We start from the raw sequence: 112,551 nt of genomic DNA, 5'->3' as shown, positions 1-112,551 counted from the left end.
CCGCCCACGACACCATCGATGTCGAGGAGTACGGCGGCGGGTTCGATCTGACCAGGCGGGCGACCGCCCCGAAGTTGCGCGTCGGCCGTGACCGGTGGTTCAACCTTCTGTGGTTGATCCCGATCGGCTTTGGACTGCTGATCGCGTCGGTGGCGATCGGCAAGGGCCTGCACAACATGCCGGCCATTCAGTCGTTCATCGCGCGCTACCCCGGGACCGATCCGCACAGCGGTGCTCCCGACGGGCTGCCCGCGTGGATCGGTTGGACGCACTTTTTCAACCTGTTCATGATGATGTTCATCATCAGGACGGGGATTCAGATTCTCTGTGACCATCCCCGGCTCTATTTCAGCCGCAACGCCACCCCGGGCAAGGACGAGTGGCTGCGGGTCGGCCCGCCGGTGCCGGACGACGAGCTGTGGACCGCCAACGCCGACACCGTCGCCCTGCCGCCGCAATTCGGCCTGCCCGGATTCCGGCACTCCATCGGGCTGGCGCGATGGTGGCATCTCGGCGTCGACGTGTTGTGGCTCCTCAACGGGGCGGTCTTCTACGTGTTGCTGTTCACCACCGGGCAGTGGCGCCACATCGTGCCGACCAGCTGGGACGTCTTTCCCAACGCCGCGTCGGTCGCGATTCAGTACATGTCGCTGGACTGGCCGACCGACAACGGCTGGGTCGCCTACAACGGCCTGCAGCTGCTGTCGTACTTCACCACCGTCTTCATCGCCGCGCCAGCCGCGTTGATCACCGGCCTGGGGATGTCGCCGGCGCTGTCGCAGCGCGTGCACTGGCTGAGCAAGCGCCTGAGCATTCAGCACGCGCGGTCGCTGCATTTCCTGGTGCTGGTGTACTTCCTGTTCTTCATCCTGGTGCACGTGACGATGGTGTTGACCACCGAGGCACTGCGGAACCTCAACCACATGTTCGCCTCCCGCGACGACAACAGCTGGATGGGTTTCTGGATCTTCGCCGCGGCCATGGTGCTGACGGCCGTCGCGTGGGTGTGGGCCACCCCGTTCACCATCAAGCACCCGCGGGTCGTTCAGCGGGTCGGGTACGCCCTGGTCGGGCCGTTCCAGCGAGCGCTCGAACGGCTGGACCCCAAGCCGGGCGCCTTCACCGAAAACGACATCTCGCCGCACCACTGGCGCAACGGCCGCCTCCCCGAGACCGTCGAATACAAAGAGCTCGAGCGCGACGACTTCAAGAACTGGCGGCTCAAGGTCTACGGCCTGGTCGAGCACCCGATGGAGTTCTCGCTCGAGGACTTGATGGCGCTGCCCTACCACGAGCAGATCAGCCAGCACTTCTGCATCCAGGCGTGGTCGGGCGTCGCCAAATGGGGTGGCGTGCAAATGAAGACGATCATGGACATCGTCAAGCCGCTGCCCGAGGCGAAGTGGGCGGTGTTCTATTCGATGGGTCTGGGCGCCACGGGGGGCATCTACTACAACGCCCATCACATCGGTCAGATGGACCACCACATGACGATGCTGGCCTACAACATGAACGACCAGCAGCTGCCGTACATGCACGGCAGGCCGCTGCGGCTGCGCAACGAGCTGCAGCACGGATTCAAATTGGTGAAGTGGATCAAGGGAATCGAATTCGTCGCCGACTACCGCGACATCGGAAGCGGCTATGGCGGCTACAGCGAGGACCACAAGTACTTCGGGCGGCACCAGACCCTGTAGCGGCCGTCGACTCCGCCAAGTCGTTTGTCCAGCCGGTGTTTTGGGTAGCTCCACTGCATCGGCCGGACGGAAGCGACAGCAGAGGAGACGCCCATGAGGCACAGCCCTGTCGATGATGATCGGACCGTTGCCCGCCGCGGCGACGACTCGATGCATGATGCGGCGCAGACGCCCGGATTGGTCGTGGTCTGTGCGGCTGCGCTGGCGTTCGTGGTGTGCGTGGCGAACTTTGCCCTGGGACAGGCTCACGCGGGCGTCGTCGCGGCGATCGTCGCGATGCTCGCGTTCGGGGCGGGCCTGGCGTGGCTTGCGATGGACCGCAGGCGGATTCGCCAGGCGCAGCGCGAATGGGTGATCGGCCACCCGGGCCGATAGGTCCCTACCGCAACGACGCGAGGTTGTTCACGGACTTTTGCACGTCCGATCGCAGCACCCTGGCGACCAGTCCCCCGATCGGCCCGCTGAGCAGGCCGCCTTTGAGGTCGGCGGTGAGGTGAAAGGTCGATCCCGGGTCGTTCGCCGACACGGTCATCTCCACATTGAGCCGGATTCCACCACGGCCACGGCCTTGCAGCTCAATCGATTTCGGCTCGTCGTACCGGGTGACGGTCCAATGGATGACGTTGCGGAAACCCTTGACCTTCACGCACGACGAGACACAGGTGCCTTCCTCGATCGTGTCGGGAACGGGGCTTCGCCACCCGGCGAAGATCGTCATCCACTCGTCGAACCGGTCCAGGTCCGACGCCAGCTTCCAGGCCGCTTCCGGCTCCACCTTCGAGGACACCGAAACATCTACTCGAGCCAAGGCGTTCCTCCGCTCCTCCCCGATCCCAAGCGCCGCCACCCACGTGGTCAAACGCACAACCGTGGCTGGGTACCCCAACACCGCCGGCGCTATTCGTGGGGCAACCTCAGGGCCACGCCTGTTCGAGTTGCTGAGCGACGTCGATGATCTGTGCCGCCTGCGACGCCGGCGCGTCGATCTCGGCCGCGACGTACTGCGCGATGAATCGCCGGATCTCGCCGTCCACCCCCGCCAGGATCCGGAGCACCTCGCCGCGGATGGAATTCGACGAGACATTGACGGTGATGTCGGAAGGCCTCGGCTTGGCGACGTCGACGATCAGCAGCAGCGGTTCGGCCGCGCGCGCGGTCGCTCGCAGGGCGATGTCACCCGAGACCACGAAGCGCTGCTTGTCGAGCCACAGGTCCACGAGCAGGTCGATCGACAGCGGTATGTGGATGACGAAGGTGATGCTGTCGCCCAGTCGGCGGGTGACGCGGGGCTCCTGGATGGAGACATTCGCACTGACTTTGGCGATCTTGCCCGGTCCCTGCGCGATCGGCTCCATGGCGAACTCGCTGCCGGCGATGTCGGCGAACGCGGCGGCGACACGCTCGGGGGTGACGGCGACCTCGAAGAACCTGCGACCGAATTCCTCGTAGGTGACAAAATCGTGATTCGACATAGGCTTATACCGTCTCACGTCACCTGCCCGAACGACCGCTGATCCGCTCGCGTCGCAGGAATTACGCGCGCGTTCCCGTCCCGTCGCACCGGGCCCGCCCGGCCGACGCCCGGCTGGTGATCTGCGTCCATCCCGCCGGCCTGTGAGGCCCGCCACACGTGGCAGCTTCGATTCGATGCGTCGGCCCCGGGCCTGGGAGGCTTGATCGCGGAGGTGTTTTCAGTCTCATGCCCCAGGAAGTAATCGACCGCCGCCCGGGCCTGGCCAGGGTCGCGGAAGCGCTCATCTGGCTCGGCGGCGGAGACGGCCGCGAGGCCGGCGAACGCCACGAGCGGTCCGCCCACGCGGTGGCCGGCGCCGTCGTGATGCTGGGAGCCGCGCTGGCCTGGCTGGTCGCGGCGCTGGCAGTGGGCGGGTCGGCCCGCGCGACGAGCGTTGCCGTCGTGCCGCTGACCGTCGTCTTCGGCCTGCTGGCCGGCGCGGTAACCCGCGCCACCGTGCCGGGCTCCCACCGGAGCCGCCCGGGCCTCGTGGGACGCGCCGCGATGGCGGCCGCGGTCGGCGTCATCGTCGGCGAACTAGCCACGTTGGTGATCCTGTCCGGTTCGATCGACCAGCGTGTCGACGAACGCGCTGCGCGCGCCGCGGAATCGGCGCCCGCGGTCGCGCAGGCATCGGCATCGCTACAGCGCACCGAGGAGGCGCGCGCCGCGCTCGAGCGCGCCGTCACGCAGGCCCGCGATCGGCAGGACAGGGCCCTGGTCGTCGCCCGCTGTGAATATCACCCCACCCCCGGTTGCCCGCAGACCCGGATCACCGGCGTTCCGGGACCCGGACCCGAAACCCGCACTGGCAACGAGCTTCTCAACGACGCCCAGCATGAACTCGACGCCGCACTGTCCGCGCGGGACAGCCGCGCGCCGGCGTTGGATGCCACGATCTCGCGACAGGAGCAAGACCTGCAGGATGCGCGGCGCGGCGTCATCGCCGACGCCGGCCGGGGCCTGGGCGCACGGTGGGTCGCGATGAATGACCTCGCGTGGAACACCGCGGGGGCCCAAGCCCTGCGTGTGCTGACCATCGGGGCGTGCGTGCTGCTGTACCTGGCGCCACTGATCCTGGGGTTGTGGCGCGGGCAGACAACTTACGATCGCCACGCCGCCGCGCGCGCGGAGCGCGACCGCGCCGAACTCGACGCGGACACCGCCATCGCAATCAAGCGGGCCGAGGTCCGCCGCGACGCCGAGATCATGTGGGCCGAGCACCAATTGACCCAGGCCCGGCTCGCCATCGAGGCGCAGACCGAGATCGACCGCGAGCATCAGCGTCGCCGTGTCCTGCAGGCCCTCGAGCACCCGGTGCACGCGCCGTCGCGGCGGGCCGTCGAACCGGTCGAGGACGGCGGGTATCTGCCGATCGCCGCCGAAGCGGAGGCGGCCAGCCGGGCGATCGCCCAGCGGCCCGCGCCGGAGGCGGGCGACGAGATCGCGCGGCCCGACGAGCGAAACGCGCCGTTGATCCCGTCGCTCCCGGAGGCGACCCGGGCCGCCGCCCGCTGGATCAGGCCGCTGGTACCGCCGTTCGTGGCGCGGGTGATCGACACCACGACCCAGCCGCTACGCACCGCGCGCCACGTGTTTGAAGGGGTACTCGAAGAGACCGAAGAGATCACGTTCGCGCTGAAGCGAACCCGCACGGTGACCGTCAACTCCGAGGCGTCGAGCGCCGAACTGCCCGCGGGCGAAGGTGGTGCCGAAACGCCGTCTGCCCGGACGGAATTCGTCACCTCATCGCGCTACACACCCGGCGAGGGTCGCCTGCCGGCCGCCGGACACGCACCGGAGTTGGCGACGCGCGGAGCGCCGCGGGATTTGGGTGCGTCGGAAGGCCCGCGCCAACTGCCGCCGCCGAAATAGCCTGGCGCTATTGCGGACCGAAGCTAGGCCTTGACCGCCTCGACGAAGTAGCCGCGCGGTATTCCGGGCACGTCGAGCGGGACCACTGGGTGGTCCCAGCGATTCCACTTCGTTCCAGGCTCGGCGACATCGGTGACGTGGGCCGTCCAGCCGTGCCGCTCGACGAGGGACGCCGGTGCGTCAGTACCGAACGTCCATGGCGCACCGAGGCGCCGCATGAATTCCAGGGTGGGCTGCAGGAATTCGGCTTCCAGCAACGTCGCCCCGACCAGGTCATAGAGCACCCGCGAACCCGGCGCGGACAACGCGTCGATTCTGGCGAACAAGGCGTCGACATCCGATGCATCGAGGTACTGCAGCAGACCCTCGACTAGCCACACCGCCGGTGCGGACGACGAAAACCCCTGGGAACGCAGCGCCTTCGGCCAATCGTCGGCCAGATCGATGCCCACCGCAACCCGCTGGCACCGGGGTTGCTCGCCGGCGAGCCGTTCGTCCTTGATGGCGGTCACCCGGGGCTGGTCGACTTCGTAAACGGTGGTGTCCGGCTGCCACGGCAGACGGTATGCGCGGGCGTCCATGCCTGCGGCGAGGATCACCACCTGCGAAATGCCGTCCGATTGAGCCCGCAGCAGGCGCTCATCCCAGAAGCGCGTCCGGATGGCGATCTGCGGTGACGTCGCGCCCGTCTTCGCCACGGCTTGGGCAAGCAATTCGCGCCCCTCGTCGCCGGCGAGCCGTTCGGCGAACGGATCGGTGAACAGTCGGTCCCGGCGCGCGGATTCCTCGGCGCGCATCGCGGCAACCAACAGGCCCGTGTGGGCGACGGCTAATCTGGTGTCTTCCATGTCGCAATCATGAGCACACACGAACGAATGGTCTTGGATATTTGTGCCGCCCGAGCGGGACGTGGCTGGGCAACAGGATGCGCTGCCGCCGGTAGCAGGTCGGCGTCGTCCCGCTGAAAGCCCGGAATTCCCGCACGAAATGGGACTGGTCGAAATACCCTAGGTCGGCGGCGATGCGGGCGCCGGGCGTGCCGTCACCAAGGCGCTTCAGCGCGGCTTGGAAGCGCCGGGCACGGGCAAATTCCTTTGGGGGCAAGCCAGCTTCGGCGCGGAACAGGGCGATGAGCCGCTTGGTGGACAGTCCGGTCATGCGGCGGACGTCAGCCAGTCGAATCGAGGGATCGGCCTCGACCGCAGCCATCGCGGCGGCGACGCCGGGATGGCGATGCACCGACGAGCGCGCCTGCGCGAGCATGAACTGCTCCAGCAGACGAAACCTGGCCGGGACGGACGGTGCCTCGATCAGGCGCTCGTGCAAGTCGCGTCCTTGCCGTCCCCAGATCTCACCGACGCCCACGGGTCCATCCGCCAGGTCGCCCAACGGTATGCCCAGAAACGGAAATGCGCCCCCGGGCCGGAAATGGATGGCCACGACGGGCTCGTCGGCAGCGATGTCCGAGACGTAGGGCGTGTTCTGTGATCCCGTGATGAAGGCAGGCGGAACGCTCATCTCGGTGGTGCCGTCGGCGGCATAGAGGTCCAGTTGCTGGCGGTGGCCGACGTCGAAGACGATCGTCACCGCGCCGCGCGGCAGCGCCCGGCTTCGGTAGGTGGCCCCGCGATGGAGCCAATGCCCGAAGAATTCGATATGGTCCGCCAGCTCAGAGCGCGGGCGGTACAGCCGGGGCCCCGAGCCCATCAGCGGACCCGGTTCACATCGCGTTGGACACCGGCCACAGATGACATTCTCGCACTTCGCTCGACGCCCACATCTTTTGGATTCGGTGTGCGCCCGTCAGCGGAACAGGCTTATGCCGTAGTCGGTTTCAAACATCGGTCGACGGGCCGCCCGATTTTTCCGCCAGCGCCTGCTGCCGCGCCCGCGAGCCGGCCAATAGAGCTCGAGCCCGAAGGCGCGACCCGCAGAACGGTCGGGTGCTTCATCGAAAGAGTTATCGAAAGAGTTGTCGAGAGAGTTGGAGACGGCCGGGTTACCCCTCGAAAGCTCGGCCGTCCCAACGTCTTGGTGCCCGCTCAACAGGGCACTGCGGCGGACTCGAACAACCGACCCCATTCGTGCCGCGCCGCGGACTGGGCGTCGGCGAAACTGGGTGTCTGTTGACCGTCGCCGGCCAGGTGCACCAGCGCCCATGCCATCGCGAACACCGGAACCTTGTGCCGCAATGCCGCACTGTGCAATTCGTCCAGGGCGGCCTCCGAGGGGCACCGGCGCAGGCCGATGAGGATGCCCCGCGCGGTGTCGAGGATGCGACCGGAGTGCGGGCCGCACGAAGTCTGGGCGGGAACCCAGTTCGATGTCATGCTGTGGATACCTCCTGCGGCGCCGTCAATGAATCCGCCACTCACGTACCGGACGAGGAATTCGTGTGTGCTACGCATCGTCGCGGCCGCATACCTCAAAAGCGCCCTGTGCCATGATTTGTCGATGGCCTGCGTTCTGCCAGACCGCGGGAGACATTGATATCCGCCCGTGACCCTTTCGGAATCGGCTGCTAACCACGGAATCCGCGACGCGTGGTATCGAAACGGGTTGCGAATCCCGCGATTAGGTCGCTCCCCCGCCCGCGGCCTTAGAGAATCGCCCCGAGCTCCTTGGCCTTGGCGATGTCGTCCCAATCGACGTCGAGCTCCAGCAGGATCTCCTCGGTGTGCTGGCCGTGTTCGGGTGCACGCGCGGGCGCCGGCGGGGTTTCGTCGAATTGCACCGGGGCGGCGACGATCCGGTACTTCTCGCCGTGGTCGTCCACGTTGGTCACCACGTATCCGTTGGGCTCGACCTGCGGGTCGTTGAGGGTCTCCCGCGGCGTCGCCAGGGCGCCCCACACGCCGGGTTCGTCCGCAAGCACACGTTGCCAGTGCGCGAGGTCGTGGCGGGCGAACGCATCCGCGAAGAGTTCGGTCGCCGCGGCCGCGTTGGCGATCAGGTTGCTCGACGGGACAAATCGCTCGTCGTCGGCCAGCTCGGCCAGGCCCATGCGCCGGCAGAAGCCCACCCAAAACTTGTCCGGCTGCAGGAAGACCAGTTGGATCCACCTGCCGTCCTTGGTCTTGTAGCGGTTGACGAGCGGGTTGATGGCCAGCCCCGGCGGGGCGCCCGGAATCCCGTCGATGTCGAAGAAGTCGGCGGCCGAAATGGACGGCGCTATCGACCACATCGCCTGGGCCAGCAGCGAGGAGTCGACGATCGTGGGCTCGCCGGTGCGTTCGCGGTGGAACAGGGCGGCGCAGACACCGCCGGCCAGTGTCGCCCCACCCTGCAGGTCACCGAAACCCGGCCCCTGAACCGCCGGGGTCTCGGTGCCGAACGGTGTGAGCGTGTACGCGACCCCGCCCCGCGCGAGGTACGTCGCGGCGTCGAATCCGCCCCTGTCCCGGTCCGGTCCCCGCACGCCCAGCCCGGTGCCGCGCGCGATGATGATCTTCGGGTTGAACGAGCGGATGTCGTCGACGGTCAGGCGGGCCCGCTCGAGCGCGCCCGGAAGCCAATTGGTCAAGAAGACGTCCGCGCTGGCCAGCAGCCGGCCGAACAGCTCACGGCCGGTCGCCGATTTGATGTCGATCCCGATGCTGCGCTTCCCGCGGTTGCCCAACTCGAGGATGAAGTCGGCGTCGGGGCGGGCGGCTTGCCGGGTGAAACCTCCGACGACCAGCGCGCGGCCCGGGTCGCCCGAGGTGACACCCTCCACCTTGATGACGTCGGCGCCCCAGTCCGACAGGGCCGCACCGGCCGACGGCACGTACGTCCACGACGCCAATTCCACCACCCGCACGCCGCGCAGTACCCCGTCGGACATCGCCAATCCCCTCGCTCGCCGCCATTCCTTGCTATTTTAGATATTCTAGCTAGTCTTGGGCGTAGTGATAGCCCATCCGCAGGTCAGCGCAGTTTTTCCGGGAAGAGATGCGATGGAGCCGGCCGAAGGTCTCGTTTCGCCAACCGCCGCGGTGATCGCGCGCCCCGCCACCGCCCAGACGGGTGACCGGCCCCCTCATCCTCGCCCGGGCTTACTGCCGCCACACCGAATACCGTTGGGCCCCAACGTGAATCGCGACGTAGCCGGACGGACGAAGGGCGGCCGATGGGCAGAGTAGCGGGCAAGGTGGCCGTCATCAGCGGCGCCGCACGCGGCCAGGGCCGCTCGCACGCGCGGATGCTGGCCGCCGAGGGCGCGGACATCATCGCGGTGGATTTGTGTGCCGACATCGAAACCAACGAATACCCCCTGGCCCGTCCGGAAGACCTCGACGAGACGGCGCGGCTGGTCGAAAAGGAAGGGCAACGCGCGTACACGGCGGTCGCGGACGTTCGCGACCGCGTGGCCTTGTCCGCCGCCATCGATGCCGGCGTCGCCGAGTTCGGGCATCTGGACGTCGTGGTCGCCAACGCGGGCATCTGCCCCCTGACCGCGGGTCTGCCGCCGCAAGCCTTCGCCGACGCGGTGGACGTGGATCTCATCGGCGTGCTGAATCTGGTGCACGCGAGCCTCAAACACCTGCGCTCCGGCGCGTCGATCATCGTCATAGGCTCCAACGCGGCGTTCATGTCATCGATGAATACCAGCGGGATCGACGGTGGCCCCGGCGGGGCCGGGTACGCCTTCGCGAAACTGGCTGCCGCACACTACGTCAACGACTTCGCGTTGGCGCTCGCCCGGTTTTCCATCCGGATGAACGCTGTGCATCCGACGAACGTCAACACCGACATGCTGCACAGCCCACCGATGTATCGCGCCTTCCGGCCCGATCTGGCGGAGCCGACTCGCGAGGATGCCGAGCCGGTGTTCCCGCTCGTGCAGGCGATGCCGGTCCCCTACGTCGAGCCCGAAGACATCAGCGAGGCGGTGCTGTTCCTCGCCTCGGACGCGGCGCGCTACATCACCGGACAGCAGTTGCGCGTCGACGCCGGGGGCTTCCTCAAGGTCAAACCCTGGTCGGGAGCGTGATGACCACCGAACACGATGCACCGCAATCGGTCTCGCAGGGCGTCGAGCGTCGCCTGTACGAATTGATGGTGCTGATGAAGGCGGCCGACGATCGATTGTCCAAGGGCATCGGCACCGGCGAGTTCATGTGCGTGTACTGGCCCTCGCGGGGCCAGGAGGCGATCGCCGCCGCGATGGGCGTGGCGCTGCGGCCCGACGACCAGCTGGTGACGACCTACCGCGGCCTGCACGACCTGATCGGCAAGGGCGTCCCGCTCGAGGAGATCTACGGCGAGATGATGGGCCGCACGGTGGGCGCCGGCCGGGGCAAGGGCGGCACCATGCACATCGCCAATCCCGCCAAGGGCGTGATGCTTTCGACGGGCATCGTCGGCGCCGGGCCACCCGTGGCCGTCGGGCTGGCGATGGCCGCCAAACGCAAGGGCATCGACCGCGTCACGGTGGTCAGCTTCGGCGACGGCGCCACGAACACCGGCTCGTTTCACGAGGCCGCCAACATGGCCGCGCTGTGGGACCTGCCGCTCGTCTTCGTCTGCCAGAACAACCTCTACGCCGAGATGACACCGACATCGGACACCATGAAGCTCGAACACGTCGCCGACCGGGCCGCCGGCTACGGCATGCCGGGCGTGCGCGTCGACGGCAACGACCCGCTCGCGGTGAAAGCGGCGCTCGACGACGCGCTGCGGCGGGCGCGCGACGGAGGCGGCCCCACCTTCATCGAGTGCGTCACGTTCCGCTTCCGCGGCCATTACTTCGGCGACCGGACGCCCTACATCCCCGCCGAACAACTCGAGGCGGCGCTGGCCGCCGACCCGGTGCCCCGGTTCCGCAGCCACCTGGAAGGGACCGGCGTCTGCGATCACGACGATCTCGTCCGCATCGACAGCGACGCGGCGGCCGCGGTGGAGGCGGCCCTGCGGACCGTGCTGGGCGCGGACTCCCCGTCGATCGACGAACTCGACCGCGACGTATACGCCGCCCCGATCGCGTTCCCGGTGTAAGCGCATGGACGACAAGGAGATGACCATGCGCGAGGCGCTCAACCTCGCGCTGGACCAGGCGCTCGCGGCCGACGAACGGGTGTTCCTGCTCGGGGAGGACATCGCCGATCCCGGCGCCTCCGGGCCGACGGCGGGCTTGTCGACGAAGTACGGCCACGACCGCGTCCTCGACACCCCGATCTCGGAGGCCGCGATCGTGGGCGCGGCCATCGGCGCGGCGATCGACGGGCTGCTGCCCGTCGCCGAGATCATGATCATGGATTTCATCGGGATCGCCGCCGATCAGCTGATCAACAACGCCGCCAAGCTGAGGTTCATGACCGCCGGGCGCACGTCGGCGCCCATCACCGTCCGCACCCAGGTATATGCCGGATTGGCCACGGGCGCAACGCATTCGCAGAGCCTCGAGGCGTGGTTCATGCACATCCCCGGGATGAAGGTGATCGTGCCCTCCACCCCACGCGACGGCAAGGGGCTGCTGACCGCGGCGATCTTCGACCCCGATCCGTGCCTGTTCGTCGAAACGATTCGGTTGCAGAGCAAGAAGGGCCCCGTCCCCACCGAGCCCGGGTTCTCCATCCCGCTCGGGCAGGCCGACATCAAGCGGCCGGGCACCGACGTCAGCGTGATCGCCTACGGCCGCTGCGTGCACGACGCGCTGAGCGCCGCGGACACGCTGGGCGAGCGGGGTGTCAGCGCCGAGGTGATCGACCTGCGCACCCTGGTGCCGCTCGACGTCGACACCATCGTGGGGTCCGTGCGCCGCACGCGCCGAGCCGTGATCGTCCATGACGCCGTGCAATTCGCGGGCCCCGGGGCGGAGATCGCCGCGATCCTGCACGCACAGCTCTTCGGCGAGCTCGCCGCGCCTGTCGAGCGGGTCGCCGCGCGATTCGTCCCCAACCCGGCCGCGGCGGCGCTCGAGGCCCAGGTGTATCCGTCGCCGGCGCGGATCGTCGAAGCGGCCCTGCGCACCTGCGAGAGGGCGAAGGCGCATGGCTGACTTCATCATTCGCATCCCCCGGGTCTCGGTGGCGGTCTCGGAGGCCGAACTGACCGGGCTGCTCGTCGGCGCCGGCGAACACGTCGAGGCGGGCACGCCGATCTACGTCATCGCCACCGAGAAGGTCGAGCAGGAGATCGAAGCGGGGGCGACGGGGACCGTGCGGTGGACGGGCCAGGTCGGGACCACCTACGACATCGGCGCCGAAATCGGCGTCATCTCGTCATAACGAAGAAAGGTATCCCATGGATCTCAACGAGACCCGCGAGAGAATCATCTACGAAAAGGACGGCCCCATCGCCCGCGTCACCCTGAACTGGCCGGAGAAGGCCAACGCGCAGGACCAGAAGCTGGCCGAGGAGGTCGACGCGGCGCTGGCCGACGCCGACCGCGACTACGACATCAAGGTGCTCATCCTCAAGGCCAACGGCAAGGGCTTCTGCTCGGGCCACGCGATCGGCAACAACGCCGTCGACTACCCGTCGTTCGTCGAGAACGCCATCGTCACCGGCCATCCGTGGAAAGCCCAGAGCGACTTGTTCGTCAAGCCGACATTGAACCTGTGGGAATTCTCCAAACCCACCATCGCCCAGGTGCACGGCTACTGCGTGGGCGGCGGCACGCACATGGGCCTGACCACCGACATCGTCATCGCCTCCGAGGACGCCTACTTCTCCTACCCGCCGCTGCAGGGGTTCGGCATGCCGTCGGGCGAATGTTCCATCGAGCCATGGGTTTTCATGAACTGGCGGCGCGCCGCCTACTACCTGTTCACCGCCGAGGTGATCGACGCCAGGAAGGCGCTGGAAGTCGGCCTCGTCAACGAGGTGGTCAAGCGTGAGGACCTCGACGACCGGGTCGACGCGATCGCCCGCCACATCGCCCAGGCGCCGCTGACGACGCTGATGCTCACCAAGGCCAACCTCAAACGGGCCTGGGAGCTGATGGGCATGCGGGTGCACTGGCAGAGCTCCAACGACCTCGTCGCGCTCGCCTCGATCAGCAAGGACGTGCAGCAGCTGATTCAGACCGTCTTCAAGGACAAGGTGTTGCCCTCCGAGCACGCCCGCCGCCAGGCCGCCGCGGCCGCCCAGACCGACGGCGCCGCAACCACTTAAGGGTCGCCGGTGAACATCGCCGACCACGCCCGCAGTGCCGCCCAGTCGCCGGCACTCATCGTCGCGGACGGTGACGCGATCTCGTACGCCCAGCTGCATGCCCGCAGCCGGCGGGTCGCCGCGCTGCTGCACGACGCCGGCCTGCGTCGCGGCGACGGCATCGCGCTGGTTCTGCCGAACAGAGCCGAATTCCTCGAAATCGCCTGGGGCGCTCAGCTTTCCGGCCTCTATTACACCCCCGTCAACACGCATTTCATCCCCGACGAGGTCGCCTACGTCATCGACGACTCCGACGCGAAAGCGGTCTTTGTCGACGCCTCGATGCCCGAACTGGCCGCACACCTCCGTTCCGCCAACGCCGCGCCGATCACCCACATCGCCGTCGGGGGCTCGATGGCCGGCTGGCAGTCGTATGAGGACGCGCTGGCCTCGGCCGGCGAAGCGCCGCCGGTGTCGGACGGCTCGGAGATGCTGTATTCGTCGGGCACCACGGGGCGCCCCAAGGCGGTGCGGCGGCCGCTGCCCGAGGACGGCAACGGGTCCTGGGCGCAGGCGGTGCTGGAGCTGGCGCTGATCCACAAATACGGGATGAGCCCCTCGAGTGTGTACCTGTCCCCCGCGCCGCTGTATCACGCGGCCGGAGTGAACTACACCATGGCGGCCAACCGCGTCGGCGCCGCATCGATCCTGCTGCGCAGGTTCGACGCCGAGACCGTGCTGCGGCTGATCGAGGAGCACCGGGTGACCCACGCCCAGTTCGTGCCGACGATGTTCGTGCGCATGCTCAAGCTGCCCGCGAAAGTCCGGGACAGGTATGACGTTTCGAGCCTGCGGTGCGTCGTCCACGCCGCCGCGCCCTGTCCCGTCGACGTCAAACGCCGCATGATGGAGTGGTTCGGACCGATCATCCACGAATACTACGGAGGGACCGAAGGATTCGCCGGAACGACGATCGGGCCACGGGAATGGCTCGCCCATCCCGGCTCGGTGGGCATCCCGATGGCCCCGGTGCACGTGCTCGACGAGGACGGGCGGGAGCTCCCCGTCGGCGAATCGGGCGAGCTGTATTTCGAAGGTGGACCGGACTTCGCGTACTTCAAGGACCCCGCCAAGACCGCGTCGGTGTGCAACGACCGTGGCTGGCGCTCGCTCGGCGACATGGGATACGTCGACCGAGACGGCTACCTGTACCTCACCGACCGGTCGACGTTCACGATCGTCTCCGGCGGGGTCAACATCTACCCGCAAGAGGCGGAGAACCTGCTCGTCATGCATCCGAAGCTGGTCGACGCGGCCGTGTTCGGGGTCCCCAACGAGGAATTCGGCGAAGAGGTCAAGGCCGTCGTGCAGCCCGCCGTGGTCGCGGGACCGGAGCTCGAAGCCGAACTCATCGACTACTGCCGGGCCCGCCTGGCCGGCTACAAGTGCCCGCGCAGCGTGGAATTCGACGCGGAGCTGCCGCGGGACCCGAACGGAAAGCTCTACAAGAGGCGCATCCGCGAACGGTACTGGCAGGGACGGGTATCGCGGATCGTGTGAACGAGGATGGCTATGAACGCTAGGAACGTACCGTGGGCGGTTCGGACCGCCGATCGGATCCCCAAACAGCGCTACTACGACCCCGAGTTCTACGCGCTGGAAGCCGAGATGTTGTGGCCCCGCATGTGGCAAATGGCGTGCCGGCTCGAGGAGATCCCCAAGCCCGGCGACTTCGTCGAATACGAAATCCTCGACCAGTCCGTCATCGTGGCGCGGGTGGACAACCACACCGTGCGCGCGTATCACAACGCCTGCCGGCATCGCGGCGTGAAGCTGGTGGAGGGCAACGGGAATCGGCGCACCTTCGTGTGCCCGTTCCACGGCTGGTGCTGGGGCCTCGACGGCCACAACACGTTCGTGCTGCGTCCCGAAGCGTTCGCCGAGGAAAACCTGAGCGCCGACGACCTTCGGCTCGTGGCGGTGCGATGCGAGCTCTGGGGCGGCTGCGCGTGGATCAACCTCGACGACGACGCGCCGGCGCTGCGGGACTGGATGGAGCCGTTCGCGTCGGTCTACGACGCCTGGCAGGTCGACTCGCTGCGCGTCGAGTGGTGGCAATCGTGCCGGCTGCCCGTGAACTGGAAGCTGGCCGCGGCGGCGTTCATGGAGGGCTATCACGTCCCGCAGACCCACCCTCAGTTGCTGCCGTCCGCGCAGCCGGGCGAAGTCGCCGCGACGGTGCACCCGGTCGTCGCGAGCAGCCTGTATTTCATGCGCACCCTCGGCGACGGAATGGGCGGGATGACGCACGAAAACGACATCCGGATCGCCGAGGGCCTGCAGAACATCGAGCTGCCGCCCGACCCGGCGGCGGCAATGGCCGCGTGGCGCAGCGCCCTCAACGACGCCGTCGTCGCCTGGCATCGCGCGCGCGGCAGCGGCATGCCCGACCTCAACGAGCTGGTCCGCCGCGGCATCACCGACGCGATCGGGTTCGCCTTCCCGCACTACTTCATCCTGCCGACCTACAGCAGCGCGTCGTCGTACCGGATCCGGCCGCTGGGACCCGAGGACACCTTGTTCGAGATCTGGTCCCTCACCCGGTTTCCCAACGACGCATCGGCGGGTAAACCGACGCCCCCGGTACCGATGGCGCCCGACGACCCGCGCTGGCCCCCGATTCCCGCCCAGGACTTCTCCAACCTGCCGAGGCAACAAAAGGGGCTGCATTCCAAGGGCTTTGACTTCATGCGGCTGTCCAACCAGATCGAAGGATTGATCTCCAACTTCGAGCGTGTCATCGACGGCTTCCTGGCCGGGCTGCCGTACGACGCGCTGGTGCCCGCGATCCAGAAGACCAACACGACCATCGACGTGCCGATCGCCGATCTCGGCTTCACGACGAGCCCCGTGGAGGCGCGATGAGCCCGCAGTGGGACCGCTCCGTGGACCTGCTCATCGCGGGCAGCGGCGGGGGCGGCATGGTCGCCGGCCTGGCCGCCCTGGACTGCGGGCTCGAACCCCTCATCATCGAAAAGCAGTCACTGGTCGGCGGTTCGACGGGGCTGTCCGGCGGCATCGTCTGGCTGCCGAACAACCCGTTGATGCGGGCCGACGGCATCGCCGACTCGCACGAGGACGGGCTGGCCTACCTGGCCGACGTGGTCGGCGACATCGGTGCGGCGTCCTCGCCCGAGCGGCGCGAGACGTTCCTGCGGGCCGGCCACGAGATGATCAACTTCCTCACCCGCAAGGGTGTGCGACTGATCCGATGTGCGGGCTGGAGCGACTACTACCCGAACCACAAGGGCGGCAACGCGTCCGGCCGCGCGGTCGAGGGCATCCCTTTCGACGCCGCGCAGTTGGGTGATTGGCGCGACAAGGTGCAGCCGCCGCTGGCCAAGAATTACGGATACGTGGTGCTGACCAACGAATTGCGGTCGGTTCAATACTTCAACCGCTCACCGCGCGCTTTCGCCGTGGCGGCCCGGGTGTTCCTGCGCACCGCGGCCGCGCGTGCCCGCCGGCGCCAGATCCTCACCAACGGCGCATCGCTGATCGGTCAAATGCTCAAGGCGCTGACGGATCTCAGCGACGGGCACCCCCCGTTGTGGACCAACGCCGCGATGGCCGACCTCGTCGTCGAGGACGGCCGTGTGGTGGGCGCGCGCATCGTGCGCGACGGCACGCCGTTGCACGTCGAGGCGCGCAAGGGAGTCCTGCTGGCCGCGGGCGGATTCGGCCACAACAAGGAGATGCGCCGCCGCTACAGCGGCGACCAGCCCAACGAGGGGCAGTGGTCGATCGCCAACGCCGGGGACACCGGTGAGGCGCTCGAGGCGGCGATGCGTTTGGGCGCCAAGACCGATCTGCTCGACGAGGCCTGGTGGCTGCCTTCGGTTTTCATCGCCAACGGCGGCGCGGTCGCCGCCTCGCTGGGCTCGGGCCGCCAGCGACCCGGCGCCATCTACGTCGACCCGAGCGGCCGCAGGTTCTGCAACGAGTCGAACTCCTACGTCGAGGTCGGCAAAGCGATGTACGCCAACAAGGCCGTGCCCTGCTGGATGATCTTCGACGAGGGATACGTCCGCAGATACGTCACCAGCGCCAACCCGCTCAAGCGCAACCAGCCGTTGCCGCCGGAACTGATCGAGTCCGGCGCCGTGAAGCGCGCGGCGACCATCGCGGAGCTGGCCGGCGAAATCGGCCTTCCCGCCGACGAATTGGCCCGCACGATCCAGCGGTTCAACCGGTACGCGACCAAGGGGCTGGACCCGGACTTCGGCCGCGGCCAATCGGCCTACAACGACTGCCTCGGCGATCCGGGGTATCGGCCGAACGCCGCGATCGGGCCGCTCGACACCGCGCCGTACTACGCGACCCGCGTACTCCCGTCCGACGTCGGGACGTGCGGGGGCGTGATCACCAACGAGCACGCGCAGGTCCTCGACCAACGGGATCGGGTGATCGAGGGCTTGTATGCCACCGGCAACACCACGGCCACGGTGATGGGGCGGACCTATCCGGGTGCCGGGGCGAGCATCGCCAGCTCGATGGTGTTCGGGTACGTCGCCGCCCGCCACGCCGCCGGCAAGTAACGGCGAAAGGACCCGTCAGGCGGGCAGTCCCGCCGAACGTGACACTGTCGCCACGCTCGACGCCGAACGTGACACTGCCGTCACGTTGGCGGGGACTCGTTTTCGCCGCGGTCGACGAATTCCCGCGGCTTCATGCCCGACCGCATGAGCTCGGCCCGCCGCGCCTGCACATCGGAGGCGGCGCCGACCATGTTCGTCAGGATGTGGCTGACCTGCAGGTGCACCCGCATGCCCATCAATTCCCAGGCGCGCTTGACGTTGTTCTTGACCGCCATCAGTGTGGTCAGCGGGATTTGGGCGATCCTGCGCGCCATCTCCTCGACGGTGTCCTCGAGCTGATCGCGTGGCACCACCCGATTGAGCAGACCCCAGTCCAGGGCCTGCTGCGCGGACAGGGTCGGCGCCAGCAGCAGCCAGTCCATGGTGCGGTGCCAGTTCATCAGCAGCCACGGCTCGATCATGGTGTGCCCGCCGGGCTCGCCGAGGCTTTGGGCAAGGGGCATCTGGAAATACGCGTCCTCGGACGCCACGCAGAAGTCGGTGAGCAACCCGAGATAGATGCCCCCGCCCATGCAATAGCCATGGATCTGCGAGATGGTCGGCTTGGGAAATTCCCATAGGTACAACGTCGGCCACAGGAACAGGTCGGCGGTGCCCTTGTAGAGATCCTCGAACGTCTCGCCGAAATCCGGATACGGGTTTTCGTCGGGGCCCCAACGGGCCACGTGCCCACCGCAGAATCCCTTGCCGTTGGCTTTGAGGATGACGACCTTGATGTCCTTGTCGCGGTCGGCCTCGTGCAGGCAGTCGTCCACCTCGGTGACCAGGATCGCGTCTTTGGTGTTGGCCTTGTCCGCCCGGTTCAGGATGATCCGCGCAATCGGCGGTTCGCGTTCATAGATGACCGCTTCGAGCTCGCGACGCTCCATGGTCGGACCATACCCTCCCGCGCCCCGCGCGCCGCCGATTTGACGGTTGCGCGATCGCGACGCGAGGAGTGAGCTGTACTGGGGCGCAGTGACGACGGATGGGGCTGGTATGGCGACTCCTCTCGACCGGGTGCAACAGCTGGATCTGGTGGCCCGGCTCAAATCCGCCTATCCCGAACTTCCGGACGCTCCCACACCGGATCTCATCGACCACAAGCGATTCGCCGCCTATGTCAAGACCCCGCACGACGTCGGCGGCGAGCCGGACGCCCCGATCGAGTACGAGAACAAGCAGTACGAGATCTGGGAGCACAACACGTATGTCCTGTGCGAGGTGCTCGGCTGGCGTGGGATCTGGCTGTCCGAGGAACGGCGCCGGATGGGCAACGTCGATCTCGGCCGCACCATCTATCTCGGCCTGCCCTATTACGGGCGCTGGCTGCTGGCGGTGGCACGCGTACTCACCGAAAAGCACCACATCGGGTTGAGCGAATTGGCCGAACGCATGGCCGAAGTCAAGGCACGCTACGCCGACGGCCTGCGCGGAAAGCCCTTGGCGGCGACGCCGAAGTTCGAGGGCGATCCCGCGCCCGTCCACCGCAACCGCCACCATGTCCATGCCGTGGGCAAGGGCGACCCGCAGGTGTATGCCGGGCAGGCCGGCGCACCGAAGTTCAGCGTCGGCGACAGGGTCGTGGTGCGCGATCTCCCCGTGCTGCTCTACACCCGCACCCAGGAGTATGTGCGCGGCGCGACGGGCGAGATCGCGGTCGTGTCCTACGAAAGCCCCGCCGCCGAGGACGAGACGTGGGACGGCCCGGACCAACGGCCCGAGTGGTTCTACATCGTCCGGTTCAACCTCTCCCAGTTGTGGCACGGCTACACCGGGCCCGGCAACGACACCCTGCAGACCGAGATCCCGGAACGGTGGCTCGAATCGGCCTAGCCACGGCTGCGGCTTCGGAAGAAAGGACCACGAATGAGCGCCGACGAACACGATCACGAGCGCACCGCAGCGCCCATGGTGGACGAGATCACCGACTTCGAAGTCCTCGAGATCGCGCTGCGCGAATTGTGCATCGAGAAGGGCCTTTTCACCGCGGAGGAGCATCGACGCTTCACCGAGTTCGCCGAACAGATCGGCCCCACCCCCGCGGCGCACCTGGTGGCGCGGGCCTGGCTCGACGCCGACTACAAGGAGCTGGTCCGTTCGGACCCGCTCGCCGCGAGCAAGGAGGTGGGGGTCGACTGGCTGGAACCGACCGGCTTCGGGACGCCCAGCGACTTCACGGCTTTGCACGTCCTCGAGGACACCCCGACGCTGCACCACGTGATCGTCTGCACGCTGTGTTCGTGCTATCCGCGGCCGATTCTGGGCAACTCCCCCGAGTGGTATCGGACGCCCAACTATCGCCGCCGCATCGTCCGCTGGCCACGCCAGGTGCTCGCGGAGTTCGGCCTGATCCTGCCGGAGGACGTCGAGATCCGGGTGGAGGACTCCAACCAGAAGCACCGTTTCATGGTGCTGCCCGTCCGCCCCGACGGAACGCAGGGGTGGACCGAGGAGCAACTCGCCGAGATCGTCACGCGCGACTGCCTGATCGGTGTCGCGCTGCCCAAGCCGGGCGTGACGACCAACGCCGTCACCCGGACCCGCGCCGCCGTCCATCCCGCAGCGCCCTGAGCTTCCGATGAGCACCGCGCACACCCCACGTCCCATCGAGGACTCCACCGTCGCACCGCTGACGAAAATCGTTGCGCGCAACCAGGTCTGGAGTCGCATGGCGGCGAAGTACGGGGTCGACAACCCGGTGCCGCCCTGGCAGACGAGTCTCGACGGCATTTGTGATGCGATCGACCAAAGTCATTGCGGCGCAGAGGCCCTCGGGTTCATCGAGCGGCGGGAGGATGAGGACGCGCTGTCGGCGACCGTCTACGCCGAACTGCCCTACCCGGAGAACCGGCTGGTTGCCCCGGCCCACTCGCTCGTCGCGCGCGGCGTCATCGACGAATCCGAACTCGAGGCGAGGCTGGCCGCCGTGCGCGCCAGGCTGGAATCCTGAGCGACGTCATCGCAAATAGTGAGTTGCAGCACAACAGCGCGTGTTTTTCGCTGCTGATGAGAGGCTTCGGTCGGCGATGCGCTACGCTGGCGGCAACGTTGGCTTCACAACACTGCATGCCAACACCGTCGTGGAACGCTTCCTCATCCCACTGGTGCCAGCGAAGAAGATCGCGCTTGACACCTCGATGACCGTGCATCGCGCACTAGCTGGTCTCGCGGCGATCGATTTTGCCACCCGGCAATCTCGCCACCTTCGTGCCGATGCCCGCGTGACCTTCTTGTCTCCGGCGCGGCACCACCGATGCCTGAAAGGCACCGAAAAGTGACTACCGACAAGACTTTCGCCGATCTCGGCGTGGGCAAACACATCGTCAGTGCGCTCGCAGCGCGCGGCATAACACACCCATTCCCGATTCAGGTGGAAACCCTGCCCGACACACTCGCCGGCCGAGATGTCCTCGGCCGCGGGAAAACCGGCAGCGGAAAGACCCTCGCATTCTCGATTCCCCTCGTCAGCCGCCTCTCCCGCGGAAACCGGCGCCCCGCGCGGCCCTCGGGGTTGGTGCTCGCACCCACCCGCGAGCTCGCGACGCAGATCACCGCGACGCTCGAGCCGTTGGCGGCTGCGTGTGGCCTGAGGGTCACCACGATTTTCGGCGGCGTCTCGCAGACCCGTCAGGTGTCCGCGCTCAAATCCGGCGTCGACATCGTCGTCGCCTGCCCCGGCCGCCTCGAGGACCTGATGAAGCAGCGTCTGATCAGCCTCGACGCGATCGAGATCACCGTGATCGACGAGGCGGATCACATGGCCGATCTCGGTTTTCTGCCCGGCGTCACGCGGATCCTGGCCGCGACGCCGAATGGTGGCCAGCGCCTGTTGTTTTCGGCGACGCTGGACAACGGCGTCGACAAGCTCGTCACCCGGTTCCTCCGCGACGCGGTCTCGCACTCCGTCGACGAGGCCAACTCCCCGGTATCCGAGATGACACATCACGTGTTCCACGTCGACAGTGCGCAGGCCAAAAAGGAACTGGTGCACCGGCTCGCCTCGGGCGCCGGACGCCGGATCCTGTTCATGCGCACCAAGCACCAAGCGCGAAAGCTCGCCAAGCAACTCACCGAATCTGGCATTCCCTCAGTCGACTTGCACGGCAACCTGTCTCAGCCGGCTCGGGAGCGCAACCTGGCGAGGTTCGCCGCGGGCAGCGCCCGGGTGCTGGTGGCGACCGATATCGCCGCGCGTGGCGTACACGTCGACGAGGTCGAGCTTGTCGTGCACATCGATCCGCCCAGCGAGCACAAGTCCTACCTGCACCGGTCCGGGCGCACCGCGCGGGCCGGGAGCGCCGGTGACGTCGTCACGGTGGTGCTGCCCGAGCAGCGCCAAGACACCCGGGAGTTGCTGCGCAAGGCCGGCATCAAAGTCGCTCCCCAGCAGGTGACCGCGATGTCGGAGGCGGTGCAGGCGCTCGTGGGTGAGGTTGCGCCCTATCAGGCCCCGGTGCCCGCCAATGTTCCCGCGCGCCAGCATCGGCAGAACACCGGCGGTAACCGGCGTCGACGGACCAACACCCGGTCACCCAAGACCAGTTCCCCCGCCGAAGCGGCGACATCGCACCACGGCGCCACCGCGACGCGTCGGCTGGATCGTCGCCGTTCGAGCCGCCCACAAGGAAGCACCAGATAGTCGCGGTCCGGAACGGGTCAGCGGCGCGCCAGCAGCCAGGCCTGGCCCGCTCCCTCGCCGGCGGCGATCGGGGTCAATTCGGCGAACGCGGCGGTGAGCTCGCCGGGCGCCGCGCGAAACGGCCCCGCGGACGCCCCCACCTCGCTGAGCGCGGCGATCGCCAGCAGCCCGCCGGGCGCCAGGCGTTCGATGATCGCACGGTCGAGACGGCGGTCGCGGAACTTGCAGCAGAGGATGACATCGGCGGGCGCGCCCGCCGGCAGACCGTCGTCGAGATCGACGACGTCGAAGCGACAGCGGTCGGCCACCGCGGCACGCCGGGCCAACTCCCGCGCGTGGGCGACCGCCACCGCGGAGATGTCCAGCCCCAGCACGTGCAGGCCACGCAACGCCAGCCAGACCGAGCCGGTTCCCTGCCCGCAGGCCAGGTCGAGCGCCGTGCCGGCGGTGGGAAACTCCCGCGCGTGGCCCGCGAAAACACCGGGCGGCCCAACCGAATCCAGCGACGGCGGCGCCTTCGCGGCGTACCGTTCGTCCCAGCGTTGCCGGTCCGATTCGCCCATACGCGACACTCTAGGACCCGCCGTCTTCTGGACAGTTGTCTGCTAGCGGCATCGCGCGGTGGAGACGACCACGATGAACGGAAGTTGTTGGTGGCGCGGCGCCTTCCTAGACTGGACGGGTGTCCAACGAGGCGTCGTTCCAGGCCGTTGCCGCTAAATCCGCCGCCGGGGCGGCCCGCAGGTCGGATCGCCGGCCGGGCCAGACGATTCGCAAAGTCCTCGATGCCGGGCTCGAGGAGCTGCGGGAAACGTCGTACGCGAACCTGACGATGCGGGCCGTGGCGACTCGTGCCGGGGTGTCCCCGGCCAGCGCCTACACCTACTTCCCGTCGAAAAGCGCGCTGGTCGCGGCGGTGTACCTGCGCTTCCTGCGCGACCTGCCCCTGCACACCGACGTCAACGAGACGACCAAGACCCGGGTCAGCGCCACCCTGCGGGACATGGCGGTGGTGGTCGCCGACGAGCCGGAGCTGACCGCCGCGTGCGGTGCGGCCCTGATGGCCGACGATCCGGCGGTCACGCCGCTGCGCGAACAGATCGGCGAGGAGGTGTCCAGGCGCATCGGCGCCGCGTTGGGGCCGGGTTGGCCGCGTGCGGTGAAGTCCACGCTGCAGATGACCTTCTCCGGTGCGCTGATGACGGCCCGGTTCATCAGTTTCGCCGAGATCGCCGGCCAACTCGACGAGGCCGTCAACCTCATCCTGGGCGCCTCGGTGGCGTGAAGCCCCCTGCGGCCCAGCCGTATTCGCTCGGCGCGCCGCCTACCTACCCGGTGGCGGCGAGGTTTCGGGAGGGGCTGCCCGCCCGCAGGAACCGACCGAATCGTTCCTTGCCCAGCGCCGGCGTGGCCTTGCCGGCGGCGAACGCGAGTTTCCCGGACACCAGCACGGCCGTGACCGTCTCGTCGTTGCGGTTGACCATCCGCGACAGCCCGCCGTAGGACTCGACCGGATGCTCGGCGTAGCGGTCGAGGGACTCGTCGAGCTTGTCGGGGTCGATGACGACGATGTCGGCGCGGTCGCCCTCGCGCAGCATCCCGGCGTCGATGCCGTACCACTCCCCGAGCTCGCCGGTCAGCCGGTGCACGGCGCGCTCCATCGAGATGAACGGCCTGCCGGACTTTTCGGCGTCGCGCGCGTGCCGCAGCAGCCGCAGTCCGGAGTTGTAGAACGCCATGTTGCGCAGATGCGCGCCCGCGTCGGAGAACCCCATCTGGATGGTCGGGCTCTGGGCCATCTTCTTGAGGACTTCGGGTCGGTGGTTGGAGATCGTGGTGCGCCAGCGCAGCTTTTCGCCGTGTTCGACGACCAAATCGAGAAAGGCGTCGACCGGGTGCACGCCGCCACGCTCCACGCCGACCTGCCCGAATGATTTGCCGATGACGGACTCGTCTGGGCAGGCCACGATTTCGGCATCGAAGAAGTCGCGGTGCCAGACCCGGGGCCCGTATTTGCTGTCGTAGTCCTTGCGGAACCTGCGCCGATACTCCTCGTCACGCATGAGCTGATTGCGTTCGATCTCGGTCTGCAGGTGCAGCGCCGCGGCGCCGGAGCCGAACTCCTCGAACACCACCAACGAAATCCCGTCGGCGTAGACCTCGAACGGCACCGGCAGATGCTGCCAGCGGAAGTCGCCGCCGAGGGCGTTGACGACGCGGGCGAGGCGGTCCATGACGTGAATGACGAACGGGATGGCCTTGATGTCGGCCGCCGACAACAGGCTGGTCTTCAGGCGGGGCCGGCGGATCCCGAGCGACGTCAGCAGCTGCGAGACCACCGACAGCGGGTTCTTGATGTCGGGGCCGGACTGCAAGATCTTGTCGCGCCGCCGCAGGATCGCGTTCAGGCGGCGCAGCTCGCGCGGGGACGCGTACGTCGACGGCAGCGTGCGCGATCTGCAGACCTCGCCGTCGAGCTTGTCGAACAGCAGCTGCTGCGAAGACATCCCGACGAACCCCTCATCGAGCGCGTCGTTCAGCATCGATTCCATGCGGGCGAGTTCCGCGGCGGACGGCCGCACGTCCTTGCGCGTCGCCCGATCCAGGCCCATCGTCGCGGCGCGCAGATCGGAGTGCCCGATGAAGGCCGCGAGGTTCGGACCGAGGTTGAGGCGTTCGAGTTCGGCCACGTATTCGGTGGGATTGGTCCACGAGCGCGCCGCGTCGAGGTGCTCGATGACATAGCGCCGGGGAATCGCTTCGACCCGGCCGAAGATGTCACCGGCATCGACGCTGTCCAGGTAAACGGTGGACAGCGAACACGATCCCAGCATCACGGTCGTCACGCCGTGCCGCAGCGATTCGGAAAGCTCTGGCGCACAAAGGATTTCGACGTCATAGTGAGTGTGGATGTCGATGATGCCAGGGATCACCCACTGGCCCGTCGCGTCGATGACGTCGGCGCCGGCCGTGTCGAGCCCCTTGGCGATGGCAACGACGCGGCCGTCACGCACACCGATGTCCCGCACCGCCGAGGGTCCTCCAGTCCCGTCGAACCAGCGCCCGTTGGTGATCACGGTGTCGTACTGCATCGGTCGGCCTTCCTCTGCCAGGCGCCCTGCCTGCTGGATCCGCAGTGATCATACATACCGGGCATAGTGTCTGGCCTCGTTATCGGCGCGCCACGCGCCGATTAGCCAGCAACGACAGTGCGGCGGCGGACGCTATGATCCAGCTGTGGGGATCACCGCCTACCGGTTTGCCGTTCGGTAAATCATGCGCAGCCACGGTTGGGCAGGAAATACGCCGGCTTCCGACGCGGAGGCGATCGAGCGCATCCTCGACGCGGCCGACAAGATCATCGACGAACGCGGTTCAGCGCTGCGGATCGCCGATGTCGCCCGGGCGCTGGGCGTCACCCGCCAGACCGTCTACCGATACTTCCCCGGAACCCAGGCGCTGTTGGTGGCGTCCGCGTTGCGTTCGGCCGACGGCTTCCTCGATCGCATGGCGGCCCACCTCGACGGCGTCACCGATCCCGTCGTGGCCATCACCGAGGGAATGGCTTTCGCCATCGAGGAGCTGGCCTCGGACAATCAGGTCGAATTCGTCCTCAACCAGCGCCATCGCGGTGGCCAGAAGGTCTCGATCATCTCCGATACCGCGTTGGCATTCGGTCGGTCGATGCTGCATCGCTACGACATCGATTGGGAGCATTACGGTTTCGACGAGGCGGGCCTGGACGAGCTGAACGAGTTCTCGCTGCGGGTCCTGCATTCCTTTCTCGCCGACCCGGGCAGGCCGCCCCGCAGCGGCGCCGATCTGCGGCGCTATCTCACCCGCTGGATCGGGCCGGCGATCGCCTACCCGCAGCTGGTCCGCACGATGGATGCTCTGGGCACCGCCGAGCCGCCGCGAACGCGCCGGCGCTCGTCGAAGGCGTCCTGACCGGGACGGTCGAAGTCGGCCGCGTACCGGACCCGCCGGGGCACCGGCGGACGGTGACCATACGTTTCCATCGATATGTCCGGCCGGCCGGCCGGTTGATCTGGTCGTGGAGTTCGGCGATCCTCGACGAGTCGACGTCGACGACAACCCGATCAAGGAGCCGCAATGGTGGGCTTGGGACAAATCGCACTCGATAGCGCGCCTGTGTTCGGCGGCGTGATGCTCGCGGTCGCGGCCGGGCAGTTCAAGGGTCCCGACTATCGGGGAATGATCAAACAGGACATGGACCTGCTGGACCGATTACCCCCGGACGCCACCGACCGGCGTGCCGATCTGCAGCGGACCATCGACGCCCGCATCGACGACATGGTCGAGGCCGCCGACCGCAGCCGCGCGTTGCGCCGGGCCGCACTGTCCTACCAGGGCAACTGGCGAGACGTGGTGCTGCTGCTCTGCGGTGTTGTTCACCATCGTCTGGTGGAACGTGAGCCATGCCAGAAGCAGCTGGCTGCCCATGTTCATTCTGTTGATCGTCCTGTCGTCGGTCGCCGCCGCCTACGCGTTCCGCGGGGTGCTGCGTGCGGCGAGTGCGTTCGCCCGTAAACGACGCGGCCGGCCGGATTAAGCGGCAGGCGGCGGCTTTTCGTCGCTGGGTGCCGCCGCTCATCACGCCTTCGTCGCGGCGCCGACCATCGTGTGCACCTCTGCCACCGACCACGGTTCGGACTCATGGTGATCGCGATAACCGAGCACGCGCGGCGTCTGGCGGTCGAAGCTGCCGACGAAACCGCCTGCGGCGACGAGGATCTGGCCCGTCACCTGACGCGCCAAGTCGCTGGCGAGATAGGCGTAGACCGGGGCGACGAACTCGGGCGGGGCGCTGTCGAGCGAGGCTTGCATGGTCATCTCGTCGAGCAGCCCGCGGCGGTGCAGATCTTCGATATGTCTTTCGTATTCGAGCCCCGTGGACAGCCGTGTGCGGGCGCCGGGACACACCACGTTGGCCCGCACGCCGTGGGGCTTCAGTTCGGCGGCGATGGCCATCGTCAGGGAGTTGACGGCGCCTTTACCCGCGGGGTAGCCGGTCCCGCCATAGTCGCCCAGAAAGGCCACCGAACTGGTGTTGATGATGGCGCCGTGCCCCTGCGCGGCCATGACCGCGGCGGCGGCCCGGCACGTGTGAAACGCCGTGCCCAGGTGCGCCCCGATCAGCCGCTCGAACTCGGCCCCCGAGATGTTCAGGATGGAGGAGCCCGGCGGCTCGGCGATTCCGGCGCAATTGATCAGCGTGTCCAGTCGCCCGAACGCGCTGACGCATTCGTCGATGAGCGTTTGGGCCACCCGCTCGTCGTTCGCGGCGCCCACCACCGCGGTGGCCCGCCCGCCCGCCGCGCTGATCGCGGCGACCGTCTCCTCCACCGCGTGCCGGTCACGCCCGTTGACCACCACACCGGCGCCCAGGCCGCCCAGCAGTTCGGCGACCGCACGCCCGATGCCGCGACTGCCACCGGACACCGCCACCCCGCGCCCTTCCAGCAGGGCGTGCGCGCCGGATCCACTCACCGACGGCTCCGGGAGAAAGACGTCCCGAGCTCGGCGTAAAGCATTGCGCGCGAAAGGCTCTCGTTATCGGTGCGAGGCGTGCCGCTCGATTGGATGATGAACATTAGGCGAACGATACCGAAGCGAGCATCGACCCCGATCATCTTGTGGGCGCCCCGGCCCGACGCTCTCCAAACACGGCTGAGCGGTGGCGCTTCAAGCACCCCCCGCAACCGACCCAAGGCGGAGCGCAATCGGCGGCGAAGGGCGTCGGATTGGCCGCCGATTCCGTTTGCCGACGAATGCCGCCCCCTGGATCGTCGGTCGGGGAAAGTTCGCGACACCGCAGCTCGGCGCCATGCGGGCACGTCAGGTCCCGTCGGGCCGCCCCGGATCCGGGGATTGCTGACCGTTGACGAGTGCACGAGGAAACAGTTAAGTGATGGCGCGAAGCCCCACCGGAACGGGTCGCCGTGCGATGCGCGGGGGCGTATAGTCTCCAATGAAGTCCGCTTCTGGACATGTCGCCGTTTAGCTCAAAGCGGCCAGTTAGCCCCAATGGCTACTGAGCTTGGTACTGACTCCGGCGATCACACACCCCGAGAGTCATTCCCCGTTGGTAGCGCGTGTGCGGTGGGTAATCGACAAGTCCCGCGGATCAGGATGCAGTGGAGGCGACCGTGCGGGATTCCCGCGATGTCTTTCTGCATAGACTCAGGAAAGTGAGTCAGCAATGCAAACTTGTTCTCGCGCAGGTGTTTACACGATTCATCGAGTGAACACAAGGTGCGCGGCACGATGACCCACACGATTGCCCCAACCCGTCCCGCTCCGGCGCCCGCCAGACAATCCGACGATTCATACGACGACGTAGTCGACATGTTCGTGGCGCTGCATCGCATGCCGGCCGAGTCGCACGAGTACGCCCGCCAGCGCGAATACATCGTCGCCCGCTGCCTGCCGCTGGCCGACCACGTGGCCAGCCACTTCGCCCGCCGGGGCGAGGGTCTCGAGGACTTGATTCAGGTCGCGCGCCTGGGCTTGATGAACGCCGTCAACCGGTTCGACCCTGCGAAGGGCCCCAGCTTCATCGGTTTCGCCGTCCCCACCATGATGGGCGAGGTCCGGCGTTATTTCCGCGACTACAGCTGGGGGATGCGTGTCCCGCGGCGGTTGCGCGAACTGCACGTGCAGATCAGCAGGGCGACCGCCGATCTCGCCCAGCAGCTCGGGCGCGCGCCCAACGCGGGCGAACTGTCGCAGATGCTCGAGGTTCCGCGGGAGGAGATCGTCGAATGCCTCGTCGCCGGCGATGCCTACCGGCTCGATTCCCTCGACGCACCGCTGGGCGCCGATAGTTCCGGAACGCCGCGCTCGGTGGCCGACTCGGTGGGCGACATCGATCCGCAGATCGAGCACATCACCAACCGCGAGGCGCTGCGGGCCCTCGTTGCCACCCTGCCGCCACGCGAACGCGACGTCTTGCGTATGCGGTTCTTCGAATCGATGACGCAAAGCCAGATCGCGGAGCGGATCGGGGTGTCGCAGATGCAGGTCTCGCGCATCCTGGCAAACACGCTGCGCTGCCTGCGCGACCAACTCGAGTAGCCCGTCCGGCACCCAGTAAATTGCTCCGCAGCGTCCCCCGCCGCGGAGCAATGTACTGTGCGATTCGAAGGACGGGCCCGACGTTGTCGCCGGGAAGACCTGGAAGGGAGCTCGATGCGATGAGGATTTCACGAGCGCTGATCGCGGGTGTCGCGGCGACGACGGCACTGGCGGTGTCGGTGGCCGGCTGCGGCAACAACAAGTCGCAACCATCGACGTCGAAGACCGGATCCCCCACCTCGGCAACCTCGGCCCCCAGCGGCGCCAGCTCGGCGCCGCCGTCGTCGGCAGGACCCGCACAGCCCAACGATTACGCCAGGCTGCTCATCCAGGCCAGCGACATCAGCGCGCCGGTTCCCTTCGCCGCCGCTCCCCCGACCAGCAATCCCAACGGGAAGCCGGGCGTCGAAACGACCTTCAAGGACGACGACGGCAGCCATGCCATCAAGGTCACCATCGCCGTCTACGACGATCCCGAGGCGGCGACCAACGCGTTGAACGCGGCCAAGGGCCAGCAGGGCGGCGTCGTCAAAGATCCGACCACGCAACCGTCGAACGTCGGGACCGGCGGAACGATGCTGATGGGAAACGCACCCGACCGCAGTAAGGGTGTGGTGATCCTGCTCTTCACCGAGGGGCGGGCGCTTGCCACGCTGCAGTTCGACGGCCCGACCGACACGCTGGCCCCGCCAGATTTCGTCAGCGATGTCGGCCAGAAGCAAGACGCGGCCATCAAGAAGGGCCTCGGCGGCTAGGCGCCGCGCAGACCCGAGCGGACCGCGGCCGAGGGGACGCCATGAACGTCATCAACGGGATGCCGGCTCACGCGCTGTTGCTGCATTTCGTGTTGGTGCTCGTTCCGCTGACCGCCGCGCTGGAGATCGTGTGCGGATTGTGGCCGGCCGCCCGGCGCGGGCAACTGATGTGGCTCACGCTGATCCTCGCGGCGGTCACGTTGGTGTTGACGCCCATCACCATCGACGCTGGAGCGTGGCTCTACGACCGCCAGGCCAACCCCAGCCCGATCCTGCGCGAACACGCCGCGCGGGGCGGCGTCATGACCTACTTCTCGGCCGCGCTGCTGGTGGTCGCCGTACTGCTCGTCGCGCTCCGAATCGTGGAACGCCGATCCGATCGGCGCCGCGTGGTACTCCACGTCGTCGTCGCGATCGTGGTGCTCGCGACCGGCATCGCGTCGACCCTGCAGATTTACCGCGTGGGCGACGCCGGCGCCCACGCCGTCTGGGGCGGCTAGACGAACTCGTTGTGGTCTGCGGGGCGGCGTCGATCGAGTTTGCCCAGCCCGGTGATTTCCAGGCTGACCGACTTGCGTTGCCCGGCAGCGCCCAGCATGAAAAGCATGTCGGCGATCGGCGCGCCCAGCCAAAATCGCCAAAACCTTTTGCGGAAAATCGTCCACGCGTAGCTGCCGCCGCCGATCGTCCAATGCAGGGCCATCGTGATGAGGTAGTAGACAGCGCGTTTCGGGCGCGCGGTCACCATCTCGAGGTTCATCTCCCACGCTTCGAGGCCCCAAGCGCGGTAGTGCCATTGCAACTCGTACTTGCTCTGGAATTCGTAAAATGCCAGCATTTCGCCGTTGGTGACTAGGTATTCGTCAAAGACAAGGATCGATCCCTCGACGAAGCGGTCCTTGCAGGTTTCCAGCGCGTGCAGGCAACTCTCATACGTATCCAGATCCATGTGAAAAAGCCGGATGGCAGCGCCCGGTCGCTCGGCCAGAAACGGGGCCAGCGTCTCGTAGGTGCTTCCCCTGATGAACTCCACCTTGCGGCCGAGCGCGTCGGGAACCCCGTCGTGCAAGCTGACTCCGGTGTCCCGGAGGAAACGTCTGGCCACCGGGTCCGCCAGGGAGAAGGCGCCGCGCTTGATGACGGTGTGGTCGTCGATCGGCCAGTCCTCGACGAGGCCCGAGAAGGTGTCGAATCCGTACACCGTGCGGCCTGACGCGTCTGAGATGAGCCGCGTCGACCAGCCGGCCCAGACGCCCAGGTCGAGTAGCAATTCGTCGGGGTGATCGGCGCTTGGTGGCGCCAGGCGCGAGGCCTCCCACAACAGCGTGTGGCCCCCGATCTTGCACTGACGCAGTTCGGCGAGCGTGCGACCGATAAACGAACGATAGGCATCGTCATAAACTTCGATGTCCCGCGCATACAAATTGGGGATATACCGATCCCGGCCCTTATAGACCACGCGCGCGCACACAAGCGACAGAAGAATCAGGGCGACCCCGATGAGCAGAACGGGCCTGAAGTAGCACGCCGCAAACACAATGCATGCGATGCCGATAAGAATCGCTTTCCATATGCGGTGAAGCCCCGTCCGATCCACGGTTCGCGTGTCGATTGCGACCACCGGTCAGCCTCCCGATTTCTCGTCCGGATTAGACATCCCGCGGCCAATTTCGTCAAGAGCCGACGTTGCGGTGCCCGCGCCGCGCGTTGCTAGCAGGGCGTTTAAGCAATAAGCGGCCGCGCGGGATCCGGCGCGAGGCGACCGCACACCGAGGTCCGCTTTCGGAATCGGCTAACGGTTTTGACGGAGCGAAATTCGCCGGCGGCGGCGCATCGAATTGGCATTCGACGGACCGTCCGATGCCCTCTCCCGCCGGCCCTCGTGACCGCTGCCGGCTAAAAATGTCGGCGATTAACTAGGGTCTCCGGCCAGCTCAGGTAAGCGGCGCCAGAAGAAACAGCCGGAATTGGCGCCGGCCGGCAAGACCTTGGGCCACCCGATAGTTCGGCCAATGGTCCAGCACCGCGCCCCACGCCTCGTCGCGCTCCGCGCCGGTGAGCAGCTGCACCCTCGCCACGAACCGTTGGCCACGCCGGCGCACGGTGACGCGTTGTGCCGCTTTGAGATTCGCCGACCACGACGGGTGACGGTCGCGCCCCCAGTTCGATCCGACCAGCAAGAGCCCCCCGCGAAAGGGGACATACTGCACCGTCGCGCCACGGGCCAGACCCGTCTTGCGGCCCGAGGTCGTGATTTGCACGTTGGGCAGCCCGACGAGGTCCAGGACGCCGATGCGCCCGCTCGTCATGAACCGAAGCAGCGACTCGAAGCGTTCGACGATCGGCGGTCCGCTGCGCAGGAGCAACCGGTAGACGGTCGGGTTGTGGGCCAACCGCCGCAGCGGATTCATGCGGTGACTGTAATCGCGGCGCGCCGCGGCCGGGCATCAGCTCGGTGAACTATCCCCGACCACCCCGGGTTTCGGGTCGCTGCGCCCGATTCCACGGTCCCGCAACTAAATAAATTGCTTGATTTAACAAGGCGGCCAGTGTTCACTGAGGCGATGACCGCCGAGCGGATCGCTCGTTCCGAAAGGTCGACGGGAACCCGAGAGGCGCTCTTGTCGGCCGCCGAGGTGTTGTTCGCCGAACGCGGAATGTATGCCGTGTCGAACCGGCAGATCAGCGAGGCGGCGGGGCAGGGCAACAACGCCGCGGCGTGCTACCACTTCGGGACCCGGGTCGACCTGCTGCGCGCGATCGAAGCCAAGCACCGCGAGCCGATCGAGGAGCTGCGCGCGCACATGCTGGCCGCGGTCGGCGACTCCGCCGAGCTGCGGGACTGGGTGGGCGCACTGGTGCGCCCACTGACCGATCACCTGTCCGCGCTGGGGACCCCGACCTGGTATGCGCGGTTCGCCGCCCAGGCGATGGCCGATCCCACGTACCGCCACGTGGTCACCAAGGACGCCCTGGCATCGCCGTTACTGGTGCAGACGCTCGACGGCATCGACCGCTGTCTCCCCGAGCTACCCAAGCGCGTGCGTGCCGAGCGAATGGTGATGGTGCGCAATCTGCTGATGCACACCTGCGCCGAGCACGAAGGCGCGCTGGCCGAGCACGGGCCGCGATCCCGTTCAGCCTGGCCGGTCGCCGCCGAAGGGCTGATCGACGCGATCGTCGGCCTGTGGCGCGCGCCCGTCCACGTGGCCGCGGCCGGCGGCCCGACATCACCGACAACCGCGTAGGCCGAACACCGAGGAGCACGATGACCGAAGGATCCACCGCCACCGATATCCCGGAGTTTCCGATGACGCGGGCGCCGGGGTGCCCGTTCGCGCCGCCTCCGAAGGTATTGGAGCTCAACGCCGGCAAGCAGCTGAGCAGGGTGCGGATCTGGGACGGCAGCACGCCGTGGCTCATCCACGGCTACGACGCGATCCGCGCGCTGTTCACCGACTCCCGCACCAGTGTCGATGACCGCCTGCCCGGTTATCCGCACTGGAACGAGGGCATGCTGGCCACGGTGCACAAGCGCCCCCGTTCGGTGTTCACCTCCGACGCCGAGGAGCACACCCGGTTTCGCCGGATGCTGTCGAAACCGTTCACCTTCAAGCGGGTTGAAGCGCTGCGGCCGGCGGTGCAGAAGATCACCGACGACCACATCGACGCCCTGTTGGCCGGGCCGAAGCCGGGCGACGTCGTCAGCACCCTCTCGCTGCCGGTGCCCTCGCTGGTCATCAGCGAACTGCTGGGCGTGCCGTACGAGGACGCGGAGTTCTTCCAGACCCAGGCCCAGCGCGGCATGGGCCGCTACGCGACCGAGGAGGACACCGCCCAGGGCGCCGCCTCGCTGGCCAAGTATCTGGCCAACCTGGTTCGGATGAAAATGCAAAGCCCCTCAGAGGATTTGGTGTCCGACCTCGCCGAGCGGGTCAACGCCGACGAGATCAGCGTGCGCGAGGCCGCGCAATTGGCCACCGGTGTGCTCATCGCGGGCCATGAGACCACCGCGAACATGATCAGCCTGAGCATCGCCGCGTTGCTCGAGCACCCCGATCAGCGGGCGCTGCTGCGCGACACCGATGACCCGAAGGTCATCGCCACCGCGGTCGAGGAGCTGATGCGCTACCTGAGCATCATCCAGACCGGACAGCGGCGAATCGCCGTCGAGGACATCGAGATCGGCGGCGAGACGATCCGCGCCGGCGATGGCATCATCCTCGACGTCGCCCCGGCGAATTGGGATGAGCGCCAGTTCCCCAACCCGGACCGCCTCGACCTGCTCCGCGAAGACGGGCCGCATGTCGGGTTCGGCTACGGTCGCCACCAGTGCGTGGGCCAGCAGCTGGCCCGCATGGAATTGCAGATCGTTCTGCCCACTCTGCTGCGCCGCGTCCCCACGCTGCGGCTCGCCGTCCCGCTGGATGAGCTTCCGTTCAAGCACGACGCGTTGGCCTACGGCCTCTACGAGCTGCCTGTGACATGGTGAAACCCGATCTCGCGCTGAGTGTTCCCGATCTGCGGGGCAGGTTCGCCGTCGTGACCGGGGCCAACAGCGGTTTGGGCTTCGGCCTGGCGAAGCGGCTGGCCGCCGCGGGTGCCGACGTGGTGATGGCCGTCCGCGACCGGGTCAAGGGCGAACGGGCGGTCGCCGACATCCGCCGGGACGCACCGCAGGCCAAGCTCACCACCGGGCAACTCGACCTGTCGTCGCTGGAAAGCGTGGCGGCGCTGGGTGAACAGCTCACCGCCGAGGGCCGCCCGATCGACGTCCTGATCAACAACGCCGGCGTCATGACGCCGCCGCAGCGGCAGCAGACCCGCGACGGTTTCGAATTGCAGTTCGGGACAAATCATCTGGGGCACTTTGCGTTGACCGGTCGGCTGCTCTCGTTGCTGAGGGCGGCGGAATCCGCGCGGGTGGTCACGGTCAGCAGCCTCGCCGCGACCCAGGGCAAGCTCGACTTCGGCGACGTCAATGCGCAACAGGGTTATAAACCCATGCATTCGTACGGGGTCGCCAAATTGGCGCAACTGATGTTCGCCGTCGAATTGGATCGGCGCAGCCGTCGGGGCGGGTGGGGGTTGATGTCCAACGCCGCCCACCCGGGTTTGACCAAGACCAACCTGCTCAGCGGCGCCTCGTACGGCCGCGCCAAGCCGACGTTGCAGGCGCGTTTGACGCAGCTGACCTGGCGCGTGATGCCGTTCATGTGGCTCGACGTCGACGAAGGCATCAAGCCGACCCTCTACGCCGCGGTGTCCCCGGATGCGCAGGGCGGTAAGTACTACGGGCCGCGCGGTTTCTACGAAACGGTCAGGGGTGGGGTCACTTTCGCTCGAGTTCCCCGGTTGGCGCGCAGCGAAGCCGACATGCGACAGCTGTGGCAGCTTTCCGAAGAGCTCAGTGGCGTCACGTACCCCGACCCAGGCGCACAATGATGAGTGATTCCCGAGGAAGGGACGATGATGTCCAGCCCAGCCCCAACCCTCTACCCCGAGGGCGTGATCGGTGCGCCCAAGGACCGTCGCGGCCACGCCGCGGAGTTCAGCACCGGCCTGCCGGCCGGCACCGAGGTCTTCTCCGCCGACAATCACATCTCGGTGGCCGACGACATCTTCTACGAGCGCTTCCCCGACGAGCTCAAGGATCAGGCGCCGCGGATCTGGTATGAGGACGGCGCGTATCTACTCGGCCCGCCCGGACAGTCGATGGTGGTCGGCGACTTCAGCGCGGTGCTCATGCAGTACGACGACCTCGCCGGGGCGGCCACCAACAACGTCGAGGCCCGGGTTCGTGAGCTCGCCGAAGACGGCGTCGACAAGGAGCTGGCGTTCCCGAATGCGGTGCTCGCGCTGTTCCACCATCCCGACCACGCCATCCGCGAGCGGATCTTCCGCGTTTACAACGAGCACATCGCCGAGGTCCAGGAACGCTCGAACGGGCACTGTTACGGCGTCGGATTGATCAACTGGTGGGATCCAGCCGGCGCCCGCCGCACGCTCAGCGAGCTGAAGTCGTTGGGGCTCACCACGTTTCTGATGCCGATCAGCCCGGGCAACGACCGCGCTGGCCGGCCCATCGATTACTCCAGCGCCGAGATGAGCGCGGTGTGGGACGAGATCGAAGAGGCCGGCCTGCCCGTCACGCACCACATCGGCGAAAGTCAGCCCAAGTTCCCCAGCGAGGTCAACAGCGTGGCGGTGGCCATGATGGTCAACATCGACTCGTTCCGAGAGATGTTCTCCAAGTACATCTTCGGCGGCATCCTCGACCGGCATCCGGGGCTGCGGGTCGGCTGGTTCGAGGGTGGGATCGCCTGGGTGCCGACGGCGCTGCAGGACGCCGAGCACGTGCTGGCCTCGTATCGGCACATGCTGGCCCACCAGCCCAAGCGTGACGTCCGCGATTACTGGGACACGCACATGTGCGCCTCGTTCATGGTCGATCCGCTCGGGCTGCGGCAGATCGACGAGATCGGCATCGACAAGGTGATGTGGTCGTCGGACTATCCCCACAACGAAAGCACTTTCGGCTATTCGGAGCGATCGCTGGCCGCCGTGGTCGACGCCGTCGGTCCCGAGGATGCCGTGCGCGTTGTCGGCGGGAACATCAAGAAATTCCTGGGGATCTCCTTATGACGAACTCGGCGAGCGCCGTCGGCTCGGTGCTCGACATCCCCGACGAGCCGGATTGGGCGCGCATGCGCGCGGAGACCGGCGCGCGGTTGCGCGCGGCGATGGCCGAGCACGGCGTCGACGCGCTGATCCTGCTGCTGAACGGCTACGTCGGCTACGCCACGGGGGCGAGCTGGCCGCTGCTGGATGCGGGGCTGTCACACGTGGAGCGCCCCATCGCCGTCGTGCTCGCCGACGACGTGCATCCGCACCTCTTCATGCCCTTCCGCAGCGGAGCGTCCACCGAAGCGCCGGTGCCCGACGACCACCTGCACGGCCCCGCCTACCTCGAATTCGACCACGGCGTCGAGGATTTCGCGCGGCGGCTGGCCGGGATCGTCCCACCGGGAGCCCGCGTCGCCGTCGACGAACTCACCGGGGCGATGCGGCGGGCGGCGCCCAGGCTTTTCCCGGCCGGCCCGCCGACGGACGCGGCCCTCGTGGTCGGCGCCGCGCAGTTGGTGAAGACCCGCGACGAATTGTCCTGCCTGCGCAGGGCGGCCCGCATCACCGAACAGGCCATCGTCGATGTGCAGCGCGCGTTGGTGCCGGGGGTGCGCCAGATCGACCTGTCGGCCACCTTCGTCCGTCGCGCATTCGAACTGGGCGCGACCACCAACATGCTGGAGGCGATCTGGCAGGTGATGCCGAGGTCCCGGGAGGCCGGCGTGTGGACGACACACGGGGATCTCGCGCTGCCGCTGCTACCCACCGCTCGTGAACTGGCGGCCGGCGATGTGTTGTGGACCGACATCAGCATCACCTACCACGGATACTGCTCCGACTTCGGCCGAACCTGGGTGGTCGGCGAACGGCCGACGCCGCGGCAGCAGGACCAGTTCCGGCAGTGGCGTACCGTCCTGGACGCCGTGTTGGCGGTGACCAAAGCCGGTGCGACGTCGGGTGACTTGGCGCGCGCGGCGATCGCGGCCAACGGTGGCCGCAAGCCGTGGCTGCCGCATTTCTATCTCGGCCACGGCATCGGCACCTACCCCGCCGAGGCGCCGATGATCGGAACGGATCTCGGCGAGGAATTCGACGACAACTTCGTCTTTCCGCCCGGCATGGTGCTGGTCTTGGAACCGGTCATGTGGGAGGACGGCACGGGAGGCTATCGCAGTGAGGAGATCGTGGTGATCACCGAGGACGGCTACGTGCCGATCACCGACTACCCCTACACCCCCTATGGCGACTGAAGTTCTGCCCGACCCCGGGGCGTTGAGATCCGGGCGGCGGGAACGGGCGCTGGCCCAGATGGACGAGCACGGTCTGGACATCCTGGTGCTCGGGCGGCAGGCCAACATTCGGTACGTCACCGGCGCGCCGCAGCTGTGGATCGCCGGGACACGGCCGTTCGGTCCGATGTGTGTGCTGGTGCGTGCCACTCAAGACATCTACCTCAACAGCACCGACGATGAGGGGGTCCCGGAGGAGATCGACCACGATCACCTCTACGGACTGGCCTGGAATCCTATGACGCTCATCGACGTGCTGAAGAAGGTCGACGGCGCGGAGTCGGCGAGGCGGGTCGGAACCGACGCGATCACACCGACTTTCGCGGCGCTGCTGCCCGAGGCGTTCCCCAACGCCGAACTGGTCGACGCCGAGCCGGCAATGCGCGCGGCGCGGCGCATCAAGACGCCCGACGAAATCGCCGCGATGGGGGCGGCCCTTCGTGTCGCCGAACGCGGGCTCGCCTCTGCCCTGGCCGAATTGGCGCCGGGCGCGTCGGAGCGGACCCTGGCGGGGGTGATGATGGAGGCGATGGCTGCCGGCGGGGTGAGCACGCCGGCCACCCAGGACGCCGCGTGGGTGACGTCGCGGGAACAGCCGTGGCGCCGCGCGTCTGCGCACGAGATCCGGTCGGGCGATCTCGTCGCGTTCGCCGCCGGTGCGCTCGCGGACGGCTACGTCGCGGAGGTGGGACGCACGTGGCCGGCCGGCAATGTTGTCAGCGGCGAGGCGCGCGAGCTCTTCGCCCGCTCGAACGCGTTGTACGACAAGATGCTTGCCGCCTGTCGCCCCGGCGCGCCCACCAGAGATCTGCTGGCCGCCTATGAGGCGGTCGGTGAGCCGATACCGCCGATGCCGGTCGCACACGGGCTGGGGTTGGGTTTCGACCCGCCCGTCGTGTCCGCTGCGCTGCTGGCCGCGGGAGAACACGACCAACTCGAGGCGGGCATGGTGTTGGCCATCACCGGCTACGTGTGGCGGCAGGGCGTCGGCGCGGTGTTCCGACGCGACACCGTCCACATCACCGAGGACGGCGTCGATGTGCTGACCGGCAGTCCTGCTTGGGCTTAGGCGAGCCTGCGATTGCGGGCGCCCTTCCCCGCCCCGCGGGCGAGGGCGCGATTACGGATATCGAAAACGTATATCGAAATTCCTTGTGTCACTGTGGTTTCAGTGGTCACAATCCCGGGTTTTCTGTCGGTGGCCGTTCCTACACTTTGGGGCATGGGTTCGAGCAGTCGGGATGAGATCGTCGAGGTCTTCGACGCGATCGATGCCGACCTGGACCGGTTGTGCGCGTCGTCCTTTGAGGTGTTCACCACCCCGGAACGGTTGCGCACGCTCGAGCGCATCGAACGCGTTGCGCGCCGGCTGCGCGCCCCCCAGCATGAGTTGATCAATCAGCTGCGCGCCCAGGCCACCACGACAGAACTCGGTGGCACCCTGCGTTGTGCGCTGGCCGATCGGTTACGCATCACTAAGTCCGAGGCCGGCCGCCGGGTGGACGAAGCCGCTGATCTCGGGGAACGTCAGGCGTTGACCGGGGAGGTGTTGGCCCCCACCTTGAGCGCCACAGCGGCCGCCCAACGCCAAGGATTGATCGGCGACGGACACGTGCGGGTCATCCGCGGTTTCTTTGCCAACCTGCCGTCCGGGGTCGACCCGTGCATCCACGAGCACGCCGACCAAGATTTGGCGCAGCAGGCCCGCGGCTTTCGCCCCGATGAGTTGCAGAAATACGCCCACCGGCTGATGGGCTGGATCAACCCCGACGGCAAACTTAAAGACGGCGAGCGTGCCCGCAAGCGCGGCATCACCATTGGCGCCCAGCAATACGACGGCATGTCACCCATCCGCGGCTATCTGACCCCCGAGGCGCGCGCCACCTTCGAACCCGTGCTGGCCAAGCTGGGCGCCCCCGGCGCCTGCAATCCTGACGACGAGGTTCCGTTCATCGATGAGGTTCCCGATGACGATGCAGTGCGCCGTGACTTGCGTACCCCAGCCCAGCGCAATCACGACGGTCTGCTCGTCGGGCTGCGCGCCCTGCTGGCCTCCGGGGAGTTGGGGTGCCACAACGGCCTACCCGTGTCGGTCGTGGTCTCCACCAGCCTGCAGGAGCTAGAAGCCGCGGCAGGTAAAGGTATCACCGGCGGGGGCTCGTTGGTGCCGATGTCGGATCTGATCCGCATGGCCAGCCACGCCCACCACTATTTGGCGATCTTCGATCGCGGCAGGGCTCTGTCGTTACACCACACCAAGCGGCTGGCCTCTCCCGCTCAGCGAATCATGTTGTACGCCAAGGACCGGGGCTGCACGAAACCGGGCTGTGACGCGCCGGCGTATCACAGCCAGGTCCACCACGTGAGCGGCTGGACCACCACGCATCGCACCGACATCGACGACCTCGCCCTGGCCTGCGGACCGGATAACCGGCTAGCCGAAAAGGGTTGGACCACCCGCAAAAACGCCCGCGGCGACACCGAATGGCTCCCACCGGCCCACCTCGACCACGGACAACCCCGCACCAACGCCTTCCATCACCCCGAACGATTCCTGAATTACGACGAAGATGACGACCCGGTTTGACGCTAAGGCAGCACGTCATCGAGTAGGTCCCCCACGCGATGACGTTGCCACGCGCTCAGCAGGTTCGAGAGCATCTGCAGCGGCGCGCGCACGCCTTCGTCGTCCCGGATGCGCGGATCCTTCCGGGTGCCGGGCACGGTGTCGAATCGCTTGCGGATCAAGGCCGGCACGTCCAGCAGCCAGGCGACCCCCATGGCGGCCGCGTAGAGCAGCATGTGCCGACGCAACCGGCCAGCCTCGAGCTGCGGACCGCCGCAGCGCTCGTATTCCGTGACGAACAGTTGCAGCAGATCGTCGAGATGGGTGTCCCACATGTCGGTCTCGGCGCCGGACATCGCTCCCCACAGCGCCATGCCGAGGTTCATCTGGCCGACGCATCCCCAGTCCATCAGGCCGCAGTGCAACGTGCCGCCGGTGTCGCGCCAGAACCACGCGTTGTCGATGTTGGCGTTCCAGTGGCACAGCGCGACATAGTCGGAGTCGTCAGCCAATTGGTGTGCGATCGCCTGCTCGTGAAGCGCCACGCGCGGCGCGTCGTCGCGCAGGCGGGCCAGGAATTCCGGTGAGCAGGCATTCGCCGGCAGCAGCCCAGGATACGTTTGCGCGAATTCGGCGAGCTGGCTCACCCGCCGGTCCAGCTTCTCCGCGGACAGCGGCGCGCGTTCGCCCACCGTCGCGGCCCGCACGTCCAACGGAAAGTGAGCGGTCAATTCCGCGGGCAGCCGACCGGAGCGATGCGTGCCGGCGAGGCGCGCAAGCGCGGTCAGCAGCGCTCGGTAGTGCCCTAGGGGCTCGGGCATCTCGTAGTCGAGGCACTTGTGGTATTGACGCTCGATTCCGTTGCCGCCGAATTTGATTCGCTCGGTGACCAGCAGGCCGGTGCCGGTGGGGCGGTGGTAGTCGGCGAACTGCGGGCACGGTACGGCGATCGGGAATTCCGGGGCGCGGGACAGCGAGGCGAAGCGCACCTCGGGCTCCATCTGTGTCTTTCCGCGGTCGCGCACCGGATTGTCGAGATCGCGGGAGAACTTCACGAACAGCTCGGTGTGCAGATCGGGTGCGGCACGGTCGTATTCGACCGACAGCACCACCTTGCGTCCCGTGCTGCCGCCGCTGATCTCGCGGTAGTCGCTGATGCGAACGACGCTGTTGTCAGCGAGGACGCCCGAAGCCCGAAAGGCCTTCGTAAGGAACGCAGTTCCACCGCTGAGCAGGGTCGCGGGGTCCGCCGGGATCGGCAATCCGTACTGATCACCGACCACCCAATGCGAACTCACACCGCTACCAGGTCTGCTCGGCCGCGCGCACCAGCATGTGGTTCACCGCCACCCGGCGATCGCGGGTCACCATGAACAGGACCGCGTCGGCGATGTCCTCCGGCCGCAGCATGACCATGCCCGACGTCTGCTTTTCGAAGGCCTCCCGCGAGGATTCGGCCAGGTGGCTGAAGATCTCGGTATCCACCGTTCCCGGGCCCACCACGCCGACGCGCACCCGCTTGCCGAGCACCTCTTGGCGGATGCCTTCGCTGAACGCGTTGACCCCGAACTTGGTGAGCGAATACACGGCGGTGTTCGGCCGGGCCACCCACCCGGCGGTGGAGCTGATGGTCACCAGGTCCGCCACGCCGCGTGGCGAGTCGGCGGCGGCGTCGATCAGGTGTGGCAGCGCCGCGCGGGTCGCGTAGAGGACGCCCTGCACGTTGACGGCCACCATGTTGTCCCAGTCCTGCAGCGGCGCTTCGGTCGCGGGCGCCGATTGCATCAGGCCGGCGTTGTTCACCAGGGTGTCGAGCCGTCCGAACTCCGCGATTGTGCTCCCCACGGCGGCCGCGACCTGATCGGCGTCCGTGACGTCGGCCGTGACGACGAGCGCTGTGCCACCGGCGGATTCGATCTCGCCTTTCAGCTCCGCCAGCCGGTCGGCGCGGCGCGCGAGGAGAGCCACCGCCGCTCCCTCGGCGGCCAGCGCTTTGGCCGTCGCCGCTCCGATGCCACTGCTGGCGCCCGTCACCAGGGCCGCGGTGTGCGCCAATGTCGTCATCATCCGCCCGTCGGTTGGGTGCGCAGTATCTGGTGTAGAACGTAGTCGGTGTCCTCGCCCAGATCCGGCGCACCGCGCGCGATCCGCGCGGGGTTGTGCGCCATCCGCCAGGACGGTCCCAGCACCGGTCGCTGGCCTTCGCGATGGTCCGAAACGAAACGATACAGCTCGCGGTCCCAGAGTTGTTGATCGCCAACCACATCCATGGCGGTGGCGCTCTTGGTGGCCGGGACTCCCGCCGCCCGTAGCCGGTGCGCGAGTTGCTCGGCATCGAGCTGGCGGGTCAGCGCGGCGAGATCGGCGTCGAGGGCCTCGGCGTGCCGCTGCCGGTCGTCTGGGGTGGCGTAGCGGGGGTCGCCGGCCAGCGCGGCGGCACCGAGCACTCCGCACAACCGCTGCCATTCGGTGTCATCGGCGACGGCCACGCTGATCCACGAGCCCGCCGCGCACGGGTAGCAGCCGTGCGGGCACAGGTCGGGGTGGTGGTTGCCGTCGGGCCCGCGTCGTCGCCCGGTGAGGCTGTGTTCCAGCAGGCAGTCCCCGATCATCGAGGAGAGGGTTTCGACGGCCGACACGTCGACGAATTGCCCTGCGCCGCTGAGCTCGCGGTGCAGCAGCGCCACCACGGCGGCGTAGGCGGCCGCCGCGCCGACCGTGGAATCCCCGTAGCGCATGCTGGTTCCGAGCGGCGGTCCACCGGGGTAGCCGACCAGCGGTGCGAGCCCGGCGAGCGCGGCGAAGCACGGCGCGTAGCCGGTCTGATGACCTAGCGGTCCGTCGTTGCCCCACATTTTGATCGACACCGAGATGATGTCGGGTTTGATCTCGGTGAGCTGCTGATACCCGAGGCCCTGGCGCTCCATCGCGCCCGGCCGCAGGTTGTTGATGACGATATCGCTGCGGGCGATCAGCTCCCGCAGTTGCGCCATGCCCTCGGCGGACTTGATGTCGATGTCCACGCTGAGGATCTCGGGGTTGATGCTGAGAAAGAACGGGGCGTGGTTGATGTCGGTGCCGCCGTAGGCGCGCATCTCCTCGGGCAGCGCCGCGGTTTCTACCTTGATCACCTCGGCGCCCAACAGCGCCAACAGCTTGCCGGCATACGGACCGGCCCACACCTTGGTGAGCTCGACGACGCGCACCCCCTGCAGGGGGCCACCGCGCGGTGCCCTCGGCGGCTTGAGCTGCGCCGCCTTCGCCGCCGGTGGAGCGTGGGGGACGTCGAGTCCACCGAGGACCGACGCGGTGTGCTGACCGAGAGTGGGCGCCGCAGAGACGATTTCCGCCGGGGTCGCACCGAACCGGTACGGCACCGTGGGGTACGCCGCGTCACCCAACACGGGGTGGCTGACGGTGGAAAAGAAGCCGCGGTGGACGTACTGGGGCGCGCGGTGCAGGTCGGCGGCCTCGTTGACCGGCACCAGGGGCACACCGAGTCGCTGCGCCTCGTCGGCCGCCGTCTCCTTGGACAGGTCGCGGACCCACGCCGCGAATCCCCGCTGGAACGCCGCGACCTTGTCCGGGGTCACGGAGAACTCCAGCCAGTCGTCGTCGAAGTCGTCGAGCCAGTCCAGGCACCCCATCAGCTGTTTGACGCCGAGCCAGTGGGCGCGGCTGGTCATGTACAGATAGACGAAGCCGTCGGCGCAGGCGAAGAACGACGCGGGGCCCTGCTGGTCGTAGTCGTCGCGCGTGCCGAGGGCGGGGACTTCGCCGGTGACCAGGCGCCCCAGAATGCAATCGGCACGCGAGACCAGCACGGCCTGCTGCGAGACGTCGACGGCCTCGCCCCCGCCGGAGTGCAGGCGCCCGAACAACGCCGCCGCGACGCACAGCGCCGCCTCCAGCCCCGCCTCGTAGTCGGCCAGGAACCGGCCGGGCCCCCGCAGCGGCGGCCTGGTCGGGTCCGGATGGCTGGGGGTATGGTAGCCCCAGCCGCTGGCGTGGAACACGTTGATGCTCTTCGCATTCGCGTACTCGGCCGGGGCGTTCTCACCGAATGGCGTGATCGAGCAGAACACCACGCCCGGGTGCCGCTGCGTCCCATCGGTGGCGCCGTCGTCGATGACCGCGTCGGCGCCGCCGATGAGCCGATCCAGGCTCTCGGCGCCGGCTCGCGAGGTCGCATCGAGAACCACGGAGCGCTTGTTCGTGTTGAGGTAGGCGAACAATGCGCTGCCCTCGCAGCCCTCAGCGAGGCGGGGCGCCATGGCCCTGGTCGGGCTGCCGCGCCCGGGCGCCTCGACCTTGATCACCTCGGCACCGAAGTCGGCCAGCAACTTTCCGCAATACTCCCCCGCGACGGATCCCGCCAGCTCGATGACCCTGAAGGCCGTCAGCGCCGACATGTGCGCCCTCGCAAGGCGGTCAGGGCTTCGCGCGCCCGGAGCGGCTCAGTCGCCATTCCGGCGGGAAGTTCATGTCGTTGTCCTTGACCACGTTGTTGAGGCCCTTCTCGAAGGTGCCCGCGGTGAGGTCGACCTCCTGCGCGTCGTTGGCGATCATCGGCAGCATGCCCTCGACCATGCCGGTCAGCAGGCTGCCGAAGTACTCACCCTTGTGCTGCTTGTAGAGCTCCAGGAAGGTCTTCTGGACGGCAACGGTGTCGGTCGGGCGGGCCTTCGAGCACGCGAGCGCGTACTTGAGGGTCTCGTCTTCCAGCTTGTCGCGGGGCACCACGCTGTTGACGAAGCCGCAGTCGTACATCTCCTTGGCGCTGAACGGCCTTCCGGTGAACAGCATTTCGGAGAACTTGCGCAGTCCCATCGTCTCGGCCCACCACCACAGCCGGGGACCCCAGCCCACGTAGCGGAACGCCGGGTGGCCGAACAGTGCGTCGTCGGAGGAGATCACCAGGTCGGCGTCGCCGGCCTGGTAGAAGTGCCAGCCGTAGCAGTAGCCCTTGGCCTCGATGATGCTGATCTTCCGAAGCTCTTGCAGCGGCCGGTTTCCGGCGCGCGCCTTGGCGTAGAAGTCGGTGACGGTGGACAGGTAGCGGTAGGAGCCGCCGGGCGGGTACTTGACGTCGTCGTCGTTGATCGCGAGCTCGTGCAGCAGCGGCATGCCCGGGTTCTCCAGCATCCCGCGCTGTTCGGGCAGGTCGCCGCCGCTGCCGAAATCCTCACCCTCGCCGCGGATCACGACCACCTTGACGTCGTCGTCCACGTTGCACTTGTGAATCAGATCGGCGTAGTTCTGCCGCATTCCCAGCGTGGTGGAGTTCTGCGCGTCGGGGCGGTCGAAGGTGATGTAGGCGATGCGGTTCTTCTTGTCCTTTTCGAACTTGATGTACTGCTCGGCTTCCTTCTTCATTTCTTCATAGTCGTATTCGGGCATAGTCTTCTTCCTTCAGTTGAATGTTGTTAACGCTTACTTGAGCAGAGCGCCCGCGTCGACAGGTAGCGAAACGCCTGTGATGTAACGAGATTCGTCCGAGGCGAGGAACAGGACGGCGTTGCTGATGTCGACCGCTTCGACCCACGGTACTGGCAACGTGTGCATCATTTGCGAGAACGGCGCGAAATCGTCCGGCCCGGGATTCTCCAGGTCGGGCCGAAACAACCGGAACGTCACCTCATTGATCGTCATCGGGGTGTTTACCTGGCTCGGGTGTACCGAGTTGACCCGAATACTGTGCTCCCCCAACTCGACCGCGAAGGCCCGCATCAGGCCCAGCACGCCATGCTTTGCGGCGATGTAGTGGCCGGTGTGGGCCATGGCCTTGTGCGATCCGACGGAACCGGTCAGCACGACCGAACCGCCGCGCCCGCCGGCGATGATATGTGGCACACCGACTTTGACGGTGTGCCAGACGCCGGAGAGGTTCACGTCGATCATGTCGCGCCAGATGTTCTCGCGGATCTTGTGCAGCTTGTTGCCGAACGTGCCGATGCCCGCGTTGGCGACGATGATGTCGAGGCGGCCGAGTTGTTCCACCCCGCTGTCCACGGCCGCCTTCAGCGCGTCGTAGTCGCGGACGTCGACCTGCGCGGTCACGATGCGCCGGTCGAGAGCCTTGACCAGGTCGGCGGTTTCGTCGAGGTCTTCCGGCGTCGAGTGGGGATACGCCAGGTTCTCGATCGGCCCGCAGACGTCGATCGCGATGATGTCGGCGCCCTCTTGCGCCAGGCGCACGGCATGGCTGCGGCCCTGGCCGCGGGCCGCACCGCTGATGAACGCTACCTTCCCTTCTACCCGGCCCGTCATCGTGACACCAGCGCCGGCATGCATTCCCAGCCCCGCACCGTGGAGGTCGGGCTGAGCGTGGCTTTGCTCAAATCGACCTCCCACTCGGGGAATCGCTTGAGGATCTCCTCCAGCGCCACGCGGCCCTCCAGGCGTGCCAGCGCCGAACCCAGGCAGAAGTGCGTGCCCATGCTGAAGGTGAGGTGCGGGCGGACGGCGCGATGGATGTTGAATTCGCCCGCGTCGGGCCCGAATTGGGCCTCGTCGCGGCACGCCGATCCGATGAGCATCATCATCACGCTGCCTTCGGGCACCGTTTGGTCGTGCACCGTGACGTCGCGGGTCACGTATCGGGACACGTGCGGGGCCGGCGGCTCGTAGCGCAACAGCTCTTCGATCGCCTGCGGGATGAGCGCGGGGTTCTCGACGAGGTCGCGGCGCTGGTCGGGGTGCTCGGCGAGAACCTTTCCGGACCAACCGATCAGCCGTGTGGTCGTTTCGTTACCCGCCCCGGCGACGACGTTGAGGTACACGAGGATCTCTTCGCGACTGAGGTGCCGGTTCACACCCTTTTCATCGACGAACTCGACGTTGAGGAGTTCGGTCATGATGTCGTCGGACGGATGCTCCGCGCGCCAGTCGATGTAGGCCTCGAACTGCTCGCCGACCGACAGGCCGCGCTGGGCCGCGTCCATCGGCTTGCCGGCCTCCGTGCGCAGCTGCGCGTTGCCCCGGTCGCGGATGTACTCCTGGTCGTCTTCCGGAATGCCGAGCAACATGCTGATGACCTTCATCGGCATCTGCGCGCCCAGGTCGGTGACGAAGTCGAAGTGTCCCGAGCCCACCAGCGGGTCCAGGAGCGCGGCGCAGAAGTCGCGGATCATCGGCTCGAGCGCGGCGATCCTGCGCGGGGTGAACATTCGCGACAGCAGTTTGCGGTGCACGTCGTGAATCGGCGGGTCCTCGAAGATTAACATGCCCGGCGGGATTTCGAGGTTGGCCTTGATCAGCTCCAGGATCGCGCCGCGCGCGGAGCTGTACGTCTCGTGATCGACGAGCGCCTTGCTGACGTCGGCGTAGCGGCTCACCGCGTAGAAGTCGAACTCGGCGTTGTAATACAGCGGCGCCTCGTCGCGCAATCGCGCGAACATCGGATACGGGTCCGCGATCAGCCCGACGTCGTATGGATCGAAACGAACATGGCTGTCGGTGCTCGCCGTCACGAAACCCCTCCTACCGCTGCAGTTTTGGATACCCGCATTACCCGCACCAGGGCTCGCGCTGCCAGCGTTGCAGCGTTGGATTCGGTCCGGGGCAATTTACACACTCCGCTTAATTGCGTCGCTGCGACATGTGCACAAGTTCGGCTGAAAACGGCGCATGAACGTCGACTCACTCTATTGTCGTAGAGAACCATACTGCGGGTGCTCTGGCAAGGGTCGGAAGTCCGCGCGCCGGATTCGGTCGGGGCTGTCATCGGGGTCCGGGCGCCCCGCTGCGCAGCACCCGCAGACCGCCCGCCTGGGTGAGCCGACCCTTGTCCGAACTGCGCAATATTCCGGCCGCGATCGCCGACAGCACCCCGTCGAGCTGCTCGGCACTGTCGACGATCCGGTCGCCGTGGGCGAACCGCTGCAGCAGGCCGTTGATGAACGTCAGCGTGACGTTGCTCAGATCCTCGACGACGGCCGGGTCCAGTTCCGCGCCGTGCGGCATGAGCTGTACGAGGATTTCCCGGTGCAGCTTGGTGAACTCGTCGGTGGCCTGCTGCAGGATCGCGGCGAGCGCGGGATCGCGGGTGGCCTGCATGGTCAGCTCGTATCGGGCCCTGGTCCGGTACAGCTGCGGGTCGCTGCCGGCCTGGATGACGACCTGCGACAACCGCGAGGGTGTGGGAGCCTCACCGCCGGCGTCGGAGCTGTCCGCGATCGCCTGCAGTTCGGCGAGGTCAAGCTCGGCCGAACGTTCCGCGACGGCCCGCAGCAGCGCCGAGCGGGTGCGGAAATAGAACGACGTCGTGCCGTCCGGCACACCCGCTTTGCGGTCCACCTTCAAATGGCTCAGCCCTTTGGCCCCGTCATCGGCCAACAATCGAATCGCCGCATCGCATAGATCGCGGCGGCGCTCGGCGGGATTAGGCTTTCGTCGTCTATCCATTGTTATTCAGGATCAAGACACTATTCTATATTCGTAGTGTCGGTAAAGGAAGCCATATTTCCCGCCGCGACGGCGCCGCGCCGCACGCCGCCAAACAAACTGCGGTGCAAGAGTTCCGGGGATTCGTCGGCTACCTGAGTAGAGTGTGTTTCGATGAGCCCCCGTCGAGTTCGCGTGATCAATGCCGTTGCCCGGCTTGGGTCCATCGGTCTGGTTGCCGCGCTGGCCGGTGGCTGCCACCAGGCGCACAAGCCCGCGCCACCCAGCCCGCCGACCACCAGCACGTCCGCCCCGTCTGCCGCGCCGCCCGCGCCGGCGCCGATTGTGAAGGTGGCGCCGCTGCCCGTTCGGCCGGTGACGAAGTCACACCCGACGACGCCCGCCACCAAGTGCCCCGACATGGGTCCGAACGTCCCGGTGGCCCCGACCGACCCCCTCAACACGTGCGACCTCGCCCGGGCCAACGTGTACACCCTGGGCCCGGAAACCATGCAGCTCGGGCTGATACACGTGGACCCGCCCCAGGCCCTCACGGCGGATTTTTACCAGGTGACCCTGGTGCTCGACCCGCCGTCGGCGGCGGCGTGGGCGTCGTTCACCGCCGAGCACGTCAAAGACCACGTGGCCTTCATCCGGGACAATCTGGTGCTGGAAGCACCGATCATCGAGGAACAGGTCACCTCCGGACGGATCGTGCTGACCACCCAAACGGCCGAGGGCGCAGCGCAATTGGCCCAGCTGGCGGGTCGTCCCGCGTGACCGCGCCGGGGCGTCCCGATCGCCTCGCGCTCGGCATGCTCAGCGTGTTCGGCCTTCCCCCAATCGAGTTCGTGGAGCTGGCCGCGGAACTAGGCTGCCCCCGCATCTCGGCCGCCATCCAGGGCATGCCGCTGGTGCCACTCGGCTACCCTGCCTTCTCCCTCAAGGACGACGCCGCGCTCAGGAAGGATCTGCTCGCCGCGATGGACGATCGCGGCGTAACCATCTCGCTCGGCGACGGATTCCTCGTGCGCCCCGGCGCCGACGTGGACGCGCTGCGGCCCGACCTCGACGTGATGGCCGAACTCGGCGTCCCGCGGATCAACGTGGTGAGCCTCGACCCCGACCTTCCGCGCACCCTCGACCAGTTCGCGGCGCTGACCGAACTTGCCGCCCAGCGCGGCATCGGTGCCGTCGTGGAACCGGTGCCCGGACTGACCATCGGTGACCTCCCCGCCGGCCTGGCCGCCGCGGAATACGTTGGGCGAAGCGAATTCCGGCTGCTGGTCGACACCATGCACCTGATGCGCTCGGGTTCCGGGGCGAGCGAGCTGGCGGCCGTCGACCCCGGGCGCATCGGCTATGCCCAACTCAACGACACGACGCTGCGGCCGCGCATGGACAACTACCTGGAGGAGGCCATGTTCGAGCGCCTGGTGCCCGGCGAGGGCGACCTGCCCCTGCGCGACATCCTGGCCGCGCTGCCCGCCGACATCGTCATCGAGATCGAGGTCCCGCAACGATCTTTGGCGCTGGCCGGGGTGAGCCCGATCGAACGGCTGCGCCCCTGCGTCGAGGCGGCACGCCGGCTGCTGGCCGGCGTTCAGACCGGATAGCGCAGCGGAAGACCGGCGGCCGAATAGATCGCGTCGATCACGGTCATGTTGTCGATCGCGTCGTGCGGGGTCGTCTTGATCGGCGCGCCGCGCAGCACCGCCGCGGCGAAGGCATCCAGCTGATAGGCGTAGGAGGCGCGGCGGCCGAAGTGTTCGGTGCGTCTGCCCTTCGCCGACCGGACCGAGAGGCGGTGAAATGCCTGCGGCATCACGGGATTCACGATGCGCAACTCGCCGCGTTCACCGATCACCCGGGCGCTGATCTGCAGTAAGCGCGGCGACCACATCGAGCAGCGCACCCGGCCGGTGTGGCCGGCCGGAAACCGCAGCTCGGCCGTCATGGCCCGGTCGACGCGCGCGTCACGCAACGTGGCGCGAGCGGACACGACTTCCGGGGACCGGCCGCCGAACGTGCGCGCCATATGAACCGCGTAGCAGCCGGCATCCATGGTCGCACCGCCGGCGAGCGAGTAGTCGTAGCGGATGTCGGAGAACTTCGGCAGCGGGAAGCACAGCGCCGCCTCCACGCGTTCGAGCGTGCCCAACTCCCCGGAGGCGATGATGTCCTCGGCCCGCAGGGTCAGCGGGTGGTAGCGATAATGAAAGGCCTCCATCACCACGCGATCCGATCCGTCCGCCAGTTCGGCGATCTCGCGGGCCTCGATCGCGTTGGCGGTGAACGGCTTTTCGCACAGCACGTGCTTGTCCGCGGCCAGCGCCGCCCTGGTCCACCGACCGTGCAGACCATTGGGCAGCGGGTTGTAGATCGCGTCGATGCCCGGGTCGGCAATCAGCGCGTCATAATCGCCGTGCACGGTCGCGATGCCGTGTTGCGCGGCGAAGGCCCGCGCGCGGGTCACGTCGCGGGCGGCCACGGCGGCGACGACGACGTCCGTATTCTCCTTGGCGGGGTTGATCAACGCCATCGGCGCAATGCGCGCCGCCCCCAAAATGCCGATGCGCAACGGGTTTTCGCGCTTTGGCGGCGTCATGGTGCCGCACCGGGCGGCCGGCGGGCGAAGCCCGGCGCATGCTCGGGCCGGATCCCCACTCCGACGAAGTAGGCCGGCACCACCGAGAGCCACGGCAGTCGCCGGACGACGCCGAGAACCCATCGCGGCGGGGCGGGATCCGCGCCGCGAAACACCGCCCGCACAAGCGCGGCCTGCAGCACGCGCTGGCCCGCCTGGGTCAAAACGGTGGCAACGGCGCGGCGGCGGCGCACAGCGGCCAGGTCGCGGCCCGTGACCCGATGCCGGCGCAGCGGTTCGGCCAGCAGGGTGGCGGCCGCGACGGCGTCCTGGATCGCCAGGTTGATGCCGACGCCGCCGAGCGGGGACATCGCGTGCGCGGCGTCGCCGATGCACAGCAACCCGTCGGTGTGCCAGCGGCGCAGCCGATTCACGCGCACGTCGAGGTGCTTGACCTCGTCCATGGATTCGAGCGCCGCCACCGACTCGGGCATGTCGGGCAGCAGCGCACCCACGTCGCGGCGGAAGGCCTCGACCCCCCGCGCGCGCAACTGGGCGTCGCCGCCCTTGGGCCCCAGGTAGGCGATCTGGTTGTAACCCTCGCGCGGGATGACGGCCAGCGCCTTGCCCGACCCGATGCGCGGCAGGAACGAGTGGTCCGCGGCGCCGTCGCGTGGCAGCTTGAACCACCACACGTCGAAGTTCACCGGGTATTCGTGGGCGGTGAGTCCGGCCTCCTGCCGCACGATCGACCAGCGGCCGTCGCAGGCCACCGTCAACTCGGCCCTGAGTTCGCCCGGCCCGTCGGGTCCGTCGTAGCGCACGCCCACGACCCGGCCGCCGTCGCGCAGCAGGCCGGTGACCTCGCTGCGCATCCGCAGGGTGAAACTCGGTTCGGCCCGGGCCGCCTCGGCGAGCAGGTTGAGCAGGTCCCATTGCGGGACCATGGCGATGTAGCGATGGGGTTGGCGGAGCCGTTCGAGGTCGAGGTAGGTGACCGAGTGCCCGTTGGATTCGAAGGTGCCCCGGCGGAGTTTGCTGAACGGCAATCGCGCGAACCGCTCCCCCAGGCCCAGCTCGTCGAGCAGCCGCAGCGTCGTGGGATGCACGGTGTCGCCGCGAAAATCGCGCAGGAAGTCACCGTGCTTTTCCAGCAGGGTGACCTCGACACCGGCCCGGGCCAGCAACAGCCCGAGGACCATTCCCGCCGGGCCACCGCCGACGACCGCGCAGGTGGTTGTTTCGACCATCAACGCCCCAGCATAGGTGGCGACCGCTCGCTAGAGTTCGGTGTCGAACACGGAGACGGGTTCGAGGATCACGCCGGTTTCTTCGACGTAGCGGTCCCACAGCGCCACCAGCTCGGCCAGCTTGTCGGGATGCGACGCGGCCAGGTCGTGAATCTCGCCGGGATCGGAAGCCAAATCATAGAGCTGCCAGTCACCCGGGCCGTACGGCGCCGGCAGGTGCAGTGCCTTCCAGTCCCCCTGCCGGATGGCTCGGCGGCCGAACAATTCCCAGCCGGTTCCGGTGTCCGCGTCGTGCACGGTCTCCGCGGCGCCGGTCAGATACTCCACCAGCGAGCGGCCGCGCATGGGGGCCACCTCGCGGCCGCGGTAGGACGTGCCCGGGTGCGCGACGCCGGCCAGCTCCAGCAGGGTTGGCGCGACGTCCATCACGGTGCTGAACGCGGTGCCGATCTGTTGTTGCCGCGCGAATCCCGGCCAGGTGACAAAACCCGTCACCCGGATGCCGCCCTGGGTGGTGAACGCCTTGTGCAGTCGCGACGGCGCGGTGGCCGCCTGCGCCCAGCGCGGCCCGTACCAGATGAAGGACGTGGGCCGGCCGAGGTTGTCGAGGCTGTTGTCGCAATGCTTTTCGATCTGCGCGGCGATCTCGGCGCCGCGCAGCGGCATCGCCTCCACGATCGCGCCCTCGGCGCCGTTGTCGGACAGGAAGATCACCACGGTGTCGTCGAGTTCGCCGCTGGCCGTCAGGTAGTCGATCACCCTGCCGACGTTGTAATCCATCCGGTCCACCATCCCGGCGTAGACCTCCATGCTGCGGGCCGAGCGCGCACGCTGCTCGTCGGTCATGTCGGCCCACTCGGGCGCGCCGTCGGCCACCACCGGGTGCGCGGTGACGTCGGGCGGGCAGAGACCGAGCCGCTTGAGGGCGGCCAGTCGCTCCTCGCGCAGCGCGTCCGGTCCGTCGTCGTAGCGGCCGCGGTATTTCGCGACGGATTCGTCGGGCGCCTGCAGCGGCCAGTGCGGCGCTTGGAACGGCAGGTAGGCGAAGAACGGACGGTCGTCGTCGGCCGCGCGCTCGTCCAGGTACCGCAGCAGGGTGCCGGTGTAGGAGTCCGACGAGTAGAAGTCGTCGCCGACGGTGACGAACTTGTCGTCCTCGGTGTAAAGCGTTGGCACCGGCGAAAACCCGCGCGCGCCCGCTCCCCCGTAGTGGCTGGCACCGGCGGGCAGCAGCGCGAACGAGCGCTCGAAGCCGCGTGCCCACGGCGACCTGTCGATCGTGGCGCCCAGATGCCATTTGCCCGACATCAGCGTCAGATATCCGGCGTCGCGCAGGAGTTCGGGCAGCGCGACGACCCGGTCGTTCAGGTAGCCCTCGTAGCCGGGGGCGCCGCGAAATCCCGGGGACGCGACTTCGAGCATCGTGCCGATGCCGGCGATGTGATGGTCGGTCCCGGTCAACAGCATCGCCCGGGTTGGCGAGCACGCCGGCGCCGAATGGAAATCGGTGAGCCGGATCCCGGAGTAGGCCAGCCGATCGAGGTTGGGTGTTTCGATCTCGCCGCCGAAGGCGCCGATGTCGGAAAACCCGAGGTCGTCCGCGACGATTACGAGGAAGTTGGGGCGCTTCACGCTCAAGCATCCTGCCAGGTCGGTGCTCACGGTGTAATGCCGCCGCACCGCCGATTGCGGCCGATATTGTCGAGGCATGGAGATGTTGGCGCAGTTCGGGATGTCCATACCGCTGGTTGCGGCCCCCATGTCGGGCGGACCGACCACCCCGGCCATGGTGTCGGCCGCCACCCGTGCGGGGGCCCTGGGCATGCTGGCCGCCGGCTACAAGACCGTGGAGGCCGTCGAAGCCGAGATCAAAGCCCTTCGCGCCGAAGGGATCCCATTCGGCGTCAACGTGTTCGCGCCGAACCCGGTGCCGGTCGATCCGCGGCGTTACCGGGAGTACGCGGCGATCATCCAGGCCGAGGCCGACCAGTTCGGCCTGACGCTGCCGTCCGAGCCCGTCGAGGACAACGACAGCTTCGACGCGAAGATCGAATTGCTGCTCGACGATCCGGTTCCGATGGTGTCGTTCACGTTCGGCATTCCGCCGCGCGACGTGATCGCGGCGCTGCAACGGGCCAAGAGCGTGGTGGTCCAGACGGTCACCACGGCCGAGGAGGCGGAGCAGGCACGCGACGCCGGCGTCGACATGCTCGTGGTGCAGGCGGCGGACGCCGGCGGCCATTCCGGCACCCTGTCGCCGTCGCGGCCGCTGACCCCGGTCCCGATCGTCGACCTCGTCAGCCAGGTCGTGGCGACGGTCCCCCTGCCGGTGCTGGCCACCGGCGGGCTCGCCACGCCGGCCGCGGTGGCCGAGGCGATCCGGGCGGGAGCGGCCGCGGCCGCCGTCGGTACGGTGCTGTTGCGCGCCACCGAAAGCGGCGCGTCGACCACTCATCAGGCGGCGCTGGCCGATCCCGCGTACACCGAGACCGTGCTGACCCGGGCCTTCACCGGCCGGCCGGCCAGGGGCCTGCGCAACGCGTTCATCGACGCCCACGAAGCCGAGGCGCCCCCGGGTTATCCCGCCATCCACCACCTGACCAGCCCGCTGCGCAAGGCGGCCGCCGCGGCGGGAAAGCCGGACTACGTACACCTGTGGGCGGGCACCGGTTTCCGGCAAGCCACCGCCGAGCCCGCGACCGACATTCTGCGCCGGCTGGCATCCGACCTGTGAGGTTCAGTACTCGAAACGATTGAGCACGTCGTAGCCGCGCCCGCCGATCACCCACGTCAGCGCGTAGATCATCCGCACCGCGGCCGACGGGATGTGCTCGTAGCCGGCCAGCGCGGGCGTCTGCTCGAGGAACCGCAGCCGGGGATGCCAGGCCGCAACACGGCGCGCGTCGCGGATGCCCCAGGTGATGATGCCCCTGGTGAAGACCTTGGACAGCAACGGGGCCAGGGCCGACAGCGTATCGAAATGCATTTCACCGCCGGGGAATCGGTCGATCAGGCGCTGCAGCAGCCGCCGGACTTCCTCTTCGTGCAGATACATCAGCAGACCCTCGGCGACGACCAGGGCGGGCCGCCCGGCGGGGACGTCGTCCAGCCACCGCAGCTCGGTCACCGACGAGCCGATCATCCGGTAGCGCTCGGTGTCGTCGTAGAGCTGCCGCCGCAGCCCGATGACGCTGGGCTGGTCAACGTCGAACCAGGAAACCGACGGCGGTAGGTCGAGCCGGAAGGCCCTGCCGTCAAGGCCGCAACCCAGGTGCAGGACAACGACGTCGGGATGGCGGGAGAGGAAATCGGCGCACCAGTCGTCGAACTTCTTGGCGCGCAGCGCGACCAGGTATTGGTTCGAGGCGGGCATGGTGCTCCGGCGCATGCGCTTGAAGTCGTAGCTGATCCGGTCCACCGCGTCCGCGGCGACCGTGTCGCCCAGAATCGGCCGCTTCGAACGGCTTTCGCATGCGCGCAGATACAGTGTGACGAGATTCGTCCATTCCACCGATCCCCAGGCGACCGAGCTGAAATCGACTTTGTCCGTTGCGGTCATCGCTGCTTCCTCTTCGCGCGGTATTCGGTCCACATTTCCATGAGCTGGTCGCGGTAGGCCCGCGTGCAGAACTCGCAGAAATCGCGGAAGTCCTCCACGCGTTGCCGTTGTTCGGTGCGGTCCTCGTCCAGCACCGACAGCGCGAATTCGGCGGGTTCGATCCCCAGCCGCATCAGGGACAGCTGGGTTTCCAGCACGCTGGTGAACCCCCCCGGCGTGACCCGGTAGAGGTGCTGGCGGTTCGGGCTCGGCAACCGCTCGACCATGCCACCTTCGAGCAGTTGCCGGGCGACGGTGCTGATCGACGCCTTGCTCACGCACAACGCGGCGGCCAGCGCGGTCAGCGACTGCTGCGGCGGATCGCAGATCAGCAGCCACCCGTAGACCCGGCCCATGGTGCGGGTGGCGCCCAGCAACTCGAAGAACAGCCCGAGGCGGTCGACGAACTCGGCCTCGTCCGGCGACATACGCTCCATCCCGTTCGTTCAGTACGTACTAAACGTAACTTATACGAAGCGGGACGCTGGCGGAACCCCCCGCCGGTGATCAAGGGGTCTGGGTTGCCGGGCTCAGAACGCCTCGGGGTCGCGCTGCACGGCGGCGGGCACCGGGTGCCGATACAGGCGGGATGCGTTCTCCCAGCTGAACTTCCGGATGACGTCGGACGGCAGGTCGCCGATCTGTTCGTGGATGGCCTGCTGGGTGTGCGGCCACGTCGAGTCGCAATGCGGGTAGTCGGCTTCCAGCATGATGTTGTCGACGCCGATCCGGTCGCGCTGGACGAACGACGACTTGTCCTCGACCGCGCAGAACCAGAAGTTGCGGACCAGCACCTCCGCGGGGGTCAGGCGCTCGCCGAGCGCTTGCCAGGTGCCGTACATCGCGTGATAGCTGAGCATGTGGTCGAGGCGGTCGAGCAGTCCTGCCACCCAACCGATTCCGCCTTCGGACAGACAGATCTTCAGGTCGGGGAACCTGCTGGGCAGCCCCGAGTACAACCAGTCGACCGCCGCGGAGATGGCGTAGGCGAAAAACAGCACGCCCTGCACGTCCGGCGGCGCGTCCGCGGTGGTGGACGGCGACGACCCGGACGATCCGATGTGCAGGTTGACCACGGTGCCGGTCTCGGCGCACGCGGCCATCATCGGATCCCAGTGGTCGGTGTGGATGCTCGGCAGGCCGAGCATCGCCGGATTCTCGCTGAACGTCACGGCGTGAAAGCCGCGGTCGGCGTTCTCGTAGATCATCTTCGCGCCGAGCTCGGGGTCGAGCAGCCACGGCAATTGGCATCCGATGATGCGGTCGGGGTACGAGCCCGCCCAGACGTCGAAATGCCAGTCGTTCCAGGCGCGAACGCAGGCGAGCGCGAGGTCGCGATCGGTGGTCACCTGCTGCAGCCGCTGTCCGGCGAAGCCGGGCAGAAACGAGGGGAAGTTGAGCGAGGCGTAGATCCCGTTGAGGTCCATATCCTTGACGCGCTCGTGGATATCCCATGCGCCCCTGCGCATCTCGTCGAATCGGACGGGTTCGAAGCCGTACTCCGCCACCGGCCGCCCGACCACCGCGTTGAAGCCGACGTTGGGCAGTTCCCGGCCGTCGTACACCCAGGTCTGGCCCCCGGCGTCGGTGTCGACGACTTTGGGCGCACGGTCGGCGAACTTTCGGGGCAGCCGGCCGGCGAAGGTGTCGGGGGGTTCGACGATGTGGTCGTCGACCGAGATGACGGTGTAGCGGCGTCGCGCCCGGGGCGGATCGGGCAGGAAGGTGACCGAACGTTCGGTGCCGGTCTTCGCCGTGGTGAAGTTCAGGTCGGTGGCCAGCTCGTCGATCGATTTCACGCGTCAAACTCCTTGTGGCTCAAGTCAGGACGTCGGGGTCGGCCTTGATCGTCATCCGCGCGGCCCCGGCCCAGTACACGTCGGCGGCCCGTTCGATCAGCGAGCGTTGCATGCCGGCCATGTCCGACCACCGCATGGCCACCGGCTGCTTGCCGGTGAGCATGACGTCGTAGGCCAGCTTGCACACCCGTTCGATCGAGGCCGCGCGGTAGACGGCCTCGGCCAGGTTGCGGCCGGTCGCGATGACGCCGTGGTTGGCCAAGATGGTCAGGTTGGCCCCGCCGATGCGGGCCGCGAGATCCGCGGCGCGAGTGGGGCTGTCGATCTCGCCGTCGTAGGTCTCGACCAGGCACAGGTCGTCGAGGAACAGCGACCCAGTCTGGTGCACCAGCTCCGGCAGCCTGCCCAGCGCGGCGAGCACGCATACGTAGTACGGGTGGTTGTGGATGACCACGCGGGCGTCGTCGCGGACGCGGTGCAGTTCGGTGTGGATGTGGATGGCCGGGGTGACGTCCCAGCGGCCGCGGACCACGCGCGCGTCGGCGTCCACCACGCAGATGTCGGAGGCGCTGACCTCCTGCCACCACAGGCCCCAGGGATTGACGAACATGTTCGTCTGGCCGTCGAGCTGCCAGGTGATGTGTCCGGCCATGTTCTCGGCGAAGCCGATGCCGGCGAGGTGGCGGAACGCGATGGCGAGCGCCTGCTCGTGGGACAGCTCGACGCCGATCGGCGGAACCACTGACGGCGCCCAGACTTCCAGCCCGCCACGGCGTGCATCAGGTGCGTTCATGACCAGCCTCCATCCTGGCTCCAATATCCTCGCGAAGTCGGCCTTTGGCTATCTTTCCGCCCGACGAGCGGGGCAATTCGTCGAGAACGATGAGGCGCTCGGGCAGCAGTTCCTTGGAAACTCCCAGCGCCAGCAGGTGTTCGACGAGCTGGGGAAGGTCGATGGTGGCGGAGCCGGTGAGTTCGGCGTAGAGGCAGACCTTTTCGCCGAACACCGGATCGGGCATGGCGACCGCGGCGGCCACCGCGATGGCGGGGTGGGTGGTCACGGCGTCTTCGACCTGGCTTGCGCTGATGTTCTTGCCGCCACGGACGATGAAGTCGGAGGTGCGCCCGGTGACCCGCAGATAGCCGTCCGCGTCGATTTCACAGATGTCGCCCATGCGCATCCACCCGTCGGGGGTGAACAGCTTGTCGTGGTCGGTGCCGCCGAGGTAACCGAGGCTGGTCGCCGGGCCCCGGCACGCGGGCTGGCCCCGACCCGTGTCGGTCACGTCGCGGTCGCCGTCGAAGAGGCGGACCGACATTTCGGGGATGATGCGGCCCCCGGTGCGCAGCCGCCGTTCGCGGGAGTCGTCGACAGTGGTCGCGCTGAGCATCCCCGTTTCGTTCGAGCCGAAGAACTGCAGGATCTTGGCGCCGGTGAGTTCCTCGAATTCGGCCGCCGGGCGATACGGCAACGCCTCGCCGCCGGTGTAGACGACGCGCAGCGAGCTCAGGTCGCGTTCGCGGCTGGCCGGGTCCGCCATCAGCATGGTCAATTGTGTGCTGACGCAGCATAATACGGTGACCCTGTGCCGGGCGATGGCCTCGCAGGTGGCTTTGGTGGTGAACCGGTCCAGGAGCACCGCGGTGGCGCCGAGGTAGATCGGTGTGGTGTGGCTGGTCCAGAGCCCGAACCCGAACGGCGTGGGTATCACCGGCAAAAAGACGTCGTCCGGCGCCAGCAGCCCATTGGCGACGGCCTTCTGGTGGAAGTAATGCCAACGGTTCTGGGTGTGCACGACACACTTGGGCAGCCCCGTGGTCCCGGAGGTGGAATTGATCAGGAAAACGTCGTCGGGGCCGAGGCGGGCGTCGGTCGTGAGCGCGGTGGGTTTTGCGCCGACGTCCAGGCGAAGGGTCCGGTCCAGCAGCAGCGCCGGCAGCCCGAGTTCATCGGCGACGCCCGCGGCGGCCTCGCGGTGGGGCTCATCGCTGATCAGGGCCTTCGGCTGGGCGCTGCGCAGTATCGCTGTGGCCTCGCGGGTGCCGGCCCGTGCGCCGACGCCGACGACCACCGCCCCGCAGCGTTCGATGGCGACGAACAGGGCGTGGATGGCCGCGGAGTCACGGTGCCATACCGCGACCCGGTCCCCGCGCGTGACGCCGGCACCGGCCAGGGACTGCGCCAAACGTGTTGCGGCGTCGTCGAATTCACGCCATGTCAGCGACGCTTCGGGGTGGTCGACATAGGCGAGGCGGTTTGGGGTTTGCGCGGCGTTGCGGCGCACGGCGTCCGACAGCGTCGTATCGCACCACCAGCCGGCCTCGCGAAACCGGGCCGGGTCCTGTTCGGAGAATGCCGGCGACGACTCGATATCCAGCCCGCCGACGCTCATTCGGTCAATGATAGGAAAGCGACGCGGGGCCCGGTCTCGCTCCCGCCGAGAAACAGCCGGGCTAGGGATTCCTCGGGGCGGGAGTGGAGCGCTGCGTCTTGGCGGGAACATTCGGAGGGTGGGCCCGCGGCTTGTGGCAGTTATGCAGGCACCCGCAATTGAGGCCGATGATGCACCCGTTTCCACCGGTGGGTTGCACGCCGTCGGGATCGCTTTGCGAAACGGGCAGGGGGCTGGACAAAGCTGCTGACGTTGTCGGTCCTGTCGCGCTGCCGGCCGAGGAGCCCAGCGCGAGGACGAACGCGGCCACCCCCGCGCAGAACGTGGCTCCTGTTCTTTCGTTTCGGCTCCCCACGGGGCGCGAGTGTAGTTAGCCGAATGGAGATACACGGGACGCGCGCGCACCCGCAAGGACACTCCAAGGAGTCACCAAGAATCCTCTAAGGCCCGTCGCCGGGGCGTTGATTCGTTGCCCGGGGCGCCATTTCCCGCGCCCGGGTCCGCTGCCGCGCCCTTGCCGTCCGGATGGCATAGGCTGCGGCGCTGACCGCGAACATCGCCGCGGTCAACAACAGCCACCGACCCAGGAATGGGTCCTGGGTCTGGCCGGTCGCCGCCCGGTACGTGGCGCCGCCCTGCCTGATGATGCCGGGAAGGAACACCAGCAGCGTGAGGCCCGCCCCCAGCGCGGGCACCCGGAGATGGTTGAGCACGGGCACGTCGGGACCGGGGCGCGGCGCTCGGCGGGACAGCAGCCGGTCGAGGCCCGCGTAGACCGGGAACAACACCAGATCGTGGGCGACGACGGCCCCGGCGAACCACACGACGATCGACTGCCACCACACGTCGGGGTTCCACAGCGTGGCCGGTTTGACCGTGGCGACCACGTAGCCCAGCACCGCGAATCCGGCGATCATCGTCAGCAGGTGCAGCGGGTGGGACCCGTAGAGCCTCGCGAACGCGTTACGCATGGGCGGCCGTGCGGAAGTCAATGGCGGCCACCCATTTGGTGTTGTGCACGCCGGGCAGCGCGGGCACGATGATGCGCGCGGGAAAGCCGTGGTCCGGCGACAGGTCGGTGCCGTTGACCCGCAGCGCCAGCAGCGCGTCCGGGTGCCGCACCTGGTTGCCCTGCAGGGTGGCGCCGGCGAAGGCGCCGGAGCGTTCCAGCGACGACACGCGCGCCGAATCCGGCGCGGGCACACCGGCGAGGCGGGCGAGTTCGGCCAGCTGCACCCCGCTCCACGTTTGGGTGGTCGACCAGCCCTCCACGCAGGCGATCGGTAACACGGCGGTGTGTTGCGGCATCGCCAGCAGCGCGGCGCGGTCGACGGTCACCGGCCGGGGGCCACCGGTCATCGTTAGCCGCCATCGGTCGGCGGTGTCCAAAGGCGAGATGCCGGCGGCCGCCGCGGTCCGGTTGACCTCGAAGTCATTGGGCCCGTTGCCTCGGCTGCGCCCGCGCGGCAGGAGTAACGCGGCGGGCCGGGCGTACCCGCCGACGGTTTGACCGGCGGTGATGAGCGCGAGGAACAGCGCGCCCCCGCCCACCAGCGCCAGCGCGCCGCGGCGGCTCATCGTCGCGGGGCCGGGGTCGGCGGCGACCAGGGAGTCGGGCTGCCAGGGCTGCGGCTTGGTATCGGCGCGTGCGGTGCGCAGCACCTCCCGCAGCGGCATCGAGCGCAAACCGGACCACATGCGCCGGCTCTTGATCGCCACGTGCACGACGAAGCCGGTGATGAAGACCCAGGCGCCGAAATAGTGGGCGGTATAGAAGCTGAATCCGAAAATGTAGTCGTACTGGATGTTCAGCACGCCGGTGACGATCTCGAACAGGATGCCCCCGACCAACATCAGCAGCGAAACCCGTTCCAGCAGTTGGGCAACCGACCGTGCGGGCGGCACCACGAACAGTCGCGGTATCACCGACCACAGCTTGGCGAGCACCACGGGGATCAACACCAAACCGAGCCCGACGTGGAGTCCCTGGGTCAGCCGGTACAGCCACGACGGATCGGTGGGCCAGTCGAAGGTCGGCAACTTCAGCCAGCCGACGTCGCCCGGGATGGCCTGGCCGAGTCGCGGCCCGTAGGCGATGTAGGACAGCAGGCCGGTGAGGATGACGATCGGCAGCGTCACCAAGAGCACCGAGCCGAATACCGCTGTCAGCCAAGGTCCGCGCAGCGGGCTGCGCCACAGCCGCGCGGGTAGGCCGCTGGCGGTCCGAATGAGATGCACCATCGATCATCATTCACGAGGGGCCGGCGATAGCGGTTCATTTCGCTGATCCTCGCCGAGCGGCGCGAACCGAGGGTGCGGTCAGTCGTTGCCGCGCGGTGGCGGCTGCACCGCGACGCCGCCGGACTCGTGTTCGGGGCCCGCGGCCGGGTGTTCGGCCGGGACACGTTCGCGGAAGCGGGCGCCCTCGCTGGGCCGCTGCATCCCCGGCCGGTCGGTCGGGCTTCGGTACGGTCCTGGTTTGCGCCGCGGCTTCCCACCGGGGAAGGCCAATCGAAAGATGGTGCGGTGCACCATCAACCACTGCTTCGAGAAGCGGCCGGAGTTGTACGGCAGTTCGTAGCGTTCGCAGATGTCTTTGACCTTCGGCGCGATCTCCGAGTAGCGGCTGCTTGGCATGTCGGGATAGAGGTGGTGTTCCACCTGGTAGCCGAGGTTGCCGCTGATGACATGGAACAGCGGGCTGCCTTCGATGTTGGCGGCGCCGACCAGCTGGCGTACATACCACCCGCCGCGCGTCTCGTTCTCGACCTCTTCGGGGGTGAAAGTGTAGGTCTGGTCGGGAAAATGGCCGCAGAAGATGATGGCGTGCGCCCACACATTGCGGATGACGTTGGCCAGCGCGTCGGCGCCCAGGGTCCGCAGATAGGTGCTTTCCACCCCCGGCAAGAGCTTGTCCAGCAGATCCGCCGCCGAGCCCAGGCGACCGCCACCGGCCCTGCGCAGCGCTTTGCCCACCCGCGACCGCGGGGGCTGATCGAGCCTGCCGCGTGCGGCCAGCTGAACGAGCGCGAAGGCGCCGGCGCTGATCAACGGCCAGCCGAGGTAGTCCTTGATGATCTGCGCGCGCGCCTTTCCGCTGATGCCGCGCAGGTCCTTGCGCACCTCCGACCAGGGCTTCTCGCGGCGCCGGATGGCCTCGATGTCCATGTCGTGGATCGCCACACCCCACTCGAACAGCAGCGTCAGCAACAGGTTCGAGATCGGCTGGAACAGGTACCGCGGGGCCCACTTCTGCGCGGGATCGATGCGCAGGAGTTCGTAGCCGAGGTCTTTGTCTTTGCCGAGGATGTTGGTGTAGGTGTGGTGGATGTAGTTGTGGGAATGCTTCCACGCCTCGGCGGTCGAGGCGGTGTCCCAATCCCACACGGAGGAATGGATATCGGGATCGTTCATCCAATCCCATTGGCCGTGCATCACATTGTGGCCGATCTCCATGTTCTCGAGGATCTTGGCCATTCCCAGGCAGGCGGTTCCCAGGATCCACGCGGTTTTCGAACGCGATCCCAGCAGCAGGATGCGGCCGGCCACCACGATCTGTCGCTGTACCGAAATGACCGTCTTGATGTAGCGCCGATCCCGCTCGCCCAGATCGGCGAACACCTCGTCATGGATCGCATCGAGTTCCTTGGCGAGTTTTTCGAGCTCTTGTTCGCTCAGACGCTCAAGGGGGCTTTTCATCGTCTTTTCCGCGACGGAGGTCACCGGCCGCTCCTTTCGATCACAGTGCGAGTTTCACGTCGCCTTCGGCGGTGTTGATGCAGATTCGGACGTCCTGTTCGGTGGGCTCGATGACGTCACCCGAGCGCAGGTCACGCAGCTTGCCCGACTTCAGGGTCCCGACGCAGGTGTGGCAGATGCCGATTCGGCAGCCGTGGGCCAGATTGAGGCCGGCCTTCTCCCCCGCCTCCAAGATCGAGGTGCCGCCGTCACATTCGACGGACTTCTCACTGTCGAGAAAGCACACCGTGCCGCCCTCTCCGGCGTTGGCGTCGCCACCGATCTTGGGCTGGAACCGTTCGAAGTGCAGTCGTTCGCGGTCGGCGTTGCCTTCCCAGTGCTCGATCAGCGCGTCGAGCATGTCGCCGGGACCCGAGCTGAACGTCTCGCGTTCGCGCCAGTCCGGGCAGGCGTCATCCAGGTCGTCCGGCTTGAGCCTGCCCCGCTCGGAGGTCAGGCGCAGATCCAGCCGCATGCCGGGGTGCCGGCGGTCGAGGTCTTCGAGGACGGACAGGAACATCACCTGCTCGCGGGTCCGCGCGGAGTGGATGACCACGACGTCACCGAACGCGTCGCGATGGTCGAGGCTGCGCAGCATGCTGATCACCGGGGTGATGCCGCTCCCGGCGCTGATGAACAGCAGTTTGGGCGGCAGCGGTTCGGGCAGGGTGAAGACGCCTTCGATCTCGCCGAGCCGGACCAAGTCCCCGGGCTGGATCCGTTGCACCAGATACGGCGACACCACACCCCCGTCCACCTTCTTGGGCGTCACGCTGATCAGCCCGTCTTCGGGCACCGGATCCGACGTGAGCGAATACGCGCGCCAGTGGTAGACCCCGTCGATGACGACGCCGAGCCGCACGTACTGCCCGGGCTGGTGACCAGGCCATTCATAGCCCGGCCTGATCAGGACGCTGGCCGCTTCCGAGCCCTGCGGCTCGACACGCTCGACCTTTCCGCGCAGCTCCTTGGTGGTCCACAGCGGATTGATCATCTCCAGGTAGTCGTCGGGCTGTAGCGGGCTGAACAATCGCCGCACCGCGCGCAGGAACAGCCGACGCCCGCGTGGGACGTGGGGCCGGGCACCGCGTTCAGCCATAACAACGGAGTACACAGTTGTACACCGACTCAAACCGCCAATCTGAAACTGCTTGGGACACATGGTTACACATATGCAAAATGCGCATATCGGCATCGCTTATCCGTTCACCATTCGGTGTTGGGCGGGGTCGGCGCCCCGCGCGGCTAGTGTCGGTGGGTGTGTTGATCGGCTTTCTGCTCGCGTTGGGCTGCTCGCTCTGTTACGGCACCGCGACCGTGTTGCAAGCGGCGGGGACGCGATCGGTGGAAGCGGGCAGCGGCTCGGGCGTCGACGCCGTGCTGCTGCTGCGGGCCGTCAGGCAGTGGCGCTACCTGGTCGGGATCGGCCTCGACGTCGTCGGGTTTCTCCTTCAGGTGGCCGCGCTGCGGCTGGTTCCGATCTACGTCGTCGCCGCGGCGTTGGCCGCCTCGATCGCCGTCACCGGGGTCGTCGCCGCGTGGGTGTTGTCGGCCCGGCTGTCGCCGGTCGAGTGGTGCGCCGTCGGCGTGGTCTGCGCCAGCCTCGTCGCCCTCGCAGTGGCCGCCGGGCCCGGGCACTTTCGACACGCCCCGGCCGGGCTCGGCTGGGCGCTCCTGGGCGTGGTGGCCGCGGTACTGATCGCCGGTTTCGCCGCCGGGCGTCTGCCCGACCGCGCGCGAGCGCTCGCGTTGGGGCTGGGTGCCGGGACGGGCTTCGGCGTCGTCGAGGTCGGTGTGCGCCTGATCGACGTGATCGATCCGACCACGCGGTCGTTCTACGCCAACCCCGCCCTGTACGCGGCGGCCGCGGGTGGCGCCGCCGGATTTCTGTTGCTCACCTCGGCTCTGCATCGCGGATCCGTGACCACGGCGGTCGCGGGCATGGTCGTCGGCGAAACCCTCGCCCCGGCGTTCGTGGGGGTGGCGTGGTTGGGTGACACGGCGCGCGACGGGCTCGGTGGGCTGGTGATCGCGGGATTCGCCGTCGCGGTGGCGGCGACGTTGGTGCTGGCGCGGTTCGGGGAAGCGCCGGTGCCCAGCGAGGCCGGTGGGGCCGACGCTGTCTCGGGCCGCTGATTCAGGCGCCGGCGATGGTGGATGCCGAACGGCCGTCGGCGTTTTCGTCGGCCGCAGCGTAGGTGGTGCCGCGGGCGGGCCGCGTCCACAACACACCGCCCTCGGCGCTGGGGCCCGCGGCGATGAGCGCGCGCTTGAGGATCTTGTTGGTCGCGGTCGCGGGCAGCTGGTCGTTGATGCGCACGTAGCGCGGCCACGCCTTGGGTGACAGATCGGGTTGCGACGCCAGGAATCTCCCGAAATCGTCCGGCGTCAGTTCCGCCCCGGCGCGCGGCACGATCGCGGCCATCACCTGGTCGCCGACCTGGTCGTCGGGCGCGGCGTAGACGGCGACCTGGCTGATGCCGGGCATCCGCGCCAGGATCCGCTCGATCGGTGCGGCGGCCAAGTTCTCGCCGTCCACCCGCATCCAATCGGAGGTCCGCCCGGCCAGGTAGATCCAGCCGTCGGCGTCCCGGTAGGCCAGATCGCCCGACCAGTACATGCCGTGGCGCATGCGCTCGGCCGTGGCGCCGGGATCGTTGTAGTAGCCGGCGAACGGTCCCGCGCCCTGGGTGTTGACGAGTTCGCCGACGGCCTCATCGAAGTTGGTCAGCGCCCCGTGCGCGTCGAACGTCGCGACGTCACATTCGGTCAGTGTCGTCGAGTTGTAGATGCTCACCCCGGGGTAAGGCTTGCCGATGGAACCGGGCGGGGTGCCGTCTTCTCGGACCACGATCACCGCGAACTCGCTGGATCCGAAGCTGTCCACCACCCGGCAACCGAAACGCCTTGCGAATTCGGCGATATCGCGATCGGTCGCCTCGTTGCCGAAGGCCACCCGCAGGGTGTTCTCGGCGTCGTCGGGACGCTCCGGGGTGGACAGGATCAACGCCAGGGGCTTGCCGACGTAGTTCAGGTAGGTCACGCGGAAGCGGCGCACGTCCTCGAGGAACCGCGACGGCGAAAACTTGGCGGGGACCATGGTGGCGCCGCAGCCGATGGCCACCGCCCACCCCGCGGCGACGCCGTTCGAATGAAACAGCGGCATCGCCAGGTAACACACGTCGGCGGCGGTGACGTCGTACTGGAAGATCAGGCTGGCGCCGCACATGATGGCCAACCCGTGCGCGAACCGGACCACCTTGGGGTCACCGCTCGTCCCCGAGGTGAAGATCATCATGAGCGTGTCGGCGGCGGCGACCTCGCGGTGCGGGGTCAGCGGTGGCGCCGCGGTCACCGCCTCGGCGTAACTCGTCCCGTCCACGTCGAAAACCTGAATTCCGTTGAGATCCAGGCCCTCCAGCAGGGGCAGGTGATCGCGGTCGACCAGCAGGATCTGGCAGTCCGAGCGCCGGATGTCGGCGAGCAGCGCGGGTCCGCGGCGGGTCGTGTTGAGGCCGCACAGCACGTAGCCGCCCAGCGCGGCCGCGGCCATCGCCCGCAGCATGGCCGGTGAATTGCCCAGTGCGGCACCGACATGCAGCGGCCGGGTGGGGTCGGCGCGCGAGATCAGGGCAGCCGCTTCGGCCTCGGCTTCGGCGAGGTGCTCGCGCCAGGTCCACGTCTTCTCGCCGTGGGCGATCGCGGGGGTGTCCTCGTGCCTGCGCTGCCGCAACAGCTGCTGAACCGTCTCCGGCACCGTCTCACTTCCTCCGTGCTGTCATCGGGTCGTCATCACCAACCCGGCATAGTCGCGGGCCGCCACGTCATCGCAGTGCCGACGGTAGGTACCAAACCCGCCGATGTAGGGCATGAAGACTCGCTTCTTGCCCTCGATGTTGGCGCCCAGGTACCACGACGATGCCGCCCGGGGGAACAGCGTCTGCTCGGCCGCTTCGGCCACCTGCTCGGTCCAGGCGACGGCGGCGTCACGGCTCGGTTCGACCTCGCTGACGCCGCGCCGCCGCGCGGCCCGCACCAGCTCGATGACCCAGTCGACCTGAACCTCGGCGTGCAGCACCATGTTCGCCAACACCGACGGGCTGCCCGGCCCGCTGATCGTGAACAGGTTCGGCAGGCCCGGCACCATCAGGCCGAGGAAGGTGAGGGGGCCATCGGACCAGATTTCGCGCAGCCGCTCCCCCCGCGGCCCGCGCGGGTTGATCCGCGTCAACGCGCCTGTCATGGCGTCGAACCCGGTCGCGAACACCAGCACATCGCAGGGGTACGTCGCCGCGGGGGTCCGCACGGCGTCGGCGGTGATCGCCTCGATGGGCTCGCGGCGCAGGTTCACCAGCCGCACGTTGTCGCGGTTGAAGGTGGCGTAGTAGCCGTCGTCGGTGCAGATCCGTTTGGTTCCGATCGGGTGGTCCACCGGGATCAGGTCGGCTGCGACCGCGGGATCGGCGACGATTTCCCGGATCCGCTCCTCAGCGAACTTCCTGGCGACCTCGTTGGCCGACGCGTTGCGGGTCTGGTCGGGGAAGGTCTTCGCGAAAAGAACCCCGCCCTCGCGCCAACGCTCCCACAACGCCGCTGCCCGCTCCTCGGGGTCGGTGTCGACGGCGTTCTTGTGGTAGCTGCCGTGCGGCGTGCCCGCCGACGCGTAGGCCGAGGCGCGGCGCCGCTCGGGGTATTGCTCCTGGATCTGCCGCTGTTCGTCGGCCGACCACGGCCGGTTGGGCATCGGGATGGTGTAGTTCGCGGATCGCTGGAATACGACCAGGTTTTCGGCCTGCGAAGCGATGATCGGCGCAACCTGGATCCCCGATGATCCCGTGCCGATGAGCCCCACCCGCTTGCCGCGCAGATCGGGATCCTCGCGCGGCCAGGCGGCGGTGAAATACACCTCTCCCGAAAAGTCTTGCACGCCCGGGATATCGGGCCGGTTGAGTGCCGACAGGCACCCGGTGGCGCACAGGAGGAACTGCGCCGCATGGCTTTGTCCGGTCGCGGTGTCGACCTGCCAATGCCCACCCTCGAAGGCCGCGCCGACGACGTCGACGCCGAACCGGTAGTGGCGGCGCAGGTCGAAGCGGTCGGCGACGTGCCGAAGGTAGGCCAGGATCTCCGGTTGGGCGGCGAAGCGTTCGCTCCACTGCCATTCGCGCTGCAGCTCCTCGTCGAAAGAGTAGGAGTAGTCCACACTTTCGACGTCACAACGTGCGCCCGGATAGCGGTTCCAGTACCAGGTGCCGCCCACGTCGGGCGCCGCCTCGAGCGCCGTCACCGACAGCCCCGCCGAGGCGGCTCGGTGCACGGCGTACAGCCCGGCGAACCCGGCACCGATGACGATGACGTCGCTCATTTCGGTCATGCGGGCCGATACCTCAGTAACGTGACTCCGTCTTCGAGATCGCAGAACACCGGCTCCACCCGCATCCCGATCCGGACGTCGCCGGGATCGACGTCGACCAGCTCGGTGCTGAATTTCGGCCCGGCGTCCCACTGCACCACCGCGAGCAGCTGCGGCAGCGCGTCGGCCCACGGCGGGCCGGTGGGCCGGCGGGCGATCGTGAAGGTGTACAGCGTTGCGGCGCCGTCGATCTCACGCCATTCCAAATCGTCGGCCAGGGTCCCCGGGGCCAGCGTGCGCGGGTAGAACACGTGCCGCCGAAGCGACGGCGAGTACTGCACCAGGATCCGGTGCTGCGCCAGGCCGTCCCAGAACGGCCGGGACACCGGTGTGGGCTCGGGGACGAGCGCATCGTCGCGGCGGGCCATCGCTAATCCCCCCGCAGGAGCAGCGCGACCTGCTCGCTCATGATGCCGCCGTTGCCGGTCACGAACGCGGTGTGACAGTCGGGCACCTGCGCGTCGCCGGCACGTCCCATGACCTGCCGCGCTCCGTCGACCACGTGGTGCATGCCGCCGGCCATTCCGGCCTGACCGAAGGACAGTTGCCCGCCGGCGGTGTTGAGCGGGAACTCCCCGCGATGGGTCAAATCGTGTTCGTTGATCCACGACATGCCTTTGCCTTTCGCGCAGAATCCGGCGTCTTCCAGGCTCATCAGCACCGTGATGGTGTAGCAATCGTAGATCGAGGCGACGTCGACGTCGGACCGGGACAGCCCGGCCATTGCGAACGCCCGCTCGGCGGCGCGGGCGATGGGTGTGGACAGCAGGTCCTCGGCGTAGGTGGGGGTCTTGAAGGCGATGTGTTCGCCGAACCCCTTGATCCAGACCGGGCGGTGGCGGGCTCGGCGCGCGATGTCGGCGTTGGCGATCAACACCGCCGCTCCCCCGTGCACGCGCATCACCGTTTCCAGCATGTGGATGGGGTCGGCGATCATCGGGCTGTCCAGCACGTCCTTCACCGTGATGGGGGTGCCGTGGAAGACGGCACCGGGGTGGGCGCACGCGTTGGTGCGTTGGTCGACGGCGATCTTGGCGACCGCGGCGGGGTCGTAACCGTATTCGGCCGCGTACCGCTGGGCGATCTGCGCGTAGGGCGCGTTTTGGCCCACGTTGCCGTAGGGGATCTCGAACTCGGCCTGCGGCGAGCCGTAGTTGCCCGAGGACGCCCCATACCAATTCGGCTCCGGCGCGGGCCGCCGTTCGGACCGGGGCACGGCCGCGGAGCCGGGTACCACGGCCAGGGCGGCCTCGCAGACGCCGAGTTCGACGGCCGCCGCGGCCCGCCACACCATGCCGGCCGAGGTGGCCCCGCCCAAGTCGACCCGCTCACCGAAATCCAGTGCCAGGCCCAGGTATTCGCACAGGGTGGCCGGGGCGAACATGGCCGACTCGGCGATGCCGTGGGTCAGCAGGCCGTTGACACAGCCCGGATCGACACCGGCGTCCTCGATCACCATCTTCGCCAGCAGCGCGTACTGGTCGAGGGTGAACATCGCGGGGCCGGTGGGGCGCCGTTCGGCCGGCAGCTCGGCGATGCCGACGATCGCGGCCTCTCCCCGCAGCCCGCTCATGCCCGGCTCCCCCGCAGCGGCAGCGCGACGCCGGCGGTGCCCGGCATCAGCACCGTGTCGCCGCGCCGGCCGGCGATGTCCAGATCCACCAGGCCGTAGCCCTCAAAATCATTGCCGCCCGGGCGTTTGCCGGTGACCTCGCCACCGAAACTGAGCGCCTCACCGGGATAGGCGATCGCCCGGTTCTGCACCGAGAACGTCACCAGCCTGCCCCGCCCGCCGATCCAGTCCCCGAGGGCGCGGGCCAGCAGCGCCGCCTGCAGCGGACCGTGCACCAGCACGTTGTCGTATCCCTCGGTGTCGCGGGCCCACTCCTTGTCGTAGTGGATCCGGTGACCGTTGTATGTGGCGGCCGAAAAGAAGAACATCTGGGTTTCGTCGACGGTCACCGTCAGCGTGGGGATGTGATCGCCGACGGCGATGTCTTCATAGAACACTTGCTGGTCGGCCACGATGCTCCTAGGGGCGGGCGATCATCGACGTCGACGCTTCGGCCAGCAGGTCGCGATCCTGGTTGCGGTACACCGTGTGCCAGGTGACGAGGACGAATCTGCCGGAGCGGCCTCGCTTTTCGACGATCGACTCGATGGTGCGGACCATTTCGATTTCGTCGCGGTGGTAGGCCGGCAGGTGAAAGGTGAAGCTCTCCCCGCCGGCCATCCGCTTGGGGGCGCGGGGAAACGCGAGGCTGCCGGAGACCGCGCCGGAGGATCCGTCGGGGCGCAGCGACTCCAGCCGCGACACCCCGAGGACCGCGTACTGCAGGTACAGCGGCGGGCAGATGATGTCGCGAAAGCCGTTGGCGCGGGCGTACTCCGGATCGAAATACAACGGGTTGTCCTCGCCGACCGCGGCCGCCCACCGTTGCCAATCGCGCCGGTTCACCTCACCGGTCGCCGAGGCGGCGACCGTGCCCACCCTCGACGCCGACTCGGCGTCGATCAAGCTGTCCTCACTCACCGGCGCTCCCTTCTCCCATGGTCTCCTGAAGCCACGACGCCGCGACGTCGGTGCCGCCGCCGAGCGTCGCACCGAGGCGGGCCCGCTCGCTCCACAAATGCAGGTCCGTCTCGGTGACATAGCCCATCCCGCCGTGCAGCTGATGGGCGTCGAGCGTGATCAGCCGGGCCGCGGTTGCCGCGTGCATGCGGGCGATGGCGGTCTCCCTGCTCGCGGTGCGGCCGCGCCCCAGCCAGAACACCGCCGCGTGCGCCGCCAATCGCGCGGCCGCCAGGGCGATGTGCATGTCGGCGATCAGATGCTGGGCCGCCTGAAACGAGGCGATGGGCCGGCCGAACTGGTGACGCAGCTTGGTGTAGTCGACGGTGCGGTCCAGCACGGCCTGGCCGACCCCGACCAGGTCGAGTGATCCCAGCGCCACCGCGGTGTTGGCCAGCCGGCGCAATCCCGGCACGGTGACGCCGTCGAGCACGGCGTCACCGGCCACGACCGTGCCGTCGAAGCGCACGGTGAACGCCCGGTGCCCGCCGACCATGTCGAGCGGCTCGACGGTCACACCGGCGCCGTGCGCGTCGACGAGGAAGACCAGCGGGCGTTCGGCTCCGTCCCGCGACGAGGCGGCCGAGACCACGATGAGATCGGCGACGTCGGCGTCGGCGACGTAATCCGCGGTTCCGTTGAGCCGCCACCGATTCGGATCGGGATCGGCGCGCAGCGCAGGGGCGACGAGCGCGGCGTCGCGGGCGTTCCAGACGGCGGTGGTGGCGCGGAGGCTGCCGCACGCGAGCGGGGGCAGCCAAGCGGCCTTGGCCTCCGGGGAGCCGAGCTGGTCGACGGCGAGGGCGGCGTGCACGGTGCTGTGCACGGTCGTCGGGCACAGCGCGCGGCCGGCTTCGGTGAAGAACACGGCCAGGTCGTCGAGTGAGCCACCGGCGCCGCCGTACTCCTCGGCGACGGCCAGCCCGAATACCCCCGAGTCGGCCACCGCCTTCCACAGCGACGGCGTGCGCCGGTCCGTGCCCGGCTCGTCGAGGGCGCGCACCAGGCTGACCGGGTTCTCGGCGGCCAGCAGGGCGCGTAGCGCCGCGGCGAACTCCCGCTGCTCGGCGGACGGGATCGTCTTCATCGGTGGTGTGCGAGGTTTCCGTCAGCGTCCATAGGAGGGCATCCCGTGCCCGCGCTGGGCGATGATGTCGCGAAGCACCTCGTTGGTGCCCCCGCCGAAGCGCATCAGCGGGGCGGCCCGGTAGAGCCGCTCGAATTTGCCGGCCAGCGGGGCCTGTTCGCTGCGATGCGCCAACAGGCCGTCCGGGCCGAGGAGATCGAGCGCCAGGGCGGCGATGCGCTGGCGCAGCTCGCTGGTGAACACCTTCTCGACGCTTACCTCGACGGTCGGAATGACGCCGCTGTCGAGGATCGAGGCCGCCTCGTAGCCCATCAGCGTGGCCACCGCGACGTCGGCTTCGGCCTGCGTCAGCCGGCGGCGAAGCGACGGGTCGTCGGCGGGCACCGTCCCGTCGCGGCGCGGACTGCGCGAAAGTTCGTGCAATTCCTCGACGGCGCGGCGCAGGTCTCCGGCGTTGGTCAGCGCGCCGCGCTCGAGGTCGAGCGCGCCGGTGATGTAGGTCCAGCCGCGGTTGACCTCGCCGACGAGGTTGGTGGCCGGCACCCGCACGTCGCGGAATGCCACCTCGTTGGTGCGGTAGCCCGACCACGCGTAGAGCGGGCGGATCTCGACGCCGGGGCTGTCGATCGGCACGATGATGACCGAGATGCCGCGGTGGCGTGCGGTCGTCGGATCGGTACGGACGCAGAGCCATTCGTGCGTGGCCCGCTGCGCGCCGCTGTTCCAGATCTTGGTCCCGTTGATCACCCATTCCTCGCCGTCGCGGGTCGCGGTGGTCCGCAGGCTCGCCAGGTCGGTCCCGGCCTCGGGCTCGGAATAGCCGACCGCGCAGATCATTTCGCCCCGGGCGATCGGGGGCAGCCACTCGCTCTTGTTCCGCTCGGTGCCGTGACGCATGATCATCGGCGCCACCGACGTGACGGTCAGGTCGGGTCCGGGCACGCCCCAGTACTCGAATTCGCTCATCAACAGGTGCAGGTGAATGGCGCCCAGACCCAGCCCCCCGTACTCGCGCGGCCAGTTCAGCCCGAACCAGCCCTTGGCGCCGATCTCGCGGCGGAACCGCGCCACCTCGCCGTCGAGAATCTCCAAGTCGTGCGCGGCCAGCTCGGCGCGCAATGCGGGGGTGACATTCTCGTGCAGAAATTGGCGGACCTCGGCCAGCCAGGCGCGCTGCCCGGCGTCGAGTTCGAAATCCATTCCGGCGCCTATGCCTTTCTCGGAGCGTCGATGCCGTTACACCGAGCAGCGCCAGCGTAACGCCGCCGCGAGTTCGCGCGTGGCATTCTGCCGCGCATCGGTCGCGAACGGCGGGGGTCGCACTGTAAAACCGCTGTCAAACTCCCGTTAAAACCCGTCGACGCTCTGGCGGATTCGGCCGCGGGCTGCGAAGATTTTCGGATCGGTTGGTCAACGCGGACCAGGCCCTCTGCCCCAGCCCGAGGGAGAAATCATGCCCACTGTTGAGACGCGCCTCCGCGAGGACTTGCGCAACTACGCCGTCGAATTGAGACAACTGGCGTACACCCTTCCCCTGGGCGTAGGCGAGCACAATCTTCTGCAACTGTCCGATCGGATGCGCGCCGCGGCCGACCAAGTGGTCCGCAAGGGCGCCTGACGCGCGAGCGATCAGCCGCCCTTGAGGCGGATCTTCCAGCGCACGAAACCCAGATAGACGGCGCTGATGAGCGCCAGCATGCCGACGTCGAACCACCACCTGGCCGGCGTGTGCTGCCAGTGCGAGTCCTTCGGGGTCAGCGGCCCGGGCACCAGCTTGGTCAGGTCGGCGGTGGACGCCGACGCCGCGAATCCCCACCGGGCGGGCGTGGCCCAGGCCATCTGATCCAGCCCCACCCGGCCGGTCACCGGGATCATCCCGCCGGAGAACACCAGCTGTGACATGACGGCCACCACCAGCAGGGGCATGATCTGCTCGTTGGACTTGGCGACGGCCGACAGCGCGAGCCCCAGCATGGCGGAGGCCACGCACGTCAGCGCGACGTCGACGAACAACTCGAGGCCGGGCTTGCCCAACGCCACCGCGCCCTGGGTCGGCGCGCCCTTGCCGAGCACCGCGATGATGGTCACGATCGCCGACTGAACGATCGCGAAGACCGTGTACACGCACACCTTGGCCAGCAGGTACGCCGACGTCGACAGGCCAACCGCCTGCTCGCGCAGGAAGATCGCGCGTTCCCCGATGAGGTCGCGGATGGTCAGCGCGGTACCCATGAACACCGCGCCGACGTTCAGCAGCACCAGGATCTGACCCGGCTCGTTGGGCGCGGCGCCCATCGGGTTCGGGATGCCGAAGCCGACATCGCCGGGCACCGACATCGACAGCGAACCCATGATGAACGGCAGCAGCGCCAGGAACACGAAATAGCCGCGATCCGAGACGATTAGCCGCATCTGGCGCCGGGCGATGGTGGAGAACTGCCGGAACAGGCTGGTGTGTGAGGGGTCGCCGAGTTCGGCGGGTTTCTCCGCCGGCGGCGGCGCCGGGGGCGGGCCCGTCCGCGCCAGGTAGCGCTCCCGGGAGCCGTCGGGGTCGTTGGCGACGGTGCTGAAGATGTCGGCCCAGTTGGTGGTGCCCATGGCGGGACCGATCTGGCCGGGCGGCCCGCAGAACGCCGTCTTGCCGCCGGGGGCGAGCAGCAAAACCTGATCGCAGACGTCGAGGTAGGTCAGCGAGTGGGTGACGACGAGCACCACCCGGCCGGCGTCGGCCAGCTGCCGCAGCATGGTCATCACCTGCCGGTCCAGCGCCGGATCCAGGCCCGACGTCGGCTCGTCGAGGATCAGCAGCGACGGCCCGGTGAGCAACTCCAGCGCCACCGAAGCGCGCTTGCGCTGGCCGCCGGAGAGCTTGTCGACCCGCGTGTGCAGGTGCTGGGTCATCTCGAGTTCCTCGAGTACCCGGGCCACCACCTGGGCGCGGTCGTCCTTGGTGGTGTCCGGCGGCAGGCGCAGCTCGGCCGCGTACATCAACGCCTGCTGCACGGTCAGCTGGCCGTGCACGACGTCGTCCTGCGGCACCATCCCGATCCGGCTGCGCAACGAGGCGTACTCGGCGTGGACGTTGTGGCCCTCGAACGCCACCGTGCCGGTGCTCGGGTGCGTGTACCCGGCGACCAGCCGGGCGAACGTCGATTTGCCGGCGCCGGACGGCCCGATGATCGCGGTCAGCGTCCCGGGCAGGGCGGTCAGCGAGATGTTGTCCAGCAACGTCTTGTTGTTCTCGATCGTCCACGTCACCCCGCGCACGTCGAGGCCGCCGGTGCGCGTCGCGGTCGCGGTCTGGTCGCGGCGGGCCAGGGTGCCGCCGGCGAAGACCAGGTCGATGTTGCCGATCGTGACGACGTCACCGTCGTGCAGCACGGCCGAATCGACGCGGGCGCCATTGACGAAGGTGCCGTTGATGCTGCGGTTGTCATGGATCTCGGTGCCACCGGGCGCCGGGATCAGCGTGGCGTGGTGGCGTGACGCCAGGACCTCGGGGATGACGATGTCGTTGTCGTTGGCGCGGCCGATCGTGATCGCGCCCGGCGTGGACTCCAGCCCGGCCCTGCCCGGCCGCAGGATCTTCATCATCGACGTGGCGATGTTCGACGAGTCGCCACCGATGCGGCCCGTCTGGGACGCCGCCGGCTGCGCGGTGGTGGGCGGGGCCGCGTGCACCGCCGACGGCGCCCGGTAGATCTGCGGCGCGGGCTGGGACGCGCTGGGCGGCGCGGCCAGGGGGCCGCTGGTCGGGAAGCGGGTCTGCGGCCCCGACGGATGGCTCGGGGTCGGGCCGCTGGGCGGCTGGCTCGCGAGGGGTCCGCTCGGTGAGTGGCTGGGCTGCGTGGTGGTGGGCGGATGCGCCGGGTGGCGGAACGAGGCAGACGCCGGCTGCTGAGGCTGGACGGAAGTTTGCGTGCCGCTCGGGCTCTGCGGCGCTCCCACGAGGGGCGCGCCGGGCGTGCTGACGATGGGTATCGACGTCGTCAGCGGCGGCCGCCCGGCCGAACCCTGGTGGCGACCGACCTCGAAGGTCAGCGCCGGGCCGTCGGGATTGCCGACGTTGACGCGCATGCCGTCCTGGATGTCGATGACCGGGACGCGGCGATTGTTCGCGTACAGACCGTTGAGGCTGCCGTTGTCGACGGCGACCCATCGGCCCTGGTCGTACCGCACGATCAGATGGGTGCGGGAGATCAGGGGGTGGGCGACGCGGACGTCCGCGCGAAGGTCACGCCCGATCACGACGTCATTGCCTGCCGCGAAGGTGCGCTCGGCTCCCTCGTACCGCACGGTCAGCGCAGGCGGGGCTGGTGGGCTCATCAGGACCAACTGTAACGGCAGCGCCGCGAGTTGGGCACCCGGCGCAACGGAATACGGCCGCCGGCCGTCGAATCAGCCTGCAGCACAATTACTTTCGTCGTCCTCAACCGGCCGCGGCGGCGCTGCGCAGGCGGCGCACGTTCCGGACCTTACTCCGGACCGCGTCCCCGGCGGGGGTGACGTCCTTGACGAAATCGCCGAGGTATTTGATGGCGCGCCTGCCCTCCGGCAAGATGTCGGCGGCCAACGGGAAGTCGTGGATCTGCCCGTCCCACAGGTGCAGATCGCATCGGACCCCGCTGGCTTCCAGGCGCTTCGCCATCAGTTCCGCGTCGGCGAGCAACAATTCGTCCGAGCTCGCGTGAATGGTCACCGGTGGCAACGACGACAGGTCGGCATCCACGGGCGAGGCGACCGTGGACTCGCCCCGGCCCTCCGCCGCCCGGGCGTCGCCGAGGTACTTAGCGAACCGCGAGAACGCGCTGCGGGTGAACATCGAGCACTTGCGGGCGTTGCGGTGCTTGAGTTTTCGTGCCGGGTCCGTGTCCGTGAACGGCGAGATGGTCGCGACCCCGGCCGGCTCCATGATGTCCTCGCCGATCGCCGACAGCGTGGTCATGAACGCCAGGTATCCGCCGGCCGAGTCGCCGGCCACGACGACCCGGTCGCCGTCGTAGCCGCGGTCCTGCAGCCACCGCAGGCCGCTGATCCCATCGTCGATGGCGTCGGTGATCTGATGTGCGGGCAACTTCCGGTAGGCGACGGCGAGCACGGCGGCGTCGGCCTCCTTGGACAGGCGGGTCACCATCGAGCGGTGCGTGTTGAGGCCGCAGGTGAGGAACGCGCCGCCGTGCAGGTACAGGATCGCCCGGTCCCCCGAGACGCCGGGAGCGCGAACCCACTCCGCGGCGCAGTGCTCGAGACGCACCGGTTCGGTGCTCGCCGCGGAGCCGAGACGGGGAAACATCCCGGCAAAACTGTCGACGTACTCCAGCGGCCAGTGCAGGTTGGGCGTCATGGCCCAGGCGCGGACCGCGTTCTTCACGATCAACCGGCTGGCGAGCGAGACGGCGACCGACTGGGGGCTATGCCGATGGTGCATGCGCCGCGTCGTCGCCACGCTCGGCAGTATGCGGGCCGGATCGATTGTGCTCACTGTGTCATCAACTCCTAAGTGGACACCGGGTACCCGGCTTACCGGTGGATCCAGCGCGCAGCAAACGTCGCGTAGGTCACTGTTTGCCGCCGGCAGAGATGGGTACCACCCGTTGATCGCGATCGCCGATGTCGCGCGGCCGGAATGGGGCCGGACCGGCTGTGGCCGGGGCCGCCGCGTGGCCCAAGATATGAGCGATGACACACGCAGAGCATCCGGGCCCGTTGCTGGCCGACCGGGTCGCGGTCGTGACCGGCGGCGGGGGCGGCATCGGCGCGGCCACCGCGCGGCTTTTCGCCCGCCACGGCGCGCACGTCGTGATCGCCGATATCGACGGCGAGCTGGGCGGCGCGACCGCCGACGCGATCACGGCGGCCGGCGGATCCGCGCGGGCGGTCGTCACCGACGTCCGGGCGCCGGACCAGGTCACCGGCGTGGCCCGGACGGTGCTGGACGAGCACGGGCGGGTCGACGTGCTGGTCAACAACGTGGGCCACTGGCTGCGCCACCCCGGAAACTTCGTCGACACCGACCCGGGGCTCTGGGATGAGCTCTACCGGATCAACCTCCACCACGTCTTCCTGCTCACCCGGGCGTTCCTGCCCGCCATGGTGGACCGGCACGCCGGTGCGATCGTGAACGTCTCGTCGGTCGAGGGGCTGCGCGGCTACCCGGAGGATCCGGTGTATGCCGCGTTCAAGGCGGGCCTGATCGGCTTCACCCGCAGCCTCGCCGTGCAGGTGGGCAACCACGGCGTGCGGGTCAACGCGATCGCCCCCGACGTCACCGAGTCCCTTCAAGTGCCCTACTCGCAATGGCTATCGCCCGAGGAGCACACCCAATGGCCGCGGTGGGTGCCGGTCGGGCGGATGGGCCAGCCCGAGGATCAGGCCCGCGTGATCCTGTTTCTGGCCTCGGACCTGTCGTCGTTCGTCACGGGCCACACCATCGCGACCGATGGCGGAACGGGCGCGGCCGGCGGATGGTTCCGCTCGTCACGCCGGCCGGGCCGCGAGTGGACGAATCGGCCGGTCGACCCCTGAGACTCCTTGGTAAACCGCCGGCTTCCTCAAAGCGCTTGCGCGGGACGGAATCTGGCTTGATCGTCGATGATCGTCACCGGGATGCCGTTGAGCACCCCGTTGCCGGACGGCTGGTCGACGAATGTCGGCGGGGACAGCACGTTGGTGTTCGCGCCCGGTGAGCCGTTGGCCACCGTCATGCGGGTGCCCGGCTTGCCGTGTCCCCAGCCGTGGGGCATCGAGACCACGCCCGGCTTGATGGCGTCGGTGATCTCCACGGGCACCCTGATCTCGCCGGCCTCCGATTTCACCGTCACGATGTCGTTGTCGGCGATGCCGCACCGGGCCGCATCGTCGGGGTGGATCAGCAACGTGCACCGGTCCTTTCCCTTCATCAGCGCGGGCACGTTGTGCAGCCAGGTGTTGTTCGAGCGCAGGTGTCGGCGGCTCACCAGAACCAGCGGTTCGGCGGGGCGTTCCATGCGCGCGGCCAGCCGGGGCAGGTCGTCGAGCAGGTACTGCGGTGCGAGCCGGATCTTCTTGTCGGGGGTGCCGAGGATGTCGGGGAGTTGGGGGACCATGGGCCCGAAGTCGATTCCGTTCGGGTTGGCCTTGAGCGTGTCCAGCGTGAGCCCGCCCGGATTCTTGCCGTACTGGTCGCCGAAGGGCCCGGTGCGCAGGGTGAGGTCGAGCATGCGCTCCGGCCCGCCGTGCTCGTAGAGCTTGCGGATCTCCGCGCCGTCGAGCCCGCGGGTGAAGGCCAGGTAATCGAAGAAGCCGTCGTCGATCGCCGCAACGTCGACGTCCTCGGCGGGCGTGCCGGTACACAGTCCGGTCAGCCGGATCAGGATCTCCCATTCGTGCGGGCGATCGCCCGGATCGAACACGGGCGCCGAGTAGTTCGCGATGCTGTGAATCGCGAAGAGCAGGATCAGATCGTCGTGATGCGGCTGCTCCAGCGGCGAGAGTCCGGGCAGGATCACATCAGCGTGCCGTGTGGTCTCGTTGAGCCAAAGGTCAACGGAGATCATCGCCTCCAGCATCGGCAGCACTTCGTCGAGCTTGTCGCCGCCGGGGGTGGACAGCACCGGGTTGCCCGCGACCGTGATGAGCGCCTTGAGTTGGCCGTCGCCCGGGGTGGCGATCTCTTCGGCCATGCAGGACACCGGCGCCTGGCCGAGAACTTCCTTGGCGCCGCGCACGCGGGTGTGCCAGCGGCCGAATTCCGGTGCGCCGCCCTCCAATCCGGGCAGGGGCTGCGTGGTGATCGACCAGGCGGCCGGCCTGGGGAACATGGCGCCGCCGGGGGTGTCGAAATGACCGGTCAGGATGTTGACCACGTCGACGAGCCAGCTGGCGAGGCTGCCGAATTCCTGGTTGCACAACCCGATTCGTCCGTAGACCACCGATTTGTCGGTGCCGGCGAGTTCGCGGGCCAACCGGCGGATCCGGTCTTCGCCGATGCCGGTGACGGCGCCGACACGTTCCGGTGGCCAGTCCGCGACGGCCCGCCGCAGCGTGTCCAGCCCATCGAGGTGGCCGGCGAGGTGCGGAGCGGGACGGGCGAGGTCTTCGGCGAAGAGGGTGTGCGCGACCGCCAGCAACAGCGCCGCGTCGGTCCCGGGCACGATGGGAAGCCACTCGTCGGCGCGCGCGGCGGTCGGGGTGCGCACCGGGTCGATCACGATGACCTTGCCGCGCTTGCGGATCGCGTCGATCAGGCCCATCACGTTGGGCGCTGCCAGCAGTGAGCCCTGCGATGCGGCGGGATTGGCGCCCATGATGACCAGCAGGTCCGTGCGTTCGATGTCGGGCACCGGGAAGTTCCACCAGAGTCCGTACATCAGGTGCGAGGACAGGTTCTTCGGCCATTGGTCGACCGTGCCCGGCGAGTAGGTGATCGGCATCCCGGACATGCCCATCAACACGCCCGCGTAGCGGGCCAGCGAGAACGAGTGCGCCAGCGGGTTACCGGTGTAGGCGGTCACCGCGCCGATTCCGTATTCGTCGATCACCGGCGCCAGCAACTCGGTGCAGCGCCGGAACGCCGCGTCCCAGCTGACCTCCTGCCACTGACCGTCGACCTTGATCATCGGCTCGCGGATGCGGTCCGGGTCGTCGTGCAGGGCGGCCAGCGATGTGCCCTTGGGGCACAGGTGCCCGCGGCTCCAGACGTCGTCGCGGTTGCCCCTGATGCCGGTGACACGGCCGTCATCGACCTGAATTTCCAAGCCGCACATGGCTTCACACAACGGGCAGGTGCGCAGGTGCCTGCCGTCTTCGCCGGGTTTCATCCACCCACTGTATTGCGCTACCGCCCGTAGCGGAAGTGGTGACAGCGGCGGTAGCCCGGACACCACGTGACCGGGCCACCGCCGGCTGTCGCTACTGTTCGGCCTTCTGGCGAGCTTCGTTGATATCGGCGGCCTTTCGGGCGCTTTCGGCCTCGGCCTCCTTCTGGGCGGCCTCGCGCTGCGCATCGGCCTTGTCCTGTTGGGCCTGGCCTTCGCGCATCAGGTCGTCGCGTCCGGCGACCGCCCCGGCGACTTCCTTCACCTTGCCCTTGACGCCCTCGACGACGCCTTCGACGGCTTCCTCGGGACCGCTCTTGTCCGACATACGTACTCCCCTCCTTGTCGTGCGTCTTGCTCAGCGCTTATTGCCCAGCCGGTCGGTTCCCAAAACATTCGACGGGAGTCGCCTTCGCCACAGCGCCGACGCGTCGGGCGGTCGCCGCGCAAGGACCGCCGGCCGTTGCATCTAATTCCCCTGCGGTTCAGGGTGTTTGACAATGCCCGGCCGAGACGACGCCGGAATGTCCCGGCCGTATCGGTTACGCTGAGGCCCGATATCGCTGCACCCCGGTCAGCGGCGGGAGGAACCATAGCAGTGGAAACGTGGGAACTGGTGGCCCGTGAGCAGATCCGCGACACCTTGGCGCGCTACAACTGGTCCGGCGACGCGGGCGCGCTCGACGGCCTCGCGGAGACGTTCTGTCCGAACGGCGTGCTCGAAATCCGCGGGTTCGACCCGCTGCGCGGGCGATCGGCGATCGCGGAATTCCTGGGCGGCGTCACCGGAAAGGTCGCCGTCGACGCCGATGTCACTGGCGGCGTCAAACCGATTGTGCGCCATAACGTCGCGAACGTGTTGTTCACCGAAGTGACACCTGGCGAGGCGCGCGTCAAGTCGTACTTCACCGTCGTCACCCACATTGGGCTCGACCATTGCGGCCGCTACCGGGACGTCCTGGTGCCCGAGGGTGGCACCTGGCTGATCAAGCACCGCCGGGTGTCCACCGACTGGGCAGCGCCCGACTCGGCGATGGCCCGCTAGCCCTCGCAGAACGCGGTCCCGATCCGCGTCCGGCCCAATGTTTGCCGGAAGCCCCCCAGTGGCTATAGAAAGACCGTCACACAACAAATCGCGGTCGCCCCGATCGTGGATCCCCCACGAGCGTTGGGATGACCGATGGTCATGTGACCAGCGGTCAGAGCCGCACACAAGAGACGAGCGAGTATGCAGCGACTCAGTGGGCTAGACGCGTTCTTTCTGTACCTCGAATTACCGACACAGCCGCTGAACGTTTGCTGCGTCCTGGAGCTCGACCCCGCGACCATGCCCGGCGGCTACGATTTCGCGCGCTTTCGTGAGGCGCTCGCGGAGCGGGTGGACGCCGTCCCGGAATTCCGTCTCAAGCTGGCCGATAACCAACTGAACTTCGACCATCCGGTCTGGGTGGACGACGACCGGTTCGATCTGGGACGCCACCTGCACCGGGTCGCGCTGCCCTCGCCGGGCGGGCGCGAAGAACTGGCGGAAATCTGCGGCCACGTCGCCGGCCTGGCGCTCGATCGCGATCGTCCGCTGTGGGAAATGTGGGTGATCGAAGGGCTGCGTGGCGGGGACGCGCTGTCCGTCGTCCTCAAGGCCCACCACGCGGTGGTCGACGGTGTGGGCGGAGCCAACCTGCTCGCGCAACTGTGCGGCCCCACCCCCGACTGCCCGCCGCCGCCGCCGGAACCGGCCGCCCGCGCCGGCGCGGCGAACCCATTGCAGATCGCCGCCGGCGGTCTGATCGGGGCGGCGTTGCGACCGTGGCGCCTGGCGCGGGTGGTGCCTGCCACGGCACTGACGCTGGCGCAAACGGTCCTGCGCGCCCGCGCCGGCGGCCACACGATGGCGGCCCCGTTCGCGGCGCCGCCCACGGCGTTCAACGGCCGCTTCACCCGACGCCGCAACATCGCCCTGGCGAGCGTGGACCTCGAGGACGTCAAAACCGTGAAACAGCGGTTCGGGGTGACCGTCAACGACGTGGTGACGGCGATGTGCGCGGGGGCGCTGCGGCAGTACCTTCTGGACCGCGACGCCCTGCCGGATATTCCGATGGTCGCCAGCGTGCCGGTGTCCGTGCGCGGCAAGTCATCTCGACCGGGCCGCAATCAGATGACCTGGATGCTGTGCCGGCTCGAAACCCACATCGCCGACCCCGCCGAACGCCTCACCCGCATCGCCGGCGGGAACGCCGCGGCCAAGGACCACGCCGCCGCGATGGGACCGACACTGCTGCAGGACTGGACGCAGGTGGCCGGGCAGACCATGTTCGGCGCCGCGATGAAGCTGCTGCCCCGCATACCGCTGCCCGAGAAGCCGCCGCACAACCTGGTGATGTCGAACGTGGCCGGGCCGCGAGACCAGCTCTACTTCTTGGGTTGCCGGCTCGACGCGATGTACCCGCTCGGTCCGATCATCGCCGGCGCCGGGCTCAACATCACCGTGATGTCGCTGGGCCGCCGTCTCGGCGTCGGCATCATTTCCTGCCCCGACCTCGTGGCCGACCTCTGGGACCTGGCCGACGCCTTCCCCGTCGCCCTCAAAGAGCTGATGAATTCGAGCGCGCCGGTCCGCGGCCGAACCTGACCGCCGCCCGTTCAGCGGAACCCCATCCCCCCTCGGCGCCGCGGCATGGCAGGGTGACACCCGTGGCAGACACTCCTCGACAGCCTCTCGCAGAGCAAGACCTGCGCGAAATCAGCACGGAAAACGGCGCTTTGCGCTACTACGACACTGGGGACAGCGGGGCCCCCGATTCCGCACCGGTGCTGTTGTTCCTGCACGGGTCCGGGCCCGGGGTCACCGGGTGGCGCAACTTCCGCGGCGTGCTGCCCGCCTTCGCCGAGCGATTCCGCTGCCTGATCCTGGAATTCCCCGGGTTCGGGGTCAGCGACGACTTCGGCGGACACCCGATGGTCACCGCGTTCGGCACCGTCGCGCCCTTGCTGGACGCGCTCGGCGTCGCCAAGGTGCACATCGTGGGCAACTCGATGGGGGCGGTGTGGGCATCAACTTCGCCACCCACAATCCCGAACGCGTCGGTCGGCTGGTGACCATCGGCGGGATCGGCACCAACATCTTCAGCCCCAGCCCCAGCGAAGGCATCCGGCTGCTGCAGGAATTCGTCGAGGACCCGACGCGCCAGCGCCTGGTCGACTGGCTCAAGTCGATGGTCTACGACCAGGGGTTGGTCACCGAGCAGCTGATCGAGGAGCGCTGGCAGCTGGCCACCGACCCCGACACCCTGGCCGCGGCGCGGCGCATGTACGGCAAGGCGGCGTTCGCCGGGATGAACGCCGCGCTGGCCGCCTCCGACCGGCCGCTGCCGTGGGCGACCATGCACAAGCTCACCGCGCCCACCCTGCTGACCTGGGGACGCGACGACCGGGTCAGCCCGCCAGACATGGCCCTGATCCCGATGCGCACCATTCCCAACGCGGAGCTGCACATCTTCCCGAACTCGGGGCACTGGGCGATGATCGAGGCCAAGGAGGCCTTCGAAAGCACTGTGCTGACGTTCCTTTCGCGCGGCTAGCGCGAGACCGTCCTCAATCCACGTCTCCCCCGGCGCCCAATGTCGGTGCCGGTGCACCCGCCAGGCCCGCGGTGAGCAAGGCGTGGGCCCCGGGATTGCCATCGAGGACACGGCTCGTACGCTTGGTGATCCGCCAACGGTTCTCGATGCGCCGCAACTCGAAATGGTTTGCCGTGCAGCGCCATACGCGGTAACTCTCGCCGTCGCGCACGAGAACCAGCGATTCGCTGACCGCCACCGCCGAATCTCCCGCGACCGTCACGACCGCCGGTCCGACGAAGTGGCAGCAACCACCACCCACCAGCTTCTGATGGGAGGCCGAGCTGACCATGGCGCGCACGTCGGCCCGGCTGTGCATCTGCCAACCCTCGACGTCGTAGCCGCCATCGGTCGCCCAGAGCCGCGCCGCGGCGTCGGCGTCCCCCGCGTCCACCGCCGGACCGTAGGACGCGATCAATCGGGCGATATCGCGTTCGTCCTCGAGTCGGCACAGCCGTGTCAACAGTTCGTCGGCGTCGATCACCGCTGATCTCCTTCCAGTTTCAGGAGCGCATCATTTCTGGCCCAGGAGTTCCTGCACGGCTCTGTGCGCGCCCAACACGATCGCGGCGCGGTCCGGGCCGCTGCCCCGGTGCACCGCGGCCGCGTTGCCGCCAGCGATGAACACCGGGCCGTTGGCCAGGTTCTCCAACCCCTCGCGGGCCACGTCGGCCGGTTCGGACACCGACAGCCCCGGCACGTCGAAGTTCAGGCCGGCCCGGGCCATGGCCGGCGTGCGGGTCACGCCCAGCACCAGTTCCAGCACATCGACGCCGTGCTCGCGCAGCTCCAGCCACAGGCTCTCGGCGAAGAGGCGGCTGAAGGCCTTCACGCCGGTGTAGACCGATTGGCGCATCGAACCGTGGGTCGCCGCCATCGAGCCGACCACCAAAATGCCGCCCCGGCCGCGGGACCGCATCGGCCGCGCAAAGTGCTGCACGAGTTGCAGCATCCGCGTCACGTTGAGGTCGATCACCCGGCCGAACTCGCTGAGCTCGGCGTCCAAAAACGGCTTGCTGCAGGTGTTGGCGCCGGCGTTGTAGATCAACAGGCCGACCTCGATGTCCGCGGTCTGCGCGGTGATTCGCGCGACCGCGTCGGGGTCCAGCAGGTCTATGGCCAACGTGCGCACCTGTGCGCCGAAATCGCGGCACTGCCGCGCCGTGTCCTCCAGCGGTCCCGGCTTGCGAGCGATCAGCACCAGATCGAACCCGTCACCGGCCAATTGCTCTGCGAACTCGGCGCCCACCCCTTCCGAGCCGCCGGCGATCACCGCCCACGGCCCGTACTTCGCGATGTCGGTCACGGATCCTCCTTATTTCTGGGTGGCGCCCGCGTCGACGGGCAAGGTGATCGCGGTGATGTAGCGCGCCTCGTCGGAGGCGAGGAACAGCGCGGCGTTGGCCACGTCGAGGGGGTCGATCCACGGCACCGCGAGCATGTTCATCGAACGCGCGGCGTCGGCGAATTCGGCGCGCGTCGGCGGGCGGTCCAGGTCCGGGCGAAAGGCGCTGCTGACGACGTCGTTCTGGATCATCGGCGTGTCGACGTTGGTCGGGTTGACGCAGTTGACCCGGACATGGTGCGGCGCAAGCTCGTTGGCCAACGAGCGCATCAAGCCGACCACGCCGTGTTTGGCGGCCGTGTAGTGCGCGACCCCGACCAGGCCGCGCAGCCCGGCGATCGAGCTCGTCAGGATGACCGATCCGGCGCCGCGCGCGATGAGGTGGGGCGCGCCGGCGCGGCAGGTGTGCCAGACCCCGGTGAGGTTGACGTCCAGCATGGTGCGCCAGGCGTTTTCGTCCAGCTCGACCGCCATGCCGCGCGACGTGATTCCCGCGGTCGCGCACACCACGTCCAGTCCGCCGAACCGCGCGGCGCCTCGGTCGGTAGCGGCCCGCATGCCGGCGAGGTCGCGGACGTCGACGATCTCGGGGTGCACCCGCCCGCCGGCCTCGCGGATCAGCGATGCGGTGGTGTCGAGGTCGTCCGGCGTGCTGTGCGGGACGAGCACCGTGTCGATCGGGCCGCACACGTCGAGCGCCACGATGTCGGCGCCCTCCTGGGCGAAGCGCACCGCCTGCGCGCGACCGATCCCCCGCGCCGCGCCGGTGATCAGGGCGACCTTGCCGTCGAGTCGCCCACCGCGCGCCGCCCTCATGTCGTCTTCTGGGTCAGGCCGGCGTCGACGACGAGCTGGGTGCCGGTGATGTAGCGGGCCTCATCCGAGGCCAGGAACAGCACGGCGTTGGCGATGTCGACGGGCTCGACCCACGGCACCGGAAGCAGGTTGCGGGCCCGCAGCACCTCGGCGGCGTCGGCCTCCGTCGGGTTTTCCAGGTCCGGTCGCAGCCGCCGAAAGGTGGCCTCGTTGAGCACCATTGGGGTCGCGACGGGGCCTGGGTGCACGGTGTTGACCCGGATGCCGCGGGGCCCGAGCTCGTTGGCCAGCGTGCGGGCCAGTCCCACCACCGCGTGCTTGCTGGCGGTGTAGTGGGCGGTGTTGGGCAGGCCGCGAAGGCCGCTGGTGGAGCTGATGATGACGACGGAGCCGCCGTCACCACCGATATGCGGCACCCCGGCCCTGACGGTGTGCCAGACGCCGGTGAGGTTGATGTCCAGTGTGCGCTGCCACACCAGTGGGTCCAGTTCCCACGACGGCGCGCCCGGCAGGTGGACGCCGGCGTTGGCGACGATGGTGTCGAGGCGGCCCAGCTCGGCGGCGCCGGCATCGATGGCGGCGGTGACGGCCCCGAGGTCGGTGACGTCGGCCAGCCCGGTCACGCAGCGCCGACCGCGATCGGCGACTTTCTCTGCGGTGTCGGCCAACTCGTCGGCCACGGCCGGGGCGTCGAGCGCGATCACGTCGGCGCCCTCGTCGGCGAACCGCTGGCAATGCACCCGGCCGGTTCCCTTGGCGGCGCCGGTGACGACGACGACCGTGTCCCGTAGACCCGTCATCGTTCGATGAGATCGAAGCCGCGGTAGCCGGCGTCGGCGACCTCGGCGCAGATGTCGTTATAGGTCGCGAAGCCCCCGACGAACAGCATGAAACCCCGGGGCTTTCCCGGCACGTTCGCGCCCATGTACCACGAGTTCGCCTTGGTGAACAACGTCGTCTCGGCCCGACGGGCGCATTCGGCGCCCCAGCCGTCCACGCTGTCGACGCCTGCTTCGATCGCGGCGTAACCGTGCTCGTCGAGGAACGCGATGGCGTCGGCGATCCAGTTCACCTGGGCTTCGGCGTGCAGCACCATGTTCGCCAGCACGGCGGGCGCTCCCGGGCCCGAGATCAGGAACAGGTTGGGGAAGCCGTCGACGCCCAGCCCCAAATAGGTGCGGGGTCCGTGCGCCCAGTCGTCGCGCAGGGCGGTGCCGCGGCGCCCGACGATATCGATCCGGCCCAGCGCACCGGTCATCGCGTCGAAACCCGTTGCCAGCACGATCATGTCGACGTCGTAGTGGGCGTCGGTCGTGTTGATGCCGGTGGCGTCGACGGATTCGATGGGGGTGACGCGGACGCTGATCAGCGACACGTTCGGGCGGTTGAAGGTCTGAAAATAGTTGCTGTCGGTGCAGATTCGCTTGGTGCCGATGGGGTGGTCGTTGGGGATCAGGAGGTCGGCGACGGCCGGATCGTCGATGACGGCCCGGACCTTCTCCTCGTAGAATCGGCGGGCCTCTTCGTTGGCCTCCAGATCGGTCATCTGGTCCGGGAAGGTCTTCGAGAACAGCACACCGCCGAGCTGCCAACGCTTTTCGAACGCCGCTCGGCGCTCCTCGGGCGTGAACTGCATGGTGGGCTTCGGCGCGGTGATGTGGGGTGAGCCGCCGCCGCTGCGCCACGACAGCGCGCGTCGCTGGGCATATTCCGCCTTGATTTCGTCGAGCTCTTCGGCCGACAGCGGCCTGTTGCCCGCCGGCACGCTGTAGTTGGGTGTGCGCTGAAAGACGTAGAGGTGTGCGGCCCGCTCGGCGATGATCGGAATCGATTGAATGCCGGAGGATCCGGTGCCGATCACAGCCACCCGCTTGCCCGTGAAGTCGACGGGATCCTGCGGCCAGTGCGCGGTGTGGTAGACCTCGCCCGCGAAGGTGTCCAGGCCGTCGAAGTCCGGGGTCAGCGCAGCCGACAACGGACCGGTAGCCATGAGACAGAACCGCGCCGAGATTGTCTGCCCGGCATCGGTGGTGACCGTCCAGCGCAACGTCGTCTCGTCGAGCGCCGCCGACACCACCCGGGTGCGCAGCGCGATGTCGCGGCGCAGGTCGAGTTTGTCGGCGACCCAATTCAGGTACGCCAGGATCTCGGCCTGGGTGGCGTAGCGTTCGGTCCAGGTCCATTCCTGCTGCAGTTCGTCGGAGAACGAGTAGCAGTAGTCGACGCTCTCGACGTCGCAGCGCGCGCCGGGATACCGGTTGTAGTACCAGGTCCCGCCGATCTCGGGCGCGGCTTCCAGGACTCGCACCGAAAGCCCCTGGCCGCGCAGCTTGTGCAGGGCGTACAGGCCGGCGAACCCCGCGCCGACCACGACCACATCGAGAGTCTGTTCGCCGGGATCGTTCACAACCAGTCACGGTAAGGCCTGCGGGATCGCGCACCGCTCCACCTCCCGGTCACCGGACGCCGGGGGCGCATTTTCCCGGCCACCGGGCAGCTGGGTTCGCCCTGCCGTCTGGATCGCTCACGATCGGCGGATGCCGCAAGTCGCGCGCGTCGACGTCGAGCTGGACGGTCGACGCCATCATTTGTGCTGGCCCCACGGGCAGACGCTGGTCGAGACATTGCTCGAGGCGGGTATCGCCGTGCCCCACTCGTGCCGGGAGGGCCGCTGCGGCTCGTGCGTGGCGACCGTGGTCGCGGGCGAGGTCGACATGGTTCCGTGCGAAGTGTTGGACGCCGACGATCTCGAGGAGGGCCTGATTCTGGCCTGCCAGGCGCGGCCCGCGGGCACCGATGTTCATGTCGAATTTTGACCGCGTTGTGTCCGCTCATCGGGATTTACTTTGGGACGGGTCGGGACTGCGGTAGACCATTACTAAGCACCCACACGTAAGGACAACGATATGAGCGACCGGGTACTGGACCGGGTAGTGGCCATGGCCGATCAGCTGCGCGAACAGGCCGCGGAGGCCGAGCAACTCGGCCGGCTCACCGACGACACCGTCAAGCTGATGAAGGGCGCCGGGCTGATCCGGCTGTTGCAGACCAAGCAGTATCAGGGCTTCGAGGTCCACCCCCGCGAGTTCGCCGAGACGACGATGGCCACAGCGGCGCTCGATCCCGCGGCGGGCTGGATCGTCGGCGTGGTGGGCGTGCACCCCTACCAGCTCGCCTACGCCGACCCGAAGGTGGCCGCCGAGATCTGGGCCGACGACGTCGACACCTGGATGGCGTCGCCCTACGCGCCGCAGGGCGTGGCCAAACCGGTCGACGGCGGCTACCTGTTCAACGGGCGCTGGCAGTTCAGTTCGGGCACCGACCATTGCGACTGGATCATCCTGGGCGCCATGCTCGGCGACGACAAGGGCATCCCGTTGATGCCGCCGCAAATGCTGCACATGATCCTGCCGCGCAAGGACTACGAGATCGTCGAGGACTCGTGGAATGTGGTGGGGCTGCGCGGAACCGGCTCCAAGGACGTCATCGTCAAAGACGCGTTCGTCCCGACCTACCGGACCATGGACGCGGCGAAGGTGATGGACGGCACCGCCCAGCGCGAGGCCGGCATGACCGAGCCGCTGTACCTGATGCCGTGGTCGACGATGTTCCCGCTCGGCATTTCGGCGGCCACCATCGGCATCGCCGAGGGGGCGCTGGCCGCGCACCTCGATTACCAGCGCGGCCGGGTGGGCGCCACCGGGACCGCGATCAAGGACGACCCCTACGTGATGCACGCGATCGGCGAGGCTGCCGCCGACATCAACGCCGCCCGCCAGGAGCTGCTGGCCAACGCCGACCGCATCTACGACATGGTCGCCGCGGGCAAGGAGGTGTCGTTCGCCGACCGCGCGGCCGGGCGCCGCACGCAGGTTCGCGCGGTGTGGCGCGCGGTCTCCGCCGTCGACGAGATCTTCGCCCGCTCCGGCGGCAACGCGGCCCGGATGGACAAACCGCTGCAACGGTATTGGCGTGACGTGCACGTCGGCCAGATGCACGCCATCCATGTGCCGGGCACCACGTACCACGCGGCGGCGCTGAGTTCGATCGGCATCGACCCGCCCGAAGGCCCGCTGCGGGCCTTGATCTGAGGGGTTTCAATGTCTGACCTGAAAAGCCTTGGCTACATCACGGTTTCGACCTCAGATATCGAGCGTTGGCGCCATTTCGCGTTCGGTGTGCTGGGATTCGCCGAAGGGAAAGGACCCGACGAGTCCGCGCTGTACTTGCGGATGGACGAACGCGCGGCCCGGATCATCGTCGTCCCCGGCGAGGTTGACCGGGTGATCACGGTCGGCTGGGAAGTGCGTGACCACCAGGCGCTGCAACGGGTCAAGGCCGCCCTGGACGGCGCCGGTGTCGGTTTCAAGGAATTGTCCGTCCAGGAGGCCGACGCCCGCCGCGTCGAAGAGGTGATCACCTTCGAGGATCCGGCCGGCACCACGCTGGAGGTGTTCCACAGCGCGGTGCTCGACCACAGCCCGGTGATCACCCCGTTCGGCGCGAAGTTCGTGACGGGCGACCAGGGTCTGGGCCACGTCGTCGTGCCGGCGACCGATTTCAACGGCGTCGTCGACTTCTACACCGAGGTGCTCGGTTTCCGGTCTCGTGGCGCGTTCCGGGTGCCGCTGCCCGCCGAGTTCGGACCGATCCGGGTGCGGTTCCTCGGCATCAACGCGCGCCATCACAGCCTGGCGATCTGCCCCGCCGCCCAGCAGCGCGACCCCGGGCTGGTGCACGTCATGGTGGAGGTGGACACCCTCGACGCCGTCGGCCAGGCGCTCGACCGCGTCAACGCCGATGGCTTCACCGTCGCGTCCACGCTGGGCCGGCACACCAACGACAAGATGGTGTCCTTCTACGTCCGCGCGCCCGGCGACTGGGACATCGAATTCGGCACCGACGGGATGCGGGTCGACGAAACGTATTACACCGCAGAGGAAATCACCGCCGACAGCTATTGGGGCCACGAGTGGATTCCGGAACCACCCGCGGCCATGCGCATGTGATCGCCGAATCTGACGTGACGCCGGTGGCGGCGTCGTCGATCACGTCGTGGGACGCCGAGGCCGACGTCGTCATCGCCGGCTATGGGATCGCGGGCGCCGCGGCGGCGGTGGAGGCCGCCCGGTCCGGCGCCGACGTCCTGGTGCTCGAGCGCACCGGATCCTGGGGCGGCGCGGCATCGATGGCGGGCGGATTCATCTACCTCGGGGGCGGCACGCCGCTGCAAAAGGCCTGCGGCTTCAGCGATTCGGTCGACAACATGGCGGCGTTCCTCAACGTCGCGATGGGCCCCGGCGCCGACGAGGCCAGGATCGCCGACTATTGCGCCGGCAGCGTCGCCCACTTCGACTGGCTGGTGGGCTGCGGCGTCCCGTTCAAGGCGGAGTTCTTCTCCGAGCCGGGCTGGGAGCCCATGGGCGACCAGGGGTTGATGTACAGCGGCGGCGAAAACTCCTATCCGTTCAACACGATCGCCTCCCCCGCCCCGCGCGGGCACGTCCCGCAGATGCAGAACAAGAAGCAGGGCGAAGCGAGCGCGGGCTACATGCTGATGAAGCCCCTCGTCGAAACGGCCACCGCCGCCGGGGCGCGGGCCCTCTACGACGTGCGGGTGCAGCGGCTGATCACCGAATCCGACGGCCGGGTGGTGGGCATCTGCGCCCGCCAGTACGGCAACGACATGACGATCCGGGCGCGCCGCGGGGTCGTGCTCGCCACCGGCAGTTTCGCCTACAACGACGCGATGGTGGCGCGCTACGCGCCGCGCATCGCGGGGCGGCCGGCCGCGTCGATCGAGCAGCACGACGGGCAGGCGATCCGGATGGCGCAGGCGCTGGGCGCCGACCTGGCGCACATGGACGCCACCGAGGTCGCGATCTTCGTCGACCCCCAGCAGCTGGTGCGCGGCATCCTGGTCAACGCGCGCGGTCAGCGCTACGTCGCCGAGGACACCTATCCGGGGCGGATCGGCCAGCTCACGCTGTACCAGCAGGACAACGTCGCGTACCTGATCATCGACGGCGACGCGCAGGAGGCGGCGGAGGCCTCGTGGTCGCCGAAGCTGATGCTGCGCCCGGCGACCTGGGTGGCCGACACCGTCGCGGACCTGGAGCGCGACATGGGCCTGCCGCCCGGTTCGCTGCAGGCCACCGTGGCCGCCTACAACGAGGGCGCCGCGCGCGGCGAGGATCCGCTGCTGCACAAGAAGTCCGAGTGGATCAAGCCGATCGGATCGCCGGTCGGCGCGATTGACCTGCGGGAAAGCACCGGCGGCTTCACCCTGGGCGGGCTGGCGACCACGCTGGACGCCGAGGTGCTGCACGTCAGCGGCGCGCCCATACCCGGGCTATTCGCCGCCGGCCGGTGCACCGCCGGCCTGGCCGCGTGGGGCTACGCCAGCGGCGTCTCGCTCGGTGACGGCAGCTTCTACGGCCGCCGCGCCGGGCGCTCGGCGAGTCTTTTTCCGCGGGCGTAACGCCACGGTGGGATATCCCGCCGAAATTTCACCCCTGCGTTACGAGCGTGCGAGGGGCGCCTCCCGCTCGCGGGTTCTTTCGGCGCGCCATGTGACAGCGGCCACACCGCTGTGGTAGAACTATATTCCTAATAGGAATATGCCAGCCAGGAGGATGAATGGCCGCGCCCGCCGAAACCCCCACCGCCGTCATCGACCGCATCTCGCTGGTCCTGGACGCCTTCGACGGCCCCGGACGCCTCACGCTGGCCCAGATCGTGCGGCGTACCGGCCTGCCGCGCTCGTCGGCGCACCGGATGCTCGAGCGGCTGGTTCAACTGCGCTGGCTGCGTCGCAGCGGTCGTGACTACGAGCTCGGCATGCGGCTGGTGGAGCTGGGTTCGCTTGCCGTGCACCAGGATCGGTTGGTGCGGGCGGCGGGCCCACTGCTGGGTGAATTGCACCGCGCCACCGGGCTTGTCGTGCACCTCGCGGTGCTCGACGGAGCCGACGTCGTCTACCTCGACAAGGTCGGCGACCGCATGGTCGGTGCGATCCCCACCCGGGTCGGCGGCCGTCAGCCCGCGCACTGCACCGCGGTCGGCAAGGCGATCCTGGCTTATCGCGACGAAGAGACCGACATCGACCTGGGCGCCCGCCTGACCAAATACTCGATCTCCAGCGCTCCGCAACTGGCGACGGAACTGGCCAAGGTCAGGGCCCACGGCGTCGCCTACGAGCGCGAAGAATCCCTGCTCGGGTTTGGCTGCGTCGCGGCCCCGATCGGGAGTCCCGGTGAGGCCGTGGCAGCCGTGTCGGTGTGCGGTCCGCTGAATCGCATGGCGCTCGACCAGCGCCTCGCCGCCCCGGTGCGAATGACCGCGATGGGCGTGTGGCGCAACGTGGAAGGCGGCCCGCAACGAGTCGCCCCGACTCTGCAGCCGCTGCGGCCGCTGCTTTCCCTGCGCTCACAACACCCCGCCCCCGCGCGACAACCCGCCCTGCAGTACGCGTGAGCCTCGACCCGCAGATCGCGGCGATCCTCGAGCAATTGGACAGTGGGTTCCCCCCGGTTCAGGAGATGAGCGGCGCGCAGGCTCGAGCCCTCATCCGGTCCAGATTGATGCCGCCGGCGCGGCCCGAACCCATCGCCGAGGCCGCCGATCGCTCCATCGACGGTCGGGACGGCCCGATACCCGTCCGCGTGTACCGTCCCGACGCGGCCGGACCGCTGCCGATCGTGGTCTATGCACACGGCGGCGGGTTCGTCTTCTGTGACCTGGACAGCCACGACGGGCTGTGCCGCAATCTCGCCAATCTCGTTCCCGCCGTGGTTGTTTCGGTCGGCTATCGGTTGGCCCCGGAGAATCCCTGGCCGGCGGCGGCCGAGGACGTGTACGCGGTGACGCGCTGGGCGTACGACAACGCCGGGTCGCTCGGGGCCGATCCAGGCCGTCTGGTCGTGGGCGGCGACAGCGCCGGCGGCAACCTGGCCGCGGTGACCGCGATCATGGCTCGCGACCGCGGGGGCCCGGCGCCGGCGGCCCAACTGCTGCTCTACCCGGTGATCGCGGCCGACTTCGACACCGAGTCCTACCGGCTGTTCGGCCAGGGCTTCTACAACCCCAAACCGGCGCTGCAGTGGTACTGGGACTGCTACGTGCCCTCGCACGACGACCGCGCCCACCCCTACGCCACACCGCTGAACGCCGACCTGCGCGGGCTCCCGCCCGCGGTGGTGGTGGTCGCCGGCCACGATCCCCTGCGCGACGAGGGACTGGTCTACGGCGCCGCCCTGACAGCGGCCGGCGTGCCGACACGGCAATTGTGTTACGACGGCGGCATTCACGGGTTCATGACGATGCCGACGCTCGACATCGCGCACCGGGCGCGCAAAGAGGCGACCGCCGCCCTCGCCGAGCTATTGCAGCGGTAGGTTCCCGGTGGCTGGGAGCCGACGACGCCGCGTCCCCGGCGTGCCATACGGTCGGCTCATGGCCGAAGGCGAAGTCTTCGTGATCGACAGGGTGGTGACACGACCCGGGTGTGCCCGCCGATTCGTCGACGCCTACCTCGCCGAATACGCGCCCGGCGCACGCGCCCGCGGGATGACGCTGCGCGACATCCTCGTGAGCCCACCGATCTGGTTCGACGATGACAGCAACGTCATCACCGCGACCTGGACGCTGCCCAGCGCGCAGGCATGGTGGGAGATGACCTGGAAAGGCCGACCGGATCCGGCGTTGGGCGAATGGTGGTCGCGGATCGGCGAATTGGTCACCGAGCGGTCCCGCTCCTTTGCCGCGGCCGCCGACGACGTCGACGGGCTGTGCGATGTATAACCTCACGCGGCTGATCGACGTCGCCGACGCCGATCGCGACCGGATCCTCGACGAGCTGCGCACGACCGCCCGCGCGGCGGCGCCGCTGCGCGGGGTGGTGCAGCCGACGCTGCCCGGCTCGCGCAACGGGGGCGACATCCTGCTGCACCTGCGGTTCGCCACCGCGGACCAATGTGCCCGCGCGACAGAGGATCTCGCTGCCGTGCTGGCCGATCCGGCGTTGGATCGGGTCAACGGCGCGAGCTATGCGGGTTCGCCCGTGCGCTGCGGCGAGGCGGCCGGCACGGTCTACCGGACGCTGTTGGTGCGCGTGCAGCCGGGCACACCCGAGCCCACCCTCGCCCGGTTCGAGCGCGAGCTGTCGTCGATGCCGCGGTACCTACCGACGATCCGGGCCTGGCAGCTGAGCCGGGTGTCCGCGCCGGTCGGAACCTGCTCGTGGACACACGTATTCGAGCAGGAGTTCGCCGACGTCGAGGCGCTGATGGGGCCCTACCTGATGCACCCCGTCCACTGGGCGGTGGTGGACCGCTGGTTCGACCCGGAAACCACCGACGTGATCATCCGCGACCGGGTATGCCACAGCTTCTGCGCCATCCCCGACCCGGTGCTGAGCTAGACGCCCGCGGGCAGGATGCCCGGATTGGCGGTCGCCGGCGGCTGTAACGGGGGCAGCACTTCGGTACCGTCCAGGCTGTGCACCGGCAGTTGCTGCGACCACGGGTAGTGCAGGCTGAAGGCGACCAAGCCGGTGCGCTCCGCGGCGGGCAGATGGCACATCGCCAGCACGGTCTCGGCCAGATACTCCACCGGTTCGGTGGGGAACGAATCCGGGATCAGTTGCGCGGCACCGGGCGTGCGTACCGCGGTCGACGGGCCGACGCAGTTCACCGCGATGTTGGCGTCCAGCAGCTCGGCGGCCACGCCCTGGGTGAACCGGTGCAGCGCAGCTTTCAGGGACGCGTAGACCACGTCGCCGGAGGTCTTGTTGTATTCGCGGTACGGCCGAACCGGGGCCACGCCGGTGACCGAACCGATGTTGACAATCCAGCCCGCCCCTTGGCCACGCATATGCGGCACGGCCGATTTCGTCAGCGCGAACGGGATGCGCAGGTAGTGTTCCACGGTGCGGTCGAACGTCTCCAGGCTCATGTCCTCGACCAACGCGTAGTCGGCGAAACCGGCGTTGTTGACCAGGATGTCGATGCGTCCGGTTCGGTCCAGGACCGCGTCGACCAAACCGTCGCGCTGCTGCGCATCCTCCAGGTCGCTCGCAATGCCGAACGCCGAGCCGCCGTCGGCCTCGATCAGTTCCACCGTTTCCCCGATGGTGCCGGGCAGAGCGGTAATCGTTCCGGCCCGCGTCGACAACGAAGGCGTGTGCGATCGTGCGGTGACTGCGACCGTGGCGCCCTCGGCCGCCAGCCGCCGCGCGATGGCGCGGCCGATGCCTCGGCTGCTTCCGGTGACCAAAGCGGTTTTGCCCGAGAGTAATCGGCTCATCGAAGTTCGAGATCCTCCTCGGCCGGGGCGCGGTGATCGCGCCAGAAGTCGACCAGGCGGTACGGGAAGGCGATGACGATCCGGTCGCCGGAACGGTAGTAGGTGTGGGCCGACGGCGTGTGGCGCCATACGGTGCCGGTCATGGTCGCATCGAGGCGGGCGACGTAGTCCTCGTAGGCGCGCTGCGTCACCTCCAAGGTGGTGGCCTTGCGCAGCGCCATCAACTGCAGGCATTCCATCACGTAGTGCACCATCACTTCGACACCGAAGTTGTGCCCCGCGCCGTGACCCGGACTGTAGTTTGGGGCCGAGGAGATGAACAGGTTCGGGAATCCCGGCACCATCCCGCCGCGGTAGGCCCGCGGCGAGTCGCCCCATTCCTCGGCCAACTTCTTGCCGTCGCGACCCCGAATATCCACCGTGGAAAGGAAATCCAGGTAATAGCCGGTCGCGTAGACGATGACGTCGAGGTCGATCTGCCTGCCGTCGGCGGTCACGATGCCGGCCTCGTTGACCCGCGCGGGCTCACTGGCCTCGACGTCCACGTGCTCGCGGGCCAGCGCCGCGTAATAGCCGCCGGGATCGCGGATGATCCGCTTGCCGTAGGGCGCAAAGTCGGGCGTGACCTTGCGGGCGAGCTCGCTGCCCGCACCGAACACGCGATCGATGTAATCGAGGCAGATCTGCAACAGCACGTCGTTGGCCGGCGAGATCGACAGATGCTCGGCCGCCCACTGCTCGTCATGCAGGATCACCGGATAGTTGTTGTCCGATGTCCCCCAATATGACTTGAGCCGAATCCAATTGGCGTAGTAGGGCAACCGGGTGCCCAGCCACCGCCGATAGGCGGGCACATCGTCGGACGGCCGGCGCCGCGGCGCGACCCAGTGCGGCTGGCGTTGAAACACCGTCATGTGCGCGACCTGGTCCACGCACGCGTCGACGATCTGGACCGCGGTGCACCCGGCACCGATGATCGCGACCCTCTTCCCCGTGAGATCCAGGTTCGGATCCCACCGCGCGGAATGGAGAGAAATTCCGGAAAACGTCTCGCGGCCCGGGAGTTCCGGCCACCGCGGCCGGTTGAGGTACCCGGCGGCCGGGATCACCGCGTTCGCGTAACTGACGTCGCGGGTTCCGTCCGGCCCGACCGCGTGGATCTGCCACTGCCGGCGGCCCTCGTCCCACCACAACGCTTTCACCTCGGTACCGAACCGGGTGTTCCTGCGGAGGTCGTTCTTGTTCGCCACCGACACCAGGTAGGCCTGATACTCGGCACCCTGCGGGTAATAACTCGACCAGTCGCCGTTGATGTCTCGCGAGAGCGAGTAGTAGGCCGAGGGCGTGTCCACCCCGATGCCGGGATAGGTGGTGGTGTACCAGGTGCCGCCGACCTCGTCGTTGCGCTCGATGATTTGATAGTCGATACCGGCGTCCGCGCACGCGAGCGCGGCGGTGATGCCGGCGATGCCCGCGCCGATGATGACCACCCGGAAGTCAGCGGGAAGCTTTGCGGTGCGCGGCAGTACCGGTTGTGAGGGCTGGAAACCACCCTGTTCGAGGAGCAGTCCGAGGTACTCGGGGTCGATCGTTCCGCCGAGCGCGATGGGGGCGACGCGGGCGAACAGGTCGAGGTCGTCGGCCGGCACCGCGTCCGCCCGGCGCGGCTCCCGCAGCGCCGTGACGATCTCGTCGATGAGCTGCGCGGCCGTTTCCGGATCGGTGACGCCCGCCTGCTCCGGCGGGTCGGGCACATGGGTGATTTTCGGTGCGAACCGCTCGGCGACGGTCGGGTCCCCGGTCAGCTGCGCCAGCACGGCGACCAGAACGCCAGGATCGGCCTGGCGCAGGTTGGCGCGCAGTTCGTCGACGCCGTCGTGATCCGGACCCGTCCACCCGGCGCTTTCGGTCGTGAAAGGGACACCAGTGCTCATGCCGATGAGTATCGGCGCGGTCCACCGCGCGTGGCGGCCCCCTGCCTACTCAGCGGGACACGGATGGCCCGCTCGCGGGCGACGGCGCTTACCGTGACCGGCATGCAGTCCGATGACCTCGACGCCATGATCGAACGGGCGCGTAGCCACGGGCTCGGCGATATCCCCCGGCGATCGGCCCGCCGGCACCCGCACAAGATCGCGATCATCGACGACGGTGTCGTGCTGACGTTTGCCGAATTCGATGACCTGGTGAACCGGGCGGCGGCGGCGTTGCACGACAGCGGGTTTCGGCCGGGCAGCCGATTAGGACTCTTGTCACGCAACTGCTGGCAGTACGCCGTGCTGGCGTTCGCGACGGCGCGTGCGGGAGTGGTCCTGGTCCCGATCAACTTCATGCTGACCGCCGAGGAGATCGCCTACATCCTCGGCCACAGTCGGGTCGGCGGCCTGGTCGTCGAGGCGGATCTGACACCGACCGCCGAGGAGGCGATTCGGCGAGGTGGGGTGGTCAGGGCCAAGGTCGCCCTGGTGCCGAGGGGCCACCAGGGCGTGCCAGGTTGGGCGGATTTCAGCCAGTGGCTGACCACCGACGCGCCGGCCCCGAGCCCGCACATCGACGACGACCAACCCGTGCGGCTGATGTACACCAGCGGGACCGAATCCCGGCCCAAGGCCGCCATTCACACCAGCCGCAGCCTGATGTGGCAGTACGTGAGCACGATCGTCGCGGGCGAGATGTCGCCCGACGACGTCGAGATCCACTCGCTGCCGCTGTATCACTGCGCGCAGCTGGACAACTTCCTGGCCACCGATATTTACCTGGGCGCGACCAGCATCATCCTGCCGCGGCCCGAGCCCGAAACCGTGCTGCGCACCATCGAGCGCTACCGGGTCACCAACTATTTCGCTCCCCCGACGGTCTGGATCTCGCTGCTGCGCTCACCGGTGTTCGATCAGGTGGACCTGTCCAGCCTGCGCAAGGGCTACTACGGCGCCTCGGCCATGCCGGTGGAGATCCTGCGCGAGATCCGCGAGCGGCTGCCCAACCTGCGGCTGTGGAACTTCTACGGCCAGACCGAGATGGCGCCGCTGGCCTCCGCGCTGGGACCCGACGAACAGGACGCGCACGGCGGAGCGGCCGGACGGCCGGTGCTGAACGTGGAAACGGCCATCCTCGACGACGCGGACAACCCGGTCACCGCCGGCGTGGTCGGCGAGATCGCCCACCGTAGCCCGCATTTGACGCCGGGCTACCTGAATGACCCGGAACGCACGGCGGCGGCTTTCACGAGCGGCTGGTTCCACTCCGGTGACCTCGGCTACTTCGACGAACACGGGCTGCTGCACGTCGTCGACCGCAAGAAGGACATGATCAAGACCGGCGGCGAGAACGTGGCCAGCCGGGAGGTCGAGGAAGTCATCTACCGGCACAACGGTGTTGAGGAAGTCGCGGTGTTCGGACTCCCGCACCCGGTGTGGGTGGAGACGGTGGTGGCCGCCGTTGTCGCGCGCGACGGCACCGTTCTCACCGAAGAGGACCTGGTCTCGCACTGCCGGGAGCGCTTGGCCGGATTCAAGACGCCCAAACGGGTCTTCTTCGTCGACGAGCTGCCGAAGAACCCCAGCGGGAAGCTGCTCAAACGCGTACTGCGGGAGCGTTTCAGTCTCGATCAGCACGCCCTCAGTTGATCCCGGGCCGACGCCTGCTCACTACAGTGGCCGGGATGAGCCCAGTTCTCGATACCGACACCCTGAAGACGCGCTGATGGCACTCCCCCGTCTGGTCCCGCCGGCCAGTGCCGACGCCGCGATCGCCCAGGAGTTGCGCAACGAGGTGCGCGATTTTCTAGCCGATCAATTGGCCGCGGGCGCGTTCACCCCTTCGGTCGACGCCTGGCTGACGGGCTGGGACGAAAGTTTCACCGGCGCCCTCGCGGCCCGCGGGTGGCTGGGCATGACCGTGCCGACCGAATACGGCGGGCACGGGCGCTCATTCCTGGAACGGTTCGTCGTCACCGAGGAACTCCTGGCCGCCGGCGCACCCGTGGCCGCGCACTGGATCGCCGATCGCCAGATCGTGCCCTCGCTACTCAAATACGGTACAGAGCACCAGAAGTCGGAGTTCCTGCCCCGGATCGTGCGCGGCGAATGCTTTTTCGGCATCGGGATGAGCGAGCCGGACTCCGGTTCCGATCTGGCCAGCGTGCACACCCGCGCCGCCCGCGTCGACGGCGGCTGGTCGCTCACCGGCACCAAAGTGTGGACGTCGGGCGCCCACCTCGCGCACGCGTTCATCGCGCTTGCACGCACCGCACCGGTAGACCCGGCGAACCGGCACGCCGGGCTGAGCCAGTTCATCGTCGACCTGCGGGGCCCCGGCGTCGAGATCCGGCCGATCGTGTCGATGAACGGCGCCCACCATTTCAACGAGGTGATCCTGGAATCGGCCTTCGTCCCCGACGCCATGGTCTTCGGTGAGATCGGCAACGGCTGGCAACAGGTGACCTCCGAGCTCGCCTTCGAACGCAGCGGGCCCGAGCGGTTCCTGTCGACGTTCGTGCTGTTGGCGGCCTGCGCCGATCGCATGGCGTCAAACGCCACCCCGCGCGACCCCGATCTGGGGCGCCTGGTGGCGCGCATCGCCGGCCTACATCAGATGTCCACCGCGGTGGCGGGCGCACTGGAACGGCACGAACCCGCGGACCTGCCCGCCGCGGTCGTCAAGGTGCTGGGCACCACCACCGAAGGCGACATCGCGGAATTCGCCGACCTGCAGGAGGCCCCCGACTCGGCCTTCTCGGACCTGGTGTGCGCGGCCGTCGATCAGCGGCCCGGCTTCACACTGCGCGGCGGCACCAACGAGGTGTTGCGCGGTGTGCTCGCGCGCGGGTTGGGCATCCGATGAGCGCCGGGCCCTCCGTTGACGGCGCCCTCGTCGAGATGATGGACGCGGTGTTCTCCGATTACCGCGACAAGCACCCGCCCGCGGCGACGATCGAGCGCGACCCCGCGCTGTGGCGGCGCCTCGACGAACTCGGCCTCGTTCGCCTGACCGGTGCCGAACAGCACGGCGGTAGCGGGGCAACCTGGTACGAAGCCGCCGAACTGGTGACCGCGGCCGCCGGCCACGGGGTTCGAATCCCGTTGGCCGAGCACGACTTATTGGCCTGCTGGCTGCTGGAGGCCAGCGAAATGCCCACCGACGACGCGGTTCGGACCGTGTGCGTGCTCGACAAGCAGGGAACCGCAACGGCGGTGCCCTGGGCCACTTCCGCCGACCGGATCGTGGTCGTGTGGCGCGCCGAGGGCGGACACCGGGTTGCCGACGTCGCCGCCGAGCAGCTCACGATCACCCCGGGCAGCAACCTGATCGGCGAGCCACGCGACACGGTGACCGCCGAGCCGGCGGACCTGCAAGGGATCCCGGTCACCGCGGCGCTGCTCACCCAGCTCCGGCTGAAAGCCGCGCTGGTGCGATCCATCCAAGTGAGCGCCGCCCTGGATCGGATCCTGCAGCTGTGCGTCGACCACGCGGCCGCGCGGGTCCAGTTCGGTCGCCCCCTGGCCAAGTTCCAGGCCGTACAGAACCTGATCTCCGATATCGCCGCCGAGGCCGCGCTCGCCCGCGCGGCGACCGAGGCCGCACTGCACGCCGGGGTCATCGGTCAATGGTCGGCGCCGCACCTGGAATTCCTTGTGGCCGTGGCGCGTTCGTGCGGCGGCCACGCCGCCTCGGTGGTGGTGCGCAACGCCCACCAAGTGCACGGCGCGATCGGCACCACCCGGGAGCACCGGTTGCACGAGTTCACCCGCGCGGCGCTCGCGTGGCGCTCGGAGTTCGGCTCCGTGCGGTATTGGGACGAACGGCTCACCGACGCGGCGATGCACGCGAGCGCCGGAGCCCTGTGGGAGCTGATCACCGGCTGAATTCCAGGCCGTGTTCCACTGACCGGGCATCGGCGATGTTACCGGGACCACACCGGAGTTGACTCGTGCCCATGAGCACCGACATCACGCTGCCGGAATTACAGGAGTTCATCGCGTCCTTCTGGTACCACTACGACGAGGCCCACTACGACGAGCTGCGGCGCAGCTACGCCGAGGATGTCCGCTACCTGACCCGAAGCGATTCCGGTGCAAGCCCATTCGAAGAGCTGATGTCACCGGAGCTCACCGGTCGTGACGCGGTGATGGAATGGCTGTCCGAGCACCGCAAGCAAAGCCCCTACCCGTTGCGCCACCACGCCACCAACGTGCACCGCACCGGCGCTGACGACGGGGTCACCCGCGCGCGCTTCTATATCTTCGTCAACCAGATCGCCAACTTCGTGCCGTTCGCGGTGTCCAGCGGGGTGGTCAACGTGGGCGTCCGGCGCCGCGGCGCGGGCCCACTAGGCCTGGAGTTCACCGAGATGGACGTGATCCTCGACGCCACCAACTCGGTCCTGCTCTCGGACCTGCACGCCGAAAGCGGCGCCGGCGCATAGTCATGGACGCTCGGGGCATCTTCGGGGGCGGCGTCGCGGTCATCACCGGCGCCGGATCCGGCGTCGGCGCCGGGCTGGCCCGGTACGCCGACCGGTTGGGCATGACGGTCGTGCTGGCCGACGTCGACGGGGCGGCGGTCGCGGCGCTGCGCGAGGAGCTGTCCGCCGGTGGCGGCGTGGCGCACGATGTCGTCTGCGACGTGCGAGACCCCGAGGCCGTGCAGGACCTCGCCGACCGCGCCTACCGCGACGCCGGGCCCGTGCGCCTGTTGGTGAACAACGCGGGGATCGAACAATTCGGCTACCTCTGGGATACGCCGGTGGCCAACTGGCAACGCGTCATGGACGTCAACGTCAGCGGCGTCTTCCACGGCGTGCGGGCCTTTCTGCCGAAGATGATGGCCACCGATGACCAGGCGTGGGTGTGGAACATCGCGTCGGTGGGCGCGGTGGTGGCGATCCCGTTGCAGGCGCCCTACATCGTGAGCAAGCACGCGGTGTTGTCGCTGACCGAATGTTTGCACCTCGAGGTGCAGGCCACGGGACACGACCATCACATCCACGTCCAGGCCGTGCTGCCCGGGCCGGTGCGCTCCAACATCTTCGAGTCGGCGGGCGGCGTGGACCCGGGCGCGGCGGGCGACGCCGCCGCCGAAACCCAACGCTCGACCATGCTCGGGATCAAGGCGGCGTCCATGGATCCGCTGGAAGCCGCCGAGAGGATCTTCGGACAGTCCGCCGAGGGCCGCTTCTATCTGCACACCCACCCGGACAGCGTCGGCGCGGCGATGGCCGAGCGAGCCAATGTGCTGGCCGCGCAACAACCCCCACGACTGCGGACCGAGACCCGGTTCGAATCCGCACCGCACTGACGTGACCGCGACATGACCCCGCACGCACTTGATCCCGACGCAGCCGCCCGCATCGCCTCGTTCGGCGAGATCGCTCCGATGCGGCAACGGGGTTTGGCCGCGGTGCGCGCCGGGCTCGAATCCGCGCCGCTGCCGCCACACATGCCCGAGATGGCCAGCCTCACCGAGACGCTCGTCCCCAGCGACGGCAACGACGTACCGGTCCGGATTTATTGTCCGACAGCGGCTTCCGGCGGCCCGGTGCTGGTCTATTTTCACGGGGGCGGGCTGGTGATGGGATCCAACCGCTCGTTCGAACCGCTGGCCCGTGAGCTCGCCTCGGCTGCGGCGGCCACCGTGGTGGCCGTGGACTACCGGCTCGCCCCGGAGTCGGCGCCGCCCGCCCAGTTCGACGACGCCTATGCCGCCACCGAATGGGTGTCGCGAAACGCCGCCGAATTGGGCGTCGACGCCGAGCGGCTCGCGGTGGTCGGCGACAGCGCCGGGGGTGCGCTGGCGGCGGCGGTGGCGCTCGCCGCGCGGGATCGCCACGGGCCGGCCATCTGCGCGCAGGTGCTGCTGTATCCCGGCCTGGACCGCGACATGTCCGTCGCCTCGATCGCCGCGATGCCCGACGCACCGCTGCTCACCTGCGATGACATCGAGTACATGCACGCGCTGGCCGACGGCGACGCCGGCCCGCCCACGGACCCGTATCAGGTTCCCGCGTACGCGACCGATCTGTCGGGCCTACCGCCGGCGATCGTGGTCACCGGGGGCTGCGACCCGATCCGGGACTGGGGTGAGCGCTACGCCGACCGGCTGCGCGACGCCGGCGTGCAGACCACCGTCACCCGCTATCCCGGGATGTACCACGGCTTTCTGATGCGCTCCGATGCCACCGCGCGCGGGCGGCTGGCCCTCGCGGAGATCGGGGCGCTGCTGCGCGCCAAGTTCGCCCATCCGCTTCGGTTTGACGTCCCGATCACCGGACAGCCGTCGACCGTATCGCCGTGATGCTGCGCACAATCAACCAACCTTGAACCGACAAAGGAGACCGCTGATGCTCACCGACGAGCGCCGGATGGAGCTTTCCGACGTGCTGCGACCGGCCGCGCCGCCCCGCGAGATCGACAACGTCTACACCGACGACCAGCGCGAGCGCCTTCTCGACGTGGTGCGCACGGAAGGCCCGTGGAAGCTGATCATCGCGCAGCACTTCGCGTCGGCCGACGAGTTGATGGCGACGATGAGCGGCATGTTCCCCGAGGGGTTCAGTCCGTCGCTGGATTTGTTTTTGACCCCGACCTTCCGCGGCTACCTCGCGAACTACGGCGCCGTGCTCTACCCGCAACTGCACGACTGCTTCTACAACGAGCGCTTCCTGCAGATGGCCAAGGAGTACTGGAACGCCGAATACGCCAAGCCCCAGTTGATGCTGTTCAACATCAACGGACCGTGCGCCAATCGCGACCCCGGCCACTTGGATTCGCCGAGCTTCCGCGGTGTGCGGCACGAAAACGCCCCGACCTGGTTGACCAGCGTCATGGGCAAATCCGGCCTGTTCCGCGACTATCTGATCAAGATGGCGCAGGTCATCACCTGGTTCTCACTCGATGCCGGCAGCGGCTTCACCTACTGGCCGCACGGTCCGCTCAAGGCGCCACAACGCATCCTGCCGCCGATCAACAACCGCGGCGTGGTGGTGCAAAACGAGATGATGGTGCACCGCGGTGAGGCGAATGGCCCACTGGATCAACAGATTCCGCCTGGACTGGCGTTCGACACCGTGTTCGCCGGCGACCCGACGAGCCGCGAGCATTGGCTGCTGAAAAACGGCGAAGACGTGATCGCCCGCCACCACACCGACGAGCTGCGGTTTCTGGTGCACTGGTCGGCCGAAGTGTTCTCCGACTTCGACGAGCTGAAAAAGAACATGGACGGCAGCGACGACCTGACCATCGACAAGGCCATCGACATCATGGTCGACGACCTCAAGGGCAAGGGCATCGACCTCGACATCCCGGCCGAGCCGCTGCACGACCCGGCGTTCATCAGCGCGCTCAACGCCGCCTATGACCTGGGCGGCCCGGCCACCTATCCGGAGGAAGCCCCGATCAGCGCCTTCCAACTGGCGTGACCGAAAGGCCTTGCACCGTGGATCGTTTCGCCGATCGGCGCGTCATCGTCACCGGTGCCGGCTCCGGCATCGGACAGGCCACCGTGGCCCGGCTGCTCGACGAGGGGGCCACCGTCGTGGCCTACGACGTCTCGGCGGACGGGCTGGCGCGCACGGCGGCCGCCGCCGACGAGGCCGGCACGGCCAAGCGACTGACCACCGCGGTGCTCGATATCTCCGTCGAGGACGATGTCGTTGCCGCCGTCGATGCCGCGGTGGCCGACCTGGGCGGCCTCGAGGTACTGGTCAATGTTGCTGCGGTGCAGACCTGTTCGCACACTCACAAGACCACGCTGGCCGACTGGAACCGGACGCTGGCGGTCAATCTGACCGGCACCTTTCTGATGACGCGCCAGGCGCTACCGGCGCTGCTCGAATCCGGCCGAGGTGTCGTCGTCAACTTCACCTCGACCGCCGCGTCGTTCGCCCACCCCTACATGGCCGCGTATGCCGCCAGCAAGGGCGGCATCTTGAGTTTCACCCATTCGCTGGCGCTGGAGTACTCCAAGCAAGGGCTGCGCGCGGTCAACATCCAGCCCGGCGGGATCTCGACGGCGCTGGCCAACAGCACGCTCGAGAAAATGCCCGACGGCTATGACCTGGGCCTGTGGGCCAAGCAGACTCCGCTGCTGCACGGTGCGGACAGCGAAATCCTTGGCGACGCAAGCGCGGTCGCCGCGGTGATCGCCATGGTGGCCTCCGACGACGGGGCATTCGTCACCGGAACGGAGATTCGCGTCGACGGCGGCGCGCACGCCTGAGCGTCCCGCCCGGCTAGCGCACCACGACGCTGCTCGGCGTCCGGGGCGAGCCGAGCATGTCCCGGTGCGACGGCGGGCGGCGGCCGCCCTCGTCGGTGATCCCATAACGCTCAGCGAGTTCCGCCCCGATCAGCGCCTGCCCGCTCAGCTCCTCCAGGTGCGGATCGCAGAACAACGCGTGGATCAAATGCCCGGTGAATTCGGGTGTTTCGGCATGCTCGGCCATTGCGGCCAGCGCCGCAGGATCCGCACTGAAAGCGGCGCGGAGCTTTTCGGTCAGCAGGATGCCCATCCAGATCGACACCGTCGCGACCCCGGTGCCCCGGAAGTCCACCGCCATGTCGGCGACCATCTTGTCGACGCCGGCCTTCTGCGCGCCGTACGCGGGACCGTGCATGTAGCACACCGACCCCGGCGAGGACGTGAACGCGATCAGGCCGCGGCCGGCGGCGACCAGCAGCGGCGCGGCGCACCATGACGCGACGTAGGACGATCGCAATCCCACATCGAGCACATCGGCCAGCTCGAGTGGCTTCTCCCAGAAGGGCTTTGGGCTGACCAGCGCGTCGGAGATGGCCGCGGCGTTGTTGACCAGGAGGTCGAGGCGGCCGCACTCGTCTTGCACGCGGTCGAACAAGCCCTTGACGGCGTCGTCGTCCCCGTGATCGACACGGACGGCCACGACGCCGGGTGGGGCGTCGCTGATGGTGCGGCTCGTCCCATACACCCGCCAGTCGCGGGCGGCGAGCGCGGCCGCGATACCGCGTCCGGCGCCGCGGCTGGCTCCTGTCACGACGGCGACGCGTGATGCACCATTCACGGTCATCAGATTACGGGGTCGACGACCGCCAATTCTCCTGTGGCCACGGCGGCCTGGATCGAGTCCCGCAGCGCGGCACACACCAGGAACGGCCCGCGATGATGACCGGCGAGGCGCTCGGCCTCACGGCGCTCGATGCAGCGCTTCGCGGCATCGGCGTTCCACTGCACACTCGTCTGGTTCCAGCTGCTCTTGCGGGCCAGCACCCGCGCACCGCACTCGCGGCACGTGACCGGGGCCATGGGCGTGTCGACCAGTCGATTGTCGGTCCTGGCGGACCAGTCGAGTGCCATCACACCGAGCCGGCCGCGGCGGACCGCGCCGCCAGGTTCGCCTCGACCTCTTTCATCCACGCCTCGTAGGGCCGGGTCGTGTCGAGTTCGAACTCGAAGCGATCCACCATGTCCGGTTGCACGTCGGCGACGTCGACGTAGAACTGCTGATACCAGCGGCGCAGCTGATACACCGGCCCGTCCTCCTCGACCAGGAGCGGGTTGTCGATGCGCGCTTTATGCCGCCAGATCTCGACGTCCTGCTCGAAACCGAGCTTGACGTAGTCGCCGAGGGTGATCGCGGTTTCCATCGCCTGGTCGTCGGGCATCACCTCCGACTTTTTCACGATGATGCCGTATTGCAGCACAAAGGAATTCGCGTCGATCGGATAGTGGCAATTGATGAGGATCGTGTTGGCGTCGCCATGCTCGTAGTGATACGTCAGGTCATCGATCATGAACGAGGGACCGTAGTAGGACGCCACCGACGTCGTCCCCAGCATCTGCGATCCGGTGCCACCCATGTCCGGCCGGCTGCCGCCGTTCATGTACTGCGTGGCGACGTGCCCCTCGAAGATGTTCTTGAAGTACGTGGGCAACGAGCCGTGAATATAGAAGAAGTGCGCCATATCCACGACGTTGTCGATGATTTCGCGGCAGTTGCTTCCCACGACCGTGGTGTACCAATGCCAGTCTGTCCACTGGTCGCTGGTGGCGCCCTCGATGCGCGGGATCGTCACGTCCGGTGGCGGCGGTTTGCGCTCGGGGTCGTTCCAGACGAACAGCATGCCGTCCTGCTGCAGCGTCGTCCAGGCTTGTGTGCGGGCCAGTTTGGGGGTGCGACGGCTGTAGGGCACCTGCTTGCAGCGGCCGTCGCCGCCCCAGCGCCAGTCGTGGAACGGGCAGGCGATCTCGTCGCCCTTCACCTCGCCCTGGGACAGGTCGCCGCCCATGTGCCGGCAATAGCTGTCGAGCACGTTGATGTTGCCGTCACCGCTGCGGAACACGACGAGCTTCTGTCCGAAGGCGTTGATCGCGTGAGGTTTGCCGTCGGCGAAGTCCCGGATCAGTCCCAGGCAGTGCCAGCCGCGGGCGAACCGCGTCGGCGCCGCCTGCGCTTCTATCAACCGGATTTCGTCGGCCTCAGTCTGCGACGTCATGGGCGCGATTCAACTCCCCCGGGCCGGCGTGTGGGCCGGGTTGTTCCACTCATCAGGACGGCTCTTCCGGTATCGCGCCTGCGCGGCCTACCGTTTCGAACGTGACGACGCGCAGCACGACGATCCCTGCCGGGCTTCCCGTGGCCGACACCGCCGTGGATCTGCTCGTCGTCGGCTCCGGCACCGGCATGGCGGCGGCGTTGGCCGCCCACGAATCCGGGTTGTCGGCGTTGATCGTGGAGAAATCGTCGTACGTGGGCGGCTCGACCGCGCGGTCCGGCGGCGCGCTGTGGCTGCCGGCCAGCCCGGTGCTGGCCGAGGCCGGCGCCGGCGACACCGCCGAAAGCGCCGGCGCCTACCTGGACTCGGTGGTCGGCGGGTCGGCGCCCGCGCAGCGGTCGGCCGGGTTCCTGGCGCACGTGTCGGCGACGGTGGACATGCTGCGCCGCATGACGCCGCTGCGGCTGTTCTGGGCCCGCGACTATTCCGACTACCACCCCGAGGCGCCCGGTGGCAGCGCGGCCGGACGCACCTGCGAATGCCGCCCGTTCGACACCTCGCTGCTCGGCGCGTACCGCACCCGGCTGGAGCCCGGCCTGATGGAGGTCAGTGTTCCGATGCCGACGACGGGCGCCGACTACCGCTGGATGAATCTGGTCGCCCGGATGCCGCGTAAGGGCATTCCCACGTACGGCAAGCGATTGGCGCAGGGCGTGGCGGGCCGCATGGTGGGCCGGCGCTACGCGGCGGGCGGTCAGGGCCTGGCGGCCGGGCTGTTCACCGGTGTGCTGCGGGCCGGGATCCCCGTGTGGACCGACACCGCGCTCGTGCGGCTCGTCCGCGACGGCGAGCGCGTGACGGGCGCCGTCGTCGATCACGGCGGCCGCGAGGTGACGATCACCGCCCGGCGCGGCGTCGTGCTGGCGACCGGCGGTTTCGACCACAGCATGGACATGCGGTGGAAATTCCAATCGGAGTCGTTGGGCGCCGATCTCAGCCTCGGTGCCGCGGCCAACACCGGCGACGGCATCCGGGCGGGCCAGGAACTCGGCGCCGGCATCGACCTGATGGATCAGGCGTGGTGGTTCCCCGCCATCGCGCCGTTGCCCGGCAAGGCGCCCGCGGTGATGCTGGCCGAGCGGTCGCTTCCGGGCTGCCTCATCGTGGACCAGCACGGGCGCCGGTTCGCCAACGAAGCGACCGATTACATGTCGTTCGGGCAGCGGGTGCTCGAGCTGGAGCGATCCGGCAGCCCGGTCGAGGCGATGTGGATCATCTTCGACCAGCAGTACCGCAATAGTTATGTCTTTGGCGCCGAACTGTTCCCGCGCATGCGCGTCCCGCAGGCCTGGTATGACGCCGGCATTGCGGCCCGCGCCGATAATCTCACCGATCTGGGCGCGCGGATCGGTGTACCGGTGTCGGCGTTCTTCGAGACGATGACGCGGTTCAACCACAACGCCGCCGCAGGCGAGGATCCCGACTTCGGCCGCGGCCGCAGCGCGTACGACCGTTATTACGGCGACCCGACGGTCAAGCCAAACCCGAATCTGCGTCCGTTGGTCAAAGGTCCTTTCTACGCCGTGAAGGTGGTGCTGTCCGATCTGGG

General features: G+C 68.3%; 106 protein-coding genes and 2 pseudogenes (2 of these 108 only partly in view). 55 read left to right on the top strand and 53 right to left on the bottom strand.

Translation table 11 applies throughout. The features are described from left to right. Both QGN30_RS14280 and QGN30_RS14275 read left to right on the top strand, forming a co-directional pair. Positions 1-1,697, top strand: partial view of a molybdopterin-dependent oxidoreductase gene (locus QGN30_RS14280; RefSeq protein WP_026071377.1) — the 3' portion only. The gene continues 79 nt to the left of window position 1, outside the view; the window shows 1,697 of its 1,776 coding nt (coding positions 80-1,776); the start codon falls outside the window, past its left edge; its stop codon occupies positions 1,695-1,697. A 93-nt stretch (positions 1,698-1,790) separates the two neighbouring features. Then, positions 1,791-2,072: a LapA family protein gene (locus QGN30_RS14275; protein ID WP_008257067.1), complete on the top strand. Its 282-nt coding sequence runs from the start codon at positions 1,791-1,793 to the stop codon at positions 2,070-2,072. Between the two features lie 4 nt (positions 2,073-2,076). Here the strand turns inward: QGN30_RS14275 and QGN30_RS14270 are convergent, their stop codons facing one another. Together QGN30_RS14270 and QGN30_RS14265 are read right to left on the bottom strand one after the other, a co-directional pair. After that, positions 2,077-2,505 (bottom strand): type II toxin-antitoxin system Rv0910 family toxin, encoded by a 429-nt coding sequence (locus QGN30_RS14270; RefSeq protein WP_014382645.1) that lies wholly within the window; start codon positions 2,503-2,505, stop codon positions 2,077-2,079. Positions 2,506-2,611: 106 nt separating this feature from the next. Beyond that, a complete protein-coding gene (locus QGN30_RS14265; RefSeq protein ID WP_009954143.1) occupies positions 2,612-3,169 on the bottom strand; it encodes a hypothetical protein in 558 nt (185 codons plus the stop codon). 227 nt (positions 3,170-3,396) lie between these two features. Between QGN30_RS14265 and QGN30_RS14260 the strand changes: the two genes are divergently transcribed. Continuing rightward, positions 3,397-5,085, top strand: a complete 1,689-nt coding sequence (locus QGN30_RS14260) for a DUF4407 domain-containing protein (protein ID WP_014380206.1) — start codon at positions 3,397-3,399, stop codon at positions 5,083-5,085. Positions 5,086-5,108: 23 nt separating this feature from the next. On the opposite strand, the gene QGN30_RS14255 is transcribed toward QGN30_RS14260, so the two are convergent. The 4 genes from QGN30_RS14255 to QGN30_RS14240 all read right to left on the bottom strand — a co-directional run bounded on the left by QGN30_RS14255 (position 5,109) and on the right by QGN30_RS14240 (position 8,908). Beyond that, positions 5,109-5,933 (bottom strand): SAM-dependent methyltransferase, encoded by an 825-nt coding sequence (locus tag QGN30_RS14255; RefSeq protein WP_009952452.1) that lies wholly within the window; start codon positions 5,931-5,933, stop codon positions 5,109-5,111. A gap of 7 nt (positions 5,934-5,940) precedes the next feature. Continuing rightward, positions 5,941-6,792 carry a helix-turn-helix domain-containing protein gene (locus QGN30_RS14250; RefSeq protein ID WP_009952450.1) on the bottom strand — a complete coding sequence of 284 codons (852 nt, stop codon included), beginning with the start codon at positions 6,790-6,792 and terminating at the stop codon, positions 5,941-5,943. A 335-nt stretch (positions 6,793-7,127) separates the two neighbouring features. Continuing rightward, on the bottom strand, positions 7,128-7,415 hold the full coding sequence (locus tag QGN30_RS14245) for an ANTAR domain-containing protein (protein WP_008257079.1): 288 nt from the start codon (positions 7,413-7,415) through the stop codon (positions 7,128-7,130). A gap of 269 nt (positions 7,416-7,684) precedes the next feature. Then, entirely contained in the window at positions 7,685-8,908 is a 1,224-nt protein-coding gene (locus QGN30_RS14240) for a CaiB/BaiF CoA transferase family protein (protein WP_009952449.1), read from the bottom strand. Between the two features lie 285 nt (positions 8,909-9,193). Here QGN30_RS14240 and QGN30_RS14235 point away from each other — a divergent pair, with 285 nt between their 5' ends. The 8 genes from QGN30_RS14235 to QGN30_RS14200 are packed head-to-tail and all read left to right on the top strand — an operon-like array spanning position 9,194 to position 17,759. After that, the gene (locus QGN30_RS14235; protein WP_014384792.1) at positions 9,194-10,057 is read left to right on the top strand and encodes a mycofactocin-coupled SDR family oxidoreductase; all 864 of its coding nucleotides are present in this window, start codon (positions 9,194-9,196) and stop codon (positions 10,055-10,057) included. Then, positions 10,057-11,061: a thiamine pyrophosphate-dependent dehydrogenase E1 component subunit alpha gene (locus QGN30_RS14230; protein ID WP_248923101.1), complete on the top strand. Its 1,005-nt coding sequence runs from the start codon at positions 10,057-10,059 to the stop codon at positions 11,059-11,061. Before QGN30_RS14235 ends, QGN30_RS14230 begins: the two co-directional genes overlap by 1 nt. Before the next feature lie 4 nt (positions 11,062-11,065). Further along, complete coding sequence (locus tag QGN30_RS14225) at positions 11,066-12,064, top strand: alpha-ketoacid dehydrogenase subunit beta (RefSeq protein WP_248923102.1); 999 nt, start codon at positions 11,066-11,068, stop codon at positions 12,062-12,064. Next, positions 12,057-12,293, top strand: a complete 237-nt coding sequence (locus tag QGN30_RS14220; RefSeq protein WP_008257090.1) for a biotin/lipoyl-containing protein — start codon at positions 12,057-12,059, stop codon at positions 12,291-12,293. The genes QGN30_RS14225 and QGN30_RS14220 overlap by 8 nt, the downstream gene beginning before the upstream one ends. Positions 12,294-12,309: 16 nt before the next feature. After that, complete coding sequence (locus tag QGN30_RS14215; protein WP_248923103.1) at positions 12,310-13,182, top strand: enoyl-CoA hydratase-related protein; 873 nt, start codon at positions 12,310-12,312, stop codon at positions 13,180-13,182. A 9-nt stretch (positions 13,183-13,191) separates the two neighbouring features. Continuing rightward, positions 13,192-14,721, top strand: a complete 1,530-nt coding sequence (locus tag QGN30_RS14210) for an acyl-CoA synthetase (RefSeq protein ID WP_248923104.1) — start codon at positions 13,192-13,194, stop codon at positions 14,719-14,721. Between the two features lie 12 nt (positions 14,722-14,733). Continuing rightward, entirely contained in the window at positions 14,734-16,086 is a 1,353-nt protein-coding gene (locus QGN30_RS14205) for an aromatic ring-hydroxylating oxygenase subunit alpha (protein WP_014384796.1), read from the top strand. After that, a complete protein-coding gene (locus QGN30_RS14200) occupies positions 16,083-17,759 on the top strand; it encodes an FAD-binding protein (RefSeq protein ID WP_201408716.1) in 1,677 nt (558 codons plus the stop codon). The genes QGN30_RS14205 and QGN30_RS14200 overlap by 4 nt, the downstream gene beginning before the upstream one ends. Positions 17,760-17,839: 80 nt before the next feature. Here QGN30_RS14200 and QGN30_RS14195 read toward each other — a convergent pair whose 3' ends face one another. Then, entirely contained in the window at positions 17,840-18,688 is an 849-nt protein-coding gene (locus tag QGN30_RS14195; protein ID WP_009952438.1) for an enoyl-CoA hydratase-related protein, read from the bottom strand. 109 nt (positions 18,689-18,797) lie between these two features. Between QGN30_RS14195 and QGN30_RS14190 the strand changes: the two genes are divergently transcribed. From QGN30_RS14190 to QGN30_RS14170, 5 genes are all read left to right on the top strand, one after another. Continuing rightward, a complete protein-coding gene (locus QGN30_RS14190; protein ID WP_202288128.1) occupies positions 18,798-19,634 on the top strand; it encodes an SH3-like domain-containing protein in 837 nt (278 codons plus the stop codon). Between the two features lie 33 nt (positions 19,635-19,667). Continuing rightward, positions 19,668-20,372, top strand: coding sequence for a thiocyanate hydrolase subunit gamma (gene scnC / locus QGN30_RS14185; protein ID WP_009952436.1), 705 nt, complete (start codon positions 19,668-19,670; stop codon positions 20,370-20,372). A gap of 7 nt (positions 20,373-20,379) precedes the next feature. Continuing rightward, a complete protein-coding gene (locus QGN30_RS14180; RefSeq protein ID WP_248923105.1) occupies positions 20,380-20,751 on the top strand; it encodes a thiocyanate hydrolase in 372 nt (123 codons plus the stop codon). 76 nt (positions 20,752-20,827) lie between these two features. Continuing rightward, positions 20,828-21,079 (top strand): hypothetical protein, encoded by a 252-nt coding sequence (locus QGN30_RS14175; RefSeq protein WP_202288805.1) that lies wholly within the window; start codon positions 20,828-20,830, stop codon positions 21,077-21,079. After that, positions 21,076-22,440, top strand: coding sequence for a DEAD/DEAH box helicase (locus tag QGN30_RS14170; protein ID WP_202288130.1), 1,365 nt, complete (start codon positions 21,076-21,078; stop codon positions 22,438-22,440). Before QGN30_RS14175 ends, QGN30_RS14170 begins: the two co-directional genes overlap by 4 nt. 17 nt (positions 22,441-22,457) lie before the next feature. On the opposite strand, the gene QGN30_RS14165 is transcribed toward QGN30_RS14170, so the two are convergent. Further along, a complete protein-coding gene (locus tag QGN30_RS14165) occupies positions 22,458-23,003 on the bottom strand; it encodes an SAM-dependent methyltransferase (RefSeq protein ID WP_095562744.1) in 546 nt (181 codons plus the stop codon). Positions 23,004-23,122: 119 nt separating this feature from the next. Here QGN30_RS14165 and QGN30_RS14160 point away from each other — a divergent pair, with 119 nt between their 5' ends. Continuing rightward, entirely contained in the window at positions 23,123-23,725 is a 603-nt protein-coding gene (locus QGN30_RS14160; RefSeq protein ID WP_095562745.1) for a TetR/AcrR family transcriptional regulator, read from the top strand. A 43-nt stretch (positions 23,726-23,768) separates the two neighbouring features. Here the strand turns inward: QGN30_RS14160 and QGN30_RS14155 are convergent, their stop codons facing one another. Further along, positions 23,769-25,532 carry an N-acyl-D-amino-acid deacylase family protein gene (locus tag QGN30_RS14155; RefSeq protein ID WP_095763271.1) on the bottom strand — a complete coding sequence of 588 codons (1,764 nt, stop codon included), beginning with the start codon at positions 25,530-25,532 and terminating at the stop codon, positions 23,769-23,771. 184 nt (positions 25,533-25,716) lie between these two features. Between QGN30_RS14155 and QGN30_RS14150 the strand changes: the two genes are divergently transcribed. Both QGN30_RS14150 and QGN30_RS14145 read left to right on the top strand, forming a co-directional pair. Continuing rightward, a complete protein-coding gene (locus QGN30_RS14150; RefSeq protein WP_248923106.1) occupies positions 25,717-26,388 on the top strand; it encodes a TetR/AcrR family transcriptional regulator in 672 nt (223 codons plus the stop codon). Between the two features lie 165 nt (positions 26,389-26,553). Then, positions 26,554-27,013: pseudogene (locus QGN30_RS14145) on the top strand (hypothetical protein). A gap of 41 nt (positions 27,014-27,054) precedes the next feature. Here the strand turns inward: QGN30_RS14145 and QGN30_RS14140 are convergent. Then, positions 27,055-27,951 (bottom strand): SDR family NAD(P)-dependent oxidoreductase, encoded by an 897-nt coding sequence (locus tag QGN30_RS14140; protein WP_009952423.1) that lies wholly within the window; start codon positions 27,949-27,951, stop codon positions 27,055-27,057. 777 nt (positions 27,952-28,728) lie between these two features. On the opposite strand from QGN30_RS14140, the gene QGN30_RS14135 reads away from it, so the two are divergent. From QGN30_RS14135 to QGN30_RS14125, 3 genes are all read left to right on the top strand, one after another. Then, positions 28,729-29,538 carry a SigB/SigF/SigG family RNA polymerase sigma factor gene (locus tag QGN30_RS14135; protein WP_036396576.1) on the top strand — a complete coding sequence of 270 codons (810 nt, stop codon included), beginning with the start codon at positions 28,729-28,731 and terminating at the stop codon, positions 29,536-29,538. A gap of 119 nt (positions 29,539-29,657) precedes the next feature. Further along, entirely contained in the window at positions 29,658-30,293 is a 636-nt protein-coding gene (locus tag QGN30_RS14130; RefSeq protein ID WP_009952420.1) for a hypothetical protein, read from the top strand. 41 nt (positions 30,294-30,334) lie between these two features. Further along, entirely contained in the window at positions 30,335-30,793 is a 459-nt protein-coding gene (locus QGN30_RS14125; RefSeq protein ID WP_009952417.1) for a DUF2231 domain-containing protein, read from the top strand. On the opposite strand, the gene QGN30_RS14120 is transcribed toward QGN30_RS14125, so the two are convergent. Beyond that, complete coding sequence (locus tag QGN30_RS14120) at positions 30,790-31,914, bottom strand: class I SAM-dependent methyltransferase (protein WP_014380224.1); 1,125 nt, start codon at positions 31,912-31,914, stop codon at positions 30,790-30,792. The two genes, QGN30_RS14125 and QGN30_RS14120, sit on opposite strands and share 4 nt — an antisense overlap. Before the next feature lie 313 nt (positions 31,915-32,227). Beyond that, a complete protein-coding gene (locus QGN30_RS14115; protein WP_014382661.1) occupies positions 32,228-32,704 on the bottom strand; it encodes a nitroreductase family deazaflavin-dependent oxidoreductase in 477 nt (158 codons plus the stop codon). A gap of 138 nt (positions 32,705-32,842) precedes the next feature. Between QGN30_RS14115 and QGN30_RS14110 the strand changes: the two genes are divergently transcribed. The 7 genes from QGN30_RS14110 (at position 32,843) to QGN30_RS14080 (ending at position 40,796) form a co-directional block, all read left to right on the top strand. Then, a complete protein-coding gene (locus tag QGN30_RS14110) occupies positions 32,843-33,541 on the top strand; it encodes a TetR/AcrR family transcriptional regulator (RefSeq protein WP_014382662.1) in 699 nt (232 codons plus the stop codon). 20 nt (positions 33,542-33,561) lie between these two features. Beyond that, the gene (locus QGN30_RS14105; RefSeq protein WP_014382663.1) at positions 33,562-34,785 is read left to right on the top strand and encodes a cytochrome P450; all 1,224 of its coding nucleotides are present in this window, start codon (positions 33,562-33,564) and stop codon (positions 34,783-34,785) included. Next, positions 34,779-35,738, top strand: coding sequence for an SDR family oxidoreductase (locus QGN30_RS14100; RefSeq protein ID WP_248923107.1), 960 nt, complete (start codon positions 34,779-34,781; stop codon positions 35,736-35,738). Before QGN30_RS14105 ends, QGN30_RS14100 begins: the two co-directional genes overlap by 7 nt. A gap of 27 nt (positions 35,739-35,765) precedes the next feature. Beyond that, a complete protein-coding gene (locus QGN30_RS14095) occupies positions 35,766-36,938 on the top strand; it encodes an amidohydrolase family protein (RefSeq protein ID WP_248923680.1) in 1,173 nt (390 codons plus the stop codon). Continuing rightward, positions 36,935-38,170: a M24 family metallopeptidase gene (locus tag QGN30_RS14090; protein ID WP_248923108.1), complete on the top strand. Its 1,236-nt coding sequence runs from the start codon at positions 36,935-36,937 to the stop codon at positions 38,168-38,170. Before QGN30_RS14095 ends, QGN30_RS14090 begins: the two co-directional genes overlap by 4 nt. Continuing rightward, entirely contained in the window at positions 38,160-39,278 is a 1,119-nt protein-coding gene (locus QGN30_RS14085) for a M24 family metallopeptidase (protein ID WP_248923109.1), read from the top strand. Before QGN30_RS14090 ends, QGN30_RS14085 begins: the two co-directional genes overlap by 11 nt. A gap of 153 nt (positions 39,279-39,431) precedes the next feature. Further along, positions 39,432-40,796 (top strand): HNH endonuclease signature motif containing protein, encoded by a 1,365-nt coding sequence (locus QGN30_RS14080; protein WP_248923110.1) that lies wholly within the window; start codon positions 39,432-39,434, stop codon positions 40,794-40,796. Positions 40,797-40,798: 2 nt separating this feature from the next. Here the strand turns inward: QGN30_RS14080 and QGN30_RS14075 are convergent, their stop codons facing one another. The 7 genes from QGN30_RS14075 to QGN30_RS14045 form a co-directional block, all read right to left on the bottom strand. After that, the gene (locus QGN30_RS14075) at positions 40,799-42,058 is read right to left on the bottom strand and encodes a hypothetical protein (RefSeq protein ID WP_248921350.1); all 1,260 of its coding nucleotides are present in this window, start codon (positions 42,056-42,058) and stop codon (positions 40,799-40,801) included. Positions 42,059-42,077: 19 nt separating this feature from the next. Beyond that, positions 42,078-42,839, bottom strand: coding sequence for an SDR family NAD(P)-dependent oxidoreductase (locus QGN30_RS14070; protein WP_248923681.1), 762 nt, complete (start codon positions 42,837-42,839; stop codon positions 42,078-42,080). Further along, a complete protein-coding gene (locus QGN30_RS14065) occupies positions 42,839-45,187 on the bottom strand; it encodes a CaiB/BaiF CoA transferase family protein (protein WP_248923111.1) in 2,349 nt (782 codons plus the stop codon). Before QGN30_RS14065 ends, QGN30_RS14070 begins: the two co-directional genes overlap by 1 nt. A gap of 19 nt (positions 45,188-45,206) precedes the next feature. Then, complete coding sequence (locus QGN30_RS14060) at positions 45,207-46,175, bottom strand: enoyl-CoA hydratase/isomerase family protein (RefSeq protein ID WP_009952401.1); 969 nt, start codon at positions 46,173-46,175, stop codon at positions 45,207-45,209. A 33-nt stretch (positions 46,176-46,208) separates the two neighbouring features. Continuing rightward, on the bottom strand, positions 46,209-47,045 hold the full coding sequence (locus QGN30_RS14055) for a mycofactocin-coupled SDR family oxidoreductase (protein WP_008257146.1): 837 nt from the start codon (positions 47,043-47,045) through the stop codon (positions 46,209-46,211). Next, positions 47,042-48,247, bottom strand: coding sequence for a cytochrome P450 (locus QGN30_RS14050; protein ID WP_014382673.1), 1,206 nt, complete (start codon positions 48,245-48,247; stop codon positions 47,042-47,044). The genes QGN30_RS14055 and QGN30_RS14050 overlap by 4 nt, the downstream gene beginning before the upstream one ends. Before the next feature lie 250 nt (positions 48,248-48,497). After that, positions 48,498-49,181 (bottom strand): TetR/AcrR family transcriptional regulator, encoded by a 684-nt coding sequence (locus QGN30_RS14045; protein WP_095763260.1) that lies wholly within the window; start codon positions 49,179-49,181, stop codon positions 48,498-48,500. Positions 49,182-49,334: 153 nt separating this feature from the next. Here QGN30_RS14045 and QGN30_RS14040 point away from each other — a divergent pair, with 153 nt between their 5' ends. Beyond that, positions 49,335-49,940, top strand: coding sequence for a SecDF P1 head subdomain-containing protein (locus QGN30_RS14040; protein WP_225346204.1), 606 nt, complete (start codon positions 49,335-49,337; stop codon positions 49,938-49,940). Further along, a complete protein-coding gene (locus QGN30_RS14035; protein ID WP_136245459.1) occupies positions 49,937-50,776 on the top strand; it encodes a sugar phosphate isomerase/epimerase family protein in 840 nt (279 codons plus the stop codon). Before QGN30_RS14040 ends, QGN30_RS14035 begins: the two co-directional genes overlap by 4 nt. Here the strand turns inward: QGN30_RS14035 and QGN30_RS14030 are convergent. Genes QGN30_RS14030 through QGN30_RS14020 form a run of 3 tightly spaced genes read right to left on the bottom strand, consistent with a single transcriptional unit; the run spans position 50,764 to position 54,629 of the window. Continuing rightward, positions 50,764-51,768, bottom strand: a complete 1,005-nt coding sequence (locus QGN30_RS14030; protein ID WP_014382677.1) for a Gfo/Idh/MocA family protein — start codon at positions 51,766-51,768, stop codon at positions 50,764-50,766. The two genes, QGN30_RS14035 and QGN30_RS14030, sit on opposite strands and share 13 nt — an antisense overlap. Continuing rightward, complete coding sequence (locus tag QGN30_RS14025; protein ID WP_014382678.1) at positions 51,765-52,997, bottom strand: FAD-dependent oxidoreductase; 1,233 nt, start codon at positions 52,995-52,997, stop codon at positions 51,765-51,767. The genes QGN30_RS14030 and QGN30_RS14025 overlap by 4 nt, the downstream gene beginning before the upstream one ends. A 30-nt stretch (positions 52,998-53,027) precedes the next feature. Continuing rightward, the gene (locus QGN30_RS14020) at positions 53,028-54,629 is read right to left on the bottom strand and encodes an arylsulfatase (protein ID WP_026071373.1); all 1,602 of its coding nucleotides are present in this window, start codon (positions 54,627-54,629) and stop codon (positions 53,028-53,030) included. Between the two features lie 76 nt (positions 54,630-54,705). Between QGN30_RS14020 and QGN30_RS14015 the strand changes: the two genes are divergently transcribed. Then, entirely contained in the window at positions 54,706-55,731 is a 1,026-nt protein-coding gene (locus tag QGN30_RS14015; protein WP_026071372.1) for an NAD(P)H-dependent flavin oxidoreductase, read from the top strand. 3 nt (positions 55,732-55,734) lie between these two features. On the opposite strand, the gene QGN30_RS14010 is transcribed toward QGN30_RS14015, so the two are convergent. From QGN30_RS14010 to QGN30_RS13970, 9 genes are all read right to left on the bottom strand, one after another. Then, positions 55,735-56,556, bottom strand: coding sequence for a class I SAM-dependent methyltransferase (locus tag QGN30_RS14010; RefSeq protein ID WP_026071371.1), 822 nt, complete (start codon positions 56,554-56,556; stop codon positions 55,735-55,737). Beyond that, positions 56,553-57,023, bottom strand: coding sequence for a GbsR/MarR family transcriptional regulator (locus QGN30_RS14005; RefSeq protein ID WP_248923112.1), 471 nt, complete (start codon positions 57,021-57,023; stop codon positions 56,553-56,555). The genes QGN30_RS14010 and QGN30_RS14005 overlap by 4 nt, the downstream gene beginning before the upstream one ends. A 102-nt stretch (positions 57,024-57,125) precedes the next feature. After that, positions 57,126-58,394: an amidohydrolase family protein gene (locus tag QGN30_RS14000; RefSeq protein WP_014382683.1), complete on the bottom strand. Its 1,269-nt coding sequence runs from the start codon at positions 58,392-58,394 to the stop codon at positions 57,126-57,128. Between the two features lie 19 nt (positions 58,395-58,413). After that, complete coding sequence (locus tag QGN30_RS13995) at positions 58,414-59,187, bottom strand: class II aldolase/adducin family protein (protein ID WP_044059215.1); 774 nt, start codon at positions 59,185-59,187, stop codon at positions 58,414-58,416. Continuing rightward, positions 59,174-60,787 carry a class I adenylate-forming enzyme family protein gene (locus tag QGN30_RS13990; RefSeq protein ID WP_009952380.1) on the bottom strand — a complete coding sequence of 538 codons (1,614 nt, stop codon included), beginning with the start codon at positions 60,785-60,787 and terminating at the stop codon, positions 59,174-59,176. The genes QGN30_RS13995 and QGN30_RS13990 overlap by 14 nt, the downstream gene beginning before the upstream one ends. Before the next feature lie 440 nt (positions 60,788-61,227). Next, entirely contained in the window at positions 61,228-61,758 is a 531-nt protein-coding gene (locus QGN30_RS13985) for a hypothetical protein (RefSeq protein ID WP_009952378.1), read from the bottom strand. After that, on the bottom strand, positions 61,751-63,028 hold the full coding sequence (locus QGN30_RS13980) for a molybdopterin-dependent oxidoreductase (protein ID WP_009952376.1): 1,278 nt from the start codon (positions 63,026-63,028) through the stop codon (positions 61,751-61,753). The genes QGN30_RS13985 and QGN30_RS13980 overlap by 8 nt, the downstream gene beginning before the upstream one ends. Positions 63,029-63,106: 78 nt before the next feature. After that, the gene (locus QGN30_RS13975) at positions 63,107-64,510 is read right to left on the bottom strand and encodes a fatty acid desaturase family protein (RefSeq protein ID WP_009952375.1); all 1,404 of its coding nucleotides are present in this window, start codon (positions 64,508-64,510) and stop codon (positions 63,107-63,109) included. A 16-nt stretch (positions 64,511-64,526) separates the two neighbouring features. Continuing rightward, positions 64,527-65,624: a ferredoxin reductase gene (locus QGN30_RS13970; RefSeq protein ID WP_014380241.1), complete on the bottom strand. Its 1,098-nt coding sequence runs from the start codon at positions 65,622-65,624 to the stop codon at positions 64,527-64,529. A 149-nt stretch (positions 65,625-65,773) separates the two neighbouring features. Here QGN30_RS13970 and QGN30_RS13965 point away from each other — a divergent pair, with 149 nt between their 5' ends. Next, positions 65,774-66,661 carry a DMT family transporter gene (locus tag QGN30_RS13965; RefSeq protein WP_009952373.1) on the top strand — a complete coding sequence of 296 codons (888 nt, stop codon included), beginning with the start codon at positions 65,774-65,776 and terminating at the stop codon, positions 66,659-66,661. Position 66,662: 1 nt separating this feature from the next. Here QGN30_RS13965 and fadD1 read toward each other — a convergent pair whose 3' ends face one another. Genes fadD1 through QGN30_RS13925 form a run of 8 tightly spaced genes read right to left on the bottom strand, consistent with a single transcriptional unit; the run spans position 66,663 to position 74,797 of the window. Continuing rightward, positions 66,663-68,282: a fatty-acid--CoA ligase FadD1 gene (fadD1, locus tag QGN30_RS13960; RefSeq protein WP_009952372.1), complete on the bottom strand. Its 1,620-nt coding sequence runs from the start codon at positions 68,280-68,282 to the stop codon at positions 66,663-66,665. Between the two features lie 21 nt (positions 68,283-68,303). Then, on the bottom strand, positions 68,304-69,899 hold the full coding sequence (locus QGN30_RS13955) for a flavin-containing monooxygenase (RefSeq protein ID WP_038536485.1): 1,596 nt from the start codon (positions 69,897-69,899) through the stop codon (positions 68,304-68,306). Then, entirely contained in the window at positions 69,896-70,306 is a 411-nt protein-coding gene (locus QGN30_RS13950; protein WP_009952370.1) for a Zn-ribbon domain-containing OB-fold protein, read from the bottom strand. Before QGN30_RS13950 ends, QGN30_RS13955 begins: the two co-directional genes overlap by 4 nt. 2 nt (positions 70,307-70,308) lie before the next feature. Next, on the bottom strand, positions 70,309-71,511 hold the full coding sequence (locus QGN30_RS13945; protein WP_009952369.1) for a thiolase family protein: 1,203 nt from the start codon (positions 71,509-71,511) through the stop codon (positions 70,309-70,311). After that, on the bottom strand, positions 71,508-71,963 hold the full coding sequence (locus tag QGN30_RS13940; protein WP_009952367.1) for a MaoC/PaaZ C-terminal domain-containing protein: 456 nt from the start codon (positions 71,961-71,963) through the stop codon (positions 71,508-71,510). Before QGN30_RS13940 ends, QGN30_RS13945 begins: the two co-directional genes overlap by 4 nt. A gap of 7 nt (positions 71,964-71,970) precedes the next feature. Further along, positions 71,971-72,471 carry a MaoC family dehydratase gene (locus QGN30_RS13935; protein ID WP_038536487.1) on the bottom strand — a complete coding sequence of 167 codons (501 nt, stop codon included), beginning with the start codon at positions 72,469-72,471 and terminating at the stop codon, positions 71,971-71,973. Then, entirely contained in the window at positions 72,464-73,597 is a 1,134-nt protein-coding gene (locus tag QGN30_RS13930) for an acyl-CoA dehydrogenase family protein (RefSeq protein WP_009952365.1), read from the bottom strand. The genes QGN30_RS13935 and QGN30_RS13930 overlap by 8 nt, the downstream gene beginning before the upstream one ends. A 21-nt stretch (positions 73,598-73,618) precedes the next feature. Continuing rightward, a complete protein-coding gene (locus QGN30_RS13925; protein WP_009952364.1) occupies positions 73,619-74,797 on the bottom strand; it encodes an acyl-CoA dehydrogenase family protein in 1,179 nt (392 codons plus the stop codon). A gap of 253 nt (positions 74,798-75,050) precedes the next feature. On the opposite strand from QGN30_RS13925, the gene QGN30_RS13920 reads away from it, so the two are divergent. After that, the gene (locus QGN30_RS13920; RefSeq protein WP_008257199.1) at positions 75,051-75,215 is read left to right on the top strand and encodes a hypothetical protein; all 165 of its coding nucleotides are present in this window, start codon (positions 75,051-75,053) and stop codon (positions 75,213-75,215) included. A gap of 11 nt (positions 75,216-75,226) precedes the next feature. Here the strand turns inward: QGN30_RS13920 and QGN30_RS13915 are convergent, their stop codons facing one another. Both QGN30_RS13915 and QGN30_RS13910 read right to left on the bottom strand, forming a co-directional pair. After that, positions 75,227-77,923 carry an FHA domain-containing protein gene (locus QGN30_RS13915; protein ID WP_162130886.1) on the bottom strand — a complete coding sequence of 899 codons (2,697 nt, stop codon included), beginning with the start codon at positions 77,921-77,923 and terminating at the stop codon, positions 75,227-75,229. Positions 77,924-78,026: 103 nt separating this feature from the next. Then, positions 78,027-79,025, bottom strand: coding sequence for an alpha/beta hydrolase (locus tag QGN30_RS13910; protein WP_193375152.1), 999 nt, complete (start codon positions 79,023-79,025; stop codon positions 78,027-78,029). Positions 79,026-79,276: 251 nt separating this feature from the next. Here QGN30_RS13910 and QGN30_RS13905 point away from each other — a divergent pair, with 251 nt between their 5' ends. Next, a complete protein-coding gene (locus QGN30_RS13905) occupies positions 79,277-80,122 on the top strand; it encodes an SDR family NAD(P)-dependent oxidoreductase (protein WP_009954242.1) in 846 nt (281 codons plus the stop codon). Positions 80,123-80,148: 26 nt separating this feature from the next. Here QGN30_RS13905 and QGN30_RS13900 read toward each other — a convergent pair whose 3' ends face one another. Further along, entirely contained in the window at positions 80,149-82,395 is a 2,247-nt protein-coding gene (locus QGN30_RS13900) for a molybdopterin-dependent oxidoreductase (RefSeq protein ID WP_009954240.1), read from the bottom strand. A gap of 91 nt (positions 82,396-82,486) precedes the next feature. Continuing rightward, positions 82,487-82,720: a microaggregate-binding protein 1 gene (gene mbp1, locus QGN30_RS13895; RefSeq protein ID WP_009954239.1), complete on the bottom strand. Its 234-nt coding sequence runs from the start codon at positions 82,718-82,720 to the stop codon at positions 82,487-82,489. Between the two features lie 270 nt (positions 82,721-82,990). Here mbp1 and QGN30_RS13890 point away from each other — a divergent pair, with 270 nt between their 5' ends. The 3 genes and pseudogenes from QGN30_RS13890 (at position 82,991) to QGN30_RS13880 (ending at position 85,970) form a co-directional block, all read left to right on the top strand. Then, positions 82,991-83,437, top strand: coding sequence for a nuclear transport factor 2 family protein (locus tag QGN30_RS13890; protein WP_009954238.1), 447 nt, complete (start codon positions 82,991-82,993; stop codon positions 83,435-83,437). A 183-nt stretch (positions 83,438-83,620) separates the two neighbouring features. Next, on the top strand, positions 83,621-85,021 hold the full coding sequence (locus QGN30_RS13885) for a WS/DGAT/MGAT family O-acyltransferase (protein WP_326564872.1): 1,401 nt from the start codon (positions 83,621-83,623) through the stop codon (positions 85,019-85,021). A gap of 62 nt (positions 85,022-85,083) precedes the next feature. Next, positions 85,084-85,970: pseudogene (locus QGN30_RS13880) on the top strand (alpha/beta fold hydrolase). Between the two features lie 13 nt (positions 85,971-85,983). On the opposite strand, the gene QGN30_RS13875 reads toward QGN30_RS13880, so the two are convergent. The 5 genes from QGN30_RS13875 to QGN30_RS13855 are packed head-to-tail and all read right to left on the bottom strand — an operon-like array spanning position 85,984 to position 90,577. Continuing rightward, the gene (locus tag QGN30_RS13875) at positions 85,984-86,493 is read right to left on the bottom strand and encodes a nuclear transport factor 2 family protein (protein WP_009957240.1); all 510 of its coding nucleotides are present in this window, start codon (positions 86,491-86,493) and stop codon (positions 85,984-85,986) included. 30 nt (positions 86,494-86,523) lie between these two features. Next, positions 86,524-87,315, bottom strand: coding sequence for an SDR family NAD(P)-dependent oxidoreductase (locus QGN30_RS13870; protein WP_014380248.1), 792 nt, complete (start codon positions 87,313-87,315; stop codon positions 86,524-86,526). 9 nt (positions 87,316-87,324) lie between these two features. Next, positions 87,325-88,170, bottom strand: a complete 846-nt coding sequence (locus tag QGN30_RS13865) for a mycofactocin-coupled SDR family oxidoreductase (RefSeq protein WP_014380249.1) — start codon at positions 88,168-88,170, stop codon at positions 87,325-87,327. Further along, complete coding sequence (locus tag QGN30_RS13860; protein ID WP_014380250.1) at positions 88,167-88,970, bottom strand: mycofactocin-coupled SDR family oxidoreductase; 804 nt, start codon at positions 88,968-88,970, stop codon at positions 88,167-88,169. Before QGN30_RS13860 ends, QGN30_RS13865 begins: the two co-directional genes overlap by 4 nt. Next, the gene (locus QGN30_RS13855) at positions 88,967-90,577 is read right to left on the bottom strand and encodes a flavin-containing monooxygenase (RefSeq protein ID WP_014380251.1); all 1,611 of its coding nucleotides are present in this window, start codon (positions 90,575-90,577) and stop codon (positions 88,967-88,969) included. Before QGN30_RS13855 ends, QGN30_RS13860 begins: the two co-directional genes overlap by 4 nt. Positions 90,578-90,707: 130 nt before the next feature. Between QGN30_RS13855 and QGN30_RS13850 the strand changes: the two genes are divergently transcribed. The 8 genes from QGN30_RS13850 (at position 90,708) to QGN30_RS13815 (ending at position 97,591) form a co-directional block, all read left to right on the top strand. Continuing rightward, complete coding sequence (locus tag QGN30_RS13850; protein WP_009957247.1) at positions 90,708-90,986, top strand: 2Fe-2S iron-sulfur cluster-binding protein; 279 nt, start codon at positions 90,708-90,710, stop codon at positions 90,984-90,986. Positions 90,987-91,076: 90 nt separating this feature from the next. Then, the gene (locus QGN30_RS13845; RefSeq protein ID WP_009957249.1) at positions 91,077-92,261 is read left to right on the top strand and encodes an acyl-CoA dehydrogenase family protein; all 1,185 of its coding nucleotides are present in this window, start codon (positions 91,077-91,079) and stop codon (positions 92,259-92,261) included. Positions 92,262-92,270: 9 nt separating this feature from the next. Further along, positions 92,271-93,179: a biphenyl-2,3-diol 1,2-dioxygenase gene (gene bphC / locus QGN30_RS13840; protein ID WP_008257238.1), complete on the top strand. Its 909-nt coding sequence runs from the start codon at positions 92,271-92,273 to the stop codon at positions 93,177-93,179. After that, the gene (locus QGN30_RS13835; RefSeq protein ID WP_009957251.1) at positions 93,143-94,651 is read left to right on the top strand and encodes an FAD-dependent oxidoreductase; all 1,509 of its coding nucleotides are present in this window, start codon (positions 93,143-93,145) and stop codon (positions 94,649-94,651) included. Before bphC ends, QGN30_RS13835 begins: the two co-directional genes overlap by 37 nt. A gap of 158 nt (positions 94,652-94,809) precedes the next feature. Beyond that, positions 94,810-95,646, top strand: a complete 837-nt coding sequence (locus tag QGN30_RS13830) for an IclR family transcriptional regulator (RefSeq protein ID WP_014384847.1) — start codon at positions 94,810-94,812, stop codon at positions 95,644-95,646. Continuing rightward, positions 95,643-96,566, top strand: coding sequence for an alpha/beta hydrolase (locus QGN30_RS13825; RefSeq protein ID WP_248923114.1), 924 nt, complete (start codon positions 95,643-95,645; stop codon positions 96,564-96,566). Before QGN30_RS13830 ends, QGN30_RS13825 begins: the two co-directional genes overlap by 4 nt. A 58-nt stretch (positions 96,567-96,624) precedes the next feature. Further along, complete coding sequence (locus QGN30_RS13820; RefSeq protein WP_009957256.1) at positions 96,625-96,972, top strand: hypothetical protein; 348 nt, start codon at positions 96,625-96,627, stop codon at positions 96,970-96,972. Continuing rightward, positions 96,965-97,591, top strand: a complete 627-nt coding sequence (locus QGN30_RS13815; RefSeq protein ID WP_248923115.1) for a Dabb family protein — start codon at positions 96,965-96,967, stop codon at positions 97,589-97,591. Before QGN30_RS13820 ends, QGN30_RS13815 begins: the two co-directional genes overlap by 8 nt. Here the strand turns inward: QGN30_RS13815 and QGN30_RS13810 are convergent. Together QGN30_RS13810 and QGN30_RS13805 are read right to left on the bottom strand one after the other, a co-directional pair. Then, complete coding sequence (locus QGN30_RS13810; protein WP_248923116.1) at positions 97,588-98,475, bottom strand: SDR family NAD(P)-dependent oxidoreductase; 888 nt, start codon at positions 98,473-98,475, stop codon at positions 97,588-97,590. The two genes, QGN30_RS13815 and QGN30_RS13810, sit on opposite strands and share 4 nt — an antisense overlap. Beyond that, positions 98,472-100,409 carry a flavin-containing monooxygenase gene (locus tag QGN30_RS13805; RefSeq protein ID WP_014380258.1) on the bottom strand — a complete coding sequence of 646 codons (1,938 nt, stop codon included), beginning with the start codon at positions 100,407-100,409 and terminating at the stop codon, positions 98,472-98,474. The genes QGN30_RS13810 and QGN30_RS13805 overlap by 4 nt, the downstream gene beginning before the upstream one ends. Positions 100,410-100,502: 93 nt before the next feature. Between QGN30_RS13805 and QGN30_RS13800 the strand changes: the two genes are divergently transcribed. The 8 genes from QGN30_RS13800 (at position 100,503) to QGN30_RS13765 (ending at position 108,690) form a co-directional block, all read left to right on the top strand. Beyond that, entirely contained in the window at positions 100,503-102,101 is a 1,599-nt protein-coding gene (locus QGN30_RS13800) for an acyl-CoA synthetase (RefSeq protein ID WP_085981108.1), read from the top strand. Positions 102,102-102,177: 76 nt separating this feature from the next. Next, a complete protein-coding gene (locus QGN30_RS13795) occupies positions 102,178-103,317 on the top strand; it encodes an acyl-CoA dehydrogenase family protein (protein WP_014380260.1) in 1,140 nt (379 codons plus the stop codon). Next, the gene (locus QGN30_RS13790; protein ID WP_095580121.1) at positions 103,314-104,339 is read left to right on the top strand and encodes an acyl-CoA dehydrogenase family protein; all 1,026 of its coding nucleotides are present in this window, start codon (positions 103,314-103,316) and stop codon (positions 104,337-104,339) included. Before QGN30_RS13795 ends, QGN30_RS13790 begins: the two co-directional genes overlap by 4 nt. Before the next feature lie 71 nt (positions 104,340-104,410). After that, on the top strand, positions 104,411-104,899 hold the full coding sequence (locus QGN30_RS13785) for a nuclear transport factor 2 family protein (protein WP_009957264.1): 489 nt from the start codon (positions 104,411-104,413) through the stop codon (positions 104,897-104,899). A gap of 2 nt (positions 104,900-104,901) precedes the next feature. Next, on the top strand, positions 104,902-105,771 hold the full coding sequence (locus tag QGN30_RS13780) for an SDR family NAD(P)-dependent oxidoreductase (RefSeq protein WP_009957265.1): 870 nt from the start codon (positions 104,902-104,904) through the stop codon (positions 105,769-105,771). Between the two features lie 12 nt (positions 105,772-105,783). After that, on the top strand, positions 105,784-106,767 hold the full coding sequence (locus QGN30_RS13775; RefSeq protein ID WP_248923117.1) for an alpha/beta hydrolase: 984 nt from the start codon (positions 105,784-105,786) through the stop codon (positions 106,765-106,767). Positions 106,768-106,813: 46 nt separating this feature from the next. Continuing rightward, positions 106,814-107,890: a hypothetical protein gene (locus tag QGN30_RS13770; protein ID WP_014380264.1), complete on the top strand. Its 1,077-nt coding sequence runs from the start codon at positions 106,814-106,816 to the stop codon at positions 107,888-107,890. Positions 107,891-107,907: 17 nt separating this feature from the next. After that, positions 107,908-108,690 carry an SDR family NAD(P)-dependent oxidoreductase gene (locus tag QGN30_RS13765; protein WP_014380265.1) on the top strand — a complete coding sequence of 261 codons (783 nt, stop codon included), beginning with the start codon at positions 107,908-107,910 and terminating at the stop codon, positions 108,688-108,690. A 13-nt stretch (positions 108,691-108,703) separates the two neighbouring features. Here the strand turns inward: QGN30_RS13765 and QGN30_RS13760 are convergent, their stop codons facing one another. Genes QGN30_RS13760 through QGN30_RS13750 form a run of 3 tightly spaced genes read right to left on the bottom strand, consistent with a single transcriptional unit; the run spans position 108,704 to position 110,942 of the window. Next, positions 108,704-109,516 carry an SDR family NAD(P)-dependent oxidoreductase gene (locus tag QGN30_RS13760; RefSeq protein ID WP_014380266.1) on the bottom strand — a complete coding sequence of 271 codons (813 nt, stop codon included), beginning with the start codon at positions 109,514-109,516 and terminating at the stop codon, positions 108,704-108,706. Further along, positions 109,516-109,803, bottom strand: coding sequence for a hypothetical protein (locus QGN30_RS13755; protein WP_008257273.1), 288 nt, complete (start codon positions 109,801-109,803; stop codon positions 109,516-109,518). The genes QGN30_RS13760 and QGN30_RS13755 overlap by 1 nt, the downstream gene beginning before the upstream one ends. Continuing rightward, positions 109,803-110,942 (bottom strand): Rieske 2Fe-2S domain-containing protein, encoded by a 1,140-nt coding sequence (locus QGN30_RS13750; protein ID WP_014380267.1) that lies wholly within the window; start codon positions 110,940-110,942, stop codon positions 109,803-109,805. Before QGN30_RS13750 ends, QGN30_RS13755 begins: the two co-directional genes overlap by 1 nt. 101 nt (positions 110,943-111,043) lie before the next feature. Between QGN30_RS13750 and QGN30_RS13745 the strand changes: the two genes are divergently transcribed. After that, positions 111,044-112,551, top strand: partial view of a 3-ketosteroid-delta-1-dehydrogenase gene (locus QGN30_RS13745; protein WP_248923118.1) — the 5' portion only. The gene runs 235 nt beyond the window's last position; the window shows 1,508 of its 1,743 coding nt (coding positions 1-1,508); its start codon is at positions 111,044-111,046; its stop codon lies beyond the right edge, outside the window.

Source organism: Mycobacterium sp. 3-98 (assembly GCF_035918355.1).
GTDB lineage: Bacteria > Actinomycetota > Actinomycetes > Mycobacteriales > Mycobacteriaceae > Mycobacterium > Mycobacterium intracellulare.
Note: the sequence above shows the minus strand (reverse complement) of the source record. Positions and strands in the feature narration are given on the sequence as shown.

Excerpts from the sequence above, each read along its gene's own strand:
- QGN30_RS14080 (WP_248923110.1), top strand. The coding sequence starts at position 39,432 with ATGGGTTCGAGCAGTCGGGATGAGATCGTCGAGGTCTTCGACGCGATC.
- QGN30_RS14125 (WP_009952417.1), top strand. The coding sequence starts at position 30,335 with ATGAACGTCATCAACGGGATGCCGGCTCACGCGCTGTTGCTGCATTTC.
- QGN30_RS13920 (WP_008257199.1), top strand. The coding sequence starts at position 75,051 with ATGCCCACTGTTGAGACGCGCCTCCGCGAGGACTTGCGCAACTACGCC.
- QGN30_RS13755 (WP_008257273.1), bottom strand. The coding sequence starts at position 109,803 with ATGGCACTCGACTGGTCCGCCAGGACCGACAATCGACTGGTCGACACG.
- QGN30_RS14060 (WP_009952401.1), bottom strand. The coding sequence starts at position 46,175 with ATGCCCGAATACGACTATGAAGAAATGAAGAAGGAAGCCGAGCAGTAC.
- QGN30_RS14040 (WP_225346204.1), top strand. The coding sequence starts at position 49,335 with ATGAGCCCCCGTCGAGTTCGCGTGATCAATGCCGTTGCCCGGCTTGGG.
- QGN30_RS14190 (WP_202288128.1), top strand. The coding sequence starts at position 18,798 with ATGGCGACTCCTCTCGACCGGGTGCAACAGCTGGATCTGGTGGCCCGG.
- QGN30_RS14130 (WP_009952420.1), top strand. The coding sequence starts at position 29,658 with ATGAGGATTTCACGAGCGCTGATCGCGGGTGTCGCGGCGACGACGGCA.
- QGN30_RS14015 (WP_026071372.1), top strand. The coding sequence starts at position 54,706 with ATGGAGATGTTGGCGCAGTTCGGGATGTCCATACCGCTGGTTGCGGCC.
- QGN30_RS14065 (WP_248923111.1), bottom strand. The coding sequence starts at position 45,187 with ATGTCGGCGCTGACGGCCTTCAGGGTCATCGAGCTGGCGGGATCCGTC.
- QGN30_RS13810 (WP_248923116.1), bottom strand. The coding sequence starts at position 98,475 with ATGAGCCGATTACTCTCGGGCAAAACCGCTTTGGTCACCGGAAGCAGC.
- QGN30_RS14265 (WP_009954143.1), bottom strand. The coding sequence starts at position 3,169 with ATGTCGAATCACGATTTTGTCACCTACGAGGAATTCGGTCGCAGGTTC.
- QGN30_RS14235 (WP_014384792.1), top strand. The coding sequence starts at position 9,194 with ATGGGCAGAGTAGCGGGCAAGGTGGCCGTCATCAGCGGCGCCGCACGC.
- QGN30_RS13915 (WP_162130886.1), bottom strand. The coding sequence starts at position 77,923 with ATGAGCCCACCAGCCCCGCCTGCGCTGACCGTGCGGTACGAGGGAGCC.
- QGN30_RS13795 (WP_014380260.1), top strand. The coding sequence starts at position 102,178 with ATGGCACTCCCCCGTCTGGTCCCGCCGGCCAGTGCCGACGCCGCGATC.
- QGN30_RS14240 (WP_009952449.1), bottom strand. The coding sequence starts at position 8,908 with ATGTCCGACGGGGTACTGCGCGGCGTGCGGGTGGTGGAATTGGCGTCG.
- QGN30_RS14070 (WP_248923681.1), bottom strand. The coding sequence starts at position 42,839 with ATGACGACATTGGCGCACACCGCGGCCCTGGTGACGGGCGCCAGCAGT.
- QGN30_RS13990 (WP_009952380.1), bottom strand. The coding sequence starts at position 60,787 with ATGAGCGTCGGCGGGCTGGATATCGAGTCGTCGCCGGCATTCTCCGAA.
- QGN30_RS14230 (WP_248923101.1), top strand. The coding sequence starts at position 10,057 with ATGACCACCGAACACGATGCACCGCAATCGGTCTCGCAGGGCGTCGAG.
- QGN30_RS13770 (WP_014380264.1), top strand. The coding sequence starts at position 106,814 with ATGCTCACCGACGAGCGCCGGATGGAGCTTTCCGACGTGCTGCGACCG.
- QGN30_RS14115 (WP_014382661.1), bottom strand. The coding sequence starts at position 32,704 with ATGAATCCGCTGCGGCGGTTGGCCCACAACCCGACCGTCTACCGGTTG.
- QGN30_RS14180 (WP_248923105.1), top strand. The coding sequence starts at position 20,380 with ATGAGCACCGCGCACACCCCACGTCCCATCGAGGACTCCACCGTCGCA.
- QGN30_RS14175 (WP_202288805.1), top strand. The coding sequence starts at position 20,828 with ATGCGCTACGCTGGCGGCAACGTTGGCTTCACAACACTGCATGCCAAC.
- QGN30_RS14195 (WP_009952438.1), bottom strand. The coding sequence starts at position 18,688 with ATGGAGCGTCGCGAGCTCGAAGCGGTCATCTATGAACGCGAACCGCCG.
- QGN30_RS14260 (WP_014380206.1), top strand. The coding sequence starts at position 3,397 with ATGCCCCAGGAAGTAATCGACCGCCGCCCGGGCCTGGCCAGGGTCGCG.
- QGN30_RS14095 (WP_248923680.1), top strand. The coding sequence starts at position 35,766 with ATGTCCAGCCCAGCCCCAACCCTCTACCCCGAGGGCGTGATCGGTGCG.
- QGN30_RS14255 (WP_009952452.1), bottom strand. The coding sequence starts at position 5,933 with ATGGAAGACACCAGATTAGCCGTCGCCCACACGGGCCTGTTGGTTGCC.
- QGN30_RS13790 (WP_095580121.1), top strand. The coding sequence starts at position 103,314 with ATGAGCGCCGGGCCCTCCGTTGACGGCGCCCTCGTCGAGATGATGGAC.
- QGN30_RS13900 (WP_009954240.1), bottom strand. The coding sequence starts at position 82,395 with ATGAAACCCGGCGAAGACGGCAGGCACCTGCGCACCTGCCCGTTGTGT.
- QGN30_RS14165 (WP_095562744.1), bottom strand. The coding sequence starts at position 23,003 with ATGGGCGAATCGGACCGGCAACGCTGGGACGAACGGTACGCCGCGAAG.
- QGN30_RS13750 (WP_014380267.1), bottom strand. The coding sequence starts at position 110,942 with ATGACGTCGCAGACTGAGGCCGACGAAATCCGGTTGATAGAAGCGCAG.
- QGN30_RS13815 (WP_248923115.1), top strand. The coding sequence starts at position 96,965 with ATGTATAACCTCACGCGGCTGATCGACGTCGCCGACGCCGATCGCGAC.
- QGN30_RS13885 (WP_326564872.1), top strand. The coding sequence starts at position 83,621 with ATGCAGCGACTCAGTGGGCTAGACGCGTTCTTTCTGTACCTCGAATTA.
- QGN30_RS13785 (WP_009957264.1), top strand. The coding sequence starts at position 104,411 with ATGAGCACCGACATCACGCTGCCGGAATTACAGGAGTTCATCGCGTCC.
- QGN30_RS14030 (WP_014382677.1), bottom strand. The coding sequence starts at position 51,768 with ATGACGCCGCCAAAGCGCGAAAACCCGTTGCGCATCGGCATTTTGGGG.
- QGN30_RS14100 (WP_248923107.1), top strand. The coding sequence starts at position 34,779 with ATGGTGAAACCCGATCTCGCGCTGAGTGTTCCCGATCTGCGGGGCAGG.
- QGN30_RS14205 (WP_014384796.1), top strand. The coding sequence starts at position 14,734 with ATGAACGCTAGGAACGTACCGTGGGCGGTTCGGACCGCCGATCGGATC.
- QGN30_RS13955 (WP_038536485.1), bottom strand. The coding sequence starts at position 69,899 with ATGACCGAAATGAGCGACGTCATCGTCATCGGTGCCGGGTTCGCCGGG.
- QGN30_RS13850 (WP_009957247.1), top strand. The coding sequence starts at position 90,708 with ATGCCGCAAGTCGCGCGCGTCGACGTCGAGCTGGACGGTCGACGCCAT.
- QGN30_RS13845 (WP_009957249.1), top strand. The coding sequence starts at position 91,077 with ATGAGCGACCGGGTACTGGACCGGGTAGTGGCCATGGCCGATCAGCTG.
- QGN30_RS14055 (WP_008257146.1), bottom strand. The coding sequence starts at position 47,045 with ATGACGGGCCGGGTAGAAGGGAAGGTAGCGTTCATCAGCGGTGCGGCC.
- QGN30_RS14045 (WP_095763260.1), bottom strand. The coding sequence starts at position 49,181 with ATGGATAGACGACGAAAGCCTAATCCCGCCGAGCGCCGCCGCGATCTA.
- QGN30_RS13760 (WP_014380266.1), bottom strand. The coding sequence starts at position 109,516 with ATGACCGTGAATGGTGCATCACGCGTCGCCGTCGTGACAGGAGCCAGC.
- QGN30_RS13905 (WP_009954242.1), top strand. The coding sequence starts at position 79,277 with ATGACACACGCAGAGCATCCGGGCCCGTTGCTGGCCGACCGGGTCGCG.
- QGN30_RS14220 (WP_008257090.1), top strand. The coding sequence starts at position 12,057 with ATGGCTGACTTCATCATTCGCATCCCCCGGGTCTCGGTGGCGGTCTCG.
- scnC (WP_009952436.1), top strand. The coding sequence starts at position 19,668 with ATGAGCGCCGACGAACACGATCACGAGCGCACCGCAGCGCCCATGGTG.
- QGN30_RS14225 (WP_248923102.1), top strand. The coding sequence starts at position 11,066 with ATGGACGACAAGGAGATGACCATGCGCGAGGCGCTCAACCTCGCGCTG.
- QGN30_RS14150 (WP_248923106.1), top strand. The coding sequence starts at position 25,717 with ATGCGCAGCCACGGTTGGGCAGGAAATACGCCGGCTTCCGACGCGGAG.
- mbp1 (WP_009954239.1), bottom strand. The coding sequence starts at position 82,720 with ATGTCGGACAAGAGCGGTCCCGAGGAAGCCGTCGAAGGCGTCGTCGAG.
- QGN30_RS14275 (WP_008257067.1), top strand. The coding sequence starts at position 1,791 with ATGAGGCACAGCCCTGTCGATGATGATCGGACCGTTGCCCGCCGCGGC.
- QGN30_RS13945 (WP_009952369.1), bottom strand. The coding sequence starts at position 71,511 with ATGAGCGGGCTGCGGGGAGAGGCCGCGATCGTCGGCATCGCCGAGCTG.
- QGN30_RS13775 (WP_248923117.1), top strand. The coding sequence starts at position 105,784 with ATGACCCCGCACGCACTTGATCCCGACGCAGCCGCCCGCATCGCCTCG.
- QGN30_RS14085 (WP_248923109.1), top strand. The coding sequence starts at position 38,160 with ATGGCGACTGAAGTTCTGCCCGACCCCGGGGCGTTGAGATCCGGGCGG.
- QGN30_RS13970 (WP_014380241.1), bottom strand. The coding sequence starts at position 65,624 with ATGGCTGAACGCGGTGCCCGGCCCCACGTCCCACGCGGGCGTCGGCTG.
- QGN30_RS14025 (WP_014382678.1), bottom strand. The coding sequence starts at position 52,997 with ATGGTCGAAACAACCACCTGCGCGGTCGTCGGCGGTGGCCCGGCGGGA.
- QGN30_RS13930 (WP_009952365.1), bottom strand. The coding sequence starts at position 73,597 with ATGAAGACGATCCCGTCCGCCGAGCAGCGGGAGTTCGCCGCGGCGCTA.
- QGN30_RS14090 (WP_248923108.1), top strand. The coding sequence starts at position 36,935 with ATGACGAACTCGGCGAGCGCCGTCGGCTCGGTGCTCGACATCCCCGAC.
- QGN30_RS13805 (WP_014380258.1), bottom strand. The coding sequence starts at position 100,409 with ATGAGCACTGGTGTCCCTTTCACGACCGAAAGCGCCGGGTGGACGGGT.
- QGN30_RS13925 (WP_009952364.1), bottom strand. The coding sequence starts at position 74,797 with ATGGATTTCGAACTCGACGCCGGGCAGCGCGCCTGGCTGGCCGAGGTC.
- QGN30_RS14250 (WP_009952450.1), bottom strand. The coding sequence starts at position 6,792 with ATGGGCTCGGGGCCCCGGCTGTACCGCCCGCGCTCTGAGCTGGCGGAC.
- QGN30_RS13985 (WP_009952378.1), bottom strand. The coding sequence starts at position 61,758 with ATGCGTAACGCGTTCGCGAGGCTCTACGGGTCCCACCCGCTGCACCTG.
- QGN30_RS14135 (WP_036396576.1), top strand. The coding sequence starts at position 28,729 with ATGACCCACACGATTGCCCCAACCCGTCCCGCTCCGGCGCCCGCCAGA.
- QGN30_RS14200 (WP_201408716.1), top strand. The coding sequence starts at position 16,083 with ATGAGCCCGCAGTGGGACCGCTCCGTGGACCTGCTCATCGCGGGCAGC.
- QGN30_RS13830 (WP_014384847.1), top strand. The coding sequence starts at position 94,810 with ATGGCCGCGCCCGCCGAAACCCCCACCGCCGTCATCGACCGCATCTCG.
- QGN30_RS14215 (WP_248923103.1), top strand. The coding sequence starts at position 12,310 with ATGGATCTCAACGAGACCCGCGAGAGAATCATCTACGAAAAGGACGGC.
- bphC (WP_008257238.1), top strand. The coding sequence starts at position 92,271 with ATGTCTGACCTGAAAAGCCTTGGCTACATCACGGTTTCGACCTCAGAT.
- QGN30_RS14245 (WP_008257079.1), bottom strand. The coding sequence starts at position 7,415 with ATGACATCGAACTGGGTTCCCGCCCAGACTTCGTGCGGCCCGCACTCC.
- QGN30_RS13780 (WP_009957265.1), top strand. The coding sequence starts at position 104,902 with ATGGACGCTCGGGGCATCTTCGGGGGCGGCGTCGCGGTCATCACCGGC.
- QGN30_RS13820 (WP_009957256.1), top strand. The coding sequence starts at position 96,625 with ATGGCCGAAGGCGAAGTCTTCGTGATCGACAGGGTGGTGACACGACCC.
- QGN30_RS13995 (WP_044059215.1), bottom strand. The coding sequence starts at position 59,187 with ATGAACGCACCTGATGCACGCCGTGGCGGGCTGGAAGTCTGGGCGCCG.
- QGN30_RS14005 (WP_248923112.1), bottom strand. The coding sequence starts at position 57,023 with ATGTCGCCGGACGAGGCCGAGTTCGTCGACCGCCTCGGGCTGTTCTTC.
- QGN30_RS14155 (WP_095763271.1), bottom strand. The coding sequence starts at position 25,532 with ATGCAGTACGACACCGTGATCACCAACGGGCGCTGGTTCGACGGGACT.
- QGN30_RS14105 (WP_014382663.1), top strand. The coding sequence starts at position 33,562 with ATGACCGAAGGATCCACCGCCACCGATATCCCGGAGTTTCCGATGACG.
- QGN30_RS13865 (WP_014380249.1), bottom strand. The coding sequence starts at position 88,170 with ATGAGGGCGGCGCGCGGTGGGCGACTCGACGGCAAGGTCGCCCTGATC.
- QGN30_RS13980 (WP_009952376.1), bottom strand. The coding sequence starts at position 63,028 with ATGGTGCATCTCATTCGGACCGCCAGCGGCCTACCCGCGCGGCTGTGG.
- QGN30_RS13950 (WP_009952370.1), bottom strand. The coding sequence starts at position 70,306 with ATGGCCCGCCGCGACGATGCGCTCGTCCCCGAGCCCACACCGGTGTCC.
- QGN30_RS14010 (WP_026071371.1), bottom strand. The coding sequence starts at position 56,556 with ATGACCGCAACGGACAAAGTCGATTTCAGCTCGGTCGCCTGGGGATCG.
- QGN30_RS13910 (WP_193375152.1), bottom strand. The coding sequence starts at position 79,025 with ATGCACCATCGGCATAGCCCCCAGTCGGTCGCCGTCTCGCTCGCCAGC.
- QGN30_RS13860 (WP_014380250.1), bottom strand. The coding sequence starts at position 88,970 with ATGACGGGTCTACGGGACACGGTCGTCGTCGTCACCGGCGCCGCCAAG.